Here is a 115,343-nt window from a genome sequence, read left to right as displayed (position 1 = left end):
CTACTTAATACAACTAGCCGTTTGGACGAGATGGAATGGCCTATGCACATTCCAAATGATCCTATGGAAAACACTTGGGAATTTTGCTTTCATAATGAATCATATTTTGTTTACTGCGCTACACCTGCCCATGTCAATAGACGAAGTAGACATTTTTCATGTATGATGCTTGCTTTAACCCCTAGATGGGTTTTACAGGGGGTTATGAATTCTGAGAAACGCAGTAGAAAACTAAAAAACTTAATACGTCAACGTCTAGCCACTTATGACAAAGCTCCTATTCATCCCTCCCTTAAAGATTATGGTGAAAAAGATAATTATGAATGGCAGCAATATTTTTTACGTGATGATGAAACAATTCCATCAAAGTGTCCATTTTCTCGTATAATTAAATACTTGCATAAAAATAAGTAATCCCGTCTGCTTTTTATTATTTAGTTGTACAAACTTTAACCACTGAATAGATTTAATATAGATCAAATTTAGTGGGAGGAGCATATTATACATGGGTATATTTTTAAGCTATGTTTTCTTAGGTTTATCATTATCTGCTCCAATGGGGCCTATAAATGCTGCACAACTAGAAAAAGGTATTAGAAGCGGATTTTTTCACGCTTGGATCCTCGGCATAGGAGCCTTACTTGCAGATATTATCTACATGGCACTTATTTATTTAGGTGTAATTCATTTCCTCGAAAAAGATATTATAAAACTTTTCTTATGGTCTTTCGGAGCTTTTGTTTTAATCTATACAGGCATCGAAAGTTTAAAAAACGCTAATCAAATTAGCATTAGTAATACGAGAAATGATGATTCAATTGTTAAAAGCTTTTTTTCTGGTTTTTTTATGTCTTTATCGAATCCATTAACAATTCTATTTTGGCTTGGAATTTTCGGCTCTATATTAGCAAAAGCCGCTTCTTCCTATAATAAAGAGCAGCTTTTGTTATATAGCTTTGGTACCATTTTAGGTATTTTTATTTGGGATATTACGATGGCAAGTACATCTAGTATATTTCGTAAATTTTTGAATACTCGTATATTGTCTCTTATAACGGTAGTATCTGGAATATCACTTATTATTTATGGATTATATTTTGGTTTTCAAACTTATCAAATTATTTCTCAATAACTTCTATTATTTAGTTCTGACCTACTATTCCTGTTGTGTAAAGAAAGATACTTCATATAACTGTATTCCTTTTTCTTGAGACAAAATGAACAATTATAGTAACAATAATAACTATTCCTAAAAACAACAAACTCACTAGGAAACCAAAACGGGTTGTTTTTTGCAATAGTGTTCCACTAACAGCTAGTGCAATCATAATAAGACCAATAATACTTTTTATCTGCATCCAACCTTTTGGATTCATTAGTCTCCAAAAGGAAAGAAGAATTAAACTCCATGTATATAACAACATTAATCCAGCTGCAGTTGTTACATATTCATATATATTTTTTGGTAGTAATAAAGCACTAAGGATAGAAGCGCCAAGTCCAATTATAATAAGAATTAGAGCTGGAAAAGAGATGTTTTTTTTATTTTTTTTAGCAAACATCGCAGGTGCATCACCCTCTTCAGCTAAGTTCATTAATACACTTGTAACCGCAAATAATGAACCAACTAATGTTGAAAAACCCGCTAAAATTAATACTACATTTAAAATAAATGGTACATACGGCAAATTATAATCTTGTAACGCTATTACAAAAGGACTTTCTTTCGTATTAAACTGGTTTAATGGAACCATCATAATTGCCAACCCTAAAGAGACTACGTAAATAATCGTTAAAACCATTAACATTACTCTGCCTGATTTTTGTGCCTCTTTAGGGTCTTTTAATCTTATTGTCATTAGCCCCATGATTTCGATTCCCCCAAATGCATAAAATGCATAAATTAGAGAGGACCAAGTACCTTTTAATCCATTTGGGAACCAGTCTTTAAAATTCCGCGGAATTTGCGCTTTATATAAACCACCCTTTATAAATCCTAAAATAACCAAAATAGCAATCACAATGAATCCTATAATAGCCGCGATTTTTATAATAGCCATCCATTTTTCTAAACGTTCGAATATTTTTACCCCTATAAAAATAATTAATATAGCCGCTACTCCATATACAGCAGCAAATATCCATAGTGGTATTTTAGGGAACCAGTAACGTGAAAAAATTCCTAACGCACTTAACTGGCTGCCCATAATAAGTAGTTCAGAACACCAATATGTCCATCCGTGACTAAAACCCGCCCAATTTCCAAAAGCTTTTCTTGAATAAATGCGAAATGATCCTTTTTGCGGATCTTCTACAGCCATTTTTGCCAATGCTTCAAATACAATATATGTAGTGAATCCAGTTAAAATAAGAATAAGAATAATTGAAGATCCACCTATTTTAATTCCTATACTGGATCCTAAAAAAAAGCCTGTCCCTATTGTACAACCAATTCCAATAAGTGAGAGTTGCCACCATTTTAAATCTTTTTTTTCTTTCGTTTCGTTCTTAACATCATGACAGGTCATATTTCTATTCTCCTTTATTCATTATGAGAATTCCCCTCATGATCACTTAAGTACTTCTCAGCAAGCTTTTCAACAACATCAATGACATCATGAGCCTTTATTTTATGATTTGCTACTCTTTCACTTCCTACAGAAATCTCGACTGTAAATAACGCTTCATATTTCATTTTTTCTGCCCCTTTCGCATCAAATACAACCTCTCATCTTTTATCCTTTTATTTTGCAAAAATTTATTATATATTTAAAACCTCGAGAATCTAAAAGTTAAACAAATAAATTCAATTTATAGTTGTAAATCTAAAAAAATTCTAACGCTACTAAGCTTATTTATTAAAAAATGTATGAGAAAGGAGAGACGGCATGCCTCTCCTCTATATCCATTTAACATATAAAATTAACGAGTAACGCCACCGCCAAGTTGTTGCTCAGCTAATGATACAAGACGTTTTGTAATTTCACCACCAACAGATCCGTTTGCACGAGCTGTTGCATCTGCACCAAGTTGCACTCCAAATTCTTGAGCAATTTCATATTTCATTTGATCAAGAGCTTGTTCAGCGCCACGTACTAATAATTGGTTGCTGCTTCCACTGTTATTGTTTGACATGTTAATTCACCTCCTTCTTTATTTAATATGTTAAATTACATGATAAAATATATAGTTAATTAATTGGTAATTACGACCACGAATTCAAAGGTATAATTGATACTCTTTAAGCCCAAAATAATATTGTATAGGAGAACAAAATATAACATACGTGCCATGGGATATCATAAATAGGCCTCCATTACAACATAAAACGGGTTACGCTATATAAAAGCATAACCCGTTTTTAATGGAATGTTTTATTCAATATACTTTTAAATAGCGGAGGAAAAAGATGAAACATATTGTTGCTTTATTAATTAAATACACAGCCATAACTGCGGTATTATTAGTCATACTCGGTATTTTCCAAGGTATTTCAATTCCTAGAGTATTACTGATTTCTCTTTTTCTTACGGGAGCTGCTTATTTAATCGGAGATCTCTTCATTTTACCTAAATACGGAAATATGATCGCTACAATTGCAGATTTCGGCTTAAGCTTCTTCGGAATTTGGTTATTAACATCTTTGTTTACCAATTTAGATTCCACTCGTAATATTGGATTTTCTTCATTTTTAGCCGCTTTAATTATTGGCGGAATAGAAGTTTTCTTCCACATTTATATGCAAAAGTTAGTACTACGTAACGACAATGAATTAAGAGAACATAATCATATTCACCATGATAAATATGCTATGGAGATGTCAGAGGAATATATGGATTCTTCCACAGTAAATAAATCCAAGCTTGAGGATACATCTAAAAAATAAAAAAGTGGCCAACGCCACTTTTTTATTTTTGTTTATTAAGCTTGATCAGAATTTCTTACATGTAATGGAGGTGGAACTACCCACCCTTTTTTCTTACTTAAACGTAGCAAAGTTACACCTGCCTGCGCTTTTTTCATATGAAATTGTCCGAATAGCATGCCTACATCTTCGCGAAGGCATTTTCCCATCACTTGACTACATGTCACAAGTCCAGCTGCTAGCCCTGCAGAAACAGCAGCTGCAATTTCAACATCATTAATACGCGCTCCCGGAGGAATGTCTTCAATAGATGCAACTGGTCGTTCTGGAGGAGCAGGGGGTAAAGCGACCCCATTAACTTTTAAAAGTGTCTTTAATTCTTCTATTTCCGAATTCATATCATTTTCAATTAAGCCTTCTAAAAACTTCTTCAAGTCTTCATCACCTGTATGATTCATAAATACTTGATGGCTTGCAATCGCACCCTGTGCAGCAAGAAGATAACTCCAAATGTCAAATACTTCACCGTAATGTAAAGGTTCATTTTGAGGATTTCCACTTAATATACCCATTCTTAAATCCCTACCTTTCGAAAATATCATAATAAATATTGATTTCAATATTGAAATCAAATTTTTAAGTATGCTTTTTCCTGCAAAAGATTTTCTACTATGCATGGAAAACACCTTTCCAACACCGCGTGTTTATTGTTTAGGAAAGTAGTTTACAAATTAAATACTCAAAGATTATGAAAGAAGATTATCCATAATCTTTGAGTGAGAATTCATTTACTATAAGGTTTTTTATTTTTATACATATACAAAAGAAATTGATTTACATATCTGCTACATTGTATGTCAATTTACTTAGCGGTTAGCTCTACCACCAAGTTGTTGTTCAGCCATTGCTACTAAACGTTTTGTAATTTCACCACCAACAGATCCGTTTGAACGAGCTGTTGTATCTGCACCAAGTTGTACACCAAACTCTTGTGCAATTTCATATTTCATTTGATCAATTGCATTCTCAGCGCCTCGAACTAATAATTCATTACGACTTCCACTGTTATTGTTTGCCATATTCTTTCACCTCCGATGTTTTTATTATGCTACGAATCATAGAAAATAATTATCCTTTTTATGGTAATTTATTTATGTATAAATATTGATTTTCTTCTTAAAATAGGGCAAAAGACCTAAGAAAGAAAAGCTGCTATAAAATAGTTTCACAACAAAACTATGTATAGACCTCTCTATTAGTAAAAATTTCTGTTTTACCAAGAGATACGTATAAATTATATTTCGAGAAATGATTCAAAAGGAGATATGAAATTATGAAAGCCGTGACCTATCAAGGGCCAAACCAAGTACAGGTTAAACAAGTTGATGATGCTAGATTAGAGAAAAAAGATGATATTATTGTAAAAATTACTTCAACCGCTATTTGCGGTTCTGATTTACATTTATATCAAGGTAACATGCCGTTACCTGAAGGGTACATTATTGGCCATGAGCCAATGGGAATTGTTGAAGAAGTTGGTCCAGATGTTACGAAAGTAAAAAAAGGCGATCGTGTTGTTATCCCCTTTAATGTTGCTTGTGGACATTGTTTTTATTGCCAACATGAAATGGAAAGTCAATGTGATAACTCCAATCCTCATTATGATTCTGGTGGATATTTTGGTTATACAGAGAAATTTGGTAACCATCCAGGCGGACAAGCAGAATATTTAAAAGTGCCTTTCGGAAATTTCACTCCATTTGTTATACCGGAATCATGCGAACTTGAAGATGAATCCCTACTATTTTTATCCGATGTTTTGCCAACAGCCTATTGGAGCGTAATAAACGCAGGTGTTAAGCCAGGCGACACTGTTATCGTCCTTGGTTGTGGACCTGTTGGATTAATGACACAAAAATTCGCTTGGATGCAAGGTGCTAAACGCGTAATTGCGGTCGATTACTTAGATTATCGGATAAATTATGCAAAAAAGATTAACAATGTTGAGGTATTTGAGTTCACAAAATTTCCAGATATGGGAGAACATTTAAAGGAAATCACACATGGTGGTGCCGATGTAGTCATTGATTGCGTGGGCATGGATGGAAAAAAATCGCCACTAGAATTTCTGGAACAAAAATTGAAATTACAAGGTGGAACTCTCGGCCCTATTCAAATTGCTACGAAAGCCGTAAGAAAATACGGAACGGTTCAAATGACTGGTGTTTATGGTGGCAATTATAATGCATTCCCACTCGGAGCATTTTGGGTTAGAAATATTAATCTTAAAATGGGACAAGCACCTGTTATTCATTTTATGCCGGAACTATTTGAAAAAATAACAAACAAAGAATTCGATCCAAAAGAGATTATTACACACAAAATCCCCCTTGAAGCAGCGAGCTACGGTTATCAAATTTTCAATAATCGTGAAGATGATTGTATAAAAGTCATTTTAAAACCTTGAAGATACAATTTATTATTCTTCATGAAAAGGTAAGATTACACTCCGTAATCTTATCTTTTTTATTACACGCTAAGTAGCTATTCCCCTACTCTCATCTCATATCGAAAATAGTTATTTCAAAAAGACTTTGCATTTTACGGTAACGATTCATTGGTAAAAAAATGAATTAAAGTATTAATTAACCAATTAGCGGACACGATAACAATGTTAACTAACTTAAAAAGAGGTGTCCTTCATGTTTTATTATAAAGAGGAAATAATTAATATGATTAAGCCGGATAAACCAGATCCAGCTGCTGCAAAAGTTCTACAAGAAATTTTAGGTGGGCATTATGGTGAAATGCGTACAATGATGCAATACTTCTTCCAAAGCTCAAATTTTAGAGGTAAAGAGAAGCAATATCGTGATTTACTCCGAGGTGTCTTCTTAGAGGAAATAAGCCATGTAGAACTTGTACAACATACAATTAATCAGCTATTAACTGGATCTGGTGAACCTACGCCAGGAAATGCTGGTATTGACAAAGCACCGCTTAATGAAGCGGTTAAACATGCAAATCCTCATCACTTTATTGTAGGTGCTCAAAGTTCATTACCTGTTGATGCAGCTGGCAACCCATGGAATGGATCTTGGGTATATAGTCATGGAAACTTAATTAGCGATTTACTAGATAATGTAGTACTTGAATCTACAGGTGTACTTCAAAAAACTAGAATTTATGAAATGAGTTCTAATCAAACATTTAGAGAAACTCTTGCATTTTTAATTGTACGTGATAATGCACATCAAAATGCTTTTGCAAAAGCTTTAGAGACATTAGGGGTTGAATGGGGGAAACTCTTCCCTGTGCCGAACTATGATATTAACAAATATCCAGAGTGTAGAAAGTATGTAGACATGGGATTCCATAATACACAATTTAATTTCAGCTTAGATCCAACAAGAATGGGAGAAATATTCCAAGGTGAGTCTCCAAGTAGAAACAAAGGAACATTAACAGTAACTGACCCACCAAAAGGTTTTCCTGTACCAGAACTTCCTGAAATGCCAAATGAGCATAGTCCCGGATTAAAAGATATGGATCTTTAAGATCATTATGGCCAACTATTTATTCATGGTTGGCCATAAACCTTTTTCGTCCATAACCTTCGTTAATCGCATTTCTTTTTCTCTTTGTATGATGTTATCGAAAAGTGAAATTTGTTCTTCCCCTTCATGGATTAAATTTGTTAATGTAATACTTATCGATCGAATCGGCTCTCCTGTATGCCGCTCGTATAAAAAATATGTACAAACATTGTAAATATCCATCGTTAAATTTGATTCAATCTGTGGTTATAAAGATCACTATTTTCTTCTAGAGAAATTTCCAAATGCTATGTTTTCCATTTTAGATGGTGCTGGTCATATGCTTCAAATAGAAAAACGTAAAATAGTACAAGAACTAATCAAAGACTGGCTAATCAGGAGCAATTCATTTTGCGAATCAAGCGAGTAAATACAATCGATAACTTTTTTAGCCAAATTTCCATATCTCTTGCTTGTTAGTTCATTTTATTGCTCTTCAACTAACAGGTGCTTTAGTTCAATAAGAACTATAAAACACCTTTACTATTGATTTTTGAGTGCAAATGCAATTAAATGGATAGAAATTAACCAACTTTAAAGAGCCTTAGTACAATAAAATGTGCAAGGCTTTTATATATTTCATAACAAAATTCAATAACTTTATTATTTTTTACAATTCAAGAATTAAAGAGCGCTTTTAAAAGCGCTCTTTAATATAGACGATATTGAAAAAGAATACTCATTAGTATATGTAATCTTTTTTATTGTGTTGCATAATCAAAAGTTTTTCGATTTGTTTTTAGAGGGTATTACATTCTGCTCTATTTTTCCGTAAAGATTAAGCAATTGTTTAATAAATGTAATTTTTGGTGTTACCCAATACGAAAATAGTGCTGAAAAAATTCCTATTAGAACTCCTGTTATACCATCGCAAGGATAATGAACTCCTACTCAGATACGAGAAATAGCTACACAGAATACAAGTATAACCCATACGCACCCAGCCTTTTTCCGAACAAACAAAATGAAAAACAAATCAAAAAACTAGAGTTGTATATTCGCCAGGAAATGAGTTATCTACTGCATGATCGACGAGTTTATTAGCATTAGGTAATACTATAAATGGGTGATAGTCCAAATGCCATTTTCCTACCAAATTTCTAATTAGTTTTGCAGTTACAAAAGCAAGCATTGCTTGAATAATCATCATTTTGTTCTTTCTAGATTGAGTAAACCAATAAGCCATAATAATTAAACCTAAAAAACAAACCATATATTCCGCTAAAAACACCATATTGAGTTTAGAGATGAATATTGCTGCCCTAGATCATTGATGACTCAAAAATTATCAATTTATTCGAAAGATTTCACATAACCCAACAACATTTGATATTGTTTATCAAGGGCATACTCATCTGTTCCAATTGGTGATTTAAAAAAGAGTGAAAGATGTTCCATTATTCCTACCTTCCTTTCTTTAAGTGCATGATCCATAAAACGGGACAGATCAATTATTAGAGGGGCAGCTAAAATCGAATCAATACCTAACCAATTAATTTTCATTGTCATTCGCTCTCCTAACCAACCTTCAAAGTCAATGGTATCCCAGGCCTCTTTCCTATCTCCTCGGACAGGAAAGTAATCAATTCTTACTTTATGATCAAAATGACTGTACCCCAATATTTGTTCTAGCCCAATGGATTTCGAATCAATTTTTGTTGAAGAATGTGTTGGGTTTTCCAAAACTGCACCATCTTGATTCCCTAAGATGTTCGTACTATACCACCCGACAATATTCAATCCACGTTGTTTGAACATTTTTCCTAAAACATGTTTATATAAAGTCTGACCTGTTCTTCCATCTTTTCCTGTCGTCGGAACAGCCTGCAGTTCTGCTAACTCCTGCAGTGCTGGTATCTCAGTCGTCACACTCGGCGTAAAATTTACATAGGCACAGTTTGATTTCATTGCCGCATATGCATACAGCATACCTGGTCGAATATCAGGTGAATTTTCCCTTAATCCAGTCTCAAATGCTTTTAATGACTGATATAAAGAATGACTTTTTGTCTTTTCTTCTGTTGAAGCCGTATTTACCACAACAATTCTTTCAAGATTATATTTTTTTCTAAATTCTTTAATGTCTGCCTGAATTTGATTCACTGCGCTCATTAAGTTCTCAGGCTCTCCTGTCAGACTATAGACCCCTTTAACAAAATCATTTACATTAGCCAGTGGTGCTTGCCAAATAGGAACATCATTGAGTTGCATTTCAATTTTCTTCAAAATAGATTCCTGAATGATACCATATTTTTGTACTACTTCTATCAATGAATCCTTTTGTATATCCCATCCACCAAAAGCAATCTGATCGAGTGGAGTTAGCTGTAATGTCTCGAATTCTTTTTCTGTAGAAATAACTCCCCTTAGTGGAGCAAGATTTTGATTGACTGCAAAAAGCCCAGAAATCGTTGTTGTTGCAACTGCGCCTAGCACTCCCACAAATAATACACCCATCTGATATGTCATTCTTTCATCTCTCCCCATTCCCCACAAGTTTTAACAACAAGTCATGGACTTCGGTTGCTTCTAATGTATCTGGAAGTTCAAAATCTCTCCCTGTTACTACAAGTGACACATAATCTCCTTTGTCCTTTGCTGGTAAACCGTGAGATCCTTTGATTCGCTCCGGTTCTAGTGGTATTTGGAATGTTTTTGAATTTACAAACAGCTCAACTGGATCATAACCAGGCTTCCTATGAATATCTACATTGTATGCAAATTCTGGTGCCTGTTCATCGTTCAACCACCAGTAGTACACAAACCAACTGTCAGGTTCAGCAATAGCAATTAACTGCCCCGAAAGCTCATGATTAATCTTATGAACCCGTTTCTCTTCTTCTCCCCATACCTCGGCTATACCTGGTGTTCTTTCGAGAATTTCTTTAACTACCCCAATATCACGTGAGTCCTGAATATACACATGAGCCAATTGATGATCTGCTAAAGCAAAGGCTTTCGACATCTCCAAATCGAGAAAATCCATATTTTCGACATGCTTGATAGCCACATATCCCTCTTTATTCAACGTTTGATTGATAAATATAGGTCTATTAACTGTCTTAAATTTGTATTCTGATAAAATAACTAGCCGTGTTTGCTCCTTCAAGTTGCGCTCTTCCAATTGCTCGACAAAGTTTCCAATTAAACTGTCAATTTCTTTAATGGATCTCTTCGCAGCTTCACTTTCAGGCCCAAACCTTTGTGCGTTATAATCTATATTGGGTAGATATACAAGTGATAATCTTGGTTTATATTCTTCTAAAACATCTATTGCTGCATCTAATATCCATTCACTGGATTTAACTGAAGAGAGCGGACCCCAGAAGCTCTTCAAATCGAACTCCCCATATTTTCCCCTCAATTTTTCATATAGCCCCCTCGGCTTTGAATCACACCACATAATTGTTTTTTTATCGAGATGAATTGGGGCAGGAGTAACTACATAGTCTGCTGTGCTCAACTTACTGAACTGCCAAAACAACACTGCTGTTTCAGCTGTCAAATCTTCTTCCTTCAACTTCTCCCATATCTTTTTACCTTCAACTGGTAGCATTGTTTGATTCCACATTGTTATCTCTTTTGTATCCCAATTTGGAAGACCGTTACAAATAATTCCATGTTCAGCTGGTGAGGTTCCAGTAATATACGTAGCCTGCATCGAACCAGTTACAGCCGGAAATACAGGTTTAATTTTTGCTTGTTGGCCATTCTCTAGCAACTTCCGAATATTTGGGGTTAATTCAGCATCATTTAGATGCTCCTCCGTCAAACTAATAATATCTAATACAACCAAGTTCTTTTTCTCCATAGATATCATCCTTTCATCTATGTAACGGGAAAGATACGAGACATGATATAGCTTATAATTAGGAAAGAAGATACAGAAAAGAAAGCTGGCCATCCTCCAAATGAAGCAGCAATTGCTCCATCCAATAATGGAAGACCAATTATACATGTTCCTACTGCTTTTTTAATATTAGATGATATTGGATTTGCTAATGCTGGTAAAACCCCTGAAAAAGTCCATAATAAAAAAACTATTACCGTAATAACAGTTGTTCCCCATACACCATAGAAATGCAAAAGCAAAATAGCAATAGCACATGTTAAGACCGCTCCTGCCATAATTCTTACTCGTATAGGATAGAGTCCGGATCCAACCTCACCTTTAGACATTACAGTAACAGTGAAAATATATATAAATCCTAATCCCGCTAACCACCAAAATTCTACTAATTTATCTGGTACAATACTCAATCCTAGTAACAAGTTAACGCCTCTACAAAGCCCCATCGTTAATGGTCCTAAAACGTCATACTGCTTTGAATAGCGATTATATACAAATACCAACATAATGAGGATACAAGCAATTAAAAAGCTGATACCTGAAACAAAACATACAGATATGATACTTACAGTAAGAAGCACAAAACTAAAACATAAAGCAGAACGAATTGATATACGACCAGATGGTAAAGGTCTTTCAGGACGCTCTCTTTTATCTATTTCAAAGTCAAAAAAATCATTTAAAATAATCCCTGACGCATATATGCATGCGCTCGCTAACATAAGAAGAATAATCTGACTAAAATAACTTTGATTCAAAACTATTCCTGCAATCCAGGTGCCTGCCAATATATCTGCCATCGCTGTAAAGGTATTCGGAAATCTTATCAGTTCAAAATAAGTACGAATTCTTCTCATAGGCTGTTAAGGATACTTTGCACATAGTCATAAGATTCTTTGGCGGCCGATATTGCATGATTTTCATAAGGGTATAATTCAATGGTAATAAAACCGTCATAACCCGTTTTCTTTATAGATTGTAAAACTTCTAGAATAGGAATAGCACCATGACCAGGAATCAGATGCTCATGTACGCGATTCGCTGCAATATCCTCCAGGTGATAATGTTGTGTATATGGTAGCAATTTATAAACCAATGCAGCTGGATCTTCTCCAACACAAAAGAAATGTCCTATATCAAAATTTAATGCAATTGCCTGCGAAGGAACAGCCTTCTTAAATTCTATAAATTGATCTGATGTTTCAATTAATAAATCAGGCTCAGGTTCAACAAGGATTGTTATGCCAGACTTTTCGGCATGATCAGCCAATTCTTCCATTGCAGAAATAAAAACTTTATTTGCCCATTCCCTCCCTACATTGATGAGTGGCCCCCCTGGTTCGGTAGATAGTGTCTTTGCACCGAGTTTTTGAGCTAAGTCAATACAGTTATGAGTATGTTCTATACGTTGTCTTCTTTCTGTTTCATCTACCTCTACAAAAGATGGATGCCAATTATCTTTTATTCCATACAGCATGAATGCATTTAAATTTGATATAGTCATGTTCCTTTGTTTCAACTTGTCTTTTATCATGAGTATTTTCTCATTCGTTACCTCAGGTGGAAAAGCATGCGGGACATCTAGTAAGATTTCTATACCTTCATATCCGATTTCGGATAATATATCTATTGTTTTTAACAGGTCATATCTTTTAAATCCATTACTGCTATATGCAAGTTTCATAATCTTTTCACCCCTTATGAATCTAGTTTTAATTTTCCAGATTGCTCATAAAAACGAACTGGATTATTCCAAACTAGTTCTTGAATGATATTTTCCGCATGCCCTTTCTTTCGCATCTCAAGTGCAGTTTTTACAACATTAAGAGGATTAGATGGTCCCCAATCTGCTGCAGTGTTAACCATCATCTTATTTATGCTGTAATGTTCAATTATTTCAATTGCTTCATCAGTTGAAACTTTCGTCGGATAAATTGTCATTCCGCTCCAGCCTCCATATTCAACGGAAAGATCAATAGTATCTGAATTATTATGATCTATTAATACCCTATCAGGTTCAAGCCCTTCTTCCCTTAGGATTTCTATTGTTCTTCTTGTTCCCTCCCGCTTATTTTGATGGGGAGTATGCACCATAACTAACATATCGAAGTCTTTAGCCAATTTCAGTTGTCTCCGCATCACATCTTCTTCCTCAGGAGTAATCCTATCAAATCCAATCTCCCCAATTGCAAGACACCGCTCATGTTGCAAATACTCGGACAATCCATCAATTACTTGATAGGCAATATCAATGTTATTTGCTTCCTTTGGATTCATAGCTAAACAACAATAATGAGTGATTCCATATTGCTTAGCACGCTCAGGTTCAAAGGTAAGCAAATGTTGGAAGTAATCAAAATAGGTTTCAGGATAACGGCGTTCGCTTCCAAGCCAAAATGCGGGTTCTACAACAGCGCGTACACCGGCCAGACTCATATTTTCATAATCATCGGTTGTACGAGAATAACAATGGATGTGCGGATCAAAATATTTCATAAATTATCTCCCCTCATAAAAGGCTATTCTTAAAATATGGTGTAAGGAATTCTATAGATTCCTTTGCTGCCAGTACTGGATCATTGCAATAGGTATATAATTCTACTGTAATAAATCCCTTATATTTAATTTGCTTTACATAATTAAATAATTGATTAAAATCAATATTCCCATGACCAGGTATAAGATGATAGTGTTTGTGATCTGCTATATCCTCTAGGTGGATGTTCCATATCCTAGACTTTAAACTTGATAATAAAGTGGGAATATCCTCTCTTATTACATCTGCATGCCCGAGATCAAGATTTGCGCCCAGCCTATTTGATCCCACTAATTGAATTAATTCATTCAATTCTTTTCCATTTTCTATTAAAAGGCCAGGTTCGTACTCAATCCCTACGTTGATTTCACGTCGTTCAGCATAGTCCATAATCTCTATTAGCGAATTTATAAGATGATTAATTGCTTGATCTGGTGGGTTCCCTGAAAGACACTTTCCACTTGTAATACTGATGTTTTTGGCATTTACTATTACAGCTAAATCTATTAATTGTTTTGTATATTTAATTCTCTGATTCCTCACCGCTTCTCTTGCATTACATAATGAAGGCTCAAATGTAGGTTCTCCAGTAGAATATGGAAAAAATCCAGTTGCTGTATTTCCGTTTATATTTGAGACCTCGAGGCCATATTTTTCTAGTTTTTGTTGTACATCAGTTACCCAAGCAGCAGTATGTACAGGTGGGAAAGCATGAGGAACATCTGCTAAAATTTCAACCCCTTTATACCCCAACTTTCCAATTTCTGAAATAGCTTCGGGTAATGTGTATGTTGTAAATGCATTTGTACTAAAAGCTAGCTTCATCTTGCCCCTCCTTTTAAAACCTCTAATATTACAACACTTATTCGTTCAATGGAATTTAGTCAGCATTTATAAAAAACGATACAATCTATTCAAAAATATTCTACAAAGTTCAACGAATAGCCAGGAGTAAAAAAAACTTAATATAAATATTATTGCAATAACCTTTGCATCTATAATTGTATTAACAGTAGGGCCCAGTACTGGGAAACGGAATACATACAGTATCACCATGATCCCCGCCAGTAGACATATTGATGAAAAAGAAACAACCAAAATTCTCTTATTCAATTGAAAAAAAGACACACCTATAGCTATACCTAATAAACCTGTTGTAAATGGAAAAATAATTAATTCACTCGGCTGAATGATAAATAAAAGGAGAATTGTAAGGATATAAGAAAGAATTCCTTGACGAATAGAAAGGGACGTAACTAAAAAAATTGGTAATGTCGCTAAAAAACTAATTAAGTAACCTATACCCGGCATCAAGCCTCCTGCTGATTGAAACATGGCAGCAAGCGTACTCAGCAAGGCTGTAATAACCAAGTTGGCTGCAAAAGGGATCTGTTTCAAGTGAATATGGTCTCCATCTATCCTTCTCATCGATTGATACCAATAACGGACAAACCATTCGATTAAAATCACCACCCAAAAATATCCAAACAGTCACTTTCTATACTATTCATTCCCGCGTGTTTTATGCGGTATTGCCTTTATAATAAAATTGCGAGAACGATTGCTCCTCTGAAAATATTTTAAAATAGCAGCTATTTCAATTGGTATTACTATAAATTCATGAACATAAATTTTGCAAGATATTGCTGAATACCCTTTTTCTAAATTCGCAATTATATTTATTTTGAAATGCCCTCTCTTTATTTTCATAAAGATATAACATGCCCTACCGTTTGAATTTTTATGGTAATGTCTTATAGAACAATTTCAAAAATAGTACCTTTGTTCAAATCAGTCACATTTGTAGATTCATAAACCCCTAAATATAATCTAGTTTGATTCAGATTTGTTCCCAAGTTAACATAATAAGCTGATTGAGATCCAAAATTATAATCGGTTTCAATAACACTAAAATCATTTAATTTACCATCTATACTAGGACGAGTATAGGCTAAACCCCCTCTAACTGGGGAGTTAGATTCTTCCTTTCGAGTAAGATCGGTAAACACAATACTTCCTGTTAAATTCGGAATTCCATTCCCCATATATGGTTGGACACCTGTAAGTGCAGTTCCATCAAACTTATCAGGTCCTGAACCTTTATGAAAATAACTAATGGATGGTTGAAGCCGCTTCATTGACGTTTTAACTGTTTCATTATAATAAGCTATTATTTTTTCATCTAAAGTGGGAGTTGAAGAACAGCGTCTTATAAAAGAAGTAGGAAAATCCCCTTCCCATCCACGCCAACCAAAGTTAATAAATCCGTCTTGATCAGAAGTAGATCTCATCATTAAAGAAGCTTGAACAAGTTGAGTGACTGGTATAGGTCTATAATGAACAAATGAAAAAATTGATTCCACCAAATCTTGCCCAACATTTCCCACATATTTAATATACTGATTATAAAACCTTTGAAATGAAATACCTGTGATATTACGAACGCCTTTAGCAATTACCGTAAGAGTTTCCTGAATAGATGAGGGAAGTTCATCAAAACGTGTGACTACAGGAGGATTATTGATAAGTGTATTCTTAGCTACATCAATTTCAATTATTTTACCGGCTATCTCCATATCATCCTGACTTAAATTAAATGGATCATAGCCTGATCCACCATCTCCAGTTGTTAAAACAAGTGCCCCAGTTTCAGGTGAAAAACTTAGGCTATTAACCCCATTATGATTAAGAAATGGCCTTCTTATATTAAGTAATGTACGTCTTTTTTGAGGTTGACCATTCGGTTGTAAAATCCATTCTTCTACAGTATCAATATGATCATATTGAGTTTCCCTGTTTATCCATCTTAAATTTAACGTTTTTGGGTCACATGGATTAGGCTTAAAAGGTTCAGCAAGAGCGCCCGGTCCTTGTGTTCCAGCTAATGAATAATGAAGATAAAACAAACCGTTATAATAAAATTGTGGATGAAACGCTAGTCCTAGCAACCCTCTTTCATCATATCCACCTTGTTCAGACTTCCCTAATTTTATGATTCGAGAACGAATATCTAAAAAAGTTCTTATTTCTCCGTCTCCTATGTAAAAGATTTCTCCTATTTGGGTTGCAATAAATAATCTTTCAATTGATTCACCTGGAAGTATAGCTGTTCTTAAAACAGTGGGTAGATTTATCTTACTTACAATGGGTTGTAAACGAACTTTTACTTTTATCAATTAACTTTACACCCCTTTCTATTATAAGAATATGATTTGGACTGTGCTATTAGTATCAAATAAGGGATGGCAATTGAATATAAAAAAAGCGTGTTATGATTATCTTCTTCAAAACACGCTTCTTCCTAATATATCGAACATTCATCAACTTTATATCTTAAAATACACCTAACAATTTTTCTGTGAATTTTTCAGAATTCCTCTAAAAAAATTAGACTTATCTTCCTGGTCTATTCAAGACTATTGCTGAGTACGCTGCATTTCCTGCTTCTCCATATAATTGCGCAACTTTTTCATATATCTAGATGCATCCATTGGATCTTTTACAATCATTTCAATAATACAGAGTTTTTCCGTACTTTCTATTTCAGCTTGGTTTATTGCCTGATCAAGCTCTCCGTAGGTACGGACTGTAGCTGTAAGCGCATCGCCTCCAAAAACTTCCGCTAGCTTAGTATAAGACCATTGAGGAATTTTGTTGTACTTTTGATTTTTTGTTTTTACATTCAAATATTTTTCAATCGTATAACCATCATTGTTTAAGACAAAAATTATAGGCTTGCATTCATAATAAAGCATGGTGCTGATTTCTTGAGCTGTCAGTTGTAAGGCTCCATCCCCTGTAAACAGAAACACTCGGCGTTCAGGCACAGCCATAATAGCACCGAACGCCGAGGGGGTTGCGTAACCGATGGACTGCCAACCACCTTGCCCAATATATATTACATCGCTCGGTAGTCTTACCTCTGCCATTCCGTAATAGAATGTACCGGTCTCGACAACTACAATGTCTTCCTCTTTCAGCATCTGCTGAAAACGTGGATAATAGTTCGCCGCTATTAGAGGGGCATCGGTGCTAGTATTTAATTGGTCGTAAGGGAATGACATTTTTTCTACCAACCCTTGTCCCTTATAACCCACATTCTGTATTGCAAGTAACATGTCAGTTGCAAGAACATTCGGATACTCTGCCTCAGCAATTTTAACCATATCTGGTTGAATATTGACGGTTATCAGCTGGTTTAGTTTTGCGGTAAAACTTGCGGTATTAGTATCCGCCAATACCATACCAATTGCGATGATACAATCTGCATTTTCTACCTTACTTTGAACTTCAGAATCTCCAAAAGATCCTAAGTACATTCCCACATAATTTGGATGGGTTTCGTCGAATCCTCCCTTTCCGTACATCATCGTTGCAACAGGAACATTCATGGTGTCTGCCAGTTGTTGAACTGCCGCTCGAAGACCGAAACGCATGGTTTTTACATCCACCAGTATAACTGGTCGATGTGCACGATCTAGTAGCTTATGGACATGATTGACCGCAGCATGAAGAGTTTTCAAATTAGATGTTGGGCGTTGGGGTGTTGGCTCTACACGATTTTTAATCGGCTTGGTCACTAAATCATCGGCCACAACAAGATATACAGGCTTTTTCTTTTCTTTAGCAATTTGAATTGCGGCTGGAATTTCAATTTTAGCGTTCTCAGGTGTAAGCACCGCGCTGTATGCAGTAATTTGCTCATACATGTTGCGAAAAACATCAAAATTCCCATCCATTAAAGTGTGATGCATCAGCTTATGCTCTTTTTGATCATTTTCGGGAGGCGCACCCACTATATGAATGATTGGTACATGCTCACTATTAGCCCCAGCTATAGCATTACAAGCGCTGAGTTCTCCAACTCCAAAAGTTGTAATAAGAGCGGACATCCCTTTAATTCTTGCATAGCCATCTGCAGAATAGCCCGCGTTTAGTTCGTTCCGCCCTTCTATAAAACGGATACCTTTATAACACTCTAAAGTATCAAGAAGTGTAAAATTATAGTCCCCTGCAATACCAAAAATCTCGGTAATGCCCTCCAATTTTAAACAATCGAATAAATATTGACCAACCGTTTTTTGAGAAGGTTGCCTTTGTAAAACAAAGTTATTCTCATTTATCATGTTTTCCACCACTTATTCACCCCTTATCCATTTCTTAAAATGTTTTGTTTTATAGTATTCTTTTTGATAATACCCTTTAATTGAACCCATTATCCGTTGCACTGAGCCAAAGCAGTATATCAAACGCAATTAACTAATATAAAAACATGTTGCTATTAAAGAGACATTTTTCATAATTCAAAACAATTTTAAGCTTGAGATAAGGTTTAAAAGTTAAAAAAGAGCACTTTTTTGAAGAAACCTTAAACATTTTAAATGTGTCAAAATCTATCAAATATCGCTATATTAACAGTTATTTAGAATTATGATTGCACCTTATTCCTCCTTTTGATGCTATAAAGGGCATATTTATAATGGAAAGAACATCTTCTGGTAGTGAAAGAGCAATTAAGGAACCGTTGAATGACAATAAACTATTCCGTTAAAGAATCATTTAATTGAATACCCGTTATTAAGTTAACAGTGAAATTGGATATGGATAATAAGGTCTTTAAAAAAATACAGAGGAAAGAATATAATTATATTGAGTATAATAACGTGTTTTTAACTATACCTTTAAGGAGGTGTTGTTGATGAGACATTATTTCTATTTGATTGGGCGAAAAAATAAGGGGATAACATTCCAATAGCCCATAAACTACGTGGTTTCCCTTCAATATTAGAAGGAGGGTATCAGATTGAAAAAAATTTATTTACAGCCAATTGACAAAAGTAATTGGGAAGAAGCAATTAGATTATCTGTTAAAGAAGAACAACAAACATTGATTGCATCCAACCTTTATTCTATCGCAGAAGTTCAATTTCTAGATAATTTCTATGCAAAAGGTATTTATCTTGATGAAAAAATGATAGGGTTTACTATGTTTGGGATAGATTCTGATGATAATAATTATTGGATTTATAGACTTATGATTGATAAAAAATTTCAAGGGAAAGGTATAGGTAAACAAGCTATACATCTAGTTATTGATGAGATAAGAAGAAATAATAACGCAAACATTTCTGTAATAATGATTGGATATGCTCCTGAAAACCTTACAGCTAAATTTTTATATAAAAAAGCAGGATTTATTGAAACTGAATTATCATCTTGGGGTGAACAGTTAGCTAAGTATTCTTTATGAGCATTTGAATTCCCCACGTTGGCTATTAGACTTATTAAAGAAAAGAGTCCAATAGTATAGCAATGTAGATAGGAAATGATTAAATTTTTTTATAAAAGAATCAACCAACTGAAAATATTAAGAGCGTATTTTGATTAACCTTTTTGTCAAAACACGCTCTTTTCTATGATTATTTATCAAAGTTATTAGTATCAATTTGAATAAACTTTATTTAAAAGCAAAAACAATGTTCAAATAAAATTACGTCTTAATTGAACATACGACACGGCCACAATTTGCTATTTTTTAAGCTCAAAGTTTACCTCTTCAATAAGTGGAAATAATAAAACTATAAAACATTGGATGGAGGATTTATAGTGACGAATAATGAGAATTACAGTGGAATATTACCTCATAACGCCAAATCTTATTGGACGAGCAGTATTCATTTACCAGAATACCCTTCCTTAGAGAGTGACATGCAGGTTGATGTTATTATTGTAGGAGGAGGAATTACTGGCATTACTTCTGCCTATCTTTTAGTAAATGAAGGCCTAAAAGTCGCTGTTATAGAGGCAGACAAGTTATTAAATGGAACGACTGGACATACGACAGCTAAAATTACGGCTCAACACGACATGATTTATGACGAGCTTATCAGATATACTGGAAAAACTACCGCAAGATTGTATTATGAAGCAAACATCGATGCTTTAAAATTCATTCAAGCTACAATTAATAAACATCACATTGATTGCGATCTCACTCAACAAGATGCTTATCTGTATGCCACAACAGAAGAATATGCATTTAAGTTAGAAACAGAAGCAGCAGCTTATAAAGAGCTTCGTATTGAAGGCGAACTTGTAAACAAACTTCCTATTAACTTAAAAATACATAATGCACTTGTTATGAGAAATCAAGCACAATTCCATCCCCTTAAGTATTTAGCTCATCTTTCAAATATAATTACAGAAAAAGGTGGATACATCTTTGAAAATACCACAGCAGTAAATATAAAAACAGGCGAACAACCTGCAGTTCTTACCCGTGGAGGAGCTCAAATTACAGGAAAGTATATTCTTTCTTGTTCTCATTTCCCTTTTTATGAAGGCGCAGGGCTTTACTCTACAAGAATGCATGCAGACCGATCCTATATAATTGCCGCTAAGACAAAAACAGATTATCCAGGTGGTATGTATATTAGTGTAGATGAACCAACCCGCTCCCTCCGTTCTACAACAATTAATGGAGAAGAATTCATTCTTATCTCTGGAGAAAGTCATAAAACAGGACAGGGCGGAGAAACACTAAAACATTATGAGGCCTTGGAAATATTCGGCCAACAAGTTTTTGGACTTAAAAAAATTGCATATCGTTGGTCAGCCCAAGATTTAATTACACTAGACAAAATTCCTTATATCGGTGAAATCACATCTGATCAAAAAAACATATTAATTGCTACTGGATACAGAAAATGGGGTATGACTAATGGAACTGCAGCTGCTCTTTTATTCCGAGATATCATATTAAAAGAAAAGAACAAATTTCGGGAATTATATACTCCCTCCCGTTTCCATATGAATCCAAGTTTAAAGAACTTCTTAGTCGAAAATGCCAATGTTGTTGGTCACTTAATTAAAGGAAAGTTAGAGATTCCTCAAAAATGTATTCGTGATTTATCTAACGATGAAGGAGCTGTCGTTGATATTGATGGACATAGAAAAGGAGCTTATAAGGATGCAGAAGGTAAACTTCATATTGTAGATACAACTTGTACCCACATTGGATGTGAAGTTGAATGGAACAATGGAGAACGTTCTTGGGATTGTCCGTGCCACGGTTCGCGATTCTCGTATACAGGAGAAGTACTTGAGGGGCCTGCTGAAAAACCATTACAAAAGTATGATTATAAAATGCTTGATAATCTTACTTCAGAAGACTCTGGCTATTAATAAAAAACACTTAATCAAGAAGAAAGATCGTGTTTTGAAAAAATATTTATTAAAACTTAATTTTATAAAATGTTTTACCCCCCAATATATTATATATTGGGGGATTTATATTATTTACATTCTTTCTTCGTTATATAGGGACCCATCACATCACTACTAACCATATATCTAGGTTAATATTTATCATATTTTTTATAAACAGGATTAATTAGATTTAAAAAAAGATTTCTTTTTCTTTACTCGTAATAAATCACCTGTCCATCCTTTGAATCGCATATACATATACATACCTCCCGTTGTGAAAATAATAAATAAGAGAGCTATTAAATAGCTATATTTCCATTCTAGTTCAGGCATGTATTTAAAATTCATACCCCACAATGCCCCTAAGGCCGTCAAAGGCGTACTCACAGCAGTTAATACAGTAAGAGCTTTCATAATTTCATTCCCACGATGAGAAGAAACAACTTCTTGTAAATGAATCATCGTGTCTAATTCTTCTTGGTATTCTTTAACAAGTTGTAATCCACGCTCTAATTTTACGTGTGTTTGTTTATAACAAAGGGTGTTTGTTAGGTTTTCTAACCAAGCTTCCTCCAAGCCTTGTAACACTTCTTGTATTAAGCGAAACACATGTGTGTTCATAAATAATTCATGACGAATATGATAAATTCTTTCTAAAACTGCTATGTTATTATGATGATAAAAATCCCATAATACATTTCTGAAATTGTTTTCAAAATAGTCAACCTCCCGCAAATAGTGAGATATAAATATTGATAAGATAGCACATAATCCTTCAGCGGAACTATTACATTTTTTTATACCCATAGGGAAATTATGTATTAATTTTTGGAAATCCTCTTCCTCTTTTTCCTGGACCGTTATCAGTATTCCATGAGCTACGAAATAATGAAGAAATTTTTGAATTTTGGCGTCCTTTTTATCTTGATCATATAAAAACGAACCATATACACAAGTTTGACTTGGTGATAACGTATAAACATATAATCCATTTTCACAAGGAGAACTTATTTTTTTTTACAAATTGAGAGAAATAAGATGTTACATCACGAGGGATTATAGAAGAAAGTTTTTCAAGTTCACTAGTTTTCACATGATACCAATCCCATTTCGGCATTTTTATGCAGTCCATATTATTCTTCCTTTCTGAATAGTTTTATGTTTCATCGAATAATATCCGTAATATGAAATTTATATGTAGGTATTCATGTCTTGGAGGAAAAGTTTTTAGATCCTCGAAATTACATAGGAGGTCTTCTTCTGTTACAAGGAAGACCTCCTATATATTAGTTATTTTCATTCTAAATTTTAAACATTTCCTCTATACAAGCACTTTTTATCTTTTCTTATTTATGTGTGGAAAAGAAGCCACATAATTTGGCACGTCTATTAAACGAACTCCATTTCGGTCGTTATTATAATTTGGATTCATATGCAGATTGATTGGTGATGTCGTCAAATACTTGACTTCCAATAATATAGTATCCATGAAGTGCTGCCTCTTTCGAAGCGTCTACCATACAGAAAGAAGAAATTTCACCTTGCATTTTTTCAATTCGTTTTTTGTGGATGTCTACTATTCCTCCTGTCCAAATAATAGTGTCATACTGGTCTAACTTAAATTGTTCTTGTAATACACGCATAACGTCTTGGAAGTGTGTATCCAACTCTTTTTGAATCAAAGTATCAACCTGACTTGTCTCATGATTTTCTTCTCGATCTCCATATCCTTTTTCTAATATTTTTGGCATGTCGTTAATATGCAAGTCATCACTTTCCCCTGCATGATTCTGCAGGATATTCTTAATATTTTTCAAAGGCTTGCTACATCCTAGTTCCTTCTCATAATGATTTAAAATGACATTCTGTTTCATATCTGTCATTTCTAATGTACGAAATCCACCATCAATAATTAAGATACGATCTCGTTCCTGAATGATTCCCTCTTTTAAGAAATAGGCGTGTAAAGCGACCGGTTGCTGAAGAATCAAAGCATTTTCCACCGTAATATTAATAAATTTCCCATCAATTTGCACGGAAGTTTCTTTTTTTAATACATTTTGTAATCGCTCATGCTGACTACCAAAACAAGTGACGGGAAGCCCGGTAACAACTAAAGGTAACATGACATTTTCTTTATAATCCTTTGCAATGCAACCAAATATTTGTTGTTTAAACTGTTCGCTTTCATAATAACTTTCTATTTCTTCGTCAAATGGAGGAAGAAATGAAGCGTCAGATTGATGTGCTTCATTTCCCATGTAGTATGCAAATTCTAAGTCTATAAAACTTACCTTTGTTAAATCTTCACTTTCAGCATGATTAGGTACAGGGGCTAGTGTGGAAGCTTCACTCTTAATCGTCACCTCAGAATCTACATCCTGTCGATATGCCCGTTTGGTAAAGCCAATTCCGACATCAATTGCATACAGAGATTTCATACTTTTTTCCTCACTTTCTCTTTTTAGAATTAAATCTAGGCACTCTCTTCTTTCCCTTCTTTCATATATTTCTTTTCATTTTTCGTTTTTTCCCCGTCTATGTCCTTACTATTTTCATTTATTTCGTAATCCTTTTCATCTTTTTTCTTTTTGTTATTTTCGTTTTCTGTTAAATCTTTAATGGTAGAAATAACAACTGGTGTGGCTGTAAGCAGTTGTGGTAATGTTTGTTTTGCAACATTAGCTGCAGTTACAGAGAATTGTTTACTTGTCTCAGTTACCTTCTCCAATGTTTCCTTTATGTTTCCTTCTTGTAGTTTGTCTTTTACGCTTTTTCCTTTTGTTTGTATAGCTTTCCGATTTTCTTTTTTTAATAGGGAGACCATGACTCCGGTCGTAATCCCAATCACAGCATATTTAAATATTGTATGTTTCATTTTCCTCATCCTTCTCTACTTTTATTTTCTTCCATGCTACAACCTAAAATAATTACCTTACCTATTTATCAGATGTTGCAATCTATTAGAGAGAATGATAGTTTTGCGGCTGCCTATCACTCGCCGTTGGTGTTTCAGCTGTTACTAGAAGTAAAATTCTCCCTTGATCTAATTTTTCTTCATATAAATTAGCTTCCTCCTTCTACAACCCCATTTCTTCCATTTGATTTCGGAGTTCGTCCCCTTTTTTGGAGAAAAAATTGATAATACTTGTGCCCAATCCTTGTTCTTTTACTCCAATCGTATTTATGTTTGTATCATCCGCAATCCTTTTTGTTATATGTTTTTCATGCGCTAAGACATAAAGTGAAACTTTAATCAGTGGGGGTTTTGTTCATCCCCCACTGATTATTAGTTGAACCAATCGGGCTTTTACGGGCAGTTAATGCGGGATAAATGTCATCTTGGCGAACCCCTTGCAATTCTAGCTCTTTTACTTTCATAACTACTTCCTGTTCATTTTGATATTCATGAACCACCGGTTTTCTTTCATTCTTATGCATAGTATCTTTCCTCCTTTAGATTTTTTTATTTAGTTGTTATGTAATATGTAATACACCTATTTTAAAGATGTTAAACCTAAAATTTCGAAAAATTTTATACAATAGGTTATTAGTGTTTTTGAATATCAAAGCGATGTCACGAGAACTTTGCTTTGATAAAAGTGTTACAAATAACGATTTGTTTGAAAGGAAAGCCCCTTATTTTATAGAAAAATTCTATTTAGAAAAGTTACAAAAGGAGTACAAGATACTTTTTTCGTTAATTAAATCAAAAGAAAAAAAACACTCCTTTTCAAAGAGTGCTTTTTAAAAATATATAATCTAATAAAAATGTTTCTATTTTGATTACAGAAAGAAAGTCGTTATTAAAACATATGGTTGCTAATTTTATTTCGTTCTCCCTTACACCCTAGCAGCAATATCCTTTATAACATACTCAGGGATATTAGCAGAATTATAATATTCATCCGGTTTACTTATTTCTCCATAACCTTCTGTAAATAAGGGATTTAACTTTGGATATAGTCGATAATCAATGTTATCTCGTTCTTTTAATTGTTCTTTCCAAAGAGAGATTTCGATTTTCGATTGAACTTGATAGTCTCTTTCTCCTTGAATAATAAAAAGCGGTGTCTTTTGTTCTTTTGACATTTCCACTGCTTTAATTTTACGGATAGAATCCTTACTTCACAGGATTTTTTTGCTGTTTTCACTATATACTTACTATACAAATGAAAATATACAAACTTTGCATAAAAAAATGATTTTATAGTATCTTTTTAATATCCATGTCCACTTTGCCAACCACCGTGTCCACCCGGCCAACCACCATGTCCACCTTGCCAACCACCGTGTCCACCTTGCCAACCACCGTGTCCGCCTTGCCAACCACCGTGTCCACCTTGCCAACCACCGTGTCCACCTTGCCAACCACTGTGTCCGCCTTGCCAACCACCGTGTCCGCCCGGCCAACCACCGTGTCCGCCTTGCCAACCACCGTGTCCACCTTGCCAACCACCGTGTCCACCCGGCCAACCACCGTGTCCGCCTTGCCACCAGCCTCCATAGCCTTGTCTCTGTGAGTTCATTCCTTCTCATCCCTTCTTATTAAAAATTCAAATAATGTAACTGGGTATTCTCTAAATATAATTATGTATCCCAAAAATAAATGTATCCGCAAACATCTCGATTATTGGTAAAGTAATTATCTAATGAAAAACATTTATCATTGCAAATCTAAGCTCTATTGTTTTTTACTTTATTTAAAAAATTTTTGCTATTTTATTAGCATACTTTTTAGATTTAAATTCATCATAGTTACGCAACAGACAAATCATTACTTGGGATCATTTTTCAACATTACATTAGAATCCATAGCTGGGCTTTAGTTATACAAGGAAAAACGATACTTCACTATTAAAGTATCGCAAAAAAACTATTTACTTACATTATACGGAGAGCGGTAACGATAGCAGCCAGCTCATCATTTGTTAGGACATTTCGATCCAGACGATAACCTTCTGGCAAACCAATGCCACCATTTATTCCTTGATAGATGACAATTGGAATGGCAGCTGCATTGATTGCGTCAATATCCCATAGATACCTCAAAACGGTCCATCAATCCCTTAGTCTGCACCATACGACGGTTCAGCAGGAGAATAATGATGGATAAAAGCCTTTCCAATTTCAAAATATATAATCTCCATTTCGCTGGATAAATAAGAAAACTTTACAATTTTAATAAACTTTTGTATTATCATCTATATTTTCAATCTTAATACATTCAAACTCTAGATAAGCATAAAACTTAAAAAGGACTCTTAATCTATAAGAGTCCTTTTTATATTATTTCGGTCAATTTATTACATTCGTTATCACTGTTTTAATAACCATTCTTCAATTACTTTCACTGTTTCATCTTGCTGTGCTTTTGACGTAATTAAGCTTGCATTATCACCTTCTTGCTCACCATACATGCCAAAATGAGCATGGTTTCCGCCTTTTATCATGTGCATAGTTGTATTCTTTGACATGAACTTTTTATTGTTCTCTATTTTGTCTACAGTTGCTAAAGCATCTACTTCCCCATAAATTGATAACATCGGAATCAATTTCGTAGAGAAGTCATCTGCAGGATACGAACCTAAGAAAATGATCCCGTCTACCTTGTCTTCATGTTGAAAGGCATACTTAGAAATCATAGCTCCCCCCATTGAATGCCCCGCAACATACCATTTTTGAACTTCAGGATACTGTTCCATTACACTGTCTACAACATTGATTCCAAATATCGCTAAATTTAATGGTAACTTAGGCATTACTACAAAGTGCCCATCTTTTGCGAGAGCTTCTCCTAAGTAACTATAAGCCTCAGCTTCTACTTTAGCTCCTTGATAAAAAATAACCCCTATTTTAGCATCTTTCTCTCCAAAAACGATATTATCTTCATCTTTTTTATCATCCACTAACGACAAAGCCTCTTTCGTTGGTTTATAAGTAAACTGAGACCAAACAAAAAACGTAATACTTCCCATAATTAAAATACCTAATAAAGAGTACAGAACAATTTTCAACCACTTCTTCACATATATGCCCTCCCTAAGATGTGTATATTTTATACTTTAATTATTATTAATAGGATTGTCGAATAATCTTAACTAATAAGTTTAGAAAAAATAATACAAGCCCTCAAATGCCGTTTTAAAATAAGTTCAATCTATTCATCCTAAAACGCGGGATTCATACACGAAGTAAAAGTTTATAAAGAAAAAGCCGATTTCTTTATCGTATAGGAAATCGACTTTTTGCTTAATTATTGATTTAGTAATAAAAACACCTTTTTAAAATAACTATGTTTATACTATAGACGTTGATCTTTCTGGAAGTTTAGACGAAAATGATCCTCATCATTATATACCCCAAATTCATACCCTTGCTCTTTATAAAATTTAATAATTTCAGGAAGAGCTTGTAATGTTTGCGCCTTTTCATGCATTAAAACAACTTCTACTTCTTCTGTTGTCTGTTTCTTTACATTTTCGATAATCTGAGTTGGATTATCTTTTAATTTCCAATCATTTGAGTCTATTGTCCAATCCCAAACTTTTATTGCTGCTTCTACAATTTGATTACGAATTTCCTCACCCTTTAATCCTGGTGCAGATCCATATGGCGGACGGACTAGTTTAGGAGTTGTACCCGTAATATTATGGATAAGAGCTAACGTTTCTTTCATCTCCGGTACAAATTGTCCCTTTTTGTATAGCTTATCACTATTATGTGTCATACTATGTGCACCAATATAATGTCCTTCTTTTACTGCTCGTTTTACGTTTTCCTGAAAACCTGTATTTTGTAAATTACTACCTTGCATAAAAAATGTTGAAGCAACATTTTGCTCTTTTAGTACATCCAAAAATTTCCCAGTTAATTCGCTAGGACCATCATCAAATGTTAAATACACAACTTTTCCTACTGGCTTTCCATCAGGTCTTTTCTGTTTTGCCGGTGGTGTTTCCTTTTTCTTTTCTTGTTGTTGCGTATTAACTTGTTTACTACTTTCATTAGCTACTCCCTTCGCTGGGATAGAGTTCCATTCCCCTATTAAAAAGAATGTGAAAAAGGTCGTTGCTAAAACAACTCCTAGAGATATTATTACCTTAGTTAATCGACTTGTTTTTTTCTTACTTTGTGATTCTTTCATTATTTTTCGATCCTTTCCCTATTAATTTTCATATTCATTATTTATAAAGTTGAATCTTTCAGTTTCAACCGGTGTTTACAATAAATAGATTAATAGAGATGGATAAAGATAAAATGCAGATAATGTCGATTTCGTTTAAAAATGATAAAAGAAAAATAATACTCCATCTTCTGTATTCAAAACACCATATTCCGCGCCATGCAGCTCTAATATATTTTTTGAAATAGCAAGGCCCAATCCTGTTCCACCTTTGGAGCGTTGACGAGACGTATCCCCTCTATAAAAACGATCCCATATTTTCTCTAAATGTTCGGGTGCAATATGAGCCCCTTTATTTTCTACACATACTTTTACACGTTCATTCTCTTCTATTGTAGAAATAATAATATTCTCCTGTTCTGGTGTGTAACGAATCGCATTCGTAATAAAGTTCGTTATAACTTGTTCTATGCGATGCTGGTTTGCAACAACTTCAATTTTAGAAATTTGTTTATGAACATGTAATTGCTTAGCTGTTATATCCGAGGTTAATTGCTCACATATGTAATCGATCATCTCATCAATATGGAAAACATCCCTTTCCATTTTATATGTACCAGATTCGAATTTCGCTAACTCGAGCATATCAATAATGAGCATATCCATTTTATCTACTTCTTTTGACATTGCTTTAAAGTAATACTCCTTTTTATTACTAGCAACCCCATCCTCCAAAATTGAAATACAGCTCTTCATAATACTTAAAGGCGTTTTTAACTCATGTGAAACACCAGCGATAAATTCTTTACGTGTATTTTCTAATTGCTTTTCTTTTTCTATATCTTGCTGCAATTGATGAATATACGAATGCAAAGCTTTAGAAAGTGTATTAATATTTTGTGATAAATCACCTATTTCATCCTTTGTCGTAATAGGTATCGTCTCAGAGAAATCTAAACCCGCGATTTTTTTTGTAGTATCATTTATTTGTAATAATGGCTTGGCGATTTTTTTTGAGTAATAGAACGATATCAAAACAATTAAAATCAATACAAAGATAATTAAATATACATAATAATCCTTTATCATTTGTACCGCTTCATCCACTGGTTGCAATGATGTCATAGCAAATATATAGTTTATCTTACCCTCTGCGTCTTTTGTCGGCTTGATTAATAGTTTATATTTAATATCATTTTCTTCGTAATCCCTTATTTCTATAGAAGTAACATCATTAAATTTTTGATCCAATAATAAATCAACCTGAAATTGTTTTATTCTATCTATAAGCACACGATTTCCATATATAAAATTCGTTCCTACAGTCCCCTCCGGTAATTGCACGTTTTGAATGATTCCTGCTAAATATAATTGTGAAATTTCTTTTGAAGATACAGCTTTTGGCCCATACAATCTTTCTGACAGTTGCTTGTTCTCTAGCCCAACATTCTTCTCTTTTATTGTTAACATCGCAGGGACTACTATATCCCCCTTCTGTACTCCATCGATAATAATATGACTCCCTGTTTCTAAACTATATTTCATCCTTTGTATATCTTCTAAATTGATAAAACTATACAACGGTATGTGAATGGAACGTTCAGAAAAACTCTTATTTTCGTTAAGGTCTAATTGAATTTCTATAGAAAAATCATTTGCATATTTTATATTACCTGCACGATCTAACGTTGTAATCCATGTCGCATTCTCTTGATAGAAATTTTGTTCCAATTCTTGAATTGCTGTCGCATCATCTCCAGCTTTTACATATGCTTTTTCAAAGGATTGAATATTTGTTTTAATATCATTCACTTTTCGATTTGCATAGTATTGCTTAAAAAATATAGTTTGTCCAATAAAAATAGTTACTAAAATAAGTGTGCATAATGTTGTTGTTAATATAAATAACTTTAATACAATTCCTTTTTTCATACTTGTCCCTCAAATTTATAACCAGCTCGTACAACAGTTACAATACACGCTGCTTTTTGTCCTAATTTATGACGCAAATTACGAATATGACTATTAACAGTACGATCATCCTCATCCACCCGAGCCGTTAGCATAATAATAGTTACATTAGATTTCTTCCGAATTCGCCGACAGACTGTCCAGCCATCTAATTCTGGTAACATAATATCTAAAATAATTAAATGCACCTCATGCTCTTCAAATATAGATAACGCTTCTTTCCCATCAATCGCCTCTAAGACGTTATATCCTTCGTTTAATAAGTAATCCTTCATAATTTCACGTAAAATATCTTCATCTTCTACAATTAATATTGTTCTTTGCATCTTTTATCTTCTCCACGATTTATTTTATTGTTAGGAAGAAATAGTTCATTTTATATGTTAACCAATTAGAAATCTTTCACTATTTCCGTCACTACTACATACGACATAGTTATATCAAGATAATAGCATGACGGTATAAAGATAAAATGCAGAGATAGCCTTACTATTGAAATGCTATTATAATTTTGTAATTGGAATGAATTTGAATCACATAAAAAACCAGAAGAAATACTATTATTTGGAGGTATCACGATGAACCTTTTAATTAGAGAGTTAGAAACAAATGATTTAGACAATCTCCCGGAAATTGATGACAGTTTTATAGTGAATGCTCGGTTAATTCTTTCTCTTTCAAAAGTAAATAGACGCATAGAATATACAGTAGAAGACGTTCCGAGTTATGAAAAAAGTTATTTACAAAATGATAATGAAGAACTGGCGTACAATGAATATATTAATAAGCCTAATCAAGTAATTTACATCGCACTGTTACATAACCAAATCATTGGATTCATAGTATTGAAAAAGAATTGGAATCACTATGCTTACATAGAAGATATAACGGTGGATAAAAAATATCGTACACTCGGAGTTGGTAAAAGATTAGTTGCCCAAGCAAAGCAATGGGCAAAAGAAGGTAATATGCCAGGTATTATGCTTGAAACGCAAAATAATAATGTCGCAGCATGTAAATTTTATGAAAAATGTGGATTTGTAATTGGTGGGTTTGATTTTCTTGTTTATAAAGGTTTGGATATTGAAAATGATGAAGTTGCAATTTATTGGTATTTGCATTTCAAATGAGAATAGTTTATAACGTTAAAAAACTCAAAATAAAACCCCAATCTCTCCATATTAAAATTGAGAAATTGGGGTTAAGTTATTTAACAATATTTTTTATTTAAAACAAGTAACTGATTAATAACCCCGCTGATAATAAGAAGCCAAAAATCGTATTTGTCATCGCTGTTGATTTCATTGCGATGCGCATATATCCGGGATCCTTTGCTCCTTTTTGGAAGCTTTGAATGGCAGAAATTGGCTTTCTCAAACCTAGGAACATAACTAATGCCCAAGGGCTTATATAACCCATCAATACAATCACAGCGATCCATAAATAAGCAATGAAAAAGGCTACAGCTAGTGTTACTATTGCTTTTTCTCTCCCAAGTAGGATTACTAATGTCTTTCTTCCACCTTTAATATCTTCTTCGATATCTCGGATGTTATTCGACATGTTGATTGCACCGACTAAAATTCCAATTGGAATAGAAATCAATACACTTTCAATCGTTATCGTATTCGTTTGAATAAAGAAAGCGATGAGTACAAAACATGTCCCCATTAACAATCCAGAAACTAATTCTCCAAACGGAGTGTACGCAATTGGTAATGGACCACCTGTATATAAATAGCCAACCGCCATTCCAATTAAACCAATAACGACTAACCACCAGCTGCTATTCATACAAATATAAATGCCAATAAATGCTGCTACCACATACAATAAAAGCGCAACTGTTAAAACATTTTTTGGTTTCAATCCATGACGGACAATTCCACCACCGATGCCAACAGAATCAGCGGTATCTAATCCACGTTTGAAATCATAATACTCGTTAAATAAGTTCGTTGCTATTTGCAATGCTAAACATGCAACCATCATCGCAATAAATAAAAGCCAATGAATTTCGGCAACATAAAGCGATGCTACTGTTCCTAAAATTACAGGAGAAAACGTCGCCGTCAATGTATGCGGGCGCGTCATCTTCCATATTAATTTAGCGGAACTAATTTCTTTTTCATTCCCCATAACTCTGTTCAATCTCCCTACATTTTAAGTATAAATTACTAGCAGTCTCTTTCTATCTATTTCCTGCGTCACATCTATTATATCAAAAAAAGAATTGGCTATAGAAATGTAATGCTCTTGCTTGCACGATAACTTTGCATCAAAATATCGTTTTTTCTAATATGGGGTACAGCCGCATGCCCATCAACTTAAGAAAACAGATTCACCCCAAAACGAAAAAATGAGCTTAATTCTCATATATAACTGTCGAGAGATAAAATTTTTGTTTTGGTGGTGCTTCAAAATATTAGCTTGATGGCGATGGGACTGCCCCCCTAATACTTTATTTTAATAATGACTCTTTTCATAAAATAAAACTCCGTTATCAGTCTAAGCCATTTTTTATATCTAACAATAACAAGTGTACATTTTTACCTTTCAGATAGTCTCTTTTATTCTAATTTCTTCATTTCTTTCAGCCGTTCTATATCCTTTTCTGAAGCCTTTTCTATTTTATACAATTCATAACTACCCTTTGTCTCATTTATCACTACAAATTCAATTTCATTCCGAATATAGCTTTTAGTTTTTCCTTTTTTATAACCAATAACATTATCTAATATAGTTTCCCCACTATCTTTTTTATATAAATTATAGCTAACAGGCGGACGACCAATTACATACTTATTATCAGAAAATCCGACTATATCATCTCTCCCTAATCCTGTCGAAACACTCCAGACAAAAATAATCTGAAATATAGAAAAAACAACAATACCGCATAAGAAAACAAATAGGATTGATTTAAAAAATAACTTTAAAAATATTCTGCCCAAAAACATTCCCTCCCATTTCACCTCGGGATCGCAAGAACAAAACATGAGTTTTGTACGCTAAGAAACCGAATTTTTATATTGTTGAAATCAATGCCATAAGAAAAAGGGTTACCGCAGCAACCCTTTTTCTTATAATACACGTCATTTAAGTAAGCTATGGATGAATAGTTACAAGTAAAAACGGTCCATTTGATAGAACGGTGCTGCAGCTACATCTTGCATCAAGGGGGCACTATGTCAAAAAATTATACGTTTAGACACAAAATTGACACATTTCGATTAGTTCCCTGTACGTTAAGAGATTAGGTTGTATATTTGAGGAGATGTACGAGACAGGTGTGAATTTAGGTAATCTAATATTTTCCATTCAAATATGATAGAATAGAAGTATATCCAAAACGGAGGAATAACAAATGAACTCAAACACAAAACAGTTTATTTATGATATCCAGCAACGAAAGAACAATTATATAGAAAATGCTTTAATAGCAATACAACACCCTAAAAAAGAGCAATCTGAACAGGTCATTCAAAATATAGTAGAGAAAATGGATATGATGATTAGTCTAGTTACTACGTACATGAGGATTGAATCTGGATCTACGAAAGAATTAAAAGAACTTCAGAAAGAAATTATCCATGCTCAAGCATATATCCAAAAACGAAAATTTGAAGAAACACAGAGATAAAACCCTGTGTTTTTATTTGATGTTCTATGACGCTAATCAGTTATAAATCAAATTACATGTAATTTGATTATTGTTTTGGCATAATCCATACAATTTGTTGAATGCGTACAATATATGGCACCGTATCTTCAATGAGCAAATGATCGGGTTTCACATCCTTTAATTTACCTCTTATATTTCCTCTTACAGTTTCAATAACCACATGTTTACCAATTACTGATTGTAATGTCTGATATACATAGGGATTAGGCACACTTACCATATTTTGTTTACTAAAGTCATTTCCCTCCAAATAACTCATTCTATAAGACTCCTTTCTAACTCGCATTCTTTCTCCTAATATATGATGTAAATCTTATAAATATGCTAGAAGGATAATTCATTATATGAACGGAAATAACATTTTAATAAGATACAGTTTCTATTTCTACATTGCTAAAAAATTATTTATATAAAGTTACTTTTACTAGTTAATAGGTGATGATATAGGGATATTTTGAATGTACATCTAGGTTGTTCATTTCAGGATATGTATCATTTTAAATGCGCCCTTTATTAGAATAGTACTCATACTTTTTTTGAGATTCTTTCGTAATACGTGCGTTAAGTAAAATTGCTAACAATAAAAACACTCCATATTTTCCCCCTGTAGCTCCTATGATAATCACACTACTACAAACAAGTACAATTAATAGGATAAACGAAACTAAATAAATACGATCATAATTCTTTGACATCTTCTCGTATTTTATGCGTTCTTTCCTTGCATCCATCTAAATTCCTCCTTTAAATAATCCATTTCACTCTCAAATAAATCTAGCCCTTAAAAAGGAAACAATCTATCGTTTTAAATAATTAGTTTGTTTTTTATCAACTAATTTATATAACGTAAAAAGAAATCCTACCAATATTAAGCTCTCCACCATGATAATCCCGATCCTCTCCTTCCTTTTAATCCCAACACATCAGATAAAAGTTATGTATATCCCATATTAGCTGCAACAAGCAAAAAGGATCCCCCTTCTCTTAAAGGCCGATCCTTTTCTCCTTGTATGCAACTATTTTTACCTATTCTTGATTAATTAGAATAATAGCTGGTCCATCTACACGAATTCCACCAACTTCGATTTTTTCATAAGACTCAACTGTAATAGAGATGATCCCTTCTCGCTTCTTTAATTCATTACTTAATTCTTTTGTTAACATTTTTTTCATGTGTTTACTCCTTCTTACTGCTTAATTTACTATTGGTATGTAAATAAAATTAAAATTGGTTTCCTGGTCTGGAAACCAATTTTTTGTAGTTGACCATATGGTGTTACCAGTTCGTTTATCAATTTTACGTAAAGAAGATAAACAATTACTATTCACCGTCTCAGTAGATATAAGGCACTCTTAAAGATAGTGGTGAGATTGATTGTTTTTTCTTCTAGAAATAATGACTTAGATAGTATATTACCTAAAACAATGAAAGCCCTACCTCTCTTTCATCCTTACGGCTCCTTGTCCGTGCCAGTGTGAATCAGGATTGTAAAAATCAAGTGACTATTTAATCGAGTTATTTGATGAAACTTCAAACGTTCGTAAAAGAAATTTAAAAATAAAAATGGATTAGATTGAAGTAATAACAAAAGAGGTATCTACTCTAAAAGTGAGTTGAAGAAATTGAATATCTTTGAAATACTTTCCTTTTAATAATCATCATATACCCAGAAAATTCAGGATATTCCCGAGGGATGTCATACAGTATTTATAATAAATCTCAACAGAAACTTTTCATTTGTTTTTCAGTGATTCCTTTAATTAATTCTAGCTCACTGACCAAAAATTTATATGCATCATCCAACAATTTTTTTTCGCTTGTATTCAGTGCTTTTTCCTTCTTTATACGGATTAAATCACGTATAACTTCAGCACCTTCTTGTATTTCACCCGTTTTTATTTTATCTGTGTTTACTTTATACCTTTGTTTCCAAGGCATTAATTCGCCTGATTCTCCATGCTGAAAAATGTGTATAATGCGCGTTAATGTAAGTATATCAATAACTGGGCGTATATTCGAACTCAATATTTTGCCCTTAGGAATCATGATTTGCATATTACTAAGGGACATTTTTATGACATAATAAAGTTGCTTTTTCCCTGAGAACTCTTTTTCTTCTATGGCTTCAATTATACCTGCTCCGTGCATTGGATAAACAATGTTATCGCCAATTTGAAACATATAACCCACCTCCATATGTGGTAACCTTCTCAAGCTTAACACATACGTTATTTTTTATCAAATATTTAATAATATCATGAGTTTATTTTTGGTGTCAATCACTTTTTATTCGGAAGTTAAATTAAGGAAAACAGCCGCAAAATAATAGAGAGCGTTCTAGATTTCAAATAAAAGAAAAGGGAATTCCCACGCGTATATTCTGAAATCTCTACTCATTAACGTAGATCAGTTTTTCCTTGAAAACGACCAAATCGATCCCGTATTTTTTTCAATCTTATATGATACTCCAAAATCTCAATTCTTGCTTTTTCTGCTAGAGGGGCAATTGGTCGTAAGTCTTTTAACCCCCAATACTCAACCACTACATCAAGTACTTGATCAAAATATTGTAGTGGCCCATAGTTTGCTTCTTTTGCAATCACAGCCATTCTATTTTCAAAATCAGGCATGACGGCACCTGGCATTTTAAAATTCCTAATCACATTGGCAATATGGTAGCAATAATTTGGTTCCAATTCTAAATGTGTTCGAATAACATCTCGATAAAACGCATAATGAAGTGTTTCATCTTTTGCAAGACGGCGTAATAATGTAGCAAGATCTGGATCATGCTTACTTGCCACTTTAGCTACATTATTGTAAAACACCATTGTTGCAAGTTCTTGTAGCGTCGTATACGTCATGGCTTCGATTGGTGTATGAAAATCAGGCTCAAATCCACACTCAACGACTGATTTTCTTAATTCATGTATACGTTTAGGGTTTACACTTCGAGTGAGTAGTAAATATGTCTCTAATAAATTCGAATGTTGATCCTCTTCTGAGGTCCAAGTATGAATAAAGTCTGTAATAACAGAAAGGGAACCTTTAAAAGTCGCAGATAAATACGTTGTAAACCATGGTAAATTCACTTCTGTTAATAAAGCTGTTTCAATGGCCGTAATTACACCAGAAGGGAGAGTAACTTGACTTTCATCCCAAGGAACTCTTTTAAAGTCCATTCCCTTATCCCATGGTAAAAACTCATGATAACCCCAGTCTATCTTTTGCGCTCTTATTTTATGTTGTTCATACAGTTCTTTTAAACGTGGTTCTAATCGGAAATCTAAATCATTTGTTAGCATATAAGTGCCCCCTTTTCTTACCATGGATATTCAGCTTATTTTTATCTTTTAAAATTTTCTACAAATAAATATTACTTTCCTTTTTTTAAATCAAACATAACAAACTTGTAACAAAACTCTTTAAGAGTGCTATATTTTCATAGGATTTTTTTATCAAAAGAGGGACCGTTACATCTATTTTCTTTTTTATAAAATAGATATTGAGGCAAACAATATGTTAGTTAGTCAAAATAAAAAACTAACCTCAGTAAATACAGAATAACATTCATGGATAAAGATACTCGTCATGTTGTACATTTTGGTGAGTGTAAAAAGGTGCATGCCTATAAAGAATCGTTTTATAATAAAGATTGATAGTGTTTTATATACACTATCAACTTATTTAGACGTAAGATTATAATCCAATATATTAGATTAAGCGCTTGAAAAAAATACAGTTGATGAGATAGCCTTAAACGACAATTCCCAACAAGCTTAATGCACATTGGCTATGATGAGTTTGAAACAGTATACAACAAAAAGGGACGAGGCGATAAACATGCAGTCAACGGAAGCGCATATGAAGGAAAAACAACGTAGAGAAAAAATAGAAATTATATTTAGTCACAGGGTAAAAGGAGAGAATTTTTTTCACGGTTCTTCCTATCAATGGAAAAACATTGTATATCAAAATTATAATAGGATACAACAAAAAGAGTTGGAAATTGAACAACTCATTTCGAAAATGGAAAAAGAAGGGATCCGTTTTACACAGCACCGTTCACTCATACACTATCCCGTCATTGATTTCGTAAAATATATAGCTAAGATTTATAAGGAGCCCCTCGAAATAAAATAATCATATTTATAAAAGGTTTATTTCCAGGGATTTTTTTAACTTAAAACCAGGGTACCGCCCCATTTCCATCAAGATAAAGTTTTATAACACCCCCAAAACGAAATTTTTAGGTTTTATTGTGAAAAAAGCCTATTTATCATTTTGGGGGTGACCTGTTTTCTTAGGTTGATGGGGTACCGCCATCAACCTAAGATTACCCAAAGATCTAAAAAGCCATGCCATTGCTTCTCCACGAAGAGATCGTGGAATACATCAATCACAGCCTTTTCTATCGAACTTGTAGCAACTGCCCAGCTGATTCCATGGAAAATATGTAAAATCACTAAGCATATAGCCCCTGTTACCCAAGTATAAAAATACATTGTCTTTACAAATAATACTCAAATATTTTTGCAACCTTTTCTTTTATTTTTTCTTTTATAGATAATTGATTGACGTCAGAGGATGTTACTTGCTTTGAATTTTGTAAGTCTGCATTAATCAATGGTTTTATTCTCGAAATATAGATAGGGTCATGAATATAACAGTTCATTTCTTCATTTAAATGAAACGAGCGTGAATCAAAATTCACGGTCCCAACCATCAATACTTTTTCATCAATCAAAAATACTTTACCGTGTAACACCCCATTTTTGTAACCATATACTTCCATCCCCTGTTTTAATGCTTTTCGGATATATGGATATGCTGCTTCTTTAACTAATAGTGCATCCGAATGAGGTGAGAATAGAATTTTGACACGGACTCCCCTCTTTCTTGCATCTACTAATGCGTTCCAAATAGTTCTGTCTTTTGGTATAAAATAAGGTGTTAATATAATAATGGATTCTTTTGCTTGTTGAAACAGCATTTTATAATCTTGCCCAAGTTTTTCTCCACTATAATATGCAGTAAATCGTTGCGAGGTTGCTCCCTTTTCCTTTACCGCATTGTGTATCGGAATCGGTTTCTCTGAGTTTCTCTTCCAGTCTAATACAAATTGTTGTTCTAAATCTTGAACTCCTTCTCCTCGTATTTGAAGATGATAATCTCTCCAATAACCAAGTTTTTCTTTTTCCCCCAAATACTTCTTTCCGATGTTGAATCCACCAATGTAACCAACCTTTCCATCAATAACTGAAATACGACGATGATTCCGATGATCCAAAGAAGAAAAAAGATAAGGGAAAGCAGGTTTATTGTAATATGTAAAATGAACTCCTTTTTTAACTAATAATTCTCTTTCCTTTTTCTTTAGTAAAATTCCACCTAACCTGTCCAAAGCATAGTATACTTCTACACCTTCTTGACTTTTTTTCCGCAATAACTCTAGAAACTGATGGCTTACTTTATCATCAGCAATAGAAAAAAAGTTAACATGCACGTAATGCTTTGCTTTCTCTATATCTGAGAATAGTTGATTGTTTAACTGTTTCCCATCTGTATACAAAGTAATATCACTTTGACGCATAGGGTATTGACTAGAATTCTGGCTAAATACCCCATTTTTTTCGGCTATCGTTCTGTCAATTTCACCCCAAACAAACAGAACTAAACATCCACCGATAAATAAAAAGAGGAATACTCGGAAAATTCTTCCTATCTTTTTCAGCATATTTAATCTCCTTTATATATTATCGTTTTATTTCTGTTAGTTTTTGTTATTGGGACAAAACTATTCCATGCATCTATTAGCTAAAAAACCCTTCTTTGAATTATTAACTATAAAATTTCTCATTCGCATAACCCTAAAATTGGAAGTCGTACGATGATAACAAAATAGGCACTCTATATTTTGAAGTACATTTACAAGGAGGAATACTACATGACAGTAAGTACTAAACTTAAACAAACTATCGCTGGATTAAAGAGTGCTCAAGCATGCCTAGAAGGATTTGTTCTTGATACTGATAACAAGCAAGCAAAACAATTATATACAGGTGCAGCACAACAAACTCAAGAAATTATTGAATCTTTAAATCCTCGTCTTCAACAAATTGAACATGAAGAGCCTCAGTACAAGTAATAACATAATACCTTTCACATAGAATATCGTCCCCATGGAAGAGTGCCCAGCTTAAATAACGATTATCATAATGTTGATTACGATTAAAGGTTCTCACCATATTGCCATCAATTCAAGAATTCAAAATTACCCCAAAACGAAAAAATGAGTTCAACTCTCATGGACACCTATGAAAAGATGAAATTTTCGTTTTTGGGGCATTTCAAAATGTTAGCTTGATTGGCATAGGGGTAGCGCCACATACCCATCAAGCTAACAATGTATATTCCATGCACTTTCGTTCTTGATGCTCACATGCTTGATATTTTTATTTGTTTTTAAAGTTTGCTTTTGATTAAAAGAGAAAATACACGCTATAAAAATAAAACCCCAATTTCTCTATATTAAAATTGAGAAATTGGGGTTTAGTCACGTAATAATATTTTTTATTTAAAACAGATAACTAATTAATAATCCTGCCGATAATAAAAAGCCAAAAATCGTTCTTGCTCGCACGATAACTTTGCATCAAAATATCGTTTTTTCTAATATGGGGTACAGTTGAGATACATGAAATTTTGGGTATTAGGCTTACAACCGTTTGGACTTATAGCTAGCTTTATTATCTCTATTTACAAGGAACTGATTATGACAACTACATTAAGTTTTTCAAAAGAAAATCCGTTGCTCAAATGCGAACAACGGACCTTCTTTATATGAACCAATGTAAAACATCCTTAGCAATCTCTTCTGGTCTATCCCAATGCATTAGGTGCCCTGTACCTATATAAAGCTTAGTCGTAATATCAATATGCTTTTTAAATTCCTCAATCTGTAATTCTCTTATTTCTAAATAATCATGTGGAAGATCACAATATAATAATAAAATATCGCTTTTAATTTCATGCGATTTCAACGTTTTATATACCGTATATTGAAACTTAATTACACTTCTAGCGGTATCGCCAGTAGCATGCCATTTCACTTTACTATCTTCTTCTCGCATTAAGTCATAAACCGCACGTTCTATTAATGGTGACCACCTGCTGTAAACCATTTTTTCTGATTGGATGAATGCTTCTTTACTGTCAAAAATGTATTCATCAAAATCTTTTTCGTAATGGGTGATTTCTTCTTCTAAGGATCGTGGTGGACACTCTCCTTCTTTCGCATCTTTATATAGCTGCGCAAAATAATCTGCATTCATTTTACCATGATGATAACCACCATCTAACAAAACCATTTTATTCACTTTTTCCGGACATTCTGCTGCATAGTGAAGCGCAACGCTTGCTCCCCATGAATGTGCTACTATATGAAATGTTTCTTTTCCTAGCCGCTCAAGTAATGCTACTACCCACTTTGTTAAATGAGATGCACCGTAATCTTCATCTTTCCCGAAACTTGGTGTTTTCCCATGTCCAGGTAGATCAAACGATACAATATGATATTTATCCTTTAAAAGTTCCGCTATTTCAATAAAGTGAAACTTTAATCAGTGGGGGTTTTCTTCATCCCCCACTGATTATTAGTTGAACCAATCGGACTTTTATGGGCAGTTGATCCCCCACCTAACTTCTTTGCTTTCGCTGCATTTTGAGGTGGGGGTCTTACTGCCCATTAAAGTGGGATAAAACTTAATTTTGTACTTCCTAAACCATGAAAACAAATGATTTGAGGATTACTTTTATCTCCCCATTCACAAACACTTGCTTCATATTCGCCAAATTCTACAAAAAAGTGATTCATTTTTAATCTCCTCTAATTATTAGATGTAAATTAGTTTGAATGCAAAATTGTTATTTTATAATAAACGAATTCTACAAATTTATCCAAATCCCTTTTTCGTAAATAATGTTTATAAATACTAGAACTCTAGTTGAAAGCACTAAACGCTTATCATTTAAATTAATGGTTAAACTACATCTTCACGCCTATGAAATTAATATAGTTTAATAATTGTAATATACGTTTATCATATGTGTGATTTCTCAAAGTTCTATCCAGTCCATTTTTTGCTATTTGTTTTCTTTCTTGTACATGTTCCAAATAATACTCTGCTTTTTGTATAAAATCTGGTGCACTGTAAAAGGTTGCTATTTCAACACCTGGTATATAATGCTTTGATACATCTGGGCGTATATCAGTTAATTGAAAAGAACCTACGGCATTAATTTCAAACGTCCTATTGTTTACTGAATACGCTTGGATATTTGCAGCATTACAATTCAATTCCTGATCATTTGATGAACGGTGTAAATTTATATTGATTTTAGTCGATACGTAAAATTGTAACGCATCCTCATACTTCGCAAGTGGCAGGAGTTGTATTTTATCCTTTAACCTCTCATAATTTTTTAATTTCTCCCAACCGAACCCCACAATTTTTATGTTTTTTTCTGCTAAATATTCTGAAATGGAATCAACAAAGGTAAGTCTATTTTCAAATGCTGTGCCTATAAAACTAAGATCATACTTATATGTATCTTCTTTCTGAGAAGGTTTAAACACATCTTGATTTGCTGCTAACGGGAGATGAAATACATTGTTACATCCTAACCCTCTATAAAATTTGATACAATTTAAATCTTGCGTAAATATGTAATCATAGTACAGCACAAGATGTTGTGTTACATCCGTATAATACGGATCATCTGTCAGCCAAAGTCCAGTAGTAAAACCTGCATTCTTTATTACTGGCATGACACTAATAATTCCCTCGTTTAAACCACCGAGTACCAAAATAAAATCCGGTTTCATTTTTAATGCGGTTTCTATTGCTCGTTCTGGGTTTACCATAATTGTATTACTGTTTACCTTTTGTAAACTATTCAAAATTGCTTCTTCGATCATTGGGTAATAAAAAGGAATGCCTGATTGAATAAATAAAATTTTCTTAGGCGTATTGTCTTTCATGTCATCTCCCCTATTTCTACATAATCAAAGTGCACGAAAATTAGCAGTCTTTATTCATTTTTATGACATCTTCCTTTACATGTATAAGCAACGTTTATGTCCATTATGTTGAACTTCCCTCATTTTAGAAGCTGTCACGAAAGGAATAAAATTAGGCTATATTCAGCCCAATTATTAAACATAAAAAAAGAGCCTGCTCGTATAAGTTGGCTCTTTCTCTTTTAAAATATCTAAAACGTTCTACAACAAAAAACTATGATTACGGTCAAATTACTTCCAAACAACACCTCGCCTCTCATATTCCATTCTATATTCAACAGCAGCTGCAATTTTAGAACTTGCGAACTTTTCTGTTATCCAAAGAGCTAAATCAATTCCTGAAGTAACTCCTCTTGCAGTAATAATATCGCCTTGATCTACAATTCTGTAAGGAAGAAGCTCTGCTCCATATTCACTCATTTCACCCTGCGCCAAATGATGCATTGTCGCCTTTTTATCATTCAATATACCGGATGCAGCTAGTAACATACCTCCAGTACACACTCCCGCAACAATCGTTCCTTCGTTGTGCATCTCTCTAATGATTTTAGTTAAAGTACCAAGCTCAGCTTCCTTTCGTGCCCCGTGCTCAGCTTTATGATTCCAGCCTCCACCAGGTACAATTAACAAATCTGGGCGATTATCCATTCGTAAAAAATCATGTGATTGAACAGTAACTCCAAATGAAGTAGTAACCTCTTGAATTCGTTCACTTGAAACGAATTCAACTGTAAACAGCGCCCCTTCTTCTATCGCTCTTTTCAGTACCTCAAAAGGTGCAAAGGAGACAAGTTCTCCAAAACCGTCAAACAATACAATTTGTATTTTCATTTTTAGAACACCTCATATCGTTTCTTATGTGAATCGCAAATTAGGAGAATACATGTTATGTACAAATTAACAATGAAGATAGCCTTTCTCCTCTTACTCTATAAACTTCCAAATGTTCTTCTAATTCCCTCTCATCACTTATTACACTTAGCGTTTTCTTCACAAAATTCCAATTTAAACTACCGGATAGCCATAGTAATGAAGACAGTCTTTTATAATCATTTATAGTTAAAATATTATGAGCCTTATACCCTTCTAAAAATGCACTAGCGATACTTGGACTAACTTCATGTGAATGTATTCCTTCTGTTCGAGAATACCACTTAATTAAAAAGGAAAATCCTTCAATGCGGTCTACATAACTAATAGATTCAAAATCTACAATTCCTTTTACCTGTTGATTTGAGTCCCACAAAACATTTAGTGGATTCAAATCCGTTTGTACGATAAACTCTAATTCACTCGCATATGCGCACTCTATATGATATTTAGCAAGCTCTATATACTCCCGTAATTCTTTACATGTGCTTGCCTTACTTTCTAACATATGAATAAACTGGGCATACCCATCCAAATGAGAGTTCTTTTGAAAAATCGAGCTTTCAAATGGACTAGAAATATCGTGGATCTTTCTTGCTTCCATTCCAAAGGCTTTTGCGATAGCTTCTGTACAATGTGTAATATGTTCTCCTTCGATCCAATTAGACAATACAAATCGGTATTGTTCATCATTCCAAGTGACAATCGTAAATGAATCTCCTGCCCTATTCTTGTTCATTTGCATAAAAGGAATCCCATGCTCGCGTAAATAATACGTATACCGTACTTGCTCTATTAGTTGTTCGTTTGATAACGCCCCAAAAGCTGGATTTATTGTTCGATCGCTATTTATAAATCTTGCGGAATACCGCTTTCCATTTACCATTATTTTATAATGCGGATCCGTATTCCAACTATCTTTATGTAACTCTTCTTCCACTGTTAGTGAATGAATTTCTTTAAAATAATTTATTACTACATTTCTTATTATGTGTTTCATCCGATTCTCCCTTTATGTAAAAAATTCATTTTTGTACTTCAGAATAAAAATTTATTAAAGTGAGAAATTTTAAGATACCCCTCATTTACTCAAATAAAAAATAATACCCTACATAATTAAAAACATTTGTAAATCCTATATTTTCCACAACAGTAACCGAAGGCTTGTTCAATTCCATACAGTCCCAATATGGAGTAATGTCATTATCCAAACAATCTTTCACAAAACTATGAGCTATCTTTTGAGCTAATTTTCTCCCCTGATGCCCCTCTATTGTTTCAATATCTATACAGTGTATATTTTCAAATACAAACCCTGAAAAACAAACACTCACAATTAAATCATCATAAACAATGCAATAGCCAATTCCCTCATTGAAAAAACGATCCGGTGAAGACCAAAACTCTAAAATTTTTGATTGTAAAAAATCAATATTCTTAAATGTATTATTATTATTTTCATAGAGAGCTTTACTCATTTTCAGCACAGTATATCCCTGTTCAATTTTAAGTTCATGATGATTTTCATAGTCCTCTTGTTTTAGCGTATATATTCTTTGATTCCAACTCTTTAAGTTACGGTGCTGAAATATTCTTTCAATTGTTTTGTTCCAGTTCGAATGATTACCAATTGCTTCAAAACAATTGAGTCCAACCTTCTTTGCTTCAGGTACTATCACTTCATCGATAAAATCATTTATCGTGTTATTAAATTCTACGTTTTTGGCATCTCCAATAAAAAAGAAGCCATCATTATTACCTAACCAAATAAGTCCCGAATTAGGAGAAGATATGTTATCTACAAATATACGACCAGGATTCACCCCTGTAATTACAGCTTTGACTTCTAATTGACCTTGTTCATTTATTAAACCGCTACATTTATAAAAATCATTCTTGCTTAATTCAGATATCATAGGTTAAACCACCTTTCTGAAAGTACTCTATTTCAACTTTAACATTTCATCAGAATATTCTCTATTTATTTCAGTAGTTTGTATAAACCAATGTAGGCGAGGTTATATATAGCGAAAAAAGCCAATCTCCTATGCAATAGAAGATTGACTCTTTCCTTTATTTATACAAATTGTTTCATACATTAAAACCCAGACCACACTTTTTTCCTATTGGATCATCAAATCCCCAATGAACTTGTGAGGGTATAGTTGGGTACATATAATCCGTATGAATCCAAAGAGTAACGATTACATCAGCATTATTTAAAACTCAACCAAGCATCGCCCCAGTCCGCATGATCATTTCCATTACCGTTACCTGCATCATCAACGACTAGTTTTAATTCTTTTTTACCTGTAAGGTCAACATCAACAAATTTTGCTGGCGTATTATAGTACATTGTACCGCTATTAAATACTTCGGCCCCATCAAGCAGTACTTTAAATACGACCGAACCGCCTTTACCACCAGGTTCCTGATCGATTCCTACGTATGCATTAAAGTGTTTGTAAGCTGCATTTGATAGATCATAGGTAACTTCTGACTTCGAATGAGTTCCGATCCCTTTTTTATACGTAATCGGCCCTGTCGTTCCGAGTAATGAAATTGGGTTCCCGTCGGTACTCTTATCTTTTTGAACTGTCGCCCATCCAGCAGTTGCTTTGACCCATGGAATATCACTAAGATAAATACCGCCAGAAGCGACTTGCACTTTCGTTGAAGTCACGACCGCATTCCCCAATTTTACGGAGACCCCAATTTCTTTCATTCCTTTAAACTGAGTTGGGGGAGTGATAACAAACGAATATGTTTCCTCTCCTCCTGCCGGTAATTGAAAATCCGTTGTTGATGGCTGTGCATTCCAGCCGTCTGGTAAGTGCAATTCAATTTTTCCGGGTGTCACTTTTTCCTTTATTTCATTTTGAACCTTTACTTTTAATGTAGTAGAACCACCTTCAGCGCTAATTGGATTTGGTTCTACCTTTGCCGAAATGAGCTTTACTGCTGGCGTTACTTCTATTTGCTTAGATTTACTAACCGTCCCGCTATCTGTGTTTACTTCCGCTTCAATGGCGTAATTGTTAGCAACTATATCAATAGGAACAGGTAAATCCGCTTCAATTGTTTTAGATCCTCCTGGTTCAATGCCTTCAAAAGCTACTTGAATCGGTTTCACATTCCAGCTTTCAGGAGCCTTTACAATCACTTCTCCAGCAGAAGATTTCAATGTACCAAAGTTTGATAAATGAGTTTTTACCTTCACTGTATTCCCTGCAGTTACACTGTTCGTAGATTCTAAATCGAAACTGAGCATAGACTCAATTTTATAAGCTTTACCTTGTTCCGTTTTAAATGAAATCGTATCGCCATCCTTCGTAAATTGCACCGGTGTATTCGTTCCAACTCTTGTCAAAGTAAATGGTGTATTGAACATCGGACTTTTTAACTTTACATCGTTTCCGTGATCAGAAGTCACCTGAATGACTGTAGGAACACCGTTTTTCCAGTCCGCATTAATCGTAAATGCACCGCGTGCTCTTAGTCCTTTGTAAGAACCGTCCTTCCAAGCTTTCGGAAGTGCAGGCAATAGTTGAATGGAGTCCGTATGGCTTTGAATTAACATTTCAGCAATTCCAGATGTCGCGCCAAAGTTTCCATCAATTTGAAACGGTGGATGCGTATCAAATAAGTTGCTGAGCGTACTTCCTGTAAGTTGCCCTTGCAAAATTTTATAAGCATGGTCACCATCTAATAAACGTGCCCATAAGTTAATTTTATTTGCTTTGCTCCAGCCTGTTCCCTCGTCACCACGATGGTTTAAAGTGACTTTAGCTGCCTGAAGCCATTCCGTTGTATTGTGATTAATCATACTTCCTGGATATAGTGCCACTAGCTGAGATATATGCCGGTGCGTTTCAGCAGGATCATCTATATCATCCTTCCACTCTTGCACCTGACCATATCTACCAATTTGAATTGGCGGGAATAATCGCTCCCTTTTCGCCTTTAACTCATCCCGAAATACATTATCAATCTGTAAAACCTCACTCGCTTCAATTACATTTGAGAACAACTCATACACTAACTGTTGGTCAAAGGCACATCCATTAGAAATGCCACCAAGCTCTGGAGACCAGCACGGAGAAACAACTAACTTCTTATTTTGATCTTCCACTAAAAACTTACTATGAAACTCCGCTGCTTCTTTAATGATCGGATAAATCTTTTCTTGTAAGTACTGTTTATCATCCGTAAATTTATAATGTTCCCAAACGTTTTGGCCAATGAAGGCGTTCGCACTAGGTGCCCAGCCCCAGCCTAATCCCCAGCCAGGTGCAGTAAATCCAAATGGATTATTCATCGTATTAACGGTCCATCCACCACCTGTAACACCAAAATGTTTTTCTGCAGAAACCCTTCCCGGTTCTCTTAATGAATCCACATAATCCATTAATGGCTCAGCTGTTTCAGACAGATTCGTCACTTCTGCAGGCCAATAATTCATTTGCAGGTTAATATTGAAATGATAGTCACTTTCCCACGGTGGTGTATTCGAATTATTCCATACCCCTTGTAGATTTGCAGGAAGTGTTCCTGGTCTTGAAGAAGAAATGAGCAAATATCTTCCATATTGGAAGAATAGTTCTTCTAAATACTTACTGTTTTCTTTACTATAAGATGCTAGTAATTCATTTGTTGGAACAGATGGTTTTTCCCCTCCTAAATTTAAAGAAACACGATTAAATAAAGAGTAATAGTCTTTCATATGTGTATATTTTAAAACCTCATAACTCTTTTTAGAAATAGCAGACATGATTTTTTCAATTTTTTGATGTGGATCTTCCCCTTTATAAGTAGGGTATTTATTTTCATAGTCAGTAGCGGCAGTCATAATAATTGTTAAGCTATCTGCATTTGCTACTTTAATTTTCCCATTCTCTGCTGTTAATGTGCCGCCCTCATTCAGTACTTTGAATTCTGATTCATATTTCATTCCATTATTCGCTATTTGTCCTTTTATGGTGATTTTGTTATCTGTAGCTGATACTTGCCCTCCTTGTGCGCTAGTAGGTCGAACATCTAATGAAAGCTGTTTAGATTCACTAGCAGTTAAACGCATGACCATAACGCGATCAGGATAACTTGCAAAATATTCCCTATTATATTGAACACCTTTATAGTTATAGGACACCGTAGCAATCCCCTCATTTACATTTAATTCCCTACGATAATTGGAAAATGAAGACGCATCTGGCATATTAAAATCTAAGTATATGTCTCCAAAATTTTGATAGGAACCAAATCCTTTTTGAAGGCCTGTGAGAAATTGTGAGGATTCCCTTTCTGCCCCTGATTTATCACCTTTTGCTAACTTTTCTCTAATGCTACCTAAGTGACTCGCTGCCCCATCACGATTTCCGTAAGTATACTCACTCGTACTGCTTGGTCCGCCAGTCCAAAGCGTTTTTTCATTAAACTGAATACGTTCTTGCTGGACCCCGCCAAAGACCATTCCGCCCATATAACCATTACCGATTGGCAATGCTTGTTTTTCCCAATCTTTTGCCGGCTGATTGTACCAAAGCGAGAGTTTCTTCCCCTCTGGTTTTGGAGTTTCAATTGTAATAGGTGATGTTGCCTCTACCTTACTAAACTCTCCAGTACTTCCTAAAGAGAATAATAAAGTACCAAAAAGCAATCCCCCTGTTAATACGTTTTTAAATTTCAAATTTCCATCCCCTTTTGAAAAGCGAATGTAAAATGTCCCCTTCTACACATTGACTTATTCTATTCTCCCCATGAAATTCGCTATTCTTTTATATGGAAGTATAATAGGCAAAAATATTCGCCTATTACACCTCTTTTTATACACCTTTTCACAAGCAAAATACTTATCTAGTAAATGCCGCTGTTACACCACCATCAACTGTAATCATACATCCTGTTGTTTTATCTGCCTTTGAAGAGGCAAAGAATGCAATCGATTCAGCGATGTCTTTCGAATAAATATTAACCAATAATGTTGTGCGTTTGCGGTAATGCTCTTCTAACTGATCAGGCTCGATACCATATGCTGCGGCACGTTCTTCACGCCATTTTGAACCCCAAATGGCTGATCCTTGCAGAACCGCATCTGGAAGAACTGAATTTACACGAATACCATACTCACCGCCTTCAGCTGCAATACATCTCGCTAAATGCGTTTCAAGTGCTTTTACAGAACTATATGCCGAAGCGTTTTTGCCGGCATATACAGAGTTTTTTGAACCGACAAATACCATATTCCCGCCAATTCCTTGCTGTTTCATTTGCTTGAATGCTTCACGTGCCACTAAAAAGTAGCCTGTTCCAAGTACGTTCATATTTAAATTCCATTCTTGAAGTGTCGTTTCATCGAATGGACTAGATGTCGCAAGTCCTGCATTATTTACGATACAATCAATGCCTCCGTAAGCAAGAGCTGCCTGCTCAAATGCCGCCTTCACTTCTTCTTCTTTTGTTACATCCATTTTCACCGCGAGCGCACGACCTTCGCCATACTTCTCGTTAATTTCAGCAGCAACTTTTTCCGCTCCTTCAAAGTTCAAGTCAGCAAGCACGACATGTGCACCTTCTGAAACGAGGCGGCGTCCCGTTTCACTTCCAATTCCGCCAGCACCACCTGTAATAAACGCAACTTTGCGAGAAAATTCCGCTTCAGCCGGTGCTAACGATAATTTATATAACTCTAACGGCCAGTACTCTACATTGTAAGATTCATTTTCATTTAAAGAAACGAAACGTCCAAGTGTTGTAGAACCTTTCATTACCGAAATTGCCCTATGATACAGCGCACCACTTACTTTTGACATCGCCACATTTTTACCGGTATTCACCATACCGATACCAGGAATTAAAATAACACGAGGTGCAGATTCAAACATTTTGTCTCCTTCGTATTTGTTACGTTCAAAGTAAGCTTTATACTCTTCTTTAAAGCTTTCCACACCAGCTTTCATTTTCTCTATTAATCCGTCCGTGTCTTTCGTTTGCGGATCCCAATCAATGTAAAGGGGACTGCGCTTTGTATGAACTAAATGATCGGGACAAGCTGCTCCAACTTGCGAAAGCTCTCGTGCATTGTGGCTGTTTACAAATTGAAGTACTTCATCTGCATCATCATAAGATAATAGCATTTTCTTTTCATCGCTAACTGCCCCGCGAATAATCGGCATTACTTTTGCAAGAATACTTCTACGCTCTTCTACTGAAAGTGCTTCGTATTTTTGACCTCCAAATACAGTACTTTCAGTCACTCGCTCATGAATATATTGTTCTGCCTCATTAATAACAGCAATCGTTTTTTCATAACTTTCCTTCGCCGTATCTCCCCAAACGACTAAGCCGTGTTTTTCCATTAACACTAGTTCAGCATTTGGATTATTTTTCACGCCTTCTGCAATCATTTTAGATAACGTAAATCCAGGACGCACATACGGAACCCAAACAAATCGATTACCGTAAATCTCCTCGGCAATTTGTCTTCCATTATGTGCGCAGCAAAGACTAATAATAGCATCTGGATGTGTATGATCCACATGTTTAAAAGGTAAGAAAGCATGTAATAATGTTTCGATGGACGCACGCGGATGCTTGTTGTCAATCATACAATGCGCTAAGTACTCAACCATTTCTTCATCTAGCATTTCTTCGCGCTCCATTAATAAACGAATGTCTTCCATTCTTAAACCAGTAAAGTTTTGTCCTTTCATCGTCGCTAAATCAGATCCACTTCCTTTAACCCACATGACCTCTACATCATGACCACGAAAATCCCTTTCCACTGTCTTTACCGATGTGTTTCCGCCGCCCCAATTACATACTGCACGGTCTGTTCCAATTAAATTCGATCGATACACTAATTCGTTTACTCCTTGTGATAATTGTGATGCCTTCGTTTCGTTCCATAAGCTATTAACCATATTTTTACCCCCGTTGTTTTTTATTGTTCTATTATTCCGGATACGAAAATAGTGTATATCCGTATGTTCAAGAGTTTCATATTTCTTGTGATTCCTTTAAACACTACAATTGTTACACTTTCATTCCAATGCGAAAAAATATGCTCTATAGTAACCCCCCGACATATTATTAGGGGGATTTTTAACTTAATGGTATAATGGCCCAAAGTTTTGGCAGGCGCGGTAATCTGCTGCTTCTGGATCTTTTGTTCCGAACATTCCCCATGCACTCGGTCTGAAGATATTCTCTTCTTTGACGTTATGCATATTTACAGGAATTCGGAGCATGGAAGCAAGAGTAATTAAATCATTGCCAATATGTCCGTAGCTTATTACACAGTGGTTGGCTCCCCAATTATTCATCACGGTGTAAACATCTTTAAAGGCACCTTCCCCTGTTAAATTTGGTACAAACCAAGTTGTTGGCCAAGTTGGATCGGTTCTCTCATCCAATACGTCGTGAACCTCTTCTGGTATTTCAACCGTATAGCCTTCTGCAATTTGTAAAACAGGACCTAATCCTTTAACAAGGTTAAGACGGGCTGCTGTTACAGGCATATTTCCCTTCGTTAAGAAATCACTCGAGAATCCACCTCCGCGGAAATATCCTGTTGAAGCTGGTCTCCAGGACGTAGCTGCTAGACAATTTTGAGCTTCTTCCTCCGTAATTTCCCAAAACGGTTTTATAACAGGATTTCCATCTTTCGTTTGTTGTCCTGTACCATCAAGCGCAGCAGAACCGGAGTTAATCATATGAATAAATCCATTTGCCGCCAATCCTTCCGGTTTATGCCCTGTCACACGTTCTACCGCCTCCGGGCTCCAATACGTTCTTACATCTGCAAAAACTTGAGCCGTATTTGTTAATAAATGGCCAAATAACATCGTAACTCCATTTAAACTATCATTTTCAGTAGCCATAATGTATGGAGGACGAATGCCGTTCCAATCAAAGGATGAATTTAAGATTGTTTCCATAAAATCACCATTCGGGAAATGGTCCGTCCATTGGCGTTGGCCTTGGAAACCTGCAGAAATGGCATTATGTCCTAATGCTTCTTCACCATAGCCAAGTTCCTCTAGTTTCGGATTTCCAACCATGAGATCTCTTGCAATTAACGTCATTTTAACGCTAGTTTCCCAGTCTTTATTCTTTTGCTCCCTTGATCGTTGCATCTCTTCTGCATTATTATCTGGGCCTTCTGGGCAATACTCCTTCACCCAGTTTAAGGCCATTTCATATTCTTCCTTATCATAAATCTCTTCATCTATCCTTCTTACAAATTCAGACATGTCGATGTATTCATTTCTCATTCCTAAATAATCTTGGAAAAATTCAGGTTGGACTGAACTACCAGCAATCCCCATAGATACAGATCCCATCGAAAGATACGATTTTCCTTTTAAAGTAGCAACAACAAGACCAGACTTTGCAAATTGAAGTAACTTTTCCTGCACATCTTCAGGAATAGATGTATCACTTAAATCTTGCACATCTTTCCCGTATATGCCGAAAGCAGGAATACCCTTTTGATTGTGGGCAGCTAGGACAGCCGCAAGATATACTGCCCCGGGACGTTCTGTTCCATTAAACCCCCATACTGCTTTTGGAATATCGGGATTCATATCCATTGTTTCAGAACCATAGCACCAGCATGGTGTAACAGTTATAGAAACACCGACCCCCTCTCCTGCAAATTTTTCAGCCGTTTTAGCTGATTCAGCTACACCGCCAATGCATGTATCAGCAATGACACATTCTACTGCTTCCCCATTATAGTGACGCAAATTTTCAGTTAATAAGTTTGCTACCGATTTTGCTAGATTCATCGTCATATCTTCAAGAGATTCACGTACACCATTTCTTCTCCCATCAACAGTCGGTCTTATACCGATTTTTGGTAATTTATTGTAAAATCTATTATGAACAGTTTTCATTTTAAAACCCCTTTTTCATTACATTTTTGTCGATTATTTCGGTAAAACGGCCGTATGCTTCCTGCCATTCTGATTGATTTTGAGGTTGATAATGTTTAACAGGAAACGAATTTTCAACAATGTCTCTACCTTCCTTTAAATCTTTTATTTTCCCGAGTGCAATCCATTGGGATAATGCATTTCCAATCGCACTCGCTTCAACCGGTCCTGCTACAACAGGGCGGTTTGTCGCATTTGCGGTAAATTGACAAAATAAATCATTTTGAATGCCACCGCCGCCCATATGGATAACTTCTATCGATTTTCCAGTTAAAACTTCTAGTTTTTCTAAAACCCACCTGTACTTGAGTGAAAGACTCTCCAAAATACAACGGAGGAAACTTCCTTCCGTTTCAGGAGGCTGTTGCCCACTCTTTATACAGAAATCCCGTATTTGTTTCGGCATATTTTCTGGATTGAAGAAAGAAGGATCATCCGGATCTATGAAATGTGTAAACGGTTTTGTATGTCGAATCAACTCTGCTTCTTCTTCGTAAGTAAAAAGCGTACCTTCTTTTGCCCAAACCGCTCTACATTCTTGCATGAGCCATAATCCCATAATATTTTTGAGTAACCTGAACTCGCCATCTGCTGTTCCTTCATTTGTAAAGCCCCATTCCAATGCCTGTTCATTGACGATTGGATCTTTTACTTGAACGCCCATTAAGATCCACGTACCGCAGCTCATGAATACTGAATTTTCTGACTTTACAGGCAATGCAGCAAGAGCACAGGCAGTATCATGTCCCGTTCCAGCAATAACCTTAACAGGCTGTATACCAAATTCGTTGTGAATCGAAGAAAGCGTCGGACCGAGAGTCGTTCCTGGCATCACAATATTTGCCATAATTTCTGTAGGAAGGCTAAGCTCGGTCATAAGGGCAGTATCCCAATTGCGTTCATGAATATGAAATAACGATGTCGTCGTACTGATCGTATATTCATTCGCCTTTACACCGGAAAATAAATAACTCAATAAGTTTGGTGTTAACAAAAGAGTTTTTGCCTTTTCCATTAAATCCGGGTTATTCTTTTGTATCGTATACAGCTGGCAAATCGTATTAATTGCTGCTGGTGTAACTCCCGACCGAGAGAACAAAACATCCCGTGGAATGACTTCCATGATTTCTATTAGGCTATCATTTGTATGCGGATCTCTATAAGAATACGGATTGCTAAGCAATTCCCCTGTTTCAGATAGAAGCCCGAAATCAACTCCCCACGTATCGATAGACAAACTTTCAATCGACTTATGTCCGTTTCGAATACTTTTACCAATTCCATTTTTCATCTCCTGGAATATCCTTAACACATCCCAATAGTAATGACCTGTTACGTAAACCGGACGGTTGGAGAACCTGTGAACCTCTTCAAGATAAAGGCGTTTTCCATTAAATCCACTTACCATTAAACGACCATTGGATGCACCTAAATCAAAAGCCCAAACTTTTTCCATTCATTCACACCCTTCAGAAACATGTAACTACTCCGCATCTTTTAGTAGTTGTAATCTATATTTCTCGGAAGATAGATTTCTTAAATCGTGACATTCATCCTCTGTCAGCACTCTTGGCACACCTACTGTCGATGCAATCGTATATACTTTTGCCGCTTCTTCTAGAATTTGCATAAGAAAATATGCTTCTTTCATCGTTTTACCAACCGTCAGGACGCCGTGATTTCTCATTACTATTACATCATTTTCTTCAATCACGCCCGATACTGCGTTAGCCAATACTTCTGTAGTCGGAATCATATAGTCAAGGTAAGCTACGCTTTTGATCATTGCCGGAAAATCTGGGAATAGACTCGGAATCGTATGACCAGTACATGATACACCTACCGAATAGCTTGGATGGGCATGTAAAACAGCTGTTATATCAGGACGCTTACGAAAACATTCCAAATGCATTAATATTTCAGATGATGGTTTTAAATCATCTAATATCTCACCAGTTTCAATATCGACACGTACCCACTCGTCGACTTCTATCTCTTGCAAATCAAAACCGCTAGGAGAGATATACATCATATTCCCATCTCTCATACTTAAATTTCCACCTGCCCCTACTACAAGACCAGTTTGGACAATCTTATTTGCATATAATTTCAAATCATTTATTACACTCTGCAATGTTATACACCTCAGTTTCTATCTTATTTGTATTGCTAGCTTCGTTTTATATTTTATTGATATAGAACTTCCTTAATTTTTGGATCATCAATGTTCTTTTTATCGTACCAATAGAAACCAGTGTCAATTGTTTTTGATACTTGTTTCCCATCTAAGTTTTCAACAGCAGCTTTCACAGTTTCATAACCAATTCCAATTGGATTTTGTGTAATCGCACCTGCCATTACGCCGCTCTTAATTGCATCAATTTGTAGTTTACCAGAATCAAATCCAACTACTACGACACTCTTTTTGTTCAATTCTTTAACAGCATTTACTACCCCAATCGCAGAACCTTCATTTGTACCGAAAATACCTTTTACATTTGGGTGTGCTTGCATAATTGCTTTAGCAGCGTCAGTCGATTTTAATTGATCACCGCTACCATATTGAATATCGACAATTTTGATGTTCGGATACTTTGTTTTGATTGTATTTACAAAGCCATCTCGGCGTTCAACACCTGTTTTACTTGTCTGATCATGAGCAACTACTGCTACTTCGCCTTTTTCCCCAACTAATCCAGCCATTTTTTCAGCTGCAAGAGCTGCTGCCGCTTTATTATCTGTTGCAGCTGTTGCTACAGGTATATCTCCTTCAACACCTGAGTCAAATGCAACAACCGGAATTTTTTTGTTTTTTGCTTGTTCTAATAAAGGAAGAGCAGCTTTAGAGTCTAATGCGGCAAAACCAATCGCATCTGGTTTTTTATCAAGTGTGCTACGTAGCATTTCAACTTGTTTGTCGACCTGTGCTTCCGTTTCAGGACCTACAAATGTAATATTTACCTTATATTCATCCGCTGCTTGCTCAGCCCCTTTTTTAACTGCCTGCCAAAACTGATGCTGGAACCCTTTTGAAATGATTGCAACATAGCGCTTGCCGTCATCTTTTGCAGGAGCATTACTATCCTTACTTCCCGTGCTTGCATTATTTGAAGAACACGCTCCCATAAACATTGAGATTGCGAGAATTGATGATAAAACGATGCCCTTTTTTGCTTTCTTCATCCAAAACTCCCCCTATATATTGTTTTATTTTAAACACAGTATCGCAGTTAATTCTTTGCTTTTTTGTTTCGTAACACATCTGCGTAAACTGCTAATAAGATAACCGCTCCAACAACTACTGTTTGCCACTCTTGCGGTACGGAAAGGATTTGCAGACCATTTGTTAACACACTCATAATCAATGCACCGATAACAGTACCAAGAATTGTTCCTTTACCGCCACTTAAAGAAGTTCCTCCAATAACTACTGCTGCGATTGCTTCCAATTCATATCCTGCTCCTAAAGCAGGCTGAGCAGAATTTAAACGAGATGCCATTATAATCCCTGCAACACCAGTAAAAACACCTGCAAGCATGTAGATAATTATTTTCCACTTATCCACATTCACTCCAGAAAGACGAGTCGCTTCTTCATTGCTTCCTAGTGCAAATGTATACCTTCCGATTATCGTTTTATTTAAAATTAAGCTTGCGAAAATGGCCATTCCAAAAAAGATGAAAACAGCATTCGGAATAGCAAAACCAGGGATAATAGAACCCATCGCAATTTTGTTAAAACTCGGTATAGAAGTAAAATAGATTGGAGTGGCTTTCGAAATAACAAGTGCCAAACCTTTCGCGATCATCATCATCGCTAACGTTGCAATAAATGGTGGAATCTTCAATTTTGCAATTGCAGCTCCAGAAATCAAACCTACTACGGCGCCTATTAAAATACCTCCAATAACAGCTACCCAAACCGGTAAACCTAAGTTGACAGCAAACACACCTGTCATAACCGAAGACAAAGTCAGTACGGTTCCACATGATAAATCAATTCCACTTGTAACGATAATCATCGTTGCTCCTAAAGCAAGGATGCCTGTAACAGCTGTCGATAGAAAGATTCCTATAATATTATCAAATTGCAGAAAATTAGCTGAAGCAATTGAAAAAATGAAAACAAGTACTATTAAACTCGCAAATGCTAGAAGCTGCTGAAGGGCATTTGAATTCATCCCTTTCCTCATCTTCCCTTCAACTGGAAACTCGACTGCCTTCTGTATTTCCATTCCTGTTCACTCCTTTATCATCCATTAATATTCATTACATAATTCGTTTTGTGGCAAGAGTCATAATCGCTTCTTGCGATGCTTTTTCATCATTTTTCAATTCTCCAGTTATCTTTCCTTCACACATGACAATGACACGGTGACTTATCCTTAATATTTCTGGAAGTTCTGAGGAGATCATAATGATAGATTTTCCTTGCTCAGCTAAATCATGTAGTAACTTATAAATTTCATCTTTTGCCCCGATATCAATTCCGCGTGTAGGCTCATCGAAGATTAAGATATCTGAATCTCTAGTCAACCACTTGCCAATAACTACTTTTTGTTGATTCCCTCCTGAAAGATTTTTCACTAATTGATTACCAGACGGTGTTTTTATTTTTAACCTTTTAATAAGTTCCTCAGATTGTTGATCAATTTTAGAACCATGCATCAAGCCAAGAGGTTTTACATAATCTTTCATGGATGCCATTGCAATATTTGTTTTGACATCCATCCCAACTAGAAGCCCAAATTGTTTTCGATCTTCGGACAAATAGCCAATTCCATGTTGTACTGCATCAGTCGGACTTTTTATACTCAGCCTTTTTCCATTTATGAAAATCTCCCCTGAATCTAATGAATCTGCCCCAAATATGGCACGGGCTACTTCCGTTCTTCCAGCCCCCATCAATCCAGCAAAGCCAACGATTTCCCCTTTATACAGTTCAAAACTTACATCCTTTATCGTGTTCCCTCTCTTTAAATTTTTCACTTCAAACACTTTTTCTCGCGTTTTCTCTTTCATTTTTGGTTTTTGATTGTTATCAATTTTTCTTCCAACCATCATAGAAATAATTTGTTCAATCGTTGCATCTTTCGTGTTCATCGTCCCTACGTATGTACCATCTCGCATAATCGATACACGGTCCGTAATTTTCTTTAGCTCTTCCATACGGTGAGAAATATAAACAATTCCCACACCGTCCTGCCGTAATTTCCGAATCATAACAAATAGTGCATCGATTTCAGTATCCGTTAAGGCTGCGGTTGGCTCATCCATAATCAATACTTTTGAATCAAAGGAAAGAGCCTTAGAGATTTCCACCATTTGTTGTTTCGCAACTGTCAAATTACCTACCAATTCTCTTGGATCTAGATTAATGTTTAACCTTTCAAATAGTTTTTTCGCCCTGTTATTTAGTTCTTTTTCATCTAAAAAAAGATTAAATAACCCTTTAGGTTCTCTTCCAATAAAAATGTTTTGGGCAACTGTTAAATGCGGGGCTAAATTAAGTTCCTGATGAATAATACTAATTCCAAGTCTTTGTGCTGCTTTTGTATCTGGAACCTCTATTTCTCTTCCTTCGTACGCAATCGTTCCAGCATCTCTTTGATAAATCCCTGTTAAAATTTTCATTAAAGTGGATTTTCCAGCTCCATTCTCTCCCAAAAGTGCGTGAACTTCGCCTTTTTTCAATTCAAACCGCACATCAGAAAGCGCTTGCACGCCAGGGAACGCTTTACTAATTCCATCCATTTTCAGTAGCAATTCACTCATCCCATCACCTACTACCCTATGATTTTTTAAATGAAACAATCTATAAGTTTAATACTGCGCTAATCCGTAACCACGCCCTTTTTTAAAATCATATTGGCATAGAGAGCACTTTCACTCGTTGCAACAATTGCATAAGCCTTCTTTGCTCTCTCATAAAATGCAAAGCGATCAATCATCTCAAAACTATCAAAATGAGTATCATATTGTTTAATCACTGCATCATACGTTTCCCAAATGGAGGGCGTGCTAGGATCCCCTTTTACAACCTTCATTAATGAAACAGAATGATTACTATACGTATCGAGCGGAAAGAATTGCAAAATTGCCTGTAATACTTCAAGAACCCCATGTCCTTCACATCGAATGAGCTTCACCCCGCAAGAGGCAGCGGGGAAATTTCCATCCGCTAACACAATCTCATCCCCATGCCCCATTTCTAAAAGAATTTTCATTAAATCTGGACTAATTATTTTCGGTATTCCTTTTAGCATTTCTATCTCCCTTCCGATTTTTATCTGAACGAAAAGCATCATTCCTAATCGTTTTAACTACTTACACTTTGTGCATCTATTAGTAATTTCGGTGTAAATATTTCATTAAAAGGGCCTTCTTCATTGTTTAAACGCTTTAGTAAAATATCACCTACTCTTTCTCCCATTTCATATGGTTTGTGAGCTACTGATATAATCCCAGGTGCTCGTAATAATTGTGCTGCTTCCACATCACCAAAAGAAGCTATCACTACGTCCTCTGGTATTGAGTATCCTCTCCTCGTTAATTCAAGAAGAACACCGAATGCCATTTCATTGTTCAAAGATAGAATAGCTGACGGCTTCTCAGTAAAATTAAGAAAATAATCAACTGCTTTCATTCCGCCTTCTCTTGTGAAAGTGCTATTAAACGTATAGTTTTCATCTTCCTGAATCCCGAACTCTTCCAAAGCTTTTTGAAATCCTTCATAACGCTCTTTACCTGTACTTACGTTCAACAATCCATTCACAAGACCAATCGATCTATGCCCCTGTTTTAAAAGATATCTCGTTAATGTATAAGCACTTTCAAAATTACTTTCTATAACCGAATCTAATTTTGAATCTCCAATCTCAACAGTCCGGTCAACTAAAACAATTGGTACACCGGCTTGATGAATACTTCTTACTCTTTCTTCACACCCTCCAGCAGTCGCCAATACAATTGCATCCACCCGTTGTTCCACTAATAGCTGCAACAACTTATCCTCTTTTTTAGGATTTTCGTGACTGCTACAAAAAATAAGGTTATATCCCTTTTGCTGCACAATATCTTCAATCGCCTTTGAAATTGTCATGTAATATTGGTTTGTGATATCTGGAATCACAACACCAATCGTGTATGTTTTATCTTGCTTTAAACTTCTAGCAATCGCATTTGGTTGATAATTAAGTTTTTTCACAGCTAAATAAACACGATCTTTAATGTCGTCACTTACAAATCCACTTGCGTTTAACACTCGAGATACTGTAGCTGTAGACACATTCGCTTCCATTGCAACATCTTTAATTGTAGACTTAGCCATTTCATCACTCTTTCTAAGTTTTCAAGAAATCGTTTACTTCAGTTTCGTTTAAAGCTTTATTTCATCCATGTAAACGATTACTTAGTAGTTTACATGGATAATAATAATTTAATTTTCAAAATATTTCAACACTTTTTAAAACATTTTTTTCATAAAAAATATACCTATACATCAGATAACCTGCAAAGTGTGAATGAGATCATTTTTTTATGATGAAATGGGCGTTTTTTAGACTTATTTTTTATGGAAGGAATGCCGCAACATCGTTCTATTACGAAGATTTGTAGTACATAAAAAGAAAGAGCCTACTCGTGTGAGTTGGCTCTTTCCTTTATTTATTCCCCTGTTTCAGCAAATCGCTTTATACGTTCTTCAATTTCATCGCGAACAAGTTGAAATTCAGACCACTCTTTTCCTGCTGGATCGTCGAATCCCCAATGAACACGATTTACGTGCGGAGGTGTCGAAGGACAAACAGAATCTGCATGACTACAAAGGGTAACAACTAAATCAGCGTTATTTAAAATATTTGAATCGATTATATCCGATGTTTGATTCGTTATATCAATATTTACTTCATTCATTGCTTTAATAGCATTTGGATTTACTCCGTGTGCTTCAATTCCTGCAGAATATACATTCCACTTATCACCTAAATATTGTTTGCCCCATGCTTCTGCCATTTGGCTTCGGCATGAATTTCCTGTGCATAAGAAATAGACTGTCTTTTTGTTTTCCATGTTGTTTTCCGCCTTTGTTTTTAAATTATACTGGTTGATCATTAAAATATTTACGCTTAAACCAAAAAGCGACATTTACAAGTGCAATCATTACAGGTACTTCCACTAACGGACCAATAACAGCTGCAAATGCTGCGCCTGAATGAATACCAAACACACCAACTGCTACAGCAATTGCTAACTCAAAGTTATTACTACCTGCTGTAAATGCTAACGTTGTTGTCACCGGATAGTTTGCACCAATTTTCCTTCCCATAAAGAAAGAAACAAAAAACATCACAATAAAATAAATGAGTAATGGAATTGTTATTCTTACTACATCTAATGGTACGCTAACAATCATTTCCCCTTTTAAAGAGAACATAATGATGATTGTAAATAATAATGCAAGTAATGTAAGTGGACTAATCTTCGGTATAAACACCTTTTCATACCATTCTCTTCCTTTTAACTTAACAAGTACAAAGCGTGTTAACATACCTGCTATAAAAGGAATTCCCAAATAGATAAATACGGATTTCGCTACTTCTATCATTGTAATATCAACAATAGCCCCTTCAATCCCTAACCATTCTGGAATGACTGTTACAAACACGTATGCATAAACGGAGAAGAATAACATTTGAAATACTGAGTTAAAAGCTACTAAACCTGCAGCATACTCTTTATCCCCATCCGCAAGGTCGTTCCAAACAATTACCATTGCAATACAGCGTGCTAAACCAATCATAATGAGCCCGACCATGTATTCTGGCTTATCAGGAAGAAAAATAATTGCTAAAACAAACATAAGTACAGGTCCGATAATCCAGTTTTGTACTAAAGATAAAACCAATACTTTTACGTCTTTAAATACTCGGCCCATTTCCTCATAGCGAACTTTCGCTAATGGTGGATACATCATGACAATTAAACCAACAGCAAGTGGAATAGACGTCGTTCCAACTTGTAATGTATTTAGTCCGTCTACTACACTAGGAAACACAAACCCTAAACCAATCCCAACAGCCATAGCTAGAAAAATCCATAGCGTTAAATATCGATCTAGAAAAGATAAACGTTTCATTTTATTTTCCATCTCCTATTAACAACAAGAATTTTTTTCTACTACGTTAGAAGTCGTGCAACAAGATGAATCTTCAATTTTATGAACATCACTATGTGCTTTTGTATAAAAGAATTCCCACTCGTTCCCATCATGATCTGTTATCCAAAACTTATCTTGAACTGCATAGCAACAAGTCGTATCCATCTCATCACGCGCAAAGAAACCTTCTTTTTCTAACCTTTCTTTATGTAATGTAATTTCTTCAGCTGTATCCACTTGGAAACCGAAATGATTTACCTGATTTCCCTTCACTTCATCTCTTACATTCAGTGTGAAATTAAGTCCTGGCACCTCTAATAAAAATTTTGCATAATCCACTTTCACCTTAACTGGTGACACACCAAATACCTTTTCGTAGAATTCGATAGACTTCTCTAAATCCGTAACATTTATACCAACGTGAACATATCTCATAGCTTATTCCTCCTCTTTATATATCGTTAATCAATTTTTTTTGATTAATAAATCAAAATTTTAACAACAACTACCTTTCCCTGTTTTTCTAAAGATACAACACAATTCTTCTGATAATAAATTATTTACTTCCGCATCATTTAAATCATAATAACTCCACGTACCTTTTGTTTCTTTTACAATTAAACCTGCATCTAATAAAATCTTTAAATGATATGACAACTTAGATTGCGTCATTTCAAAAATCTCTGTTAAATCACATACACAAGTCTGGCCTCGCTGGCAAAGTTCATACATGATTTCTAGACGCTTCTGATCCGCCAACGCTTTAAACTTTTTCTCATAGAGCTGAAAATCTTGTGCCACTGTAGTTCACTCTCCCTTCATCAATTTTTTTTGATATTTATAGTATATACGCAGATGAGTTCTATATGCAACTAGTTCATCAATTTTTTTTGATTTACCAAAAAACTTCCTCTTCAAAATCTATACTTGAATACTTTTTCTTGCTCAATATAAAATAGCTTTCTTACAAATTAATACGATAATTTAATATTAACATGGTGCAGTTTCAGGGATAAGTTATCAGAAAACATATGAAGTAAGCACTCTACAAATGATAATATATTAAATCTCGTTAAAACAAAAAGATATGTCCTAGTAGTATACCTAGGACATCCCCTTCATTTTATAATTTCTAGATTCTATACATCACTAACAATTGAATATACCTTCTGTCTAAAACATAGTATTATCATTAGCTGCTTCACTTGGAATCTCTTGAATTACATCCCAGTGTTCAACAATCTTTCCATCCTTGATACGAAATATATCCACTATAGCAACTCCCTTATCTTGAGAATTAGTACGAGAATGTACATGAAGAGCAACTGTATCTCCTTCTACTACTACTCGTTTAATCTCTGCAGAGGAATTAGGATTTTTAACAAAATCCTCCTTAAAGAAATCCATGAAGGCTTTTCGTCCATCAGCAACAAAAGGATTATGTTGCTTATAATCTTCGCTAACATATTTAGGGATAATATCAATATTATGTTTGTTAAAAACTTCATTATAGAAATCAACTACCATCTTTTTATTCTTTTCATTTTCTTTCACTTCTTTTGATACAGAAGCAACATTCTCGCTCTTTATTGAGTTACCTTTGTTATTACCGGTGGAAGCTTGAAATATCAAAGTCGACACAATTCCTAAAATAAACACAGAAATAATTATTACTATTAAATTTTTCTCTAATTTCATATATACCTACCTCTTCTAATCATATAAATTATATTCCATAACACGATTGGGAAGTAAAACCCTTCCCCAAAATGTAATGTCAGGGGTAATGTTAGGAAATTTCATTTATCCTAACACTCCCCTATACAAGGCATATTAGAAACGATTAACTCTAACTTAATACCTCATTAACAGTTGCACTGTCCACAATTTGAATAAACTTCTTAACCTTATTGTCCTCATCAAACTTATAAAGATGACAAAAATCTGCTACAAATGACTTCCCTGTAGCTTTATATGTTCCACTATATTTTCCATACACGATAACAGTATTGTTATTAAAAGCATAAATTTCATCTTTAGCACTATAGTCATCCCATTCCGTACCAAGACGTTCATGTACGTTTTTCACTACTTCATCTGGACCTATATAAGTACCTGCATATGGAAACCCAGCAGCTTCTGTCCAAGATACATTTTCACTTAAATACGTTTTGAACGCATCCAATTTTCCCTCGCCAGTTAACACATACGTTTCATGTAATAGTTTTTGATATTTATTCATAGCATTAACCCCAAGGCATTTCTTTTGTTACAACTTTTGCACTTAATTCTAATACACCTTTATTTGCATAGTCTGGATATGCTGCTTCAAGTTTCGCTACAAAATCTTTTGAAGTTTTACTTTCCTCAGAAGCTTGAACCGCAGTTCTTAGGTAATCCATAGTTGCAATAATCGCTTGATTATCTAAGGATTTTTCAATTGATCCATGGCTAGGTACAATTATGTCAGCATTTAATGCTTGTAATACTTTCAAGTTCTCAATCCATGCCTCCATAGCCGCTTTTGAGCTAGTATCCGCTAAGAATACATGTATTTCGTTAAATACATCAATACCACCAATTAATACTTTTAGCTCTTTATTAAATAAGCTAGTTCTGTAATGATCTAAGCCTACTAGTTCAAATGTTAACCCCTGAAAATCAATTGTTTTTTCTTTAAACACTTGAGGTAATACTACGTTGCTTGGTGCGTTTTCTCCTAGGGCACCTTTCCAAACTTTTAATTTACCTAAGACAGAATGAACAATATGTTCAACAGTAGACTCTGTAGCATACGCTATAGCTTCTGGGTAAGCAGCCTTAATAATTTCTAATCCAAAGTAGTAATCAGGATCCCCATGAATAATAAAGATTTTATCTAAAGATAAGTCGTTTTTTTTCAGATACTCAACAATTTCTTTCGAATCAGATTGAGTAAATTTTGAGTTTATTAAAAATGCATGTCCCGCTTTCTCAACTAAGGTTGCAGTGACCATAAAACTTTTTTCGTCTGAACTAAACACCGTCAATTTCACATCTTTTTGATTTGTATCAATTGTTTTAAACATAGAATGTTATTCTCCTTTTGTTAAAGTTATTTACTAGTTAACATATTTTTATCTTGTTCCGACAGAAGCTCCCTCTTCAATTTACCTGAAAGTGTGATAGCACCAGCAAATAGGCGAGAGATGAATGTCGGTTGGCGTAAGCTAGCATGTTTGCTACTATAGCTGATAGTAAAATTAAATTTGGACTCTTTTTAAAAATAAATTGAAACCGACTGTTATAAAAAGGTTTAAGTCCATCCAATTCTAGTCTTTTTTAACACGTTAAATGTTATATACTGTAGCTTAAAATTCATTAATATAAATTTTTAAAACGCGCTTCAATTTTATCTGGCGTCATTACCCCACCACCAATAGGGATAATTTGATTATCCTTTTGTAAAAGTAATGAAGGATAACTATTAACACCAAGCTGTCGCACTTTATTGAAATCGTTTTGGACATCTATTATTGTTTCTTGAGCGTTTAAACGTTCTAGTACTTGTTCAGGGTCCAAACCATGCTCGATTGCAATCTTACGATATGTTTCAGGATCACTCAGACTTTGTCCCTCATAATAAAACGCTTTTTGCATAGCCGCAGTGAATTCTAACAAACGGTCTGGTGCTAATGAGCGTAAAGCTGAAAAGCCAATTGCAGCATCTTTCGAATTCATTTTAAAAGTCCCTTCTTCCACCAATTTTTGATATGAAGGACCAAATTCTGCACCTGTAAGTTGATTAATTCTTTTATTCCCCTCTTCTATATATGAGAAATTTTTTATTGGTAAATCATCTAAAAATAATCCTCCACATAAAACCGTTAACGGCATTTCAGTGTGTTCTTTGTAAAATCCTTTAATACTTTCTGAAAATCCATAGCACCATCCACAATATGCGTCCCATACGTATATAAGATTATCTTGTTTCGTCTTCATTTAAATCCCCTACCTTTATTTTTATTAACCAGTCCAGCTATCACTTAAAATTCTCAGCTAACTTTCTGGTTTATATAAGTACATCTTTTTTATATCTTGTTCTTTTTTGAGTTACCTTACTATATTTTTCAAAACTAACCTTTCCCAAAAAGATTAGATAAGATTTCTAATGAAAGATAGCGCTGCACATCATTGCTTCAAAATAGAAGATACTAAAATTCGGAATATATCTTGATTTAAATATGTTAGTAACTTTCTACACCGGGCGATAACATGTGGACTACCATCCTTAATTAAATATATAAACCGTATTTTCACTTTAAATATCCATAAGTTGTAACCAACTCAATTACAACCTTATGTAACCATATTAGTTACAACTATAGTAGAAGTCAATTCTTTTTTAACAAAAACAATAAATTTCTACCCTAACGCTTTTAGAATTCTATTATTAAAAACTGGCTTCTTGTTCTTAAATTTGTTAAAAAGCTTAGTAATTCCCTAAAAACATCACTAGTAAATATGGAACAACAAATTCAAGATAATTTACAAAACAAATAATATAAGTACCTCTTTCATGGCTTACCGACAGAGTACCAGTTCTAGTACATAGTTTTTTTCAAAGCATTACATTTTGTTTTTACCTTTAATAGAAACTACCTGATTAACTAAAACAGGAACTGTCCCACCATGACTTATAATTTTTTATCCCTGTACATTGTGCGGGAATTTTTTTCATAAAGAAAAGACACCCTAAAGTGCCTTCTTTCAATGTGAACCATCACAATTTCAATAGTAAGTATTGGACTCTCATCCAAATATACTTTTACCATGTTAAATTGTTTGATTCATTGAGGAATAGGGTTCAAATTTGGGTTAGCATCACATCGCTAACATACTAAGGTTTTATGCTACCCAAAAACAATGATTTTTACTCTGGGGATCTCAATTTTACTATTTGGGGATTTATGCTTTTCTTAGCTTGATAGCGATGTGGTAGGGCCCTATATTTGACTCTTTTTCTACACCTAGATATTCTAGAGTTCGTTCTAACATAAGTGCTGCCTGTTGACGTGTGAGTGTGCCATATGGCGTAAACTTAGTAGCTGAAACACCTCGGATAATTCCTGTATCGTTTAGGGCTTGTACATCATAATACCGGCTGCGAACGTATTTACATCAAGAAGATTAATGGAGCAAATGATGATTGCCCTAAATTGGTTTGATAGCTGTTTTTGCAGAGTTTGAGCGTGATATTATTCTTTGAAATTCTCTTCTTAAAGATAATACGTAAATACAAACAAAACCAGCAAAACAACGTTCCTATGTCGTACTGGTTTTGTTGAAGTCCATTTTGAATTGTAGCTAGTTCAACGTAATTGCAAATTCTGAGTTCGGTGCCCCAGCAATTACAACCGTTCCATTCTTCGGCAGTTTTACTTTGTTATTGCCGCTCACGATGGTAAAGTTGACACATACTCCATTCTCATCATACACCGCGAACGCACCCTTCGATGGCAATGTCACGGTCATCCTTTTTCCTGCTGCCGCTTGCGGGATCGTAAACCATTTAGCATGCCCATTTGCTTGCAGAGTAACTTTGGATGATTGGCCAGCATCAAGTGGTTTTACGTTGTTTCCACTTACGTATAACAACCCGGCCATTTCCATATATTCATTGCCGCCTTCTGTATAGAAATGCGTTTCCATCGTATCACGGCCATTCATCACGGGGATCTGGAGCTGATGCGCCGCGGTGTTCGGACCTGTAATTTTTCTGCCCTCCCAATAGCCCGCCAGGCCTTCCTTACGAGTAATTTGTGTGGTAATAAGTTTCGGTTGTACGAGATATTCAATAGAACTAAATTTCTCATTCACGAGATAGAACTTGACACCTTCCCGCTTCGCCCATGCGGCAGCGGTTTTCTTCGATAGCACATTGTCTTCTAGTTTCTCGGCTAAATAGTGAGTCATCGCACCTTGCCCTAAGTCTGGTGTCGATTTATATGTGCTCTCCCTCAAATAAGTTCTTCCATTCTTCTCGGTGACAAAGTTGAGCTTAGAAGTACCCTTCTCATTAATAAAGCTTCCATCCACAGTATATACATATTTTTCTTCTCGATTAGATGGTAAGAACAGTTCTCCATTCTTCGTAATTTCAATTTTGAAATGAGTTTCGCTATTGCCATAAAAGCCCGCTTTCTTTGCCACGTCTTGAGGCATCTTGACCTTGACCGGCTTGCCAAAAGATTTGTTCGGCTTGATGTTCTTAATTGTCCCCTTCTCTTTAAGCACGGCGAGCAGCAATTCAGTTGCCAGCAGTTGATTTGTAGAGCTTCGTCCACCGGATGACAACACAGCCGCTGCCATTTTCTGTTCCGGAAGCACGACCAGTATAGCATGTTGCAGTGCCGTGTCGCCGCCCTTAGCCAAGCCTTTTATCCCATATTCACTGAATGGGTATAGTTTCACACTATCCCAGCCAAGACCATAGTTAAAAATATTATCTCCATCCCCCGGCCACATTCCTTTTTTATATTCCTCTTGCTCCATCGCCTTGACTACCTTATCAGAGAGGATCCCTTTTCCCTGTCCCATAAATAATTGTGAGAATCGTACCATATCTTCTGCCGTGGAAGAGACCCCTCCCGTACCAATCACATTCACCGATTCAATTGGAAGCTGCCCTTGGTACGCCGGAAAATAAAGTCCAGCCCGCTTTTCGTCTCTCCATTTGTCCTGCGGCGTTTTTGTATGATTCATCTTTAAGGGTTCTGTAAACCGTTGATGTAGAAATTCGGTAAAGCTCATACCGCTGACTCTTTCCACCAAAATTTCGGCCAGCGTAAAACCATCGTTGCAGTATACCGAGAACGCGCCAGGGTCTGCTTTCAGGCTCTGGTTGGACAATTGCTGCAACAAGAAATCATGGGAATAGGTATCATTATCGTTAAATAAAAATGCATTACTTAACGTGGAACCTTGCAAGCCGGAGGAGTGATTCAACAACATACGCGGGGTAATGCGTTTGTACCGCCCATCTTTCATCTTAAAATCAGGAACATAGTTAACCACAGGAGCATCCAAATCGACTTTTCCTTCGTCGACCAATTTCATTACAGCCGCTGTTGCATACATTTTACTGACTGAACCAATCCCGTATAGAGTATCTTTGGTTAGTGGCTGTTCCCCTTCCATATCGTTCTTTCCTGCCTGCCCCGACAAAGTAAGCTTGCCATTATCAATTAGCGCATACTGCACGCTAGTCGTCCCATGGGACTTCGTGAGTAGCGCAGCCTTCTCTGCTGCAATCTTCTTCAGCTCTTGGCTAGCTACTTCTACGTTAGATACAACTGTAGTCTTACTATCAGAAAATGCTTTCGCCCCTGTTGGTAGAATCATAGTTAGCGCTAATGTAGCGGCTAATACACCAGTTAGTTTATTTTTCATGAGGGAATTGCCTCCTTAGATAAGTGATCAATTTCATCATTTGTTTGTTTAACTATGAAAATATGATAAAATTTATCCGTTCTTCCTTTTGGCCTACTTGCTAAATTCAGCAAGTAAAATATTTTTAAAAGGATCAGGACTATCAGCATTAAGGCTGTTCAAATTGACAGCTAATGTATGCTTGCCTCCAAGTGTACCTCCAGCAAAAGTAACAAACCCTGGAATGCTACCTCCGTGTCCCCATATTGAGACACCGTTTGGAAGCTTAGTTTCATAGATTCCAAGACCATATCTGCCAAGTACAGCTTCTCCTGTTGGAACTGTAGTAAGCATTTGTTTTAGTTGCTGTTCTTTTATTAATTTACCTCCAAGTAAGTAAGAGAAGAATTTGTTTAAATCATCAGCAGTAGAAATCATATCTCCAGCCGAGCTCCCCATACTTGGGTTATAATACGTAACATCTTTTGGCTCACTTGCTCCGTCTAGTTGGATATATCCACGGGCATGCTTTGTTCCTGGAATCACGCTTGAATTGCCAGGTAAGAATGTATTCGATAATTCAAGCGGTTCAATAATCCGATTTTCAATCTCTTCCGCATAGCTGTTCCCAGTTACTGTTTCAATAAGGATCCCTAGTAATACGTATCCTGTATTTGAATAAGACCAGCTCTTTCCTGGAGCAAAATCTGGGGGCATCGAAATCCCCATCTTTACTAATTCTTCAGCCCTATACGATTTTTTTGTATCCATAAGATTAAAACTTTTTGACCTTGTGTATTCAGCGATACCACTTGTGTGGTTTAATACTTGCCGGATAGTAATCTGTTTATCATCATATCCGTTTCCTTGAATGACACCAGGCAACCATTTTTCAATAGAGTCGTCTAGATTCAAGCGGTTCTCTTCGGCTAATTGAAGTACAACTGTTGCCGTGAACGTCTTCGTCACGCTACCAATGCGAAAGCGAAAATCTGTTTTCATTGGTTTCTTGCTACTCAAATTCGCTACCCCAGCGGCATAACTCCATGTTTTTCCACCCTCAGAAGTTTTAGCAAGTATCCCCGGGAATCCAAGTTGCAATGTATCCCGCACTGCTTGCTTGACAGAATTACGATCTCGTTGAGTACTTGTTTGTACCGAACTAGATACACTTTGAGTAGGTTCTGCTTTTACAATTAAGGTTGGCGTTGTGTATAACAGAGAACTTCCAGCTATTAAAAGGGCCAGACTTGCACATGTAATTTGACTACGTGTTTTCATAGGGCATTCCTCTCCTCTATTCATATTGTATAGGTGGTTTCTTGCTATTTCGTATTAACCACACAGCTACCATCTCCACCAATAAAAAAAGGTCAACATTGAATTCGTAATCATCTTCATATTTATTATTTTTACAAACGCCATTCTGTCCTGGGTAAATCCCTCTTTTTCCACATATATGTTAACCACATAAATTACTTCTTTTCCTTGAAACAGTCTTGTTACTGGTCTGTTTTTCATATATAAGTCATATCTGTTCCGCCTTTCACGCTTCTTTATATTTTTATCATACACAATGAAAATTTCTTTTTTCTTACCCATTTCTTACAAATTACTTACTTTCAAAATCGCTTTTATAATAGGATAGAAGGAGCATCTGTGCCGTAAAGTTCAGTAAATATATTAATCAAAAAGAAACACAGTTTTTTTTACTTCTGTGTTTCTTTTTACCATCCTTTTAAATATTAAGAGTCGATTTACCCTTAACAGGATGAATTCTGGCTCTTTTCTAATGTAATTTTTTTCTTGCAATACAACACAAATGACATTGTGCTGCATGAAACACTCCTAACGTTGTTAAAATGACTTGTTTTTAAGTCAAAATTTATTTAACTTAGGGCGGATACTCCATATCCATCAGCTTAAGAAAAATAAACACCCTCAAAACGAAAAAATAAGCTACCTTCTCAAAGTAACTACCTGTAGAAAAAGAAAATGTTCATTTAGGAGATATATTAAAACCTTAGCTTGATAGTAATGTGGTGCTACCCCACATTCATCAACTTAAGGAGAATAAACGCCACCAAAACAAAAAAAGCCCCAAATTTTTCTCGAAAATAAGGTGGGGCTTTTGAACCAGAAAAGTATATTTTTAACTATGAAAACTACGGTAAATTTTCCCTTTTTTCCTACTTGCTAAATTCAGCAAGTAAAATATTTTTAAAAGGATTAGGACTGTCAGTTCTACCCAAACTATTCCAATTGACAACCAACGTATGCTTGCCTCCAAGTGTACCTCCAACAAGAGTAGTAAACCCTAGAATGCCACCTGTGTGTCCCCATATCGAGACACCGCTTGGAAGCTTAGTTTCATAGATTCCAAGACCATATCCATCGATTCCTTCTCTTCCTGTAGGAACTGTAGTAAGCATTTGTTTTAGTTGTTGTTCTTTCAGTAATTTGCCACCGAGCAAGTAAGAGAAGAATTTGTTTAAGTCGTCAGCAGTAGAAATCATATCTCCAGCCGAGCTACCTGCACTTGGGTTATAATAAGTAACGTCTTTTAGCTCACTTGCTCCGTCTGGTTGGTCATATCCACGGGCATGGTTAGTGCCTGGAATAACGCTTGAATTGCCAGGTAGGAATGTATTCGACAATTCAAGTGGTTCAATAATCCGATTTTCAATCTCTTCCGCATAGCTGTTTCTGGTTACTTTTTCAATAAGAATACCCAGTAATACGTATCCTGTGTTTGAATAAGACCAGCCCTTTCCTGGGTCAAAGTCTGGGGGCAAAGAAATCCCCATCTTCACTAACTCTTTAGCCGTATACGATTTTTTTGTATCCGTAAAATCAGCGTCTTTTGACCTTGAGTATTCAGCGATACCACTTGTATGGTTCAATATATGCCGGATAGTAATCTGGTTACCATCATATCCATTTCCTTGAATGACACCAGGCAACCATTTTTCGATGGAGTCGTCTAGATTCAGGCGGTTCTCTCCAGCTAATTGAAGTACAACTGTTGCGGTGAACGTCTTCGTCACACTGCCAATGCGAAAGCGAAAATCTGTTTTCATTGGTTTCTTGGTTCTCAGATCCGCTATCCCAGCGGCATAACCCCAAGTTTTTCCACCCTCAGAAGTTTTAGCAAGTATCCCCGGGTATCCAAGTTGCAATGTATCCCGCATTGCTTGCTTGACGGAAGTACGATCTCGTTGAGTATTTTTTTGTAACGAACTAGATACATTTTGAGTGGGCTCTGCTTTTACAATTGAGGTTGTTGTTGTATATAACAGGGAACTTCCAGCTATTAAAAGGGCCAGACTTGCACATGTAATTTGACTACGTATTTTCATAAGGCATTCCTCTTCTCTATTCATATTATATCAGTGTTTGCTTACTGTTCCTTACTTCCCGACAAGACTTAGGGAAAGGCCCTCACGCATATAGATTAAAGCCCCAGTACAAAGGTATCTATCAATACCAACAATTTGAGCCATTTAAATCTCCATCCCTCCTATAACAAAATCATTCAAAGGTATGAAAGCATATTATGTACCCTTAGTTATTGTTAGGATTAACACAACATGAGACATAACCCCAACCCATATTTTACTTTATTTATCCACAATATGTATTGAGAAAGAATGTAAATTCGAATCCTTTCCGTCCCCCAACTATTGATCGTTTTTTTCACCTATTATAATTAGTTATTTAAAATTTCATAATAAAAAACTGTAAAAAAAATAACGAGTCCCTTAACGTACAGGAAGCGGTTAAAAAATATGTCTAAACGCACAATTTTCTTTTTTTTGATATGGTGACCCCATCGCAATCAAGCTAAGGTTTTGAAGTACCCACTAAATGAACTTTTTCTTTCTCTACAGGTAGTTACTTTGAGAAGGTAGCTCATTTTTTTGTTTTTGGGATGTTTACTTTTCTTAAGTTGATGGATGTGCGGTCGAACCCCTATGCATTTCATCAATCATTCCCTTGACTCTCCATTTGTAGTACTGTATAGTACTAATATGGAAAAAAATACACTTACTAATAAAGATATTGCTCTGCAATCCGCTTTTACATTGTTTCTTACTAAAGGTTTTCTAGCAACAAGCATGGACGACATAGTCGCACATAGCAAAGTTTCAAAAACGAACATTTATTATTATTTTAAGAGCAAGGAGGAGCTGCTGCTCGCTATTGTTAATCAGTTGATAGCACATTACGAGCAGCGAATTAATTATATTGTGTCTCAAACTGAGCTCACCGTTCAAGAGAAATTAGAAGCGGTACTCCATATTTTAAGTGATACTATTGAACAAAATAACTACCTTGGCGGTTGTCCTTTCCTGACTCTGTATACACAGACGCCTATTGACGCGGTTGAAATTAGAGATAGAATCAAGAGTTTTTTTGAAAAACAGTTGCATGGTGTTGAATTGATTTTAGCCCAAGGGATTGCACGACAAGAACTAAAGAAAGAGCTGCCCGTTAAACAAACAGCTATGTTGATTGTCTCCTCTATTGAGGGTGCTCTCTTCTTGGCTCAAGCTTCTAACAACCAAGATATGATCAAAAATTTATTTCCTACTTTAGCTTCCATGCTAAAGTAATATTTTTAGATACATTAGTACTAATTAGTACTATAAAATAATAAAGGAGTGTTTTTATTATGAATATCTTCATGACCGGCGGAACTGGTTATATTGGACGTCATTTAATCGCTGAGTTAGCTTCTCAGCATAAGATTTATGCACTTGTACGTCAAAAAAATCGTCTTCTTACCATCATCAATCAACTGGCACCCGATCAACAGAACAACATTGTTCCTATTATCGGTGATCTAACGCAGCCTCGATTAGGTTTAAGTGATGACAGCTACAAACAATTACTTGCAACTGATCTAATTATTCACGCAGGAGGTCCAATGAATATTGAGTTGAACCTCATTGAAGCTGAGCAGTCTTTCCTTACCCCTGCAAAATCCCTTGTTCGGCTAGCACAGGATATCCACGCTGAAAAAGAATTAAAGCATTTTATCCATGTCGCAGGCTTTATGAGTCCCTATCATGAACAAAATGCATTGTTGGATCTAGATCATTTGCTGGACAATCAACCGCCTTATGAAAAAATGAAGTTTTTAGCCGACTCTTATATACGAAAATCTCTTCATAACATGAGCATTCCCTTATCTACTGTTAATCCTAGTGTAATCGTCGGAGACTCCTTCTCAGGGAAAACAGAACAGATTGGAGGCCTTAGTATCTTAGTCGATGCCGTAAGGCGAAATCTTATGCCGCTTGTTCCAGGCGGCGACGATTATTGGTTACCAATGGTTCATATTGACCATGTGGCTTCGTTTATTTCAAAACTTGTTAACACAGAAGGGTTATCAAGCAATACCTACTATCTTTTAGATTCTAAGCAAGAAAGTCCGTCGATCCGAACTTTCATCAAACTCATGGCACACGAATTGCAGACAACAAAGCCGTTAGGAACTATACCGCTTCCGTTATTGAAAACTGTGCTTAGAATGGGTACTGATAAGATGCTTGGTATTCCTAAAGAATCCATGAGTTTTCTTGTTAAGTCGGAATTCCCTGTTTACAGTAAATTAAAAATAGAACAAAGGAACGGCAGAAATTCATTCGTAGTTCCGTCCACGCTCCCTTTTATCATTAGTGATTTGGATTATCGGTTAAATCATTTAGGCCTGAATCAAAATGAGCAGAAAGATTTTAGTCAACGAAGAAGGGCTAACTTAGTTTCGCTAGAGAAAGATAGGAATGAAACACCTATTATTTTTCTTCATGGGACGTTCAGCAATGCCGATGCCCTTTTGCCCCTCTCACAATTTTTAAGCGGTTTAAATACTTGGTTCGTAGATTTACCTGGATTTGGGCGTACCCCTTATCACCATAATCCTTCTGTGATAGAAGGCTATGTAGAGAGCATTTCCACTATGATCACTGAGTTGAACAGACCCGTTATATTAGTGGGGCATTCATTTGGCGGATTGATTGCGGCTCAAGTGATGGAACGGCTGCCCTCACTGATCAAACAACTCATTTTATTGCAGCCAGTACTGCATCCTATCCAACCTAAATATAGATTTCGACGTATTACAAGTTTCGTTCTAAAATATATGGAGCCCGCCCGTTTGGAAAAAGAGCTACTTCAAACCAATAGCTTCAGAACATCGAGTCAGTTATTGAGTAATTACGCTCATTCTGTGGTCCGTGATTTAAAATCCCCCCGTATACGCAAAACTAACGCTACGGTCATGTCTTGCTTAACTATATCAAAATCCATCCAGTTAAATCCCGAGACATGGGATAAGAGGAAAATTAAGATACTATGGGGAGCTTTGGACAAGGATCATCATGTCCCAAAGCAGTTTGAACACTTGGATATTACACGTATTCAGTACGGTCATCAGTTTCCTGTTGAATCTCCTGAACTAACTGCTCAATGGATTTCTCAAGCTGTAACAGTATAAAGGTTCTTTTGATAGTATTGATGGAGGTGTGATTGTCAACACAAATTCAGACTGCTTTTTTAAGGGCTCGTTTTCTGAACTCAACTGAACTTAAATAACCTAAAGTTCCATGTGCATGATGATGGTTAAACTGGTTCTGTTGCAAAGTTTGAAAAAAGCATAAACAGGTTGGTAAATGCAGAACAATGTTTAGGTAGTAATTGTTGAAGTTCATTGTACGTTGAAAAGGCGGAGTCTCTTTGAAGACTTCGCCTTTGTTTATATAGGGTATGAATGGTTTCATAAGCGTGCAGATTTATTTTTTACTTTCCAAATTCGATAGATGGGATTGCCATATTTATGACTCCATCGCATGATGGTTGTTGTTTTCACTGAAATACCACGTTCTTTCAGGATTTCAGATACATCACGATAACCGAAAGAAAAACGGCAGTAGTAGCCGACAACTACTAAAATAACATCTTACTTGAATTGTTTTCCTTTAAAATATCTCATGTCTGATTCCCCTAAATCCTGTTTTCTAGAGTGTAGCTTCATGTAGAAAATTTTGTAACTTTACGATTCACTTTAGAAAATAAAGCAAGGAGGCTACACAATGCAAAACGCAGTAAAACTAGATGAATTTGACCATGAAATTATGAACTTGTTGTATGAAAATGCGAGAATTTCTGTTTCAGAAATAGGACGGATCATATCCATGACGCAACCTGCTGTAAAAGAGCGTATTAATAAACTTGAAGATCAAGGAGTTATAGCGGCTTGCCGAACAAAATTTGAGCCTTCTAAAATTAATAAAAACATTCAAGCATTCATCATGTTTAAAACAAGCCAATGCTCTGATTTCATCCAATTTTGTAATGCCGCTCCCGAAGTAACTAATTTATATCGAATTAGCGGGGAGTTTAATTATATGATGAAGGTCATGAGCAATTCGATGGATTCTCTCGCTACATTTTTAGACTCCTTAATGCAATTTGGATTATCGTCTCCTTTAATTGTTTTAAAGAGTGAGTTTGAGGAGAAATTGTCGTTCTGATAAGAGGGTACTAAGATAAAGATACCGAGTGTATGTGGAATAATTCTTATATAATATAAAAAGAACCAGCCATAGGCTGATTCTTTTTTCATTCAATTTCCTACTAGAAAATCCAGAGATACGTCTCTTTCTCACCTATCCCTGATTTCTCTGCGCCTCTCTAAACTCCTCCTTCACCTTCTCTAACAACCCTTCTTCCGTAATTAATCGATACGCCGTATTCGCTAGTGCTTTTGCCGATGTAATTAACGCTTTATCTCCAAGTTCTGAACGTGCTGCTTCTCTAAATTCATTCGTATGCGCAATTAAATCGTCTGGTCCAATTTTAATGTACGGATGAATTGTCGGTACGACTTGGCTTACGTTTCCTGCGTCTGTTGAGCCGATCCCTACTCTTTCTTTACGGTTTACATCTTCACCAAGTTGTTCTAGTTCTTCGGCTACGACGTCATTAAATGTTTCTGTTACGAGCAATTCATCGATTTCATTTTGGAATTGATGAATTTTTACTTTTGTACCTGTTGCTAACGCTGCTCCTTGTGCGATATTTTTTACTTTTTTTGTTACTTCTGCACATCTTTTTCGCGTTGCTGCGCGGATGAAAAATCTTGCTGCGGCGTAGTCAGGAATAATGTTAGGTGCTTTTCCGCCCTCTGTAATAACACCATGAATTCTTACATCTGACGGAAGTTGTTGGCGAAGTGCGTTAATACTGTTGTACAGCTGAATCACCGCATCTAATGCGTTAATCCCCTCTTCTGGTGAAGCCGCAGCATGAGCTGTTTTTCCGTAAAAATGAAAATCAAGTGGATCGACTGCTAATGAAGGACTCGTTGTCGCTGTCTTTCCACTCGGATGAATCATAAGTGCCGCATCAATATCTTTAAATAACCCCGCTTTTACATAACTCGCTTTCGCACTACCGTTTGGCCCTCCTTCTTCAGCTGGTGTTCCAAACACGACAACTTCCCCACCAATTTCTTCAAGTGTTTCTGATAATGCGATTGCTGCCACAACGCTAATTGTGCCAATTAAATTGTGACCACACGCATGACCTAGTCCCGGTAAAGCGTCATACTCAGCTAAAAATGCGATGACTGGTCCTTGTTTTCCTGAACTTTTTCGCGCGATAAAACCTGTTTCATGTCCAGCTATATTGTGCTGCAGCTGAAAGCCTGCACTACCTAGTAATAAACTTAACGTTCTTGATGCATAAAACTCTTGGTTACCAATCTCTGGATTCGCATGAATATCGTGACTTGTTTCTATGTACTTTTCCTTATTTCTTTCTATACTCTCTTCAATTGTTTTTCTTTGTGACGTTACTCCTGTCGCTCCCATTTTTCTTCCCCCTTATATTTTCACGTAAAAAAGCCTCTTTCTAAAAGATAGAAAGAGGCTTCTGCATATACAGTCAAAATGAGCTTCTTTCTTATCTTTCAAGTTACCTTGCTGGAATTGGCACAGTATTCATAAAAGAATCCGCTGCCGAGGTATCATAGGGCCAGTCCCTCAACCTCTCGTGATAAGAATTTTCATAAGATTATATTAAATTATATTCATTCTATGTTCATTCCGATTAAAAGTCAAGGAATTCCTATCCGAATTTACCGGATATCTAAAAATCCTTTTAACACACCAATTGTCTCAGGTGCTTGTAATCTTGCACATACGTACGGAAATTCCATACTACCTTCAAATATCATTTGAGATGTGAGCGGTGCTCCCGCCCAAAAGATTTCATCATCGATTACGATAAACGGGAATGCTTTATTTTGTCTTTGTAACTTTACATTTTTTAACGGAACTGGTCCATCACTATACACTGTTATTTGCGCATTTGTACGCATTAACGCTTGCCAGACTCGCTTATCCACTTGCTTTGTACTTGGAAATGAAATAATAATTTTTCGTTTTGCGGCTAAAATATCTTTCAATAACCCTTTCGGCTCTTCAAGATTCATTTCCATAAACCAGCGTAAACGTTTCGAAATTTTCCGCTCCCACAATTGTCTTGATGTCGTACGATCATATACATCTCCGTGACGTTCTATATGAGCTGTTAATTGTGATAACGCTTGTTTTCTCGAAAGGTTTTTACGCATATAATGACAATCTGATAATTGAATGAACTTCCCTCTCGCTCTCGTTACTGCAACGTTGACGAGGCGATGATTTTTATGGTCAAAGAATAACACGCCAGGTCGTTCTTGCGGATAACTATCAACCGTATCAAATATCATCATATCTCTTTCAGAACCTTGGAATTTATGAACCGTCGCCGCTAAAACTGGTATGTTTTGATATTTCGTTCTCTGCAACATTTCTCTAATACACGTTGATAAAAAGCGAGATTGTGCCCTGTAAGGTGTAACAACACCGATCGATTGAACACCATCTAACAGTCCGATTAACATCATTTGCATCGCTACTAAACCAGACATAATGTTAAATCGAGAACCAGAAGCAGCGTCCTTTAACGAAAAGGCTCCCATTAAGCTCGTATCAAATAAAACACTTGCCTCATTTGCGAACGGTTGCAATCGCGCAAGTTCCTTACGCTCTGAAACAGACGGATGGTCGTATACTCTATTTTTATAAATAAATGAGTTTGTAAACTTCGATATATCCGCATGCATACGCCTTTGTTCCTGCAACATAAATAGGTTCGGATGTGCTTCTGATTTATTAACAGAATCAACAATTCCGGCATGATAAAACATATCTTCCCCAAGCCATTTTCGAACGAGTTCATGGTTCGCCATCGCAATTGGAGGTAACTGTAAAAAGTCCCCACAAACGACAATACGTTTTCCAAGTGAAGCAGCTAATGCAATTTGCGGAACATATGCCATACTCACTTCATCTACTACAACTAAATCAAATGTACGCTCATAAATAAGTGAATCAATGGCACATTTCGATAAAGTCGCACCGATTACTTTCGCATTTTCAATGTATTCTTTTTCTACTTCTTTAATTTTCGCTTTTTGCTTTCGAAGATCACTTTCAATCTCTTGTATACGCTTCTTATCAGCAGAAGTCGCTTTATATGATAAAATCTTTTCACGAAGATCTTGTCGTGTTTCCTCTAAATAGAGTCTTTCTTCTCCCCATGATCCGTTCGTCGTTTCAACTAACTTCGACGTAAGTAATGTTTCATGATTTCTTATATGTTCATGTTGACTATAACCGTAACGAACAATTTCGCCAGGTGTCCATTTCTTTTTCTTCTCAATTTGCTTCGTTACTTCACTCATTAATACGTCTACTGCCGCATTACTATGAGCTAATACAAGTACCGATTTTCCTTTTTGATAATGAGCCGAAATAATACGTGATAAATTGTAAGACTTCCCTGTTCCAGGGGGTCCCCACACGTACGTTGTCGGATTGTAAAACGAACGATACGCCAATTCATTTTTCGGATTTTTCATCTTCTCAATATGTTTCGGACTGCTCGTCCCATCAACAAGACGCTTTATACGACTACGTTTTAGTTTATCTTTATGTGCCTCTTTCAATCGCTCTTGTAGTTGCTCTAACAATTGCCACGGTTCACTGTATAAAACAGCTTCTCGTATTTCACCTTGTATATAATCATTTAATTTCAGTTCTATTTCTAATCCATGTACAGATAATACTTCTCCTGTCGCTTCCTCACCATCAAACTCAATTCGAATTGGTGAACCTTCCGGTAAGCTTACTTCCGAAATAAGCTGAAATACGTATACTGTACTTTCATAATCTGTATATAAAAAACGACCGTTCATGATAGAAATTTTACTACCACCTATCGTTTTCCAATGTTTAATTTCATACGCTAATGCATAATGCCACTCTTTCATCGTTGCCGATAATGAAGGAGTTTGAGTAGGTGTATTCATCGTATAATCTCCTTCCTTCTCCCCAAACATACTTTCTCACTATACCATATAACACGCTAAAATTTGTAAGGTTTTTATCTTGCTTATTTTCTTAATTTTCAATAACATATTGTATATAATTTTCAGAAAGAAGGGATCTACATGCCAGTTAGAAGAATTGAACACATCGGTCTTATGGTCGCAAACTTAGAAACATCTATTTCATTTTATGAAGAAGTAGTTGGCTTACAGCTCATTAAACGTATGGGTCACCCGAATCCAGACTTAAAACTCGCTTTTTTAGGTGTGGAAGAATCGAAGGAAACGATACTCGAATTAATTGAAGGCTACAACTCTTCTCTTCCGGCAGAAGGAAAAGTACATCACATTTGCTTTAAAGTGGATTCATTAAAGGATGAAATTGAAAGACTAAAGAAACAAAAAGTAACCTTTTTACTAGGAGAAGAAATTGAAACATTACCAGATGGAACACGTTACATATTCTTCGCTGGTCCTGATGGAGAGTGGATTGAGTTTTTTGAGACGGAGAGATAGAAAAGAATCAGAATTTTGGCCCTTATACTACTTCCAATCCTTTATGCAATCCTAATAAATAATTGGAAGATAAAAGAAGTTTCCGTTTTCGTTGGAAGAATTCTATTAAATATAATCTTTTTCATAAATAGAATATTAACAAAAAAACAAACAGTGAAAAGGTTGAAGGAACCAGCAACAAAGAAAAAAGTGTTACCTACAAAGAATAAATTACACCATTCCCAATTTACGGAAAATTTGATATACTATTTTCATAAATTGAATATTTTACATTTTAGGAGGATAAAATGGAGAAAAAAACAGATTTTTCTTTGTCACTTTTGTTTTTTTGGATTAAAGGATTTGTTTCAGTTGATTCAAGATTTGTAAAAGTATCTACCGGAAACACTATATTAGGGTTTATTCCTGCTGGAAAAGATAATCAAAACATTCCTTTAAAAAATATTAGTTCTACAATGATTTCTTCTCAGTATAGAATAAAGCTCATTATATTAGGATTGATTATTCTTCTTTTTTCCTTTAATACCATAGGAAGCAACTTTATATTCGGACTTATTTTACTATTAATCGGAATTGGTATTTTAGGTAGTGGTTTGCAAAATGTATTGATTATTCAAAGGGCAGGATCGGATTATATTTTTTCAGTACCATTCTTTGAAAAAGCTAAATTAGAAATTATTCAAGATTGTATTGCTGAAGCTTTAGCTTATGATACGGATAAAACTGATTTAAATTTATTTTTTGATAAAAAATAAAAAAGGTGATAGATTAATCTGTACTCTATAGAATAGATTTTTTTTAGTGTCTATTCTATAGGGTACATTTTATTATGCCACATATCCCTTTTTTGGTGTAAACGATGCACATTATGATATTTTCGCCATTTATAGTATCCAACCTTAGACACTTCTACAATTTGAAATAACCATTTGAGTGGATATATCTGGCGTAGTGAATCGATAAGAGAAAATCGTTCTTTCTTTAAGACCATTCCTTCCCGTGTAGATTTGGATTGCGCTTTTTTAAATATTCAACCTGCGCCTTCAAATATGTATTTTCTTCTTCAAGACTATTAAAATTCTTACGATTCCAAGTACCACGTTGATCATCAAATGACTGCCCTTGTTGAGAGCACTTTACCCATTCTATAATTTGTGCATCGCTCTTTATGCCAAGTTGTTCACGAATTTCTCGTAATGATTTCCCGTCTTCTACTCGAAGACGAACTGCTTCTCGTTTTAGTTCTTCTGTATATTTTTGAAATGATTGTCCTTTTCTTGCCATAAAAAAATCCCCTCCAGATAAAACAGTATTGAGTCCATCCTACCAGATGGATTCTTTTTTTACTGTCTACCTAAAGGGGATAATACCAGATTATCCCCTCCTTTTACGCTTGCTCCGACTGCCGGAATTATTTCGTATACCCACGATTCAGTTCCGTTAATTTTTCATTAATGTTAAAAATTCTTACTCTCATATCTTTAACACCAGCTGCTTCAAGTCTGTTCTTGTGCATTTCAGCGTATTTTTCAGCATCTTGTTTTTCCTCAAATACATAAATGCCTCCAGCTTCTTTTGTTTCTTCATTCTCAGTCCATATTTTCCAGTAGAATCCTTCTTCTTCGTTAATACTTTTTGCTAAATCCCAAAATCCTTTTTCCATTTCTTCACCAAAAGGACCTTCAAACGGAAAATCAACTTGTAATAAATATGCCATTTTCACTCACTCCTAAGTTCAATATTTTCAATTCGAATGCATACAGTTTAACGACTTTAGGTTTTGTTTTAAAAAAACAGCCATTCTTTAGTGAAACGGCTGTTTTCGTAATTCAATAAAAGCTCCCAGATTGCAGTAGATATTTTTAAATATTATTTTTTTTTGACTTGATTATAATAAAAGATGGACTTCGTGATTCGTTTATTAAATCTGGCATTTTCTCTATCCCTGCCAAAGTTGATTGTGGTTCGATTATTTTATCCAGCGAAAGTCCATGTTCAATTAAAGTATTTATTAGTGTGGCAACTGTTCTATGATAAATAACCACACTATCGTCAACAAACCAGTTGTGTACTCTGATTCCTTCTTCTTGATAATTATCTAATGCCCAGTGTGATTTATTACCATCCTCCGTTTTTATCCAATGGTTGCTTCCTTTGCGAGCTGTTGCTATTGGATGTTCGGTTGAAAAGATAAATTCACCACTGCTTTTTAATAGTTCATTAATCTTTTGAATCATTGCCGAGTAATCTTCAATGTAATGTATAGAGAGGGAACTTATAATCAGATCGAACTTTTGATTGGTTAGTCCCATATCCTCCATAGGAAGACACATAAATTCTATGTTATCATCCTGATTTAACTTTTTAGCACGTTCAATCATATTTTTGGATATGTCTACACCTACTACGTTTTTTGCACCATTTTCTATACAATACTTTGAAAAATGACCATCACCGCAACCCAAGTCTAATACCGATTTTCCTTTCAAACACAGAATTAATGATTTGATTGCTGGCTGTTCTATGAATTCATTAGCGTTTATTCCACTTTCACGCAACGCTGTGTAGTTTTTGAAGAAATTCGGATTATCGTAAACATTTTGTTTCACTTACATCACTCCTCTGATAAGGTTTTCATAGATTAAGCTAACTTCTGTTTCCAAATTATCATACTAACCATAAAAATTTTGTCATCCTTTTATTATAGTAATGTTTTTTAGGAAGATATCTCGAACTCAATACTTTCACAATCCTGCCCGTTTGCTGAATAATCTGCTGTAGATATTATACCGTATTAAGAAAATTAACCTTTATTTTAATTAAAAGAAAAACCTTTACGAAAAGAGCCTTACAAAAAGACACCCAAGAATTAACAGAGATATTGTTTCGTCTGTTTAATCACTTACAGAAAAACGGACAAAACCCCATAGACATGAGAGGAAAACAGTCTTTGATATCTTAGGCGTCATATATAACTTTTCTATGTCTCACAATCCTGTAGCGTAATCAAAAAAATTGAAGTCTGATAGGGTTTATTTGTATGCAAACTTTTAAAGAACTTGCACTGGATCTTTAGAAAAAGAAAAAATCTTACATGAAATTAAACTTATATAATGTTAGCTTGATGAGCATAGAGCATCGCCCACATTTTAATTATTTTATAGACCAAGCAATTCTCAAAAAAGGATAGCACAATTTTAATTATGATTTTGATTTAAACAATGCGTTCTGAGACACTACTCTTCTTCTAAAATAGCGTAATAATATTCATCCCACCATTCATTTCCATGGGGTATACACTTCCTGAAATATCCTTCTCTTCTCATTCCAATTCTCTCCATTAATCGATATGACGGGGTATTTTGTGGCTGACATGTAGCTATAATTCTATGTAATTTCATTTCCTTAAACCCATATTTTAATGTAGCTTGTGCTGCTTCAGAAGCATATCCTTTATTGAAATATTTAGGATTGAATACCCACCCAATCTCATAAGTATGCTCACCAAAATATTTATGAAAAACAATATGACCAATCAGAATATTTTCATCTACCAGTATCACAGGGAAGTTCTCTGCATTTTCACCCATATTTCTATTTACAAAGTTTCTTGTATCTTCTTCAGTAAAAACCCCTTCGGGTATGTATTTCATAACATCGCTATCTGATGTATACTCATGGACAGCTTGCCAATCTTTGAACTCAAAATTTCGTATTAATAATCTTTCTGCTCTTATAAACATTTACTTTTCTCCTCTCGAAAAATCGTTTCTTTATTTCAAATCCACATTCAACCCTTAAACTAAAAAGAACTTGTAGAAATCTCTGCAAGTTCTTTTTAGTTTAAGGTGAATATATGGGACAGACAGACAGACAGACAGACAAACTATCTTACAGATTCATTATAGAAACTACAGGAATAGTACTTTGACAAACATATCATATAACAAATATTAACATTTGTATATTTCAAAAATTATGTTAATTGAGAACATAAATAGCTTTTTCTTAACTATTCTTAATTTCGTTTAATACTAACTTCATTTTACTTAAATAAAATGCTCGATCTGATTTTTTTGCAACTTCTTGTGAATGAGTAACAACAATTACGCATTTTGTTGATTTTAAATTAAAGTCTACTTCTCCCTGATGGTTCCCCTTTTTATTAAGTCAAATCTACCATGTTGTGTATATAAAGCATAAAGATTATTGGATTTTGAATCAACATATACATCCCTTTTATTTAAAAATAAGAAAACCCCATATTCAATAAAAAATACAGGGTTTTTATAAATCAGTTTATTTTGTTTAAAATTATACTTGGTCGAAAGAAGTTCGTGAATGAAATAGTACTTATCTAATTAAGAAGAATTTAGATACCAGCCCAAACATCTTTTCCATATCGCCCTTCATCTTGCACACGATCCAACCAATTCCTTGCTTCTTGTTCACTGACTTCATGAATTTCTTGATATGCTTGACACAGGGTATCTTCTACATCAGGAGCCATTTTACTTCCATCACCACATATATAAAGATGAGCTCCTTTATCTAATAGTGAAATTAAATTGATTCTATCTTGTTTTATTAAATGCTGTACATATGTTTTTGGATATCCTTCTAGGCGAGAAAAAGCTGTGTGTAAAGAGATTAATCCATCTCTTTCATCATTTTCTAGTTCTGTACGATAGAGATAATCCTTTTCAGGATGACGACAACCAAAATATAGATGTGCTTGTCCTAAGTTAATACCTTTTTGTTTTTGAACACGACGCGCTTGCAAGAATCCACGGAATGGTGCAATTCCAGTACCTGGCCCCACCATAATAATTGGTGTTTCTGGATTTTCAGGTAATTGAAAGCTTGATTGTGGCGTTCGAATGAAACAGATAATCTCATCTTTATTATGACGCTGAGCTAAATAATTAGAAGCGACTCCTTCATATGTCCCTTCCCCACTCCATGCAGGCGCATTCACAACACCGACCGTAATGCTCAGACGATCCTGTGCAACGAGTGGAGAGCTTGAAATTGAATAGTAACGCGGTTTGAGCGCCGGAAGAAGTTCTAAAAAGCGTTCAAATCTAATTTCACAAGCCTCATACTTTTCAAGAAGATCCAACATTGACATACGTTTCTTTAATATTTGTTCATGATAAATCCCGTCTTCCAGTAATGATTCCAATTCCTTTTTATGAGGAGGACATGCTGTGAATGTCACCATTTCTCGTATTTGTGCTCGAGTGGCTGCTTCTTGAACTTCTACACTATAACTAAGAAGGTCAAATAAACTAACCGGACTGTCTAAAGGTATGTGATTTACACTACGCCCACTTGCGCTCAATATGACTTGATCCTTCCCGTTTAATCCAAAGCGTTTTAAAATTCGGTTGACATTTTTCTCACTATTAATTGGCAGCACCCCAAGGTGGTCTCCTTCTTGATACGTAGCGCCTTCTGGCAAGGATATCTCGATATGTCGTGTGCTTCTATCACTGCTGGATGATTGAAGTTCACGATTTTCTAGTATAGATGCATAAACTGCTTCATATGTTCGCGCAAGAGGAGATCCTCCAAGACGACTAACAAATTGTAAACTTAATGTACTGCGTTCTTTTTCCATATTTTTATTGAGTTCCAATCCAAATGCCTTCATCGCATCAGACCACATGCTTTGTTTCCATTGCTCGAGCTGTTCCTCGAAATCACCACTTGCATCCGCTTCTCCACGTGTAGAAAATCTTGTTGCTCCTTTTTGAGCCATTTGCTCATCAATGTATCTTGGAATTCGCTGATAAGTACTAGCCCAATTATGATCTCCACAACCAAAAACTGCGTATTGAACACCTTTTAGCTCATCAGGTTTTAATTCCTCCAACCATTGCACAAACTGCCCTGCATTACTTGGTGGTTTTCCATTATAAGAAGAAGTTACAATAAGAACCGCCCCTTCTTTTGGCAAACTTCCAATTCGATCGTTAAGAGCTACCACTTCCGTTTGAACACCTTCTAAACTAGCTGTATCTGCTAGTTCTCTTGCAATACCTTCTGCTACCCCAGTATCCGATCCATACAGAACAAGAAGCGAAAGATTATCGGCTCCTATAATAGAAGGCGTCTTCTGAACTTGCTGCTTGGTTTCATGGTCTTTCAATTTCTCCTCTATAGGCGCAAGAACAGTAGTATGGCTAATAGTTTGATTTCGGGGTAGAATCCTAATTTTAAAATCACCAGGCTTTAGCGTTAATGTTTGTTTTACGTCCAGCTGATAGTCTTGATAATCGATGAATTCAAAATGTTGAAGAAGCATTCCCATTACGAGTGTGGCTTCATGAAGTGCAAACTGCATACCGATACATGCTCGTTGACCATTTCCAAATGGCTTATAAGCATGATGAGGAACCTTATCCAGCTCTTCAAATCGTTCAGGTTGGAATTCTTCCACATTGTCTCCCCATGCATCTTTATCCCTATGTAGCTGTGGAATAAGAACAGAAATACGATCTTCTCCTTTCTTAATTGGGTATTTCCCACCAATCACTGTATCTTCTTTTGCATAGAGACTAAATGCTGGAGCAGTAGGCCATAGACGTAGCGATTCATTTAAAATCATCCGTATATACTTAAGTTCCATAACTTGTTGGTATGTTGGAGTAGGATCTGTCAAAACCCGATCTACTTCTTCATAGGCTTTTTTCAATTTATCCGGATTCTTTAATAAAAAATAAATTGCAAAAGACAACAATCCACTTGTTGTTTCATGCCCAGCTATTAAAAAAGTGATAATTTGGAAACGAATATTTTCATCATCTAATTTTTCCCCAGTTTCCGGATCCTGCACATTTAACATACGGGAAAGTAAATCATTTTCTTCCTGATTTCCATTACTTTTACGTTCAGCAATAATATTATCTACTAAAGAAAACATAGATTGAATATCATGCTGAAATTGACGTTTCGTTCTCCACATGAGTTTGTCTTCTATATCCAGCCGCTGTAATTGGTGCATCGCCTCATCTAGAGCACGGCTCATGCTAGTAATAAAAGGATGAGGGGTCTCACGATAAAAGCTATTAAATCGATAATTAAAACCACATAGACCAATTGTATCCAATGTAAGGCGAGTCATATCCTCTGGTACATCTACGCTTTCATTCGGATTAAGCCGCGCCCATTTTTGAACGAGTTGTACGGCAAGATCGACCATCATAGCATGATAATCTTTCATTGCTCGTTGGCTGAATGTAGGCATCAAAATATTATGAGCTTTTTTCCAGTTAGGCTCATGAGTCTCGCTTGTAAATAATCCGTCTCCAGCAAAGGCGCGAACTTTCGCTAAAGCACCCTCTATACTTTTATCAAATCTTGTTTCGTCACAGACTTCTGCTACCAGTTCATGCCCAGAAACGACAATGATGGTATCACTTAAAGTTTGAATTTGAAAAATGGGACCATACTCTTCCGCTATCTTGATAAAGGATAAGGTCGGCTTATCTTTATCGATTAATGGGAGATTCCCCAGCAATCCATATGTTTTCGGTTGAGGAATGGCAGATACTTTTTTATCCATTAAAAACACCCTTTCAAAAAAGCATAAAATAAAATATCCCATTCAATAAAAAGAAGATAGCAATGAATCGCCTGGGATAAAGATATGTAATTGATTACCTTATTTTATCTTTTCCCTAACTATTCACGATTATGATATTGCTTATAAGGTTATCTAAGTTGTTTGTCGCTATTACATTTATAACTTGCAGAAAAAATACTAAATAAAAATGAAGCGTATTATTATAATGTTTATCAGAAATTGAGAGCTAAAGATTGTAGTATTAGGAAAACCAGTAGTTTCTAATGTCAATTCAAACAAATACGATAAGTAAGTATACTGTGTTGCTAATGAAAAAGGATCTGATATGAATATCAGATCCTTTTTACTATATTTAATTATTTCACTGATTCTTTTCCAGATTTAAATACCAGCGCCTTAGCAGCAGAAATTTGCATTTCTTCATAGTCTAACTAAACAGCAAAAAACTTGTAGAAATCATTATCTAAAGTTTTGTTTCACTCTACCGATTTAACCTCTCAATAGCTTCCGGGCTTGTATCTACACGTTTAACGAAAAAAACTAATAGTAGTGCAACAACATTCATGCCAAGCGCTACATAGAATGAATATTGAATTCCGGATAATAAAGCCTTCTGAGTTAACATTGCCTTCGTAGCTTCTGTGAAGGTTGTTGGATCTACATCAGCCATTAAACTTTCAGCTTTTGTTTTTGTTACAGAATTCATAATCGTAACAAGAATAGCAGTACCAATTGAACCGGACACTTGTTGAGCTGTATTATTAACAGCTGTACCGTGCGGATTTAAGCGAGTTGGCAATTGATTAAGGCCATTTGTCATAAGCGGCATCATCACCATCGCCATCCCAAACATCCGCAGTGTGTAAATAAGAATAATATGTGTGTGACTAGAGTCGAGTTGCAGGTTTGCTAACATATAAGTTGAAACGGCTGTAATGGAAAGTCCTACTATACCAAGAATACGAGGGCCATATTTATCAAATAGTTTACCTGTAATTGGTGACATAATTCCCATTATTACCGCACCTGGAAGCATCATCAGCCCAGAGCTCAGCGGTGAAATACCGCGGACGTTTTGTACATAAGCTGGTGTTAAAATCATACCCGAAAACATGGCCACTGCGTTAACAATCGCAATTACAGACGCAAGTGCAAACATTGGGTACTTGTAAACACGTAAATCCAATAACGGTTCATTCATTTTTAATTGACGGATAATGAAAGTAATTAGGGCAATAGCGCCTATAATTAAGGTTGTTAAAACAACTTTATTCGTCCAACCGTCGGAGCTTGCAGAACTGAATCCATATAACAAACCACCAAAACCGACAGAAGATAATAGTAATGAGAGATAATCAAGTTTTGCATTTTTGTTTTGTCTCATGACATTCTCCGATTTCCAAACCCCTAACAGTAAGCTAATGATTGCTAACGGTAAAATCATTTCAAAAAGCAAACGCCAGTCATAATATTCTACAATATACCCCGATAGTGTCGGTCCAATTGCTGGAGCTGTAATCATAACTAATCCAAAAATCCCCATCGCTGTTCCCCTTTTTTCTCTTGGAAAGCTTACTAGCATAATATTCATTAATAAAGGCCCCATGACTGAAGAACCTGCTGCTTGAACCATCCGGCCAGTAAGTAATAAACTAAAGTTCGGTGCTAAAGCCGCTAAAGCCGTACCAAGAATAAAAATCAACATAGATGTAATAAATAAGCTCCTATTGGAGAAGCGGGTTATTAAAAATGCTGAGGCCGGAATTAATATACCACTTACAAGCATATACCCTGTAGAAAGCCACTGAATCGTTGAATAATCTTTAATGTCTAAATCCTTCATTATGGATGGCAAGGCTACATTTAAAAGCGAGTTATTTAGAAATGAAACAAATGCTCCAATAAAAAGGATCACAAGCATTAAATATGGTGGTTTTCTTTTATGTAATGTTTCACTCATATATTCATTTGCCCCTTCATTATAAATTCCATTAATTCGTTTAAGTCGTTTGTATATCTGCACAAGAATACATTATCCTTGCAGTATTTTGCCAAACTCTTCGAATGGATATTCTCTTTTTAGCAATTCTATTTGCTCAACATAACATTTTAAAATCTCTTTTATTGATTAAACCTTTATAAACACGTTTGTTAACCGAAATTAAATTAGGCTGAATTTTGAGGTGGAGTTGTCTTATTGCCCACAAATAGTAGGATAAATCAACAAGACCATACACCTATTCCTTTAAATACAGGCTTGTAAATCTAGTTATGTAACCATCCATAAAAAGGAATATTACATAGGCTAAGTCTAACATTACATTTTTAAAGTGAGGGGAATAAACTTATGTACCAATATTGGTATTTGAATTCAGAGGGCAACGGTGAGCAATATAATAACCAAATTGCAATGTCAGCATTATATTTACAGCCCCAAATAGCTAAAGCTGAGGGAATGAATGATTTGAAGATTCCTGAGAATTGGAGTTGTCGAGTCTATCCATTTGGTTGGGATTCGCCAGCCAATTATACGGGTTTCAATCCTCAAACTCCTCCCTTCTCTATAGGTCAGCCAATCCATTATGCAGGGATGATGCCACAAGGACATCCCACTAATTGGACTCCATTACAAGGCTATGTAGGTAATTTTCAAAAACCTCCCTTACCCTGGGCTCAACCATTCAATCATACAGGGATGTTCGCACAAGGGCATCTTGCCGCTTTACTATCGCCGCCAGCCAAAGCTTTTAATTTCAATACCAATAACTGGGGTGTTTTTGGAAACCCTCTAGGATGGGGAGGACAGGTAAGTCCCATGGGGTGGGGGAATAACGGTCAACCAGGAATGTTTGGAAACTTATTTACAGTAGGAAAAGGCACCATGAATGGAATCGGAATGCTTAGTAGTCTAATCGGTATGGGAAAGTTCTTCTTTTAGTTAATTAGAACAGGCGGATAGGTCCATAGCCCAAACTTAAAAACAATTTCCTTTTTCATTTCTCAAACATGCCCCCTGAGTGTATTTCTTATATAGTTCCAGTACTCCCTCCAAGTTCGTTTCCTCTCCTTTCAAATTATAAAAAACATCTATTACCTTGTATGCGATAACTTGATAGAGATGTGGTGACATTAACAAAACGCAAATTTCGTACACTAAGCAAAACGCTACAAAAAACCGGTTCCTTTACGAATGAACCGGTTTTTTGTAGTTTTTATTTATTTGAAAAGTAGTCAAATCTTCTTTCACTAGTTAACACTTTGAACACGGCCAATTTGTCCATCTTGTAATCGAACTTTAATGCCGTATGTATGTGTTTCACTATGTGTCAAAATGTCTTTCACAACACCACTTACAGTTTTGCTATAGTCATTATCTAATTGAATAACTACATGTGAACCAACTGAAATTTGTGATCTTGTTGGTTTCCCACCTGTTGCTTGTGTTGTTTTTTCTTGTTTTTGTGTTCTCTCTTGTTGTATAGACTGTTGTTGCTGAGTCTTCTGCTCTTGTTGTTTACGCTTTTCTTCTTCTACTCTTTGCTGCTCTTCTTGTTTACGCTTCTCTTCTTCTACCCTTTGCTGCTCTTCTTGTTTACGCTTCTCTTCTTCTACCCTTTGCTGCTCTTCTTGTTTACGTTTTTCTTCCTCTGCTCTTTGCTGCTCTTCTTGCTTACGTTTTTCTTCCTCTGCTCTTTGCTGCTCTTCTTGCTTACGCTTCTCTTCTTCTGCTCTTTGTTGCTCTTCTTGTTTACGTTTTTCTTCCTCTGCTCTTTGTTGCTCTTCTTGCTTACGTTTTTCTTCCTCTGCTACTTTTTTATCTTCATCTATTTTTTGCTCATCCTCTGCTACTTTTAATTTTTCTTCATCACCTTTACAAGCACTTAAAGCCATTACACACAAGCTCATAAGTACACATAATAACAATTTCTTTAACATTAAAAAATCCTCCTATATATACATTACAAATTAATAACTTTCATAGCATAACAAAAATATATGTATTTCTTTGTCAAAATTTGTTGTAAATATTTAATTTCTACTAAAAGACTGACACTACAATAAAAGCGGAGATTATTATATCGATTCGTGCACAGGAATTACGTTCGTTTGCTAGTCAAGTGAACTTAATTAATAAAATACAAAGAAAAACCTTCATCTTATGTATAAAAGGATCTTTCAATTAAAGATCCTTTTATATCGCTCATTTAACTAAATAAATTGGTTAATTGCATAACGCTCTTCTAACTTTCCTTGCGAAACTTAGCGGATCATCAACGTCTTCGATATTAACGTAAATTAAATTCGGATCATCACATAACCACTCATTGTGTATAGACGAAACGATTATTCCTTGTTTAATAATTGTAGCAACAAATCCATTGACTTCTTTTTGTAAGAGAGCTATCCGTCCTAGACATAATGCCCGTCCAGTTTTATTATCTCTTGATTCGAATGAGAAGGAAGTTGTTACTCTAAAACGTTTTCCTAAGATAGTTGCTTGTATTTCATCCCGATTTATTGTAGCCACGCATTTTCCACCGGCGAACCCTTCTTGGCCACCGATAATTCTTGCAAACTGTTGACAAATTAATTCATCATTAAACGCCATACCTTTAATCATCCCCCCTTTTACTGTTAGGTTATGAATGAATACATAGGTCTGAAACGGTAATGAATCTATTCTATTCCAAAAAATATTATCGAAATCTAACGAAGTCTATTATATGGTAAGGCATTTTTAGAGAGCACAAAAAAACACCCTAAGGTGCCATCCTCCGACTTAAGAATCATATCTATGTATGGAGAAATTTAGAAAAGAGAAGGTTCTAACTATAATTTATAAAGCTATTATGCCATGAATTACATACATATTTCCTTATTTACTGGGAGCAGAATCCCATTATATTACTTTCTGATCAGTCTCGTTAAAGCCATCCCAATAAATCCAACACCCATACCTATTAGCCATCCTGTTTGAGCATTATCTAACATAGATCCCACTCCTCCGCCAAGAAACATGCAGCCAACAAATACTAATCCTCCAATTCCCCAATTCGGCCTTTCCATAATTCAATCACATCCTTTTAATAAAACATATGCTTTTAGCTATCTAAACTTTCTTGCATAGGATGGTTAATTTTTTTGCTTAAGTTTAGCACTATCAGGGAATTCATAAGATGCGAAGATTGAACCATTTGAATGAATTGCAGAGGGTGAATTTCATTTCTTCATATTATAATAACTTAGGAATGTGTTCCACAATCTATGACTCACCCCACCGCTATCCAGCTCAGAAAAGAAAGTAAAAACGAAAATTATATGCATCATTGACTACTGTTAATGAGACGTTATGTTAACCTCACATGAAGACCCTATTCATCCAAATTTACACAAAGTTGTCCTTGCTGATGGTACAATTAAAATCATGGAGGGATATTATGGGAATTTATTTTGTAATAACACTACTTCTTATAAACGGCACTGCAATATTCTTATTTTTCTTGTCTGTTTCACCAAAAATTAAGGCTAAAAACCTATCTTCAATAATGATCTGTTTAGGGATAAATCTAATCATAAGTCCAGCGGCTTTTCTTATAGGTGGGATAGCTGATTATGCAGGTGTAGCGGCTAATTATAGGGCTTATTTTGCGGGTGAGTCGGCAACAACCCCTCCTCTAGTTAGTCGTGCACTTTATTTTTTGGGAGGATTTCTCTTTATTCAGGGAATTCCACTGCTCATACTACTTGCAGCTTTTTGGAAGTTTGCTAGAGCAAAGAAAATAAAACAAGTATAGAAGGATGAGTGGATGCTTTTTAGAGTAGGGATCCGCTTTTTTCTCGCTACCAATAATAGGATTTCATGTCATACAATGGAGTTAATATTAGAAAACTGTGAGGATGATTACGTTGATAAAATTTGTAATTAGTTATGCTGCAAATCTGTTTGCTTTTATTTTTGGATGGTTCTTGATTTCATATATTTCTCATCCTAGCTTTATTCACCCGAACGTTGTATTAGGATTCATTAAAACGATCGTCACTTATGGTAGTATACCGGCTCTTGTAGCCTGTCTAATTGGGGAAGTGTTATACAGGAAAATCAAACGATGTAGAGAATTTCAATTTGGAATTCCTATATTTATAGGACTAGCAGTTATCTATACACTTATACCATTTCTTTTTCTTTTTCCTTTTAATTTTTACCATTTCTTTGATTTCGTTGCACCTGTTATTATGGGGGCCTTATCTTTTTATTTAGTACGTAGAAAAATATAATTAACTTCAAGAGTGTGACAGAAAGAAGCCGGAGTGAATAAAACCATACTGTGCTCAAAAAACGCATCAATTCCTTGCAAAATCAACAATAAAAAGTATTTGTAGACCTTAGAATTAAACGGGACGAGAACAATCAAAATGCCGGCATTGCTTTACTTAAAAGAAGAGTTGAAAAGTTAGAGAAAAAAGAATAAAGGGTTTGAGGAAGAAAATAAGTAATTGCGTGAAAAAGGAAATGTAAAGTTTACTGATTACTTCATAAAGTTATAAAATTAGGACCGTACATATTAGACATATCTAAAATGTACGGTCCTTTTGTTTACTAGTGATTCACTTACCTAACTTAAAAATAAGTATGTGGTCCTTTTACAATTTGAATTTCTTTTTAAGCTTCTTATATTTTCTATACGAACGTCTAACAATGTTTAGCATAAAATACGGTACTTTAACAGGGAAAGGAAATTTATAAATGAAAGGCAAATAAAATGTAAAATATGCCTTTTCTAGGTCTCTCCACTTACTATCTTCTTTTGTTTTTAAGAAATCAGATACATCGACTACATATCCCCTTCCCTTTTCCATCATCACATTTTTCCCGTGAACATCACAAGGAGTTAATCCTTGTTCCCTTGCATACTCTAAAGCTGCATTGATATCAAGGATCACCTGCTTAGGAATTTTAATCCCCTTATGAACAGCATCGTATAAGGTAATTTCTTTTAAACGTTTCAATACTATGAAATTTTCTCCTTTATATATAAGCTTCGAATAAGAAGGGTGGTTTCCGATTTTCCGGTATACTTCTGACTCTTTTTCAATTCCTTCTCCTTCTCGTGCGTAAACTTTCACTACCCAATCTTTGTACTCTTTGTGCATAAATACTGCGGCATAATTACCTATCCCTAAACACTGCCAAAGTCTAGGAATATCTTTAACTACTACAGGCTCGAATTCATCCTCACTTCTAATGCTTACCTCTTTTAATAATTCGTCCTTTATCAATCTCACAAAACTGTTTATACTCATCATTTCCACTCCGGTTTTGCTAAAAGGGGGCCCACCCACATTTTAACGAAAATATACACTAAGTGAATTTTAGCATAAAACGAGTCATCTTTTTTCTTCAAATAAAAAGATGACTCGTTTTATTTGAACTGTTGAATACTTAGTATGTATTCCACTATTCATAGCCAAAAACCGTACAACATAAAAATATTTCCAACTATTTTTACGTATTTTCATTTTTTCAAAAGCAACTGTATAAGGGCTTTTATTAGTGCAAGTTCTCTTCGTTCCTTGGCCATGCCAAATCCATGTTTGTTCATCGCATAAATATAACTTAACTTTTCATCTGGATCGGCAAGACAGAATGATCCTCCTGCGCCTGGGTGCTGTACAAAATACAAAATTATCGTTCTGGGGGTGGTGTGAGCTTTTAACTTGATGGGTATGGGGTACCGCCACATGCCCATCAACTTAAGAAAAGTAAATACCCCAAAAAGAAAAAATGAGTTGAATTCTCAAAATAACTAATTGTAGAGAAAAAGAATTTTCATTTAGTGTGTACTTCAAAATAATACCATTTAAAATACCGGTTCTTATTAGAACCGGTATTTTTATTATGTATTAAGCTTTAGGATCCATTAATTATAGGATAGCCTATAGATTTAACACACTCCCCTATAGTTAGGTTACTTAGATTTTTTCAATTCTTTGTTTGCTTTATCAATTAACTTAGAAGCAGTCTCTAATCTTTCAACCCCAGCATCAACTTTATTTTCTTTACCCTTATCTAAACCTTCTTGTATGATTGCCACTCCATCTTTTACATGAATCATCGCTACACCTACATTATGTTGTACTGGGTGATCTTTTTCTTCATACTCTAACTTACTTATTTTGTCCACTAACTGTAAATAAGGTTTAGATACTTCTTTTAACTTTTCTGACTTTTTCTTCATTGACTTGCTACTTTTTACAATACCGTCTATTTCCTTAGATTGTTCGGAGAAATCTTTCATTAAATATTCTAGGTTCTTACTGAAGTCTTCTTTTTTATTCTGTTTAACAGAAGCTTCCATTGCTTCATCTTTCTTAACCTTTGTCTCACATCCAACCCCAGTTAACATTAACATTGGAACTACTAAAAAAGATAAAATCTTACGTTTCATTGACATATACCCCTTTGTTTTAGAATGCTTTTTCTATTCATTCCACTTTTCCTCAGCTATAGCTAGATCTTCAATAATAGTGTTAAACTCTTTATTTAATTGGAGTAGATTTCCTGCATAAATATCTTCCTTTTTTGCATCTTCTTTCGAAACAATAGCGTGCTCTTCATCTATTGCATTACTTCCACAACCAACTCCTCCTACTAATAGCATGAAGGGTAACGCAAGTTTTAATGCCTTTCGTTTCATATCTCTCCCTGCTTTCTTCAAACTCATTTTCTAGTAGTTCAGAAGATAACTAAATTACCTTGCTATTTAATGTCTTTCATCATCTCGTTTGCTTCGTCTATCTTCTTAGAAGCCTTAACTACTGCATCATTACCTATTTCTATTAATTTTCTATCTTTTAATTCTAGACCGTCTCCAATCGATTTAAGTGACATATCTAGTAAACCCATAGCAGTATCCATTGTAAATTGCACATCTTTATACTTTTCGTCATGCTTTAATTTTTTAACCTTTTCAGATGTTTCAAGTAAGTCTTTAGAAGCTAAATCAAATTCTTTCTTCTTCTCTTCTACTGACTTTTGGCCTGTTAATATGTCACTTACGACCTTGGACTGTTCAGAAACATCTTTCATTAGATAGGCTAAGTTTTCTTCATAGTCTTCTTTCTTATTTTGCTCAATAGAAATTTTACTGTCTACTTGTTTTTCTTTTGTAGTACACCCTGCTACAAACATAAGTGAAAATGCTAATAATATTAGATTCTTTACCTTCAAACCCCTACACCCCCTAAAAAATTGTAAGTAATTAACATATGAAACCATAACATAAATTACGTAAATAGACTATAAAAAAATAGCGATTCTTACGATAAATTTTGAGTATTCTAACAACCTTAAAATATGTATCACAATTATAAAGTATCTGGCTCCATATACTTTTTTAATAATCCTTTATTCAACTTCTAAAGTTTAGTATTTTGTTGCTTTTTATGCTCCCTAGGATACCGTCAGCATTTTTCAAAATAATCTATGCTATGCCGAAAAATAAAATCAGCTGTCCATGTGGACAGCTGATTTACATAATTATCGATATCGGAAGTTGATTAATATTAGCTTATTTGTCTTATAAGTTAAATCGAGAACAATTAGATTCCAAAATATTTCAGTTCTTTTTGTATGTTATTTAAGGCAAACCTCTTTCGTTTTTTAAAGAAGTTCTTTGGTTCGTTTGAAGATAATCTCCAAAGAAGTCGTATATCCTGCGAGTGTTAGCGTAAGGACTTGAACAAATTCCCAACCATCCTCAGCATGTTCTATAATAATACGCTTATAATCTTCTTTGGGTTGCCCTTTCCATCCATCAATTTCGACTTTCACAAATTTGTAATCATACATATTCTTCCACCCCTTTTCCCTAATTGTACCATTTAGAAGAAGCGATGTATTGTACTTTTTTGACTGTATACTCTATACATATGGAGTTAACATAACACATCATTATCAGTAGCAAGGACAAGGAGGAATCTTCCCCTTACAAGGGAACCTCCTTTCTTTGTTCTATCGACCTATGCATTTTTTTATACATTCCTATCCTGGCACGGTTTTAGGGTTCTTTTTTGTTGTTGGATCAACAAAAAAATTGTATTAAATTTTGCATACTCCTAGGGGTCACTATATATGAACGCTACGTATTTGACTTTCTCAATGACCAACATTACTTAACGTGGTAAAATATTATTCGGATGGGAATCCAATGTTATTAAAATTAAAGTGGTTATCAAGTCGGAGGAAGGCACCTTAATGTGTCTTTTCTTTTTAAAATATATAAGCGCACCATCCCTTTCCTAATAGAGGCCTCCCCTCCAGCCTCCTTACAGGGAGAATGATAAGGCTTTTTTATTTACCCAATTACCGAGCTCTCAAATATTTTAAATAGTTACAATACATGTATTGCTTCAATAACTTATGATTATTCTTAAGAATGTCATTGAAATGTACCAATAGATGTTAGTGCAGTAAAATAAATTGTGTTATGATGTGAGCAAATATAAAGCTATTTAACGGAGGGATTCAAATGCCGCATGTTATGTTTCGTGGAATTACTACTGAACAATTAAAACGCATAAGCAAGCCATTAGTAGAAGAGCTCGCAGAGATTTGTGAGTGTGGTACGGATAATTTTACGTTGGAACTACCAAGTTCTACGTTTGTATTCAATGGAGAAGAAATAGAAGCGTTTCCTCTTATTGAAGTGAAATGGTTCGAGCGTGGACAGGAAATTCGTGATCGATTTGCCAAGGCCATTACTACATATGTAATGGATTTTGGACTTCCAGAAGTAGAGGTTGTATTTACGGTTTTCACAGAATCAGCGTATTATATTAACGGGAAGCATTGTGCAAGTTAGAGCTATGTGAAAGATTTTTGTAACATTTATAAGGGGTAGAACCACATTGCCATCATGCTAAGAAAAGCGAATATCCAAACACAAAAAAATGAACTCAATTCTCATAGACAACTAGCTGTGAAGAAATATTTTTTTGTTTGGGGGGACATCAAAATATTAGCTTGATAGGTATGGGTACCGCCAGTATTTCAAAAAAACGCTAAGCACATTTCAATACAAAAAAGCCGAGTTTTATCCCACTAAGGATAAAATTCGGCTAATTGTAATTTCCATTGAAGGACTCGTTATATAAACTCGCCATTTTTATCGAAAAATATAGCTTTAGCTAATGTATTTGTGGCCTCACTCTTATCCACTTATTGATTAATAGACCAGTCATTTGCTACATTTCTTTTTACATATATTTTTTAAAGAAGGTTTCCATTCTGATAAATCCTGATAAACAAACGTTATATTGTCACATATTTTCTCTGCAACTTCATACATATGTTCTAAATCATTAGCCGTGAATAATATACTTCCCTTGCGTTGAGTACTGTCTACAATAGTTGGTATGGTATCGCCCTCTTTTACTAATAGATCAATTAATACGACTTCGGATATGTTAGCTAACTCTTTATACTTGATTTCTTTTATGCAACCTGGCTTTGGAATCAGACTTAAAGACATAGCTTGACATTTTGAAGGTACACATCTAAATTCATCTATAGTCTCAGTAGCTAATGTCTCATAATAGTATCCAAATTGAGATATACCGGTTGTTAGTTCCACCATATTCCAAATATTGCCGCCACCTATTCTAACTTGAGACTCTATAATTATTGGCTTATTATGTTTATCTATCTTTATTTCTGTATGAGTAATGCCATTTTCCATTTGCACGTCGTCCAAAAATAACATTACTTTTCCCATAATTAACTGTTTTTGAGATTCATCTAAAGGTGCCGGCATAATCGTATAGTTTATTAGCAATGTATCTTCTTTAAATACTTCAGCTGATATAGCTAGTATAGAATGTTTTTTGTTATAAGAAACGGTCTCAACCGTATAAACTACATCACCTTCAATGTACTCTTCCGCTAAAACAGGTAGTTGAATTCCATTTTCTTCAATAAATATCCCTACGTCATCCCCCTTGTCTAACTTACATACTCCTTTACCACCTGCCCCAATCGGCGGCTTTATTATAACACTATCTTTTTTATGTAAAAATTCATTAATGTCTTTAATGTTATTGCAAACTGTCGAATCTATCGAAAAGTCTTTGCCTGCTAGAATTGCACGCATCATGTCTTTATTGCGAGTTATCATATTCGCATTGTAAGAAGGCCCTTTAACATTAAAAATCTTTGCAATTATGCAAGCCGTATCTAATGCTGTTTCGTTGAAGGATACAACCACATCAAAAGGTTTCTCTTTGAATAATTCTTCAGCATAGTATATAGACAAGGGGATGTTTGTTGTTTCTATTTCTTTTTTATAGAAACATTTTTCTAAGATAGCCCCATCAAAATATATGTGTTTAGCATAAGACCCTATATACGAAACAGTAAACCCACTGTCTAATGCATCTTGTATAGGTTTTGTCCATCCCCCTATAAATAAAATGTGTAGTTTGTTTTCTATGTCAGTCCCTTTTAATACCTTATGCATCATAATCATCCCCTCTAAAATGAACTCGTATATTCAATATCAGTTCCTTTTGATACGCCTCGTCTTAACAACGCCACTAAACACAATGTTGTTCCGAAACCTCCTATAAATAACGTAGTTTGAAGCCCGAATATAGAAATTAAAAATGCACTAGCAAAACTTCCCAATGCCCAAGCTCCCCAATTCAGCGTGCGCTGTACAGCATTTACTCGGCCCAGCATGTGATTTGGTGAGGCAAGTTGTCGTATAGTTGCAGCGTAAGGGCCAAATACACCTTCTCCCATACCATGTATGATACTTGCGGCTACTATACCGTAAACTGTTCCCATATAGCCCATTATCGGTATAAAAGCCAAACCGGTAACTGATACAGTAGCGCTATAAATAAGCATTTTTGTATTATTAATTTGTTGACTTTTTTTCATGAGAACCGTATTACCTATTAAAAATCCCACCGCTGCTGAACCTACAACAAACCCTATTTCAATTTCAGATAGCCCCATTACTTTATAAAGGAATATTACTAAAATGCTATTTAATATGTATTTAAAAAAGCCGTAAACAGCACCACAAGTTACAATCGGCTCCAATACAGGGTGTTTTTTGAAATATATCAAACCTTCATATATGTTTTGGTATATGGATTTTAAATTTACATCTTTTAAAGAACCTTCTGTATGCGATTTAAACTTTGAAATGAATAATACAAACATAAAACAAACAAAATACGTTACTGCGTCAACAGTGAATGAACCTGTTAATCCAACTAGGGTAATGACAATTCCAGCTAGTATAGGACCAATTACTATAGAAATAGACGCCGAAAGTGCTAGTTGCGCATTTCCTTTTTTTAAGTTGTCTTTATCTGTTACTATTTCCGGTAAGAAAGAAGGAATAGCGATGTTGTAAAACGTGGTGAATATTCCATTTAAAAACATGATACATACCAATAAAGGGAACGTTATAATATTTGTTACAGTCAGTATGAATACTGATAAAAACAATACTCCTTGACATATACTACAAATTAGCAAGACATTTTTCCTATGAAAAATGTCTATTAAAGCACCGGCTACTAATCCGAAAATTAGGTACGGGGCGAATATAACCCCACGAAGCATAGCAGCATTTGCTTCACTTGTTTGTAACACCTCTAATGCAAAAAGTGGCAAAGCTACTATTGTAAACTGAGTACCTAACAAACTTATAGACTGCCCTAGCCAAAGCTTTTGAAAATTAAAATGTTTGCTATCTTTCATAATATCCCCCCGTTAAATCCATATTTATAAATTATCAAGTTTTTGATATAAACAAGAACAGGCAAAACCTATCTTTCAACTAATGTCTGTACCACATAAAATTCGAAATCTAATATAAAAGCGATTTTAGTTTCAAAATGAAGAATTGATGTTTACTATTAGGACTCAAAAGCTTTCTGGCTAATGAAAAGATCAACTTCCGAAACATACTGCGCATTCGTTTATAAACCAATCGATATACAGTTTGAATTTACCCTTAATAATTTAGTTGTTAATTAGTTTTCTTCGAATTCATTTTCCAATCGTATGTCACTTTGAATCACCTCCAGCATCAGTATAACCTTGAAGGCACGCTGTTGTACGCATTTTGGAATGTAATAGCAAGATAACGAAGCTACGATGACGAAATGAATGGATTTAACCTTGTCATTGGAGGACATATTTACATCACAATTGATTAAAATACATCAAGCCCTATGGAATAAATTTTTAGATAAACCAAAATAACAAGCAAAAAGCCCCTTCCAATTTGGAAGGCACTGAAAAACTCCACTTCATAAGAAAAAGGATCCTACCACCTACTATATAAAGGTGATGGGGTCCTTTTTAATTTCAACATATTGATAAAATGCGTGTTATTTTCTCAAAGCAACCACTTTTTCAGTGGCCTCCCAATTTGAAGGGACTTTTTAGTATATAGAAATTAGCTTACATCCGAGGTAACATCTCTTGAATGGGGGGTATTTTTATATTATTCAGGTTTATTGAGGAGCCTTCGTTTGAAGCAATTTTAACCCCATACCAATAAAAATGATTCCCGTTACTTTATTTAGAATCATTCCTACCTGTTGATTTCCTCTTAATTTTTTCGTGACATATGAAGAGAAAAAAGCAACAAATAAACACCACAATAGTCCAGTTACTGTAAAAGTAATTCCTAAAATGATAAAAGGCATAGGACCTGAAGCCTTTGTATCTATAAATTGCGGAAGAAACGCAATAAAGAATAAAGAGACTTTTGGATTCGTAAGACTTGTTAAAAGTCCTTGTAAGTATATCTTTCCAATGTTCAATTTATTAGATGAGGCTTGAAAAGCTACATTGGTCTTATCAAGTATCATTTTAATTCCTAAATATACAAGATAGATAACACCTATAACCTTAATAGTGTTAAATAAAACAATTGATTTTGTAAGTATAATAGATAAACCAAAAGCAACCAATAATGTATGAACTAAAGAACCAGTAATAATACCAAAAACAGAATATACACCTGCTTTTCTACCTTGTGAAATACTTCTCCCCACAATATACATGGTATCTGCTCCAGGAATTAGATTTAATAAAATTCCTGTTAGTAAAAACACTTCGTAATTAATAATACCGTACATTCTAGCACCCCTATCTATTTTTTTGGTGCCCTTATTGATAATAAATGAAATAAAAGAAAAAGAACATTGTTTTCTATTTATTCAATAAAATTAGTGAATTCTTGATTTACAATCGATAAAACTGATGGGGTGTACCATTCGTATCGCGGATCCAAAACTCACTATTGAATAAATAAAACCCCAGAAATCCAAAGGTCTCTGGGGCTTCATTATATATTTAGCTCTTTTTGCTTTTTGTTTTGTTTATGTTTATACAGCAATTTTCGGCTTATGAGAGAAATCAGTAATAAGATCAGTACTAGTGCGAAAAGTTGCATAAATGATAAATTAAAATATTTAGCACCTGTAACGATTAACAGTGTAGAAATCGTACCTTTTACAATGAAAAAAATAATAATCCATAATCCGCCTTTTTTCCAGTTCATTTTTATATTACCCTTTCCTACGTTTAAATTCTTTAATGGGACACCTTATTAAAAATCTATTATATTAATAAAAAAGTCATGTCTAATTAAATGCAATGATTCTATAATAAGTGAAAATGATATTCAATGTCAATTTTATTGACTATTTGAATACTTGTTTCTTCATCTTAATCTCTTTCTACTTTGTTTCTTAGAAGCAATGAACTCTTGTTTTCAAACAAAAACACCTCCATTGAAATTGCACACTTAGTATGCAATTTCACGAGGTGTATTTTCATGTACCATCAGGTAAGATTTCCTGCTTTATTTATTTCTTGATACGCAGCTATTTTCTAGTACACAATAACTGGATCATATGTGTTCAAACTATCATACACAGTTTTTGCAACGTTAGGAAGAAGGTTTACACACCCGCCTGATCCTCCTGTTACATAAGCATTATTTCCCCAGTCTTTTCGCCAGCCTGCATCATGGAATCCTTGACCGCTATTTGTGAATGGAACCCAGTAATCTACTTTAACTGCATAATCAGCTTTACCTACTGCGCTTCCTTTAAGTGTGTATGGTGTTCGTTTATATAGAACGTACCACACACCTGGTGATGTATCTTCACTCGTGCTATGTTTACCAGTTACTACATTTGTTGTGACAACTAATTTCCCATCTTTATAAATCCAAATTTGTTGATCTGCAATGGAAACTTCTGCATATGTGTCTCCGATGCCATTATTCGAGGTTGTTTTATAGCCGATCCCTTCCTTCTCCCAACCATTCCCGTGAATATTAGAAGCAGAAAGCGATTTTTCGCCTTTTTCAAATGCTTGTTGAACTTGTTTTGTTTCTTTTTCCACATCTAGTGCCCAGCCGTATCCTTGTCCTTTTACTGATATAACCGAACCAGAATGTGTTTTAAAAGCGAAGTCTTTATGTAATGTAGATTTAGCCTTATTAATTTCAGCAACCTTATTCTTAATTTCGCTCGCATCGATTGTTACTTTCATATCCTTTGACATGGTAGCATTTTGAATTAAATCTTTCGCTTTTAATGAATATACTTCATCCTGCACTTTATAATCAACAGACTGCGTAAGAAGATTCTGTAATGCTTTCTCTTCTTTTTTGATGATTGGATCGTCTTCTTTAATAGGCTGTATGTATGCAGACTTTAGATGAATTTCGCTTTTATGCTTCTGCTTGTCGTAATCTCTTAGTAGATTCGTAACGTCATACTGTTTTCCATCAACGCTCTTCGCAATAACAACTTTTCCTTGTTCGAGCTTAGCCATAGCATCTTGAGGCGCTTTTAATTTTTCATTCATAGAAACAAGCTTTTCTTCTACAAGTTTTTTCATCGTTTCACTACGATACTGATCCGCTTCTTTCGGTAGCAATGAATAATCTTTTTCCTTTGTGGAAGGGAAAAATGTCCACTGACTTTTTAATAGTTTCTTAACTTGTGGCAAGTCTTTTTCCGTCAGTTCCGTTTTTGTATCTTGTTCATCTAAAATTTGTTGTTGATCAATATAGACTTTGTTTGCTAGTCCAGATGTTTTTAATTCCTGTATTGCCTGATCAGCGCTCAAACCACCGACTTTTGTATCGTTAATCGTAACATTCGAATTGAAGTGAGTTGCTTGATAATAACTCATTCCTCCAATAAGAAGTGCAATGAAACCGCCACCTGCTGCGATTAGCTTCCAATTTGTAAAACGTTTTTTTGATCTTACCCGTTTTTTCTCAACTTCTTCAACAGATTCATTTACTATATTGTTGTTCATCAATCTTTCCCCCGTATACATAAACGTCAATTGATTTTAAACCAAAACCATTGATTAGTGTACCTTATTTTTCCTGAAATTTCATTATTTTTAACCAAGTTTTATTCCATTTAATCGATTAAAGTTAGATTTTTTAATAGAAAGATATATAAAGATGGTAGATAAAGTGAAAAAGGATCACACCAGTCGAGTTATTATGAGCCCCTCACATTCACTGAATTTTGAAGGGCGATACTCTCTATAAACATTTTAACCTAGTAAAATAATTTTTAGAATGTTCAAGTTAGAGGCAGGCACATTAGAATGTCTTTTATCTATGAAAAATATTCACAAAAAATGGCCTACATGTAGACTCTTTTGTGTGAATATTTTAATTTCGCATATTTTATTAATTTAAATGCGAACTATGCTTCCCGCTTTTCACCAGGTTTCACAGCCTCTACTATCGGCCTAACGAATTTCACCTTATGACCTTTATCATCAACAATTTCAAGTTTCTTTAAAACTATTATATATGTTTGTACCACGCTTTATTGATACGATTAATCTTTTCAGGTGTTGAAGTTTTAGAATCATTCTTTGGTGTAATCCTATTATTAGAACATCCTGCAATGGCCAAACAGCATGTAGTCAATAAAACTAATAATATTAATTTCTTCAAATAGCCACTCCTATATAAGGGAAATATTATATTGAGAAAATTAAACATAACATCAAATCTTTGTAAAAACAATATATTTCCTAGTATTATTATTCAATGGCGGATTAATGGACACCTTAAGGTTCACTAATCCGCTTATACGCGGAGAACCTCATGCTCATCAAGTCAATGTCCAATTTCCATTTTATCCGATTCTCAATATTTATTCCAATATAAAAAGATAGCTATTTTTGTTGAATACTAATTATCTCCAAAAATGAAAAATACGAACTGAATTTCTATAACCCTATATACGCTTATTCAACTAGTTTCTCCCCTGTAACAATCTGAAACAAAGTGGCTGCATGTTTCCCTTCTAATTGAACGTACCGACTATCCCCCGCTATGATCTCTATTTTATCCTTATTAGGACTTATCCAAATTTGATACAACACAGCTTTCGCCTCTATTTTCGGATTTTTAAATTGAAAAATAAAGTGATAATCAGCTGGACGAGACATTTCCACTTTTTTATTTTCAAAAGTAGTATCATTTAATATTTTCTTTACTTGTAACACTTCGTTATTATCTGTCGCCATCTTAAAATCTTTATATTCATTATCATCAATATGTTTTTGCACTTGAATTCTTTGATCTTCATTTCCTACTATATTTGAACAGCCGGTTATTATGAGTATACAGATCGCAATAAAGACTAGAGACCAATTTCTAATTTTCATATTAATACCCTCTTTTCAATACAAAATATTTTAATTTGTAAAATAAAGGTAATTAATTTACACTTAAAAATATAAATAATAAAGAGAAAGGAGTATCGTTCCATGCAATTACAAACATACACTTGGAAAAGTTATACGTTTCTCATTGTAAGTATATTCGTTACTATTAATCTCTTTCTCTTCTCACCTATTTTAGACAGAGTTGGAGTAGAATATGTCGTGCCTTTCGCCTATTTCATATTAGCTTCCGCTGTTATAGCAATAATATTAGCAGTTATCTCTTTTTGCAGCCGAGCTGAGAAGAAAATTTTAGCCATTATCGGTTTATGTTTTACTCTATTTAACACAGCAATTATTTTATTTTCCCTTTGGTTTGGTTACCATTTCACTTAATTGAAATATAAATAAACTCCATAAGCCGCAAATAAAATTAACAGAATAGAAATGCTAAGTACCGTATATATGATCCATTTTACATTTGAACTCATATAATCTCCCTTCTCATTCCATAATAATTCCAGTATATAACAAAAAAGCATTGGATACCCAATGCTTTTTTACACTTACGCAAATAAAGATGTATTCGCATATAACGCTGGTGAACCACCTGAATGTACGAATAAAATGTTGTCTTCTTTATTAAATGTACCTTTTTTAATTAAGTCGATTAGTCCCGCTACTGCTTTACCTGTATATACTGGATCGAGTAAAATACCTTCAGTTTTCGCAAGTAATTGAACTGCTTCCACCATTTCTGGTGTTGGTAACGCGTAACCTGGTCCTACATATTCATCAAAGCATGTAACAGCTTCGCGCGGGATAAAGTTCGGAATACCAACGTGAGCTGACGTTTCCTCTACAAGTTTTGCTACTTTCTCTTCTTGTTCTGCTTTTCCTCTACTTACGTTGATTCCGATTACAGGAATGTGACTTTGTGTTCCAGCAAAACCAGTAATTAAACCAGCGTGCATACCAGCACTACCACTTACGCAAACAACTGTACTGAAATCAATTCCTTGGTCAAATGATTGTGCCATAATTTCTTGCGCACAAGCAACGTATCCCATTGCACCAGTAGGATTTGATCCACCAACTGGTATGACATATGGTGTATTACCTTTTTCACTTACTTCTTTCGCTACTTTATGCATCTCTTCCATAAGATCTGCTCCGTTTGGTACAACAATTACATTTTCAGCACCTAGTAAATGATATAAGAAATAGTTTCCGTTAAAGTCTGGCTTCTCTTCTGGCTCAAGCCCTTCTTCTAATACAAGAATACATTTCATTTTTTCTTTTACCGCAGCTGCAAGTGTTAGACGGCAATGATTTGACTGAATACCACCAGCTGTAATTAACGTATCTGCACCTTTTGCCTGTGCATCTGCAACTAGAAACTCTAACTTTCTCGTCTTATTACCACCAGCTGTTAAACCAAGTAAATCATCTCGTTTAAAATAAATAGTCGGCCCACCAAGTGCTTCAGAAAAATTGTTTAATTTTTCAATTGGAGTATATGACTCTGTATATTTTTTTCTCGGGAATTTAGCTAAATTCATTAATAACGCTCCTTTTGTACTTCTTTCACAATGTATGTAACGATACTATTATTACATGTAAAAATGATGAAGTCATCTTTCTGGGGGAAAAATGTATTGGAATTCGGTTTTGATGTATGAAATTGTATTAAAGATTTTAACTTCAATACGGTACATGAAATTTATATCAACGATTTTTCAAATATATCGTTCATAACTTGAAATATATCAACGATTTTTTCAATATATCGACGATTCGACATAAGATATCGATTTATCGATAAAAAAACAAAACAAAAAGAGCCCACACATTCAAATGCGGGCTCCCTCCAATCACTTATTTACCGAAAATCGAAGAAGCTGCGTTAATCCTGGTTCTAAATTCATTTCGCCTTTATGACGTACGTATACAGTCTTGGTCCCATCAAATTCTTGAGGGTTCGCTGGATTATACGTCAACCATTCGTTCGTTCCTTCTACACAGTACTCCATATACTCCGTTGCACCGACGATTATATTTTTACTATCATCAGCGGTTACATTTGGTGCCATTTGTGCGACCTTCGCATCACTAATTAATAGCTTCTTTATATCCTTATCACGTTTATAGTCGTAAGCTGTTACAATTACATCATTACCATATGCTTTCACTTGTAGCCCTTGTTTAAATGAATAACCATCAGGAGCAGTCTTCTCTCCGCCATTTGGTCCAGCTGACATCCATCCTGTTTCAATTCCACCCGTATTTACAACAGTAAATCCTTTTTTATCTCCGCCTGCAATTTTCTTTTTACCAGCCCAGTCTGGCAAGTTTAAATCCCAATGCGTATGACTCGTGAAGAAAACAACTTGCGGATAGTCTTTTAATATATCGTACAACTTATCGACGTTTAAATAATCTTGTAAGTACGGTGATTGTCTTGATCCAGATACTGTATCAGGTAAAACGTGATGAGAGAAAATGAAGATTGGCTTATTTTTATCTTTTTGACTATATTCTTCTAAATTTTGTTTTAACCAACCTAATTGCTCATCACTCATAAATACTTCATCCCACATTTTTGAATCGTGGTATTTCATATATTTTTCAGTTCCTAAAAATAAAAGCGGATAACCGTCTAATTCTTTTTTATGATATACCTTTTCTTGCCCGCTAAATTGTAAGTAGCGGTTGAATAGCGTTTCTTCCGTTACACCATTTGGCCATGTACTTTGAGAGAGCTTCCCATCAGCTGTCCATTTACCCGCATAAAACTCATGATTGCCAACAGTTGACCATACATTCTCTGGATGCTTATTTTTGTTTAACACACGCTTTACATCATCATATTGTGACTGTTGTCCAGTTGACGTTATATCCCCATTCATAATAAGTGCTCTAGAAAGTGGCATCACTTTGTTCATATCTTTTAATACGTGGTCAAAATCCCCTAAGTCCCCTTGAATATCACTAATAACATTAAAAGTTGTAGCTGATTTTCGAACTTGCTCTTTCCCTTCCGCATGTGCTGAAAACGTCGGCAATAATACCGCCATAACCGCTAACGAAGCAACTGTCTTTTTCATACAAATTCTCCCCCTAATGATAGAATGTATAAACTGACATGTTCTGTTTTCTCTTAGATGCTTGTCCAATTCACATTATAAGGAGGGATTGTAAAGATAGATGACGTTAAAAGTTAAGTATTTTTTAAGAGATTTTGTCGTTTTTTGCAAACCAAAATTAGCGATTCACGCCAATCTAGCTTTCTAGCCTTTAACATTACATACATGTAAATTTTGATGTTAAATCTTTTATTTTCATACGTTGTTTTTTATTACTTCTAATTTTCGGGAAAAATCCACTAATTAATAATGTTATAATCCATACCATTATTAGAATAAAATTTATTGTATTACCGGAATTCAAGCTGAAAACTCTCCACAAGTAGGCAGCACAAAAAACGAGGATAGCAGTAATAATAAGTAAAAATGTCCTAACTACTAATCCGATGTAGGATTTCTTCTCTTGCTTAAAAATGAAAGTTCTTCTACCTTTGTACAATCTAATTACGAATAGCAGCAAATATACACTAAGTATGGCTCCAATAACAATTGATGTAATGGAATTACTTTTTCTCTGCTCAGCTAGAGAGAAGTAACTTTCAGGTAATTTTCCAGTTTCATGTTCAATCCATGCATGGTAAATATCCTGTCGTAAGTCTATACCACCTTCACCATTTGTAAGGATTACCAATCCATCCTTTGTATTAGGAATGAAACCATAAAAAGAATGCCAGCCTCGATTGTCACCAGAATGATAAAGTAATTTCCATTGATTAGATAGTTTTTTTTCAAATATACCTAAACCATCCTCCCCTAATACCGGCTTTTGCATTTCCGTAACACGTTCACTTTTGATGACACCATTACCTTCATTATTTGCATCCATGCTAGCAAGTATCAATGTCATCATATCGGTAACATTTGTCTTAAGACCTGCAGCAGCCTGTTCGGTAAATTGGTAACTAGGGAGCTCCTCTCCAAAATATCCATAAGCTTTCGACAGGTTATGGTTTTCAGGACGTTGTAAGAATGAACTAGATTTCATTCCTAAAGGTTTCATAATTTGTTCTTCCATATAACGATCAAACGGTATTCCGGTAACCTCTTCCATTACAAGTTGTAAAATTGTATATCCGCCACCAGAGTAAATTGTTTCTGAACCTGGTTTATTGGTAACCTCCACTGGTTCATTAAACCATCCTTTTCCAGACAGAGACTCCTCAATAGAGTCAAGATGTTTCCCTGGTGCAACCCCGAGGTATCCTTTATGTGCAGACAGCCCTGCTGTATGGCTTAACAATCTTCTTATTGTGACTTCATTATTATTAAACTCTGAATTAGGTAATTTCCATTTGGTCAGATATTTTCCAACGGGATCATCTAGTGATAAACGACCTTCATCTACAAGATGCAAGATTCCCCACGCTGTAAGGCTTTTAGATATGGAACCAGCTTGAAATAAAGTATCATCACTCACCGCTTTTTTTGTCTTTTTGTCTACATAACCGTAGTTAAGTGTATAAGCAATACGCCCCTCATGTACAATCCCTATTGCAACCCCTGGCACCTCATAATTCTCCTGCCATTTTGGTACCTGTTCATCCAGCTTTTTTTTGAAATCCTCTATACTTCTATCAGTCAACGTGCCCGATTCTGCCCTCACCACATTTGTAAACCATGCTTCATTCGTAATAAATATACAAATGATGAAACATAAAATACTTTTGCATATTATCGATGCCTTTTGCCTATTCTTCATTTGCTCTACCCCTTTTTCAGAATATTCTACCCATCAATCAGAGTATCCCATTCTAATATCCCATTCTATCGATTTTTATTACTTAACCTTACAAAATTGTAATAAAAATCAAAGATCTACTATTGTCCTTTATCCGAGGGTAATGAAATTCATTAACAAGATTGATATGAAGTTATATTTATTGTTTCAGTTAAGGCCCCTAAAATACTAGTTTGGTTAATCAAATAGATATATTCCAAACTACAAAAATTTATAATAGAAAAGGTGGATTTTAGTTTTAATTAGAATTTGAACAAAGTATTGCTGCAAATATTTATTCTATAAAAAGAAGAACCCCACACATTTTGATTAAAATGTGTGGGGTTCTTTTGGCTTCCTTAAGTTTTTATAAAAAAGATTGATTATTTTATGTAGCCTACTAAAAAAACATTTTGTTTAATCAACTAACAGAACAAGATTAAACACTTAACTCGTATTAGTAATTTTTACTGTTTCTGTTGATAAATATAAAAATACTGCCTAACACACTTAATGAAAGTGCAAAATATAATAACAAATCAGGTAGAAATTTCAAAGGAATAATATCAATTAATTGTAAAACAATAATGACAAGGATACCTAAATATAGAATATTGTACAAAACATTATTAGTTTTATATAGAATTTCTCTTCCTCGTTCGTCATTTGCTTCATCACTTGATTGAAATTTTATTACATACATCTTACTTATCACTATTAAACCAAATAATAAAATTTTTAACAACAACATATGTATCACTCCTCTAGATAATCAAATACGTCGGTTAACGGCTTTTCAAATACATTTGCGATTTTAAAGGCAAGAATTAGAGAAGGGTTATATTTATTCTTTTCAAGAGTAGCGATAGTTTGACGACTAACTCCCACTCTTG

At 35.0% G+C, this 115,343-nt stretch carries 101 protein-coding genes, 15 pseudogenes and 1 riboswitch (2 of these 117 cut by a window edge); of the genes and pseudogenes, 24 read left to right on the top strand and 92 right to left on the bottom strand.

The features are described 5' to 3' along the window. Together ACUN0F_RS17675 and ACUN0F_RS17670 are read left to right on the top strand one after the other, a co-directional pair. Window positions 1-414, top strand: partial view of a YqcI/YcgG family protein gene (locus ACUN0F_RS17675; protein ID WP_264462230.1) — the 3' portion only. It extends 345 nt beyond the left edge of the window; the window shows 414 of its 759 coding nt (coding positions 346-759); its start codon lies off the left edge, out of view; it ends in the stop codon at window positions 412-414. 91 nt (window positions 415-505) lie between these two features. Beyond that, a complete protein-coding gene (locus ACUN0F_RS17670; protein WP_075307820.1) occupies window positions 506-1,132 on the top strand; it encodes a LysE family transporter in 627 nt (208 codons plus the stop codon). A 52-nt stretch (window positions 1,133-1,184) separates the two neighbouring features. Here the strand turns inward: ACUN0F_RS17670 and ACUN0F_RS17665 are convergent, their stop codons facing one another. The 3 genes from ACUN0F_RS17665 to ACUN0F_RS17655 all read right to left on the bottom strand — a co-directional run bounded on the left by ACUN0F_RS17665 (window position 1,185) and on the right by ACUN0F_RS17655 (window position 3,135). Then, window positions 1,185-2,528 (bottom strand): amino acid permease, encoded by a 1,344-nt coding sequence (locus tag ACUN0F_RS17665; protein ID WP_445539828.1) that lies wholly within the window; start codon window positions 2,526-2,528, stop codon window positions 1,185-1,187. Window positions 2,529-2,542: 14 nt separating this feature from the next. After that, window positions 2,543-2,695 (bottom strand): hypothetical protein, encoded by a 153-nt coding sequence (locus tag ACUN0F_RS17660; protein WP_264462232.1) that lies wholly within the window; start codon window positions 2,693-2,695, stop codon window positions 2,543-2,545. A 227-nt stretch (window positions 2,696-2,922) separates the two neighbouring features. Further along, complete coding sequence (locus ACUN0F_RS17655; protein WP_000069660.1) at window positions 2,923-3,135, bottom strand: alpha/beta-type small acid-soluble spore protein; 213 nt, start codon at window positions 3,133-3,135, stop codon at window positions 2,923-2,925. A gap of 274 nt (window positions 3,136-3,409) precedes the next feature. Between ACUN0F_RS17655 and ACUN0F_RS17650 the strand changes: the two genes are divergently transcribed. Then, window positions 3,410-3,886 (top strand): YndM family protein, encoded by a 477-nt coding sequence (locus ACUN0F_RS17650; protein WP_264462233.1) that lies wholly within the window; start codon window positions 3,410-3,412, stop codon window positions 3,884-3,886. A 35-nt stretch (window positions 3,887-3,921) separates the two neighbouring features. Here ACUN0F_RS17650 and ACUN0F_RS17645 read toward each other — a convergent pair whose 3' ends face one another. Beyond that, the gene (locus tag ACUN0F_RS17645; RefSeq protein WP_098759327.1) at window positions 3,922-4,437 is read right to left on the bottom strand and encodes a DUF3231 family protein; all 516 of its coding nucleotides are present in this window, start codon (window positions 4,435-4,437) and stop codon (window positions 3,922-3,924) included. 294 nt (window positions 4,438-4,731) lie between these two features. After that, window positions 4,732-4,944: a small acid-soluble spore protein, SasP family gene (gene sasP, locus ACUN0F_RS17640; protein ID WP_000002837.1), complete on the bottom strand. Its 213-nt coding sequence runs from the start codon at window positions 4,942-4,944 to the stop codon at window positions 4,732-4,734. 254 nt (window positions 4,945-5,198) lie between these two features. On the opposite strand from sasP, the gene ACUN0F_RS17635 reads away from it, so the two are divergent. Together ACUN0F_RS17635 and ACUN0F_RS17630 are read left to right on the top strand one after the other, a co-directional pair. Then, window positions 5,199-6,332 carry a zinc-dependent alcohol dehydrogenase gene (locus tag ACUN0F_RS17635; protein ID WP_445539827.1) on the top strand — a complete coding sequence of 378 codons (1,134 nt, stop codon included), beginning with the start codon at window positions 5,199-5,201 and terminating at the stop codon, window positions 6,330-6,332. Between the two features lie 235 nt (window positions 6,333-6,567). Continuing rightward, window positions 6,568-7,422, top strand: a complete 855-nt coding sequence (locus tag ACUN0F_RS17630; RefSeq protein ID WP_445539826.1) for a manganese catalase family protein — start codon at window positions 6,568-6,570, stop codon at window positions 7,420-7,422. A gap of 45 nt (window positions 7,423-7,467) precedes the next feature. On the opposite strand, the pseudogene ACUN0F_RS17625 reads toward ACUN0F_RS17630, so the two are convergent. Further along, a pseudogene (locus tag ACUN0F_RS17625) lies at window positions 7,468-7,656 on the bottom strand (DNA repair protein); the annotation flags it as partial. Here ACUN0F_RS17625 and ACUN0F_RS17620 point away from each other — a divergent pair. Beyond that, window positions 7,637-7,831 (top strand): annotated as a pseudogene (locus ACUN0F_RS17620) (alpha/beta fold hydrolase); the annotation flags it as partial. The pseudogenes ACUN0F_RS17625 and ACUN0F_RS17620 sit on opposite strands and share 20 nt — an antisense overlap. Before the next feature lie 347 nt (window positions 7,832-8,178). Here ACUN0F_RS17620 and ACUN0F_RS17615 read toward each other — a convergent pair. From ACUN0F_RS17615 to ACUN0F_RS17570, 10 genes and pseudogenes are all read right to left on the bottom strand, one after another. Next, window positions 8,179-8,736: pseudogene (locus ACUN0F_RS17615) on the bottom strand (undecaprenyl-diphosphatase). An 18-nt stretch (window positions 8,737-8,754) separates the two neighbouring features. Beyond that, window positions 8,755-9,930, bottom strand: coding sequence for an inositol-3-phosphate synthase (locus ACUN0F_RS17610; RefSeq protein ID WP_445539825.1), 1,176 nt, complete (start codon window positions 9,928-9,930; stop codon window positions 8,755-8,757). Window positions 9,931-9,934: 4 nt separating this feature from the next. Further along, window positions 9,935-11,272, bottom strand: coding sequence for an alkaline phosphatase family protein (locus tag ACUN0F_RS17605; protein WP_445539824.1), 1,338 nt, complete (start codon window positions 11,270-11,272; stop codon window positions 9,935-9,937). Window positions 11,273-11,289: 17 nt separating this feature from the next. After that, window positions 11,290-12,168: a UbiA-like protein EboC gene (eboC, locus tag ACUN0F_RS17600; RefSeq protein WP_445539823.1), complete on the bottom strand. Its 879-nt coding sequence runs from the start codon at window positions 12,166-12,168 to the stop codon at window positions 11,290-11,292. Further along, entirely contained in the window at window positions 12,165-12,995 is an 831-nt protein-coding gene (locus tag ACUN0F_RS17595; protein WP_445539822.1) for a sugar phosphate isomerase/epimerase family protein, read from the bottom strand. The genes eboC and ACUN0F_RS17595 overlap by 4 nt, the downstream gene beginning before the upstream one ends. A 14-nt stretch (window positions 12,996-13,009) precedes the next feature. Further along, window positions 13,010-13,807 carry a TatD family hydrolase gene (locus ACUN0F_RS17590; RefSeq protein ID WP_445539821.1) on the bottom strand — a complete coding sequence of 266 codons (798 nt, stop codon included), beginning with the start codon at window positions 13,805-13,807 and terminating at the stop codon, window positions 13,010-13,012. A 13-nt stretch (window positions 13,808-13,820) separates the two neighbouring features. Beyond that, window positions 13,821-14,672 carry a sugar phosphate isomerase/epimerase family protein gene (locus tag ACUN0F_RS17585; RefSeq protein ID WP_264462242.1) on the bottom strand — a complete coding sequence of 284 codons (852 nt, stop codon included), beginning with the start codon at window positions 14,670-14,672 and terminating at the stop codon, window positions 13,821-13,823. Window positions 14,673-14,738: 66 nt separating this feature from the next. After that, complete coding sequence (locus ACUN0F_RS17580) at window positions 14,739-15,275, bottom strand: hypothetical protein (RefSeq protein ID WP_264462251.1); 537 nt, start codon at window positions 15,273-15,275, stop codon at window positions 14,739-14,741. Window positions 15,276-15,601: 326 nt separating this feature from the next. Then, complete coding sequence (locus tag ACUN0F_RS17575; RefSeq protein ID WP_264462243.1) at window positions 15,602-17,023, bottom strand: PQQ-dependent sugar dehydrogenase; 1,422 nt, start codon at window positions 17,021-17,023, stop codon at window positions 15,602-15,604. A 240-nt stretch (window positions 17,024-17,263) separates the two neighbouring features. Then, window positions 17,264-18,982: an alpha-keto acid decarboxylase family protein gene (locus tag ACUN0F_RS17570; protein ID WP_445539820.1), complete on the bottom strand. Its 1,719-nt coding sequence runs from the start codon at window positions 18,980-18,982 to the stop codon at window positions 17,264-17,266. A 668-nt stretch (window positions 18,983-19,650) separates the two neighbouring features. Between ACUN0F_RS17570 and ACUN0F_RS17565 the strand changes: the two genes are divergently transcribed. Together ACUN0F_RS17565 and ACUN0F_RS17560 are read left to right on the top strand one after the other, a co-directional pair. Further along, window positions 19,651-20,097 (top strand): GNAT family N-acetyltransferase, encoded by a 447-nt coding sequence (locus ACUN0F_RS17565; protein WP_445539819.1) that lies wholly within the window; start codon window positions 19,651-19,653, stop codon window positions 20,095-20,097. 356 nt (window positions 20,098-20,453) lie between these two features. Beyond that, a complete protein-coding gene (locus ACUN0F_RS17560) occupies window positions 20,454-22,031 on the top strand; it encodes an FAD-dependent oxidoreductase (RefSeq protein WP_445539818.1) in 1,578 nt (525 codons plus the stop codon). A gap of 204 nt (window positions 22,032-22,235) precedes the next feature. Here the strand turns inward: ACUN0F_RS17560 and ACUN0F_RS17555 are convergent. From ACUN0F_RS17555 to ACUN0F_RS17540, 4 genes and pseudogenes are all read right to left on the bottom strand, one after another. Next, window positions 22,236-23,187 (bottom strand): annotated as a pseudogene (locus ACUN0F_RS17555) (magnesium transporter CorA family protein). Window positions 23,188-23,470: 283 nt separating this feature from the next. Further along, entirely contained in the window at window positions 23,471-24,496 is a 1,026-nt protein-coding gene (locus ACUN0F_RS17550) for a ParM/StbA family protein (protein WP_445539817.1), read from the bottom strand. A 35-nt stretch (window positions 24,497-24,531) separates the two neighbouring features. After that, window positions 24,532-24,933, bottom strand: coding sequence for a peptidase U61 (locus ACUN0F_RS17545; protein WP_327963847.1), 402 nt, complete (start codon window positions 24,931-24,933; stop codon window positions 24,532-24,534). 85 nt (window positions 24,934-25,018) lie between these two features. After that, window positions 25,019-25,496, bottom strand: a pseudogene (locus ACUN0F_RS17540) (general stress protein). Between the two features lie 112 nt (window positions 25,497-25,608). Between ACUN0F_RS17540 and ACUN0F_RS17535 the strand changes: the two are divergent. After that, window positions 25,609-25,763, top strand: a pseudogene (locus tag ACUN0F_RS17535) (acyl dehydratase). A 135-nt stretch (window positions 25,764-25,898) separates the two neighbouring features. Here ACUN0F_RS17535 and ACUN0F_RS17530 read toward each other — a convergent pair. The 7 genes and pseudogenes from ACUN0F_RS17530 to ACUN0F_RS17500 form a co-directional block, all read right to left on the bottom strand. Next, a pseudogene (locus ACUN0F_RS17530) lies at window positions 25,899-26,177 on the bottom strand (hypothetical protein); the annotation flags it as partial. A 98-nt stretch (window positions 26,178-26,275) separates the two neighbouring features. Further along, window positions 26,276-26,584, bottom strand: coding sequence for a hypothetical protein (locus ACUN0F_RS17525; protein ID WP_445539816.1), 309 nt, complete (start codon window positions 26,582-26,584; stop codon window positions 26,276-26,278). Between the two features lie 364 nt (window positions 26,585-26,948). Continuing rightward, window positions 26,949-27,189, bottom strand: a pseudogene (locus ACUN0F_RS17520) (transcriptional regulator); the annotation flags it as partial. A gap of 184 nt (window positions 27,190-27,373) precedes the next feature. Next, a complete protein-coding gene (locus ACUN0F_RS17515; RefSeq protein WP_445539815.1) occupies window positions 27,374-28,084 on the bottom strand; it encodes an alpha/beta hydrolase in 711 nt (236 codons plus the stop codon). A gap of 275 nt (window positions 28,085-28,359) precedes the next feature. Further along, complete coding sequence (locus ACUN0F_RS17510; protein WP_000665170.1) at window positions 28,360-29,202, bottom strand: polysaccharide deacetylase family protein; 843 nt, start codon at window positions 29,200-29,202, stop codon at window positions 28,360-28,362. A gap of 135 nt (window positions 29,203-29,337) precedes the next feature. Beyond that, entirely contained in the window at window positions 29,338-31,113 is a 1,776-nt protein-coding gene (locus tag ACUN0F_RS17505) for a sensor histidine kinase (RefSeq protein WP_445539814.1), read from the bottom strand. Beyond that, window positions 31,110-31,478 carry a response regulator gene (locus ACUN0F_RS17500; RefSeq protein WP_046954898.1) on the bottom strand — a complete coding sequence of 123 codons (369 nt, stop codon included), beginning with the start codon at window positions 31,476-31,478 and terminating at the stop codon, window positions 31,110-31,112. The genes ACUN0F_RS17505 and ACUN0F_RS17500 overlap by 4 nt, the downstream gene beginning before the upstream one ends. Before the next feature lie 252 nt (window positions 31,479-31,730). Here ACUN0F_RS17500 and satA point away from each other — a divergent pair, with 252 nt between their 5' ends. Next, complete coding sequence (gene satA, locus ACUN0F_RS17495) at window positions 31,731-32,282, top strand: streptothricin N-acetyltransferase SatA (protein ID WP_445539813.1); 552 nt, start codon at window positions 31,731-31,733, stop codon at window positions 32,280-32,282. Window positions 32,283-32,379: 97 nt separating this feature from the next. Here satA and menA read toward each other — a convergent pair whose 3' ends face one another. Together menA and ACUN0F_RS17485 are read right to left on the bottom strand one after the other, a co-directional pair. Next, window positions 32,380-33,291, bottom strand: a complete 912-nt coding sequence (menA, locus tag ACUN0F_RS17490) for a 1,4-dihydroxy-2-naphthoate polyprenyltransferase (protein ID WP_264461138.1) — start codon at window positions 33,289-33,291, stop codon at window positions 32,380-32,382. Between the two features lie 431 nt (window positions 33,292-33,722). Next, complete coding sequence (locus ACUN0F_RS17485; protein WP_000532580.1) at window positions 33,723-34,106, bottom strand: hypothetical protein; 384 nt, start codon at window positions 34,104-34,106, stop codon at window positions 33,723-33,725. Between the two features lie 413 nt (window positions 34,107-34,519). Between ACUN0F_RS17485 and ACUN0F_RS17480 the strand changes: the two genes are divergently transcribed. Then, window positions 34,520-34,795 (top strand): hypothetical protein, encoded by a 276-nt coding sequence (locus ACUN0F_RS17480; RefSeq protein WP_001087713.1) that lies wholly within the window; start codon window positions 34,520-34,522, stop codon window positions 34,793-34,795. Between the two features lie 67 nt (window positions 34,796-34,862). Here ACUN0F_RS17480 and ACUN0F_RS17475 read toward each other — a convergent pair whose 3' ends face one another. The 5 genes from ACUN0F_RS17475 to ACUN0F_RS17455 form a co-directional block, all read right to left on the bottom strand. Next, entirely contained in the window at window positions 34,863-35,096 is a 234-nt protein-coding gene (locus ACUN0F_RS17475; RefSeq protein WP_000120818.1) for a YuzF family protein, read from the bottom strand. A 238-nt stretch (window positions 35,097-35,334) separates the two neighbouring features. Beyond that, window positions 35,335-35,568 (bottom strand): hypothetical protein, encoded by a 234-nt coding sequence (locus ACUN0F_RS17470; RefSeq protein ID WP_000340034.1) that lies wholly within the window; start codon window positions 35,566-35,568, stop codon window positions 35,335-35,337. Window positions 35,569-35,863: 295 nt separating this feature from the next. Further along, window positions 35,864-36,010, bottom strand: coding sequence for a BC1881 family protein (locus ACUN0F_RS17465; protein WP_000738548.1), 147 nt, complete (start codon window positions 36,008-36,010; stop codon window positions 35,864-35,866). A 547-nt stretch (window positions 36,011-36,557) separates the two neighbouring features. Then, the gene (locus tag ACUN0F_RS17460; protein ID WP_000486302.1) at window positions 36,558-37,019 is read right to left on the bottom strand and encodes a CarD family transcriptional regulator; all 462 of its coding nucleotides are present in this window, start codon (window positions 37,017-37,019) and stop codon (window positions 36,558-36,560) included. Window positions 37,020-37,234: 215 nt separating this feature from the next. Continuing rightward, a complete protein-coding gene (locus ACUN0F_RS17455; RefSeq protein WP_000957101.1) occupies window positions 37,235-38,143 on the bottom strand; it encodes an acyl-ACP desaturase in 909 nt (302 codons plus the stop codon). A gap of 538 nt (window positions 38,144-38,681) precedes the next feature. Between ACUN0F_RS17455 and ACUN0F_RS17450 the strand changes: the two genes are divergently transcribed. Further along, a complete protein-coding gene (locus tag ACUN0F_RS17450) occupies window positions 38,682-38,981 on the top strand; it encodes a hypothetical protein (protein ID WP_001191994.1) in 300 nt (99 codons plus the stop codon). 367 nt (window positions 38,982-39,348) lie between these two features. Here ACUN0F_RS17450 and ACUN0F_RS17445 read toward each other — a convergent pair whose 3' ends face one another. Beyond that, entirely contained in the window at window positions 39,349-40,575 is a 1,227-nt protein-coding gene (locus tag ACUN0F_RS17445; protein ID WP_445539812.1) for a phospholipase D-like domain-containing protein, read from the bottom strand. A gap of 210 nt (window positions 40,576-40,785) precedes the next feature. On the opposite strand from ACUN0F_RS17445, the gene ACUN0F_RS17440 reads away from it, so the two are divergent. After that, window positions 40,786-40,986 (top strand): DUF1657 domain-containing protein, encoded by a 201-nt coding sequence (locus ACUN0F_RS17440; RefSeq protein WP_000218935.1) that lies wholly within the window; start codon window positions 40,786-40,788, stop codon window positions 40,984-40,986. Between the two features lie 691 nt (window positions 40,987-41,677). On the opposite strand, the pseudogene ACUN0F_RS17435 reads toward ACUN0F_RS17440, so the two are convergent. The 28 genes and pseudogenes from ACUN0F_RS17435 to ACUN0F_RS17300 all read right to left on the bottom strand — a co-directional run. After that, a pseudogene (locus ACUN0F_RS17435) lies at window positions 41,678-42,457 on the bottom strand (alpha/beta fold hydrolase); the annotation flags it as partial. A gap of 152 nt (window positions 42,458-42,609) precedes the next feature. Then, window positions 42,610-42,714, bottom strand: a pseudogene (locus tag ACUN0F_RS17430) (alpha/beta hydrolase); the annotation flags it as partial. A 171-nt stretch (window positions 42,715-42,885) separates the two neighbouring features. Next, window positions 42,886-43,881, bottom strand: a complete 996-nt coding sequence (locus ACUN0F_RS17425) for a CgeB family protein (RefSeq protein WP_445539811.1) — start codon at window positions 43,879-43,881, stop codon at window positions 42,886-42,888. A gap of 270 nt (window positions 43,882-44,151) precedes the next feature. Beyond that, window positions 44,152-44,751, bottom strand: a complete 600-nt coding sequence (locus ACUN0F_RS17420) for a DJ-1/PfpI family protein (RefSeq protein WP_264461134.1) — start codon at window positions 44,749-44,751, stop codon at window positions 44,152-44,154. Between the two features lie 55 nt (window positions 44,752-44,806). Then, window positions 44,807-45,790, bottom strand: a complete 984-nt coding sequence (locus ACUN0F_RS17415; protein ID WP_445539810.1) for a phosphotransferase enzyme family protein — start codon at window positions 45,788-45,790, stop codon at window positions 44,807-44,809. Between the two features lie 85 nt (window positions 45,791-45,875). Further along, window positions 45,876-46,706 carry a GNAT family N-acetyltransferase gene (locus tag ACUN0F_RS17410; protein WP_445539809.1) on the bottom strand — a complete coding sequence of 277 codons (831 nt, stop codon included), beginning with the start codon at window positions 46,704-46,706 and terminating at the stop codon, window positions 45,876-45,878. A gap of 299 nt (window positions 46,707-47,005) precedes the next feature. Continuing rightward, window positions 47,006-50,476 (bottom strand): glycosyl hydrolase family 95 catalytic domain-containing protein, encoded by a 3,471-nt coding sequence (locus tag ACUN0F_RS17405; RefSeq protein ID WP_445539808.1) that lies wholly within the window; start codon window positions 50,474-50,476, stop codon window positions 47,006-47,008. A 163-nt stretch (window positions 50,477-50,639) separates the two neighbouring features. Then, a complete protein-coding gene (locus ACUN0F_RS17400) occupies window positions 50,640-52,709 on the bottom strand; it encodes a bifunctional aldolase/short-chain dehydrogenase (protein ID WP_445539807.1) in 2,070 nt (689 codons plus the stop codon). A gap of 186 nt (window positions 52,710-52,895) precedes the next feature. Continuing rightward, entirely contained in the window at window positions 52,896-54,686 is a 1,791-nt protein-coding gene (locus tag ACUN0F_RS17395) for an L-fucose isomerase (protein WP_445539806.1), read from the bottom strand. A gap of 1 nt (window position 54,687) precedes the next feature. Next, entirely contained in the window at window positions 54,688-56,181 is a 1,494-nt protein-coding gene (locus tag ACUN0F_RS17390; protein ID WP_445539805.1) for a rhamnulokinase, read from the bottom strand. A gap of 27 nt (window positions 56,182-56,208) precedes the next feature. Continuing rightward, complete coding sequence (locus ACUN0F_RS17385) at window positions 56,209-56,859, bottom strand: class II aldolase/adducin family protein (protein ID WP_445539804.1); 651 nt, start codon at window positions 56,857-56,859, stop codon at window positions 56,209-56,211. A gap of 53 nt (window positions 56,860-56,912) precedes the next feature. Beyond that, window positions 56,913-57,908: an ABC transporter substrate-binding protein gene (locus ACUN0F_RS17380; protein ID WP_264461128.1), complete on the bottom strand. Its 996-nt coding sequence runs from the start codon at window positions 57,906-57,908 to the stop codon at window positions 56,913-56,915. Window positions 57,909-57,955: 47 nt separating this feature from the next. Next, complete coding sequence (locus tag ACUN0F_RS17375; protein WP_445539803.1) at window positions 57,956-58,960, bottom strand: ABC transporter permease; 1,005 nt, start codon at window positions 58,958-58,960, stop codon at window positions 57,956-57,958. A gap of 34 nt (window positions 58,961-58,994) precedes the next feature. Continuing rightward, window positions 58,995-60,500 carry a sugar ABC transporter ATP-binding protein gene (locus ACUN0F_RS17370; protein ID WP_445539802.1) on the bottom strand — a complete coding sequence of 502 codons (1,506 nt, stop codon included), beginning with the start codon at window positions 60,498-60,500 and terminating at the stop codon, window positions 58,995-58,997. A 59-nt stretch (window positions 60,501-60,559) separates the two neighbouring features. Then, window positions 60,560-60,991 carry an RbsD/FucU family protein gene (locus ACUN0F_RS17365; protein WP_046954880.1) on the bottom strand — a complete coding sequence of 144 codons (432 nt, stop codon included), beginning with the start codon at window positions 60,989-60,991 and terminating at the stop codon, window positions 60,560-60,562. A gap of 53 nt (window positions 60,992-61,044) precedes the next feature. Beyond that, window positions 61,045-62,055, bottom strand: a complete 1,011-nt coding sequence (locus ACUN0F_RS17360; RefSeq protein ID WP_046954879.1) for a LacI family DNA-binding transcriptional regulator — start codon at window positions 62,053-62,055, stop codon at window positions 61,045-61,047. 335 nt (window positions 62,056-62,390) lie between these two features. Beyond that, the gene (arsC, locus tag ACUN0F_RS17355) at window positions 62,391-62,795 is read right to left on the bottom strand and encodes an arsenate reductase (thioredoxin) (protein WP_445539801.1); all 405 of its coding nucleotides are present in this window, start codon (window positions 62,793-62,795) and stop codon (window positions 62,391-62,393) included. Between the two features lie 25 nt (window positions 62,796-62,820). Then, complete coding sequence (arsB, locus tag ACUN0F_RS17350; protein WP_445539800.1) at window positions 62,821-63,861, bottom strand: ACR3 family arsenite efflux transporter; 1,041 nt, start codon at window positions 63,859-63,861, stop codon at window positions 62,821-62,823. Between the two features lie 18 nt (window positions 63,862-63,879). Next, window positions 63,880-64,317 (bottom strand): ArsI/CadI family heavy metal resistance metalloenzyme, encoded by a 438-nt coding sequence (locus tag ACUN0F_RS17345; protein ID WP_445539799.1) that lies wholly within the window; start codon window positions 64,315-64,317, stop codon window positions 63,880-63,882. Between the two features lie 60 nt (window positions 64,318-64,377). Next, window positions 64,378-64,683 (bottom strand): arsenical resistance operon transcriptional regulator ArsR, encoded by a 306-nt coding sequence (gene arsR, locus ACUN0F_RS17340; RefSeq protein ID WP_000046014.1) that lies wholly within the window; start codon window positions 64,681-64,683, stop codon window positions 64,378-64,380. Window positions 64,684-65,055: 372 nt separating this feature from the next. After that, on the bottom strand, window positions 65,056-65,580 hold the full coding sequence (locus ACUN0F_RS17335) for a nuclear transport factor 2 family protein (protein ID WP_264461125.1): 525 nt from the start codon (window positions 65,578-65,580) through the stop codon (window positions 65,056-65,058). Window positions 65,581-65,731: 151 nt separating this feature from the next. Continuing rightward, window positions 65,732-66,124: a nuclear transport factor 2 family protein gene (locus tag ACUN0F_RS17330; protein ID WP_264461124.1), complete on the bottom strand. Its 393-nt coding sequence runs from the start codon at window positions 66,122-66,124 to the stop codon at window positions 65,732-65,734. Between the two features lie 4 nt (window positions 66,125-66,128). Further along, window positions 66,129-66,950 carry an MBL fold metallo-hydrolase gene (locus ACUN0F_RS17325; protein WP_097889768.1) on the bottom strand — a complete coding sequence of 274 codons (822 nt, stop codon included), beginning with the start codon at window positions 66,948-66,950 and terminating at the stop codon, window positions 66,129-66,131. Window positions 66,951-67,242: 292 nt separating this feature from the next. Next, on the bottom strand, window positions 67,243-67,863 hold the full coding sequence (locus ACUN0F_RS17320; protein ID WP_060486498.1) for a DsbA family protein: 621 nt from the start codon (window positions 67,861-67,863) through the stop codon (window positions 67,243-67,245). Window positions 67,864-68,829: 966 nt separating this feature from the next. Beyond that, window positions 68,830-69,006, bottom strand: a pseudogene (locus ACUN0F_RS17315) (hypothetical protein); the annotation flags it as partial. 222 nt (window positions 69,007-69,228) lie between these two features. Beyond that, window positions 69,229-71,313 (bottom strand): serine hydrolase domain-containing protein, encoded by a 2,085-nt coding sequence (locus ACUN0F_RS17310; RefSeq protein ID WP_445539798.1) that lies wholly within the window; start codon window positions 71,311-71,313, stop codon window positions 69,229-69,231. Between the two features lie 93 nt (window positions 71,314-71,406). Beyond that, window positions 71,407-72,573, bottom strand: a complete 1,167-nt coding sequence (locus ACUN0F_RS17305; protein WP_445539797.1) for a serine hydrolase domain-containing protein — start codon at window positions 72,571-72,573, stop codon at window positions 71,407-71,409. Window positions 72,574-73,481: 908 nt separating this feature from the next. Then, on the bottom strand, window positions 73,482-74,651 hold the full coding sequence (locus ACUN0F_RS17300; protein ID WP_264461121.1) for a serine hydrolase domain-containing protein: 1,170 nt from the start codon (window positions 74,649-74,651) through the stop codon (window positions 73,482-73,484). Window positions 74,652-75,323: 672 nt separating this feature from the next. On the opposite strand from ACUN0F_RS17300, the gene ACUN0F_RS17295 reads away from it, so the two are divergent. Both ACUN0F_RS17295 and ACUN0F_RS17290 read left to right on the top strand, forming a co-directional pair. Then, window positions 75,324-75,908, top strand: coding sequence for a TetR/AcrR family transcriptional regulator (locus tag ACUN0F_RS17295; protein ID WP_445539796.1), 585 nt, complete (start codon window positions 75,324-75,326; stop codon window positions 75,906-75,908). Window positions 75,909-75,967: 59 nt separating this feature from the next. After that, complete coding sequence (locus ACUN0F_RS17290) at window positions 75,968-77,794, top strand: alpha/beta fold hydrolase (protein ID WP_445539795.1); 1,827 nt, start codon at window positions 75,968-75,970, stop codon at window positions 77,792-77,794. 288 nt (window positions 77,795-78,082) lie between these two features. On the opposite strand, the pseudogene ACUN0F_RS17285 reads toward ACUN0F_RS17290, so the two are convergent. Further along, window positions 78,083-78,250 (bottom strand): annotated as a pseudogene (locus tag ACUN0F_RS17285) (IS6 family transposase); the annotation flags it as partial. Between the two features lie 139 nt (window positions 78,251-78,389). Between ACUN0F_RS17285 and ACUN0F_RS17280 the strand changes: the two are divergent. Next, window positions 78,390-78,830: an Lrp/AsnC family transcriptional regulator gene (locus ACUN0F_RS17280; RefSeq protein ID WP_445539794.1), complete on the top strand. Its 441-nt coding sequence runs from the start codon at window positions 78,390-78,392 to the stop codon at window positions 78,828-78,830. 135 nt (window positions 78,831-78,965) lie between these two features. Here the strand turns inward: ACUN0F_RS17280 and ACUN0F_RS17275 are convergent, their stop codons facing one another. Both ACUN0F_RS17275 and ACUN0F_RS17270 read right to left on the bottom strand, forming a co-directional pair. Then, on the bottom strand, window positions 78,966-80,171 hold the full coding sequence (locus tag ACUN0F_RS17275) for a M20 family metallopeptidase (RefSeq protein ID WP_445539793.1): 1,206 nt from the start codon (window positions 80,169-80,171) through the stop codon (window positions 78,966-78,968). Between the two features lie 88 nt (window positions 80,172-80,259). Continuing rightward, window positions 80,260-80,362: riboswitch (SAM riboswitch) on the bottom strand. Window positions 80,363-80,437: 75 nt separating this feature from the next. Next, the gene (locus tag ACUN0F_RS17270; RefSeq protein ID WP_445539792.1) at window positions 80,438-82,747 is read right to left on the bottom strand and encodes an AAA domain-containing protein; all 2,310 of its coding nucleotides are present in this window, start codon (window positions 82,745-82,747) and stop codon (window positions 80,438-80,440) included. Window positions 82,748-82,858: 111 nt separating this feature from the next. Here ACUN0F_RS17270 and ACUN0F_RS17265 point away from each other — a divergent pair, with 111 nt between their 5' ends. Both ACUN0F_RS17265 and ACUN0F_RS17260 read left to right on the top strand, forming a co-directional pair. Continuing rightward, window positions 82,859-83,251: a VOC family protein gene (locus ACUN0F_RS17265; RefSeq protein WP_445539791.1), complete on the top strand. Its 393-nt coding sequence runs from the start codon at window positions 82,859-82,861 to the stop codon at window positions 83,249-83,251. Between the two features lie 287 nt (window positions 83,252-83,538). After that, window positions 83,539-84,006: a hypothetical protein gene (locus tag ACUN0F_RS17260; protein WP_264461116.1), complete on the top strand. Its 468-nt coding sequence runs from the start codon at window positions 83,539-83,541 to the stop codon at window positions 84,004-84,006. Between the two features lie 68 nt (window positions 84,007-84,074). On the opposite strand, the pseudogene ACUN0F_RS17255 reads toward ACUN0F_RS17260, so the two are convergent. From ACUN0F_RS17255 to ACUN0F_RS17245, 3 genes and pseudogenes are all read right to left on the bottom strand, one after another. Continuing rightward, window positions 84,075-84,535 (bottom strand): annotated as a pseudogene (locus ACUN0F_RS17255) (transposase); the annotation flags it as partial. Window positions 84,536-84,662: 127 nt separating this feature from the next. After that, a complete protein-coding gene (locus ACUN0F_RS17250; protein WP_264461115.1) occupies window positions 84,663-84,968 on the bottom strand; it encodes a monooxygenase in 306 nt (101 codons plus the stop codon). A 145-nt stretch (window positions 84,969-85,113) separates the two neighbouring features. After that, window positions 85,114-85,860 (bottom strand): class I SAM-dependent methyltransferase, encoded by a 747-nt coding sequence (locus ACUN0F_RS17245; protein ID WP_098090490.1) that lies wholly within the window; start codon window positions 85,858-85,860, stop codon window positions 85,114-85,116. Between the two features lie 233 nt (window positions 85,861-86,093). On the opposite strand from ACUN0F_RS17245, the pseudogene ACUN0F_RS17240 reads away from it, so the two are divergent. Then, window positions 86,094-86,257: pseudogene (locus tag ACUN0F_RS17240) on the top strand (IS4 family transposase); the annotation flags it as partial. Between the two features lie 230 nt (window positions 86,258-86,487). Here ACUN0F_RS17240 and ACUN0F_RS17235 read toward each other — a convergent pair. The 4 genes and pseudogenes from ACUN0F_RS17235 to ACUN0F_RS17220 form a co-directional block, all read right to left on the bottom strand. Continuing rightward, window positions 86,488-86,994, bottom strand: a complete 507-nt coding sequence (locus tag ACUN0F_RS17235) for a GNAT family N-acetyltransferase (protein WP_098155823.1) — start codon at window positions 86,992-86,994, stop codon at window positions 86,488-86,490. A 265-nt stretch (window positions 86,995-87,259) separates the two neighbouring features. Continuing rightward, window positions 87,260-87,376, bottom strand: a pseudogene (locus ACUN0F_RS17230) (ABC transporter ATP-binding protein); the annotation flags it as partial. 247 nt (window positions 87,377-87,623) lie between these two features. Continuing rightward, window positions 87,624-90,821 carry a bifunctional P-450/NADPH--P450 reductase gene (gene cypD, locus ACUN0F_RS17225; protein ID WP_445539790.1) on the bottom strand — a complete coding sequence of 1,066 codons (3,198 nt, stop codon included), beginning with the start codon at window positions 90,819-90,821 and terminating at the stop codon, window positions 87,624-87,626. A gap of 502 nt (window positions 90,822-91,323) precedes the next feature. Further along, the gene (locus tag ACUN0F_RS17220) at window positions 91,324-92,802 is read right to left on the bottom strand and encodes a DHA2 family efflux MFS transporter permease subunit (RefSeq protein ID WP_445539789.1); all 1,479 of its coding nucleotides are present in this window, start codon (window positions 92,800-92,802) and stop codon (window positions 91,324-91,326) included. A gap of 387 nt (window positions 92,803-93,189) precedes the next feature. Between ACUN0F_RS17220 and ACUN0F_RS17215 the strand changes: the two genes are divergently transcribed. After that, complete coding sequence (locus ACUN0F_RS17215; protein ID WP_445539788.1) at window positions 93,190-93,780, top strand: hypothetical protein; 591 nt, start codon at window positions 93,190-93,192, stop codon at window positions 93,778-93,780. Window positions 93,781-94,088: 308 nt separating this feature from the next. Here ACUN0F_RS17215 and ACUN0F_RS17210 read toward each other — a convergent pair whose 3' ends face one another. From ACUN0F_RS17210 to ACUN0F_RS17200, 3 genes are all read right to left on the bottom strand, one after another. Further along, window positions 94,089-94,778 carry a YwbE family protein gene (locus ACUN0F_RS17210; protein ID WP_264461113.1) on the bottom strand — a complete coding sequence of 230 codons (690 nt, stop codon included), beginning with the start codon at window positions 94,776-94,778 and terminating at the stop codon, window positions 94,089-94,091. A 286-nt stretch (window positions 94,779-95,064) separates the two neighbouring features. After that, window positions 95,065-95,463, bottom strand: coding sequence for a DUF1259 domain-containing protein (locus ACUN0F_RS17205; RefSeq protein ID WP_000589726.1), 399 nt, complete (start codon window positions 95,461-95,463; stop codon window positions 95,065-95,067). A 284-nt stretch (window positions 95,464-95,747) separates the two neighbouring features. Then, the gene (locus ACUN0F_RS17200) at window positions 95,748-95,909 is read right to left on the bottom strand and encodes a hypothetical protein (protein ID WP_264461112.1); all 162 of its coding nucleotides are present in this window, start codon (window positions 95,907-95,909) and stop codon (window positions 95,748-95,750) included. Between the two features lie 371 nt (window positions 95,910-96,280). Between ACUN0F_RS17200 and ACUN0F_RS17195 the strand changes: the two genes are divergently transcribed. Continuing rightward, a complete protein-coding gene (locus ACUN0F_RS17195) occupies window positions 96,281-96,637 on the top strand; it encodes a hypothetical protein (protein WP_445539787.1) in 357 nt (118 codons plus the stop codon). A gap of 103 nt (window positions 96,638-96,740) precedes the next feature. Continuing rightward, window positions 96,741-97,118 (top strand): hypothetical protein, encoded by a 378-nt coding sequence (locus ACUN0F_RS17190; RefSeq protein ID WP_215561702.1) that lies wholly within the window; start codon window positions 96,741-96,743, stop codon window positions 97,116-97,118. Between the two features lie 366 nt (window positions 97,119-97,484). Here ACUN0F_RS17190 and ACUN0F_RS17185 read toward each other — a convergent pair whose 3' ends face one another. The 5 genes from ACUN0F_RS17185 to ACUN0F_RS17165 form a co-directional block, all read right to left on the bottom strand. After that, window positions 97,485-98,144, bottom strand: a complete 660-nt coding sequence (locus ACUN0F_RS17185) for a serine/threonine protein kinase (protein ID WP_141550954.1) — start codon at window positions 98,142-98,144, stop codon at window positions 97,485-97,487. A gap of 665 nt (window positions 98,145-98,809) precedes the next feature. Next, window positions 98,810-99,295 carry a hypothetical protein gene (locus ACUN0F_RS17180; protein WP_445539786.1) on the bottom strand — a complete coding sequence of 162 codons (486 nt, stop codon included), beginning with the start codon at window positions 99,293-99,295 and terminating at the stop codon, window positions 98,810-98,812. A 27-nt stretch (window positions 99,296-99,322) separates the two neighbouring features. Beyond that, window positions 99,323-99,538 (bottom strand): hypothetical protein, encoded by a 216-nt coding sequence (locus ACUN0F_RS17175; protein WP_046958048.1) that lies wholly within the window; start codon window positions 99,536-99,538, stop codon window positions 99,323-99,325. Window positions 99,539-99,600: 62 nt separating this feature from the next. Continuing rightward, complete coding sequence (locus ACUN0F_RS17170) at window positions 99,601-100,071, bottom strand: hypothetical protein (RefSeq protein ID WP_000865350.1); 471 nt, start codon at window positions 100,069-100,071, stop codon at window positions 99,601-99,603. 432 nt (window positions 100,072-100,503) lie between these two features. After that, complete coding sequence (locus ACUN0F_RS17165) at window positions 100,504-100,692, bottom strand: DUF4177 domain-containing protein (RefSeq protein WP_000272493.1); 189 nt, start codon at window positions 100,690-100,692, stop codon at window positions 100,504-100,506. 679 nt (window positions 100,693-101,371) lie between these two features. Here ACUN0F_RS17165 and ACUN0F_RS17160 point away from each other — a divergent pair. Further along, window positions 101,372-101,704 (top strand): DUF1904 family protein, encoded by a 333-nt coding sequence (locus ACUN0F_RS17160; protein ID WP_001120939.1) that lies wholly within the window; start codon window positions 101,372-101,374, stop codon window positions 101,702-101,704. A gap of 375 nt (window positions 101,705-102,079) precedes the next feature. Here the strand turns inward: ACUN0F_RS17160 and ACUN0F_RS17155 are convergent, their stop codons facing one another. From ACUN0F_RS17155 to ACUN0F_RS17130, 6 genes are all read right to left on the bottom strand, one after another. Then, a complete protein-coding gene (locus tag ACUN0F_RS17155; RefSeq protein ID WP_445539785.1) occupies window positions 102,080-103,357 on the bottom strand; it encodes an ATP-grasp domain-containing protein in 1,278 nt (425 codons plus the stop codon). 14 nt (window positions 103,358-103,371) lie between these two features. Beyond that, window positions 103,372-104,616: an MFS transporter gene (locus ACUN0F_RS17150; protein WP_445539784.1), complete on the bottom strand. Its 1,245-nt coding sequence runs from the start codon at window positions 104,614-104,616 to the stop codon at window positions 103,372-103,374. Between the two features lie 761 nt (window positions 104,617-105,377). After that, window positions 105,378-106,007: a LysE family translocator gene (locus ACUN0F_RS17145; protein WP_000274246.1), complete on the bottom strand. Its 630-nt coding sequence runs from the start codon at window positions 106,005-106,007 to the stop codon at window positions 105,378-105,380. Window positions 106,008-106,216: 209 nt separating this feature from the next. Beyond that, window positions 106,217-106,432, bottom strand: a complete 216-nt coding sequence (locus ACUN0F_RS17140) for a hypothetical protein (protein ID WP_001104093.1) — start codon at window positions 106,430-106,432, stop codon at window positions 106,217-106,219. A 332-nt stretch (window positions 106,433-106,764) separates the two neighbouring features. After that, on the bottom strand, window positions 106,765-108,210 hold the full coding sequence (locus ACUN0F_RS17135; RefSeq protein WP_445539783.1) for a L,D-transpeptidase family protein: 1,446 nt from the start codon (window positions 108,208-108,210) through the stop codon (window positions 106,765-106,767). Window positions 108,211-109,167: 957 nt separating this feature from the next. Next, window positions 109,168-109,590 (bottom strand): hypothetical protein, encoded by a 423-nt coding sequence (locus tag ACUN0F_RS17130; RefSeq protein WP_264461106.1) that lies wholly within the window; start codon window positions 109,588-109,590, stop codon window positions 109,168-109,170. A 102-nt stretch (window positions 109,591-109,692) separates the two neighbouring features. Here ACUN0F_RS17130 and ACUN0F_RS17125 point away from each other — a divergent pair, with 102 nt between their 5' ends. Next, window positions 109,693-109,983 (top strand): hypothetical protein, encoded by a 291-nt coding sequence (locus ACUN0F_RS17125; protein ID WP_264461105.1) that lies wholly within the window; start codon window positions 109,693-109,695, stop codon window positions 109,981-109,983. 170 nt (window positions 109,984-110,153) lie between these two features. Here ACUN0F_RS17125 and ACUN0F_RS17120 read toward each other — a convergent pair whose 3' ends face one another. The 5 genes from ACUN0F_RS17120 to ACUN0F_RS17100 all read right to left on the bottom strand — a co-directional run. Then, a complete protein-coding gene (locus tag ACUN0F_RS17120; RefSeq protein WP_001046585.1) occupies window positions 110,154-111,149 on the bottom strand; it encodes a D-cysteine desulfhydrase in 996 nt (331 codons plus the stop codon). A gap of 312 nt (window positions 111,150-111,461) precedes the next feature. Continuing rightward, the gene (locus ACUN0F_RS17115; protein ID WP_264461104.1) at window positions 111,462-112,694 is read right to left on the bottom strand and encodes a DUF4073 domain-containing protein; all 1,233 of its coding nucleotides are present in this window, start codon (window positions 112,692-112,694) and stop codon (window positions 111,462-111,464) included. 196 nt (window positions 112,695-112,890) lie between these two features. Further along, complete coding sequence (locus ACUN0F_RS17110) at window positions 112,891-114,432, bottom strand: serine hydrolase domain-containing protein (RefSeq protein ID WP_000797427.1); 1,542 nt, start codon at window positions 114,430-114,432, stop codon at window positions 112,891-112,893. Between the two features lie 475 nt (window positions 114,433-114,907). Next, complete coding sequence (locus tag ACUN0F_RS17105) at window positions 114,908-115,201, bottom strand: hypothetical protein (protein ID WP_000925449.1); 294 nt, start codon at window positions 115,199-115,201, stop codon at window positions 114,908-114,910. Between the two features lie 5 nt (window positions 115,202-115,206). Continuing rightward, window positions 115,207-115,343: the 3' portion of a helix-turn-helix transcriptional regulator gene (locus tag ACUN0F_RS17100; RefSeq protein WP_000903049.1), read on the bottom strand. The gene runs 64 nt beyond the window's last position; only the last 137 of its 201 coding nucleotides appear in the window; the start codon falls outside the window, past its right edge — the gene reads right to left on this strand; its stop codon occupies window positions 115,207-115,209.

This window comes from Bacillus sp. 1A (assembly GCF_052682215.1).
The sequence above is the reverse complement of the archived record's forward strand: the minus strand, read 5'-3'. Positions and strand labels throughout refer to the sequence as shown.

Excerpts from the sequence above, each read along its gene's own strand:
- menA (WP_264461138.1), bottom strand. The coding sequence starts at position 33,291 with ATGGGGAATGAAAAAGAAATTAGTTCCGCTAAATTAATATGGAAGATG.
- ACUN0F_RS17660 (WP_264462232.1), bottom strand. The coding sequence starts at position 2,695 with ATGAAATATGAAGCGTTATTTACAGTCGAGATTTCTGTAGGAAGTGAA.
- ACUN0F_RS17365 (WP_046954880.1), bottom strand. The coding sequence starts at position 60,991 with ATGCTAAAAGGAATACCGAAAATAATTAGTCCAGATTTAATGAAAATT.
- ACUN0F_RS17115 (WP_264461104.1), bottom strand. The coding sequence starts at position 112,694 with ATGAAAAAGACAGTTGCTTCGTTAGCGGTTATGGCGGTATTATTGCCG.
- ACUN0F_RS17125 (WP_264461105.1), top strand. The coding sequence starts at position 109,693 with ATGCAATTACAAACATACACTTGGAAAAGTTATACGTTTCTCATTGTA.
- ACUN0F_RS17200 (WP_264461112.1), bottom strand. The coding sequence starts at position 95,909 with ATGGAAAGGCCGAATTGGGGAATTGGAGGATTAGTATTTGTTGGCTGC.
- ACUN0F_RS17250 (WP_264461115.1), bottom strand. The coding sequence starts at position 84,968 with ATGGCATATTTATTACAAGTTGATTTTCCGTTTGAAGGTCCTTTTGGT.
- ACUN0F_RS17445 (WP_445539812.1), bottom strand. The coding sequence starts at position 40,575 with ATGCTGAAAAAGATAGGAAGAATTTTCCGAGTATTCCTCTTTTTATTT.
- ACUN0F_RS17305 (WP_445539797.1), bottom strand. The coding sequence starts at position 72,573 with ATGAAAACACGTAGTCAAATTACATGTGCAAGTCTGGCCCTTTTAATA.
- ACUN0F_RS17160 (WP_001120939.1), top strand. The coding sequence starts at position 101,372 with ATGCCGCATGTTATGTTTCGTGGAATTACTACTGAACAATTAAAACGC.
- ACUN0F_RS17205 (WP_000589726.1), bottom strand. The coding sequence starts at position 95,463 with ATGATTAAAGGTATGGCGTTTAATGATGAATTAATTTGTCAACAGTTT.
- arsC (WP_445539801.1), bottom strand. The coding sequence starts at position 62,795 with ATGGAAAACAAAAAGACAGTCTATTTCTTATGCACAGGAAATTCATGC.
- ACUN0F_RS17310 (WP_445539798.1), bottom strand. The coding sequence starts at position 71,313 with ATGAAAAATAAACTAACTGGTGTATTAGCCGCTACATTAGCGCTAACT.
- ACUN0F_RS17270 (WP_445539792.1), bottom strand. The coding sequence starts at position 82,747 with ATGTTTGGGGAGAAGGAAGGAGATTATACGATGAATACACCTACTCAA.
- ACUN0F_RS17375 (WP_445539803.1), bottom strand. The coding sequence starts at position 58,960 with ATGGAAATACAGAAGGCAGTCGAGTTTCCAGTTGAAGGGAAGATGAGG.
- ACUN0F_RS17135 (WP_445539783.1), bottom strand. The coding sequence starts at position 108,210 with ATGAACAACAATATAGTAAATGAATCTGTTGAAGAAGTTGAGAAAAAA.
- cypD (WP_445539790.1), bottom strand. The coding sequence starts at position 90,821 with ATGGATAAAAAAGTATCTGCCATTCCTCAACCGAAAACATATGGATTG.
- ACUN0F_RS17195 (WP_445539787.1), top strand. The coding sequence starts at position 96,281 with ATGGGAATTTATTTTGTAATAACACTACTTCTTATAAACGGCACTGCA.
- eboC (WP_445539823.1), bottom strand. The coding sequence starts at position 12,168 with ATGAGAAGAATTCGTACTTATTTTGAACTGATAAGATTTCCGAATACC.
- ACUN0F_RS17275 (WP_445539793.1), bottom strand. The coding sequence starts at position 80,171 with ATGGGAGCGACAGGAGTAACGTCACAAAGAAAAACAATTGAAGAGAGT.
- ACUN0F_RS17120 (WP_001046585.1), bottom strand. The coding sequence starts at position 111,149 with ATGAATTTAGCTAAATTCCCGAGAAAAAAATATACAGAGTCATATACT.
- ACUN0F_RS17180 (WP_445539786.1), bottom strand. The coding sequence starts at position 99,295 with ATGTCAATGAAACGTAAGATTTTATCTTTTTTAGTAGTTCCAATGTTA.
- ACUN0F_RS17265 (WP_445539791.1), top strand. The coding sequence starts at position 82,859 with ATGCCAGTTAGAAGAATTGAACACATCGGTCTTATGGTCGCAAACTTA.
- ACUN0F_RS17630 (WP_445539826.1), top strand. The coding sequence starts at position 6,568 with ATGTTTTATTATAAAGAGGAAATAATTAATATGATTAAGCCGGATAAA.
- ACUN0F_RS17185 (WP_141550954.1), bottom strand. The coding sequence starts at position 98,144 with ATGAGTATAAACAGTTTTGTGAGATTGATAAAGGACGAATTATTAAAA.
- ACUN0F_RS17360 (WP_046954879.1), bottom strand. The coding sequence starts at position 62,055 with ATGGCTAAGTCTACAATTAAAGATGTTGCAATGGAAGCGAATGTGTCT.
- ACUN0F_RS17415 (WP_445539810.1), bottom strand. The coding sequence starts at position 45,790 with ATGAAACACATAATAAGAAATGTAGTAATAAATTATTTTAAAGAAATT.
- ACUN0F_RS17280 (WP_445539794.1), top strand. The coding sequence starts at position 78,390 with ATGCAAAACGCAGTAAAACTAGATGAATTTGACCATGAAATTATGAAC.
- ACUN0F_RS17260 (WP_264461116.1), top strand. The coding sequence starts at position 83,539 with ATGGAGAAAAAAACAGATTTTTCTTTGTCACTTTTGTTTTTTTGGATT.
- ACUN0F_RS17390 (WP_445539805.1), bottom strand. The coding sequence starts at position 56,181 with ATGGAAAAAGTTTGGGCTTTTGATTTAGGTGCATCCAATGGTCGTTTA.
- ACUN0F_RS17480 (WP_001087713.1), top strand. The coding sequence starts at position 34,520 with ATGAACTCAAACACAAAACAGTTTATTTATGATATCCAGCAACGAAAG.
- ACUN0F_RS17300 (WP_264461121.1), bottom strand. The coding sequence starts at position 74,651 with ATGAAAATACGTAGTCAAATTACATGTGCAAGTCTGGCCCTTTTAATA.
- ACUN0F_RS17635 (WP_445539827.1), top strand. The coding sequence starts at position 5,199 with ATGAAAGCCGTGACCTATCAAGGGCCAAACCAAGTACAGGTTAAACAA.
- ACUN0F_RS17395 (WP_445539806.1), bottom strand. The coding sequence starts at position 54,686 with ATGAAAACTGTTCATAATAGATTTTACAATAAATTACCAAAAATCGGT.
- ACUN0F_RS17450 (WP_001191994.1), top strand. The coding sequence starts at position 38,682 with ATGCAGTCAACGGAAGCGCATATGAAGGAAAAACAACGTAGAGAAAAA.
- ACUN0F_RS17585 (WP_264462242.1), bottom strand. The coding sequence starts at position 14,672 with ATGAAGCTAGCTTTTAGTACAAATGCATTTACAACATACACATTACCC.
- ACUN0F_RS17505 (WP_445539814.1), bottom strand. The coding sequence starts at position 31,113 with ATGAAAAAAGGAATTGTATTAAAGTTATTTATATTAACAACAACATTA.
- ACUN0F_RS17295 (WP_445539796.1), top strand. The coding sequence starts at position 75,324 with ATGGAAAAAAATACACTTACTAATAAAGATATTGCTCTGCAATCCGCT.
- ACUN0F_RS17150 (WP_445539784.1), bottom strand. The coding sequence starts at position 104,616 with ATGAAAGATAGCAAACATTTTAATTTTCAAAAGCTTTGGCTAGGGCAG.
- ACUN0F_RS17215 (WP_445539788.1), top strand. The coding sequence starts at position 93,190 with ATGTACCAATATTGGTATTTGAATTCAGAGGGCAACGGTGAGCAATAT.
- ACUN0F_RS17465 (WP_000738548.1), bottom strand. The coding sequence starts at position 36,010 with ATGAAAAAAATGTTAACAAAAGAATTAAGTAATGAATTAAAGAAGCGA.
- ACUN0F_RS17670 (WP_075307820.1), top strand. The coding sequence starts at position 506 with ATGGGTATATTTTTAAGCTATGTTTTCTTAGGTTTATCATTATCTGCT.
- ACUN0F_RS17550 (WP_445539817.1), bottom strand. The coding sequence starts at position 24,496 with ATGAAATCTCTGTATGCAATTGATGTCGGAATTGGCTTTACCAAACGG.
- ACUN0F_RS17325 (WP_097889768.1), bottom strand. The coding sequence starts at position 66,950 with ATGTTTAAAACAATTGATACAAATCAAAAAGATGTGAAATTGACGGTG.
- ACUN0F_RS17650 (WP_264462233.1), top strand. The coding sequence starts at position 3,410 with ATGAAACATATTGTTGCTTTATTAATTAAATACACAGCCATAACTGCG.
- ACUN0F_RS17440 (WP_000218935.1), top strand. The coding sequence starts at position 40,786 with ATGACAGTAAGTACTAAACTTAAACAAACTATCGCTGGATTAAAGAGT.
- ACUN0F_RS17235 (WP_098155823.1), bottom strand. The coding sequence starts at position 86,994 with ATGTTTATAAGAGCAGAAAGATTATTAATACGAAATTTTGAGTTCAAA.
- ACUN0F_RS17410 (WP_445539809.1), bottom strand. The coding sequence starts at position 46,706 with ATGATATCTGAATTAAGCAAGAATGATTTTTATAAATGTAGCGGTTTA.
- ACUN0F_RS17165 (WP_000272493.1), bottom strand. The coding sequence starts at position 100,692 with ATGTATGATTACAAATTTGTGAAAGTCGAAATTGATGGATGGAAAGGG.
- ACUN0F_RS17610 (WP_445539825.1), bottom strand. The coding sequence starts at position 9,930 with ATGACATATCAGATGGGTGTATTATTTGTGGGAGTGCTAGGCGCAGTT.
- ACUN0F_RS17130 (WP_264461106.1), bottom strand. The coding sequence starts at position 109,590 with ATGAAAATTAGAAATTGGTCTCTAGTCTTTATTGCGATCTGTATACTC.
- ACUN0F_RS17655 (WP_000069660.1), bottom strand. The coding sequence starts at position 3,135 with ATGTCAAACAATAACAGTGGAAGCAGCAACCAATTATTAGTACGTGGC.
- ACUN0F_RS17140 (WP_001104093.1), bottom strand. The coding sequence starts at position 106,432 with ATGAACTGGAAAAAAGGCGGATTATGGATTATTATTTTTTTCATTGTA.
- ACUN0F_RS17380 (WP_264461128.1), bottom strand. The coding sequence starts at position 57,908 with ATGAAGAAAGCAAAAAAGGGCATCGTTTTATCATCAATTCTCGCAATC.
- ACUN0F_RS17545 (WP_327963847.1), bottom strand. The coding sequence starts at position 24,933 with ATGAAACATACAATATTTAAATATGCTGTGATTGGGATTACGACCGGA.
- ACUN0F_RS17110 (WP_000797427.1), bottom strand. The coding sequence starts at position 114,432 with ATGAAGAATAGGCAAAAGGCATCGATAATATGCAAAAGTATTTTATGT.
- ACUN0F_RS17400 (WP_445539807.1), bottom strand. The coding sequence starts at position 52,709 with ATGGTTAATAGCTTATGGAACGAAACGAAGGCATCACAATTATCACAA.
- ACUN0F_RS17590 (WP_445539821.1), bottom strand. The coding sequence starts at position 13,807 with ATGAAATATTTTGATCCGCACATCCATTGTTATTCTCGTACAACCGAT.
- ACUN0F_RS17175 (WP_046958048.1), bottom strand. The coding sequence starts at position 99,538 with ATGAAACGAAAGGCATTAAAACTTGCGTTACCCTTCATGCTATTAGTA.
- ACUN0F_RS17605 (WP_445539824.1), bottom strand. The coding sequence starts at position 11,272 with ATGGAGAAAAAGAACTTGGTTGTATTAGATATTATTAGTTTGACGGAG.
- ACUN0F_RS17345 (WP_445539799.1), bottom strand. The coding sequence starts at position 64,317 with ATGAGATATGTTCACGTTGGTATAAATGTTACGGATTTAGAGAAGTCT.
- ACUN0F_RS17425 (WP_445539811.1), bottom strand. The coding sequence starts at position 43,881 with ATGAAAGACAATACGCCTAAGAAAATTTTATTTATTCAATCAGGCATT.
- ACUN0F_RS17420 (WP_264461134.1), bottom strand. The coding sequence starts at position 44,751 with ATGAAAATACAAATTGTATTGTTTGACGGTTTTGGAGAACTTGTCTCC.
- ACUN0F_RS17320 (WP_060486498.1), bottom strand. The coding sequence starts at position 67,863 with ATGAAGACGAAACAAGATAATCTTATATACGTATGGGACGCATATTGT.
- sasP (WP_000002837.1), bottom strand. The coding sequence starts at position 4,944 with ATGGCAAACAATAACAGTGGAAGTCGTAATGAATTATTAGTTCGAGGC.
- ACUN0F_RS17370 (WP_445539802.1), bottom strand. The coding sequence starts at position 60,500 with ATGAGTGAATTGCTACTGAAAATGGATGGAATTAGTAAAGCGTTCCCT.
- ACUN0F_RS17290 (WP_445539795.1), top strand. The coding sequence starts at position 75,968 with ATGAATATCTTCATGACCGGCGGAACTGGTTATATTGGACGTCATTTA.
- ACUN0F_RS17475 (WP_000120818.1), bottom strand. The coding sequence starts at position 35,096 with ATGAGTTATTTGGAGGGAAATGACTTTAGTAAACAAAATATGGTAAGT.
- ACUN0F_RS17665 (WP_445539828.1), bottom strand. The coding sequence starts at position 2,528 with ATGACCTGTCATGATGTTAAGAACGAAACGAAAGAAAAAAAAGATTTA.
- ACUN0F_RS17510 (WP_000665170.1), bottom strand. The coding sequence starts at position 29,202 with ATGAAAGAATCACAAAGTAAGAAAAAAACAAGTCGATTAACTAAGGTA.
- ACUN0F_RS17525 (WP_445539816.1), bottom strand. The coding sequence starts at position 26,584 with ATGAACTCACAGAGACAAGGCTATGGAGGCTGGTGGCAAGGCGGACAC.
- ACUN0F_RS17645 (WP_098759327.1), bottom strand. The coding sequence starts at position 4,437 with ATGGGTATATTAAGTGGAAATCCTCAAAATGAACCTTTACATTACGGT.
- ACUN0F_RS17470 (WP_000340034.1), bottom strand. The coding sequence starts at position 35,568 with ATGGATGCAAGGAAAGAACGCATAAAATACGAGAAGATGTCAAAGAAT.
- ACUN0F_RS17595 (WP_445539822.1), bottom strand. The coding sequence starts at position 12,995 with ATGAAACTTGCATATAGCAGTAATGGATTTAAAAGATATGACCTGTTA.
- ACUN0F_RS17460 (WP_000486302.1), bottom strand. The coding sequence starts at position 37,019 with ATGTTTCAAATTGGCGATAACATTGTTTATCCAATGCACGGAGCAGGT.
- arsB (WP_445539800.1), bottom strand. The coding sequence starts at position 63,861 with ATGAAACGTTTATCTTTTCTAGATCGATATTTAACGCTATGGATTTTT.
- ACUN0F_RS17580 (WP_264462251.1), bottom strand. The coding sequence starts at position 15,275 with ATGAGAAGGATAGATGGAGACCATATTCACTTGAAACAGATCCCTTTT.
- ACUN0F_RS17500 (WP_046954898.1), bottom strand. The coding sequence starts at position 31,478 with ATGCAAAGAACAATATTAATTGTAGAAGATGAAGATATTTTACGTGAA.
- ACUN0F_RS17455 (WP_000957101.1), bottom strand. The coding sequence starts at position 38,143 with ATGCTAACAAATGATTTAGATTTCCGATTAGAACCACGTTTAAAAGAA.
- ACUN0F_RS17190 (WP_215561702.1), top strand. The coding sequence starts at position 96,741 with ATGATTACGTTGATAAAATTTGTAATTAGTTATGCTGCAAATCTGTTT.
- ACUN0F_RS17210 (WP_264461113.1), bottom strand. The coding sequence starts at position 94,778 with ATGTTAAAGAAATTGTTATTATGTGTACTTATGAGCTTGTGTGTAATG.
- ACUN0F_RS17220 (WP_445539789.1), bottom strand. The coding sequence starts at position 92,802 with ATGAGTGAAACATTACATAAAAGAAAACCACCATATTTAATGCTTGTG.
- satA (WP_445539813.1), top strand. The coding sequence starts at position 31,731 with ATGAACCTTTTAATTAGAGAGTTAGAAACAAATGATTTAGACAATCTC.
- ACUN0F_RS17330 (WP_264461124.1), bottom strand. The coding sequence starts at position 66,124 with ATGAATAAATATCAAAAACTATTACATGAAACGTATGTGTTAACTGGC.
- ACUN0F_RS17335 (WP_264461125.1), bottom strand. The coding sequence starts at position 65,580 with ATGAAATTAGAGAAAAATTTAATAGTAATAATTATTTCTGTGTTTATT.
- ACUN0F_RS17105 (WP_000925449.1), bottom strand. The coding sequence starts at position 115,201 with ATGTTGTTGTTAAAAATTTTATTATTTGGTTTAATAGTGATAAGTAAG.
- ACUN0F_RS17145 (WP_000274246.1), bottom strand. The coding sequence starts at position 106,007 with ATGTACGGTATTATTAATTACGAAGTGTTTTTACTAACAGGAATTTTA.
- ACUN0F_RS17155 (WP_445539785.1), bottom strand. The coding sequence starts at position 103,357 with ATGCATAAGGTATTAAAAGGGACTGACATAGAAAACAAACTACACATT.